Consider the following 115,343-nt stretch of genomic DNA (forward strand, 5'->3'; position numbering starts at 1 on the left):
TTTTTAGTGGTTAAAGTTCGGCACATAGTAAAGAATTTGCCTGGCGGCACTAGCGCGGTGGTCCCACCTGACCCCATGCCGAACTCAGAAGTGAAACGCCGTAGCGCCGATGGTAGTGTGGGGTCTCCCCATGCGAGAGTAGGGAACTGCCAGGCATCAAATAAAGCGAAGGGCCCAGTCGAAAGACTGGGCCTTTTGTTTTACCTGCTGTCTGTCGGCGAGCGCTCTCCTGAGAAGGGACAAACTCCGCCGGGAGCGGTATTTGCACGTTGCGCAGCAACGGCCCGGAGGGCGGCGGGCAGGACGCCCGCCGTAACTGCCAAGCGCAATACGATCCTAATGAATAACCTGCGAAAGAAATGCACGGGTACGTTCTGATTTCGGATGCGCAAAGAACTCTTCAGGCGCAGCCTGCTCGACGATCTCTCCCCGATCCATAAAGATCACGCGGTCAGCAACCGTGCGGGCAAAACCCATCTCGTGCGTCACACACAGCATGGTCATTCCCGACTCCGCCAAACCAATCATGGTATCAAGCACCTCCTTGACCATCTCCGGATCCAGCGCCGAGGTCGGCTCATCAAAGAGCATGATTTTCGGCTTCATGCAGAGCGAACGGGCAATAGCGACGCGCTGCTGCTGACCACCGGAGATCTGACCGGGGAACTTATGCGCATGCTCGGCGATACGCACGCGCTCAAGATAGTGCATCGCCAGCGCTTCGGCTTCTTTCTTCGGCATTTTACGCACCCAGATAGGTGCGAGAGTGCAGTTCTGCAATACTGTCAGGTGTGGGAAGAGGTTAAAGTGCTGAAACACCATCCCCACCTCCTGACGTACCTTCTCAATATTGCGGATATCTTCATTCAGTTCGATGCCATCTACGACGATACGGCCCTGCTGATGCTCTTCCAGATGGTTAATGCAGCGAATGGTTGTTGATTTACCTGATCCGGAAGGACCGCAAAGTACAATACGCTCTCCCTGCTTTACGTTCAGGTTAATGTCTTTCAGTACATGGAACTGCCCATACCACTTATTGACGTTCTCGAGCGTAATCATCGCGTCGGCAGATTGCATAGTCATATTACTCATGGTGATCCTCAGTGTGGTGTACGCCCGGTGTTAAAGCGCTTCTCCAGATGCTGGCTGTAGCGCGACATGCTAAAACAGAAAATCCAGTAGACCAGTGCGGCAAAAACGTAGCCTTCCGTCGACATACCTAACCACTCGGGATCGACCGTCGCCTGCTGCACGCTGCTAAAGAGATCGAACAGGCCGATGATGATCACCAGGCTCGTGTCTTTAAACAGCGCAATGATGGTGTTGACCAACCCTGGGATAACCATCTTCAGGGCTTGAGGAAGGATCACCAGCCCCTGGGTTTTCCAGTAGCCCAGCGCCAATGATTCGGCGGCTTCATACTGTCCCTTGGGCAGCGCCTGCAACCCGCCTCGTACGACCTCGGCCACGTACGCCGACTGGAATAGAATCACCCCCACCAACGCCCGCACCAGCTTATCGATGCTGGTTCCTTCCGCCATGAACAGCGGCAGCATCACCGAGGACATAAACAGCACGGTGATCAGCGGCACGCCCCGCCAGAACTCAATAAAAATCACAGACAGTATGCGCACCACCGGCATGGTTGAGCGTCGGCCTAGCGCGAGTAAGATCCCCAGCGGCAACGCGCCGGCAATCCCGACGGAGGCGATAATCAGTGTCAACGTCAGGCCGCCCCACTGGCGTGTTTCGACACGCTCCAGCCCGAAAAAGCCACCGTACATCAGCCCCCATACAACCAGCGGATAGATCACCGCCCAGCAGGCAATGTAGCGTCCGCGTTTAGGCAGCCCATTCCAGAACATCGGTACAATCGAGAGCAGGCCAATCACCAATGCGGTGTTGATACGCCAGCGCTGGTCATGGGGATAAAGGCCATACATAAACTGGCCGAATCGTTCATGAATAAAGACCCAGCAGGCTCCCTCCTTGGTGCAGTCAGCACGGGTAGTACCAATCCAGTTCGCCTGAAACAGCGCCCAGTTCAGTAGGGGAGGAATGAGCTCCCACATCAGCCAAAGAGCGACCAGCGTCAGCAGGCTATTCGACCAGCTGGAGAACAGATTTTTTCGCGCCCACTGGAGATAGCGTCCAGTACCGGCACGGGCCGGGCGCGCGGGGTGAGACAGAAGTGCTTTTGTCATCATGGATCCTTAGCGCTCGACCAGGGCGATACGACGGTTATAGATGTTCATTAACAGGGAGATCGTCAGGCTAATAATCAGATAGACTGACATCGTGATAGCAATCGTCTCGATAGCCTGCCCGGTTTGGTTCAGCACCGTGCCGGCAAACAACGACACCATATCGGGATAACCGATTGCGGCCGCCAGCGACGAGTTCTTCACAATGTTGAGATACTGGCTCGTCAGCGGTGGAATAATCACCCGCATCGCCTGCGGGATAATGACCTGGCGCAGCGTCACCGGATTAGGCAAACCCAGCGAGCGTGCGGCCTCATGCTGCCCAAAGGGCACCGACTGGATACCCGAGCGGATGATTTCGGCAATAAACGCAGAGGTATAAACCGACAGGGCCAGGGTTAATGCCGCCAGCTCCGGGATCAGCGCCATGCCGCCACGAAAGTTAAAGCCGCGCAGTTCGGGAACATCCCAGTGTAGCGCCGCGCCGAATAGCCAATGAGACAGCAGCGGTAGCAGAATAATCAACCCGAGCGCGGTGGGCCATGTCCGCCGCAGCTGGCCTGTCTTCATCTGATGTGTCTTGTTAAAGCGGTACAGGCCCACGGTAATGGCGACGGCAATCAGCACCGCCACGATAAAGCCACCAATGCCTTCACCAAACGCGGGGGCCGGGATATAGAGTCCACGGTTGCTGAGAAACGCCAGGTCGAAAGCGCTTACCGCTTGGCGCGGCCCCGGCAGGTTGCGCAGCACGGCAAAATACCAGAAGAAGATCTGCAGCAGCGGCGGGATATTACGGAAGGTTTCGATATAGATCGTCGACAGCTTGCGCAGCAGCCAGTTTTCAGACAGGCGTGCAAGGCCGAGGAAGAACCCCAGAAACGAGGCAAAAACAATACATAGGGCAGAGACCAGCAGCGTATTGAGCAGGCCGACCAGGAACACGCGTCCATAGGTATCACCCTGCTCGTAATCGATCAGATGCTGAACGATACCGAATCCGGCCCCGCGATCGAGAAAGGCAAAGCCCGAGGTGATACCCCGGTTGCTCAGGTTAGTCACGGTGTTGTGTATCAAATAGATCGCGACGCTGACAACGGCCACGATAGCGATGATCTGAAACAGCCAGGCTCGAACCGCGGGGTTAGAAAGGGAGAACGATCCTTTAACGGTTGGGCGGCGTTGGGACATAGGAAAACCTCGGTAACCTTAACTCTGGGCTGGGCACTGCCTGCGCAGTGCCCGTTACAGCACTCTACCTTAGCGTACCGGTAGCTTAGCGCACCGGTGGTGCGTACTGGATCCCGCCGTTGTTCCAGAGGTTATTCTGGCCGCGTTTGATCTTCAGCGGACTTTCCGATCCCACGTTACGCTCGAAGATTTCAGCGTAGTTACCGACTTTCTTGATAATGTTGTAGGCCCATTTGTTATCAAGCTTCAGGTCCTTGCCGTAGTCGCCCTCTTTGCCTAACAGATGCGCCATATCTGGGGTTGCTGGGTTAGCCGCTTTCTCGTCAACGTTTTTAGAGGTGATGCCCATCTCCTCTGCGTTCAGCATTGCGAACAGGGTCCAGCGAACGATGGAGAACCACTCTTCGTCACCGCGACGAACCACCGGGCCCAGCGGCTCTTTGGAGATCACTTCCGGCAGAACGATCCACTCGCCCGGCGTGCTCAGCTTGATGCGCAGCGCATAGAGCTGGGACTGGTCAGACGCCAGGGTATCGCAGCGGCCGGACTCCAGCGCCTTCGCAGACTCATCGGAGCGGTCAAAGGTGACCGGGGTATACTTCATGTTGTTGGATTTGAAATAGTCCGCCACGTTCAGCTCGGTATCGGTACCGGCCTGGATGCAGACCGTCGCGCCATCCAGCTCTTTGGCACTCTTCAGGCCCGCTTTATTATGGGTGAGGAAGCCGATGCCGTCATAGTAGGTCACGCCGGTGAACGCCATGCCCATACCCGCATCGCGAGAAGAGGTCCAGGTAGTATTACGCGACAGCACGTCCACTTCCCCAGACTGCAGGGCGGTGAAGCGCTCTTTCGCCGTCAGCGGGGTGTACTTCACTTTGGTGTCATCGCCAAAGACGGCAGCGGCGACGCCACGGCAGACGTCCACGTCAATCCCGGTAAACTTGCCGTTGGCATCTGCATAGGAGAAACCTGGCAGCCCATCGCTGATACCGCACTGTACAAAGCCTTTACTCTTTACGGCATCCAGCGTTGCGCCAGCATGTGCCTGGTTTACAACAGCAAACAGCGCACCGGCGGCAGCCAGGCTGGCGATCGTCATCTTTTTCATAATGCATCCTGTGTGGCGAAATTATTGTTATAAAGAGGCGCTCGGGAGACGCCTGAAACCTGTCTGTGGCGTTGGCCATACTCTCTAAAGCAAAGGTAGTGCCAGGTTTGCGGAAGGCGGAAAAGGGGAGTTCTCCCCGCAATATGCAGAGTGTAGACAGGAAAAAAAGCATCTAGCGCTCCGTCATGGTGCGAAATTCAAACCTACGCCACAAAACAGAGCAAAATAGTTTCGCTACGGAAGGATTAAAAACAGCAGGATGGAAAAAGCGCGAAAAAACGGTGGGGTGTTTGAACCAGAAAGCGCCGCAATTTTAACAGGGCAGCAGAATTGCACCGGGGCGGAGCAAAAAAGAAGGCGTGGGAAGCCACGCCTTGAGTCAGATTATTTGGTTAAGGCCACAATACCCAGCGTCAGGCCAGCAATCGCGGCAGCGCCGCCAGCAACAGCCCCTGCGGTTTCCCAGTTATCCTGAGTCGTTCCTTTCATACAGGTATTGGTATGCACCAGTCGGCCCTGATCGTCATAGGTTGGTACACACGGAGAGTCATGGGCACAGCCTGCAAGAACGGTAGATAACAGTGCAACGGCAATTAATTTTTTCATGGTCACATTCACCTCATTTATGTGAATGGCGGTATTGTACCACCGGCCGCGGCGGGAACTTATGCCTCTATTCTTACAAAGCGTGTCTAATGTAAAAAAGATGGAGAGAAACGGCTCCGAAGAGCGGATTAAGGAGAAAAGATGGAGCTGGAGCGCTCTGGGGTTATGCGCTTAGCTTAACTTTTCTCTCGTCAGGCGTCGTGCGCAGCATAACCAGCAGTCCGTCAACCAGCTGTGGTGCCAGCGCGGCAAGGTCGAAAGACTTGCCCAGCATCAGCCAGTTTTTAACAATTCCGCTCAGGTACCCCTGGATGATTATCAGCGCTGTATCCACGCTGCCGCTTAAAAACTGCGGATCCTGCTGCTGGCACTTTTCTAACATCTCGGCAACGTTTACAGGATTAAAAAAGAGACGTTCACGTATCTCCGCTTCCGACGTCATATTTTGTGTAAATTCGCATTTATGGTAAAGAATTTCTACGAGCGCTTGTTCGAAGGGGCTTGTTGCAATTAAATGCAGGGCTTCTGTTAGGCTATGGCGGAATAGTCCTTGTGGATCGTTGCTAAAATGTAACCGCGCTTTACGATCTATCCGCTCTCTTAGCGGTCGTTGCTCCTGCCAGATAGCGTTAAATAATTCTGTTTTATTTGTAAAATGCCAGTAAATAGCACCGCGCGTCATATTTGCTGCGCAGGCGATATCATCCAGCGTCGTATTGGAAAAGCCCTGCTGCGCGAATGTTAAAATAGCGGTATCGATTAATAGCTGCCGTGTTTTGGCTGCCTCTTCTTTCGTCTTTTTCGCCATGCTTGTCACCGTCAGGCCAAAAGCGTGATTTACATTTGTTGAATAAAATATACCCGGAAACGTACTATCTATCCTTGCATTTTTTTGTTGTTCATTCAACATAGCGCCACTATTTTCGCTATGCGTTAATAAATATTCATTCCATGAATGTTATTAAATAAAGTATTTATTTGGGTAATGAATGCTGACGCCATTCGGTAATAAATCCGGTGATGAAAGAGAAAAGGTAATACGTTTATATGGCAAAGTTCTTTATCGACCGCCCAATTTTCGCCTGGGTACTGGCGATTATTTTGATGCTGGCAGGCGCGCTGGCCGTCATTAAGCTGCCTGTTGCGCAGTATCCCACGATTGCACCGCCCGCCATTGCCATTAACGCTACCTATCCCGGCGCGGATGCGCAGACCGTGCAGGACACGGTCACCCAGGTGATCGAGCAGAACATGAACGGCCTCGATAACCTAATGTATATGTCCTCGACCAGCGACTCCTCGGGCGGCGTCACGGTTACCTTAACCTTTAATTCCGGGACCGATCCCGATATCGCCCAGGTTCAGGTGCAGAACAAGCTGCAGCTCGCTATGCCGCTGCTGCCGCAGGAGGTACAGCAGCAGGGTATCAACGTCAAAAAATCGAGCAGCAACTTCCTGCTGGTCATGGGCTTTATTTCAGATGATGGCAGCATGTCGCAGGACGATATTGCCGACTACATCTCTTCTAATATCAAGGATCCGGTGAGCCGCACGGAAGGGGTCGGCGACGTTCAGCTGTTTGGCGCGCAGTATGCGATGCGTATCTGGCTCGATCCCAGCAAGCTCAACCAGTATCAGCTGACTACCCTCGACGTAGTCAATGAAATCAAAGCGCAGAACAGCCAGATTGCTGCCGGGCAGCTGGGGGGAACACCCTCGCCAGCAACGCAGCAGCTTAACGCCTCGATTATCGCCCAGACCCGTCTGCGGACGCCGCAGGAGTTTGGCAACATTACCTTAAAAGTGCAGGCGGATGGTTCGCGCGTGCTGCTGCACGACGTTGCCCGCATTGAGCGCGGCGGTGAAAACTACAACGTCGTGGCCCGCTATAATGGAAAACCCTCGGCGGGGCTGGGTATTAAGCTGGCAACGGGGGCGAATGCACTCTCCACTGCCGATGCGGTAAAACAGCAGATGGCACACCTGCAGTCCTATTTTCCGCATGGCCTGAAGCTCGTCTATAGCTACGACACGACGCCGTTTATCAATATCTCCATCCGGGAAGTGTTTAAAACGCTGTTTGAAGCGATCGTGCTGGTCTTCCTGGTGATGTATCTCTTCCTGCAAAACCTGCGTGCGACGCTGATCCCCACCATCGCCGTGCCGGTGGTGCTGCTAGGAACCTTTGCCGTACTGGCGGCGTTTGGCTACTCCATCAACACGCTCACTATGTTTGGCATGGTATTGGCCATCGGCCTGCTGGTGGATGACGCCATTGTCGTTGTCGAAAACGTCGAGCGCGTGATGACTGACGAAGGGCTGCCGCCAAAGGAGGCCACGCAGAAGTCGATGAGCCAGATCCAGGGCGCACTGGTAGGCATTGCGATGGTGCTCTCTGCGGTCTTTATCCCCATGGCTTTTTTTGGCGGATCGACGGGGGTCATCTACCGGCAGTTCTCTATCACCATCGTCTCGGCGATGGCGCTCTCGGTGCTGGTCGCCCTGATCCTGACCCCCGCCCTGTGCGCAACGCTGCTTAAGCCGGTGCAGCATGAGAAGACCCATCGGCTGTTTAGCCGCTTCAATCACCTGTTTGAGCAGAGCACCCAGCACTATACCGGCAGCGTGCAGAAGCTGCTCCACTGTACGGGGCGGTATATCGTTGTTTATGTTGTGATCGTGATTGGAATGGCCGTGCTGTTCCTGCGGCTGCCGACCTCGTTTTTACCCGAAGAGGATCAGGGCGTATTTCTGACGATGGTCACGCTGCCTGCTGGCGCGACGCAGGCGCGAACGGAAAAGATCATGCGCGAGGTAACGGATTACTACCTGACGAAAGAGAAAAACAACGTCGATTCCGTTTTTACCGTCACCGGCTTTGGTCTGAACGGTAAAGGACAGAACAACGGTCTGGCCTTTGTACGCCTGATGCCGTGGGCGCAGCGGGAAGCCAAAGAGGATCGCGTTGGCGCTATTGTCAGCCGGGCCACGAAAGCCTTTAGCCGCATCAAGGATGGGATGGTTTTCGCCTTCAACCTGCCGGCGATTACCGAACTGGGCACCGCCACCGGGTTCGACTTTGAGCTGATCGATCAGGCGGGGCTGGGCCATACGGCGCTGACCGCCGCGCGTAACCAGCTGCTGATGCAGGCGGCACAGCATCCGGACATGCTGGTCAGGACGCGGCCCAACGGTCTGGAAGATATGCCCCAGTTCAAGCTTAACGTCGATCAGGAGAAAGCTCAGGCGCTGGGCGTCTCGCTGAGCGATATCAATAGCACCATCGCCACCGCGTTGGGCAGCACCTACGTTAACGACTTTATTGATAACGGGCGCGTAAAAAAGGTCTATGCCCAGGCCGATGCCCCTTATCGCATGATGCCGGATGACATTAACACCTGGTACGTTCGCAACCGGGCCGGCGGCATGGTGCCGTTCTCTAGCTTCTCCAGCGCCCGCTGGATCCAGGGTTCACCTCGCCTGGAACGCTATAACGGCCTGCCGTCTATGGAGATCCTCGGCGAGGCCGCGCCCGGCAAAAGCAGCGGTGAAGCGATGAAGCTCATGGAGACGCTGGCGTCGCAGCTGCCTGCGGGGGTGGGTTTTGACTGGACCGGCATGTCCTATCAGGAGCGGCTGTCGGGTAATCAGGCTCCGGCGCTGTACGCTATTTCGCTGGTGGTGGTTTTCCTCTGCCTCGCTGCCCTGTATGAGAGCTGGTCAATTCCCTTCTCGGTCATGCTGGTTGTGCCGCTGGGTGTGGTAGGGGCGCTGCTGGCAGCCAGCCTGCGCGGTCTGAGTAACGACGTCTACTTCCAGGTAGGGCTGCTCACCACCATCGGGCTATCAGCAAAAAACGCCATTCTGATCGTCGAGTTTGCCAAAGACCTGATGGATAAAGAGCACAAAAGCCTTATTGAGGCCACGCTTGAAGCGGTCAGAATGCGTCTGCGTCCTATTCTGATGACCTCCCTGGCCTTTATTTTAGGCGTTATGCCGCTGGTGCTCAGCACCGGTGCAGGCAGCGGCGCGCAAAATGCGGTCGGCACGGGCGTAATGGGTGGAATGATCGCGGCAACGCTGCTGGCAATATTCTTTGTACCGGTATTTTTTGTCGTCGTCTGTCGGCGTTTAACAAGATCGAGCCACGCGAATGTACAGCAGCAATAACTATTTCTCTTTCCGATGAGCCATTAATTATTCATCGGGCTGATTAAATAATCTCATTTATTGATGTGAATTATTTTTTATCGTGGATTTTTGCGGTTAGCGCCGTGCGTTGTGTTTTTGAGGAACTGCAATGAATAAATTTGGTGAATATTTCCGCCTGTCGTCATTAGTATTAATGTCGGCGGGTCTACTCAGTGGCTGTAATGATAACGGCGACGGCGCGAAAAAAGCCGCTGCGCCGGAGGTCAGCGTTTATCAGGTAAAAGCTGCCCCGCTGGCGGTCACCACAGAACTTCCCGGTAGAACCGAAGCGTTTCGTATTGCCGAAGTGCGGCCCCAAGTGAGCGGTATTATTCTACGGCGCAATTTCGTCGAGGGGGCAGATATTACCGCGGGTCAGTCACTGTATCAGATCGATCCTGCGACCTATCAAGCGGACTATGCCAGCGCCCAGGGCGAGCTGGCGAAGGCCCAGGCGGCGGCGAAGATTGCCCATCTTACCGTTAAGCGCTACCAGCCGCTCGTTGGCACGCAGTACATCAGTCAGCAAGAGTATGACACGGCTATTGCCGATGCCCAGCAGGCTGATGCTGCGGTACAGGCTGCAAAAGCCGCCGTCGAAACGGCAAGAATTAATCTTGCCTATACCCAGGTCCGTTCGCCCATCAACGGCCGCATTGGCAAATCAGCGGTGACCGAAGGGGCGTTGGTGACTAACGGGCAGAGTACCGCGCTGGCCACCGTCCAGCAGCTGGATCCTGTCTATGTCGACGTGACCCAGTCGAGCAATGACTTTATGCGCCTGAAGCAGGCCGTTGAGCAGGGCAATCTGCAAAAAAACAGCGGTAAAACGGACGTTGAGCTGTTAACTGAAAACGGCCAGCGCTATCCGCTGAAAGGCACGCTGGAGTTCTCGGACGTCACCGTTGATGAGAGCACCGGCTCTATCACCATTCGCGCAGTGTTCCCTAACCCGGATCATACCCTGCTGCCGGGTATGTTCGTCCGGGCGCGCATCGATGAAGGCGTACAGCCAGCCGCCATTCTTGTGCCGCAGCAGGGCGTCACCCGTAACCCGCGCGGTGATGCCACCGTGCTGCTGGTCAACGCTAAAAATCAGGTGGAACCACGCAACGTTGTCGCATCGCAGGCTATTGGCGATAAGTGGCTCATTACGGACGGTCTGAAAGAGGGTGAAAAGGTCATCGTCAGTGGATTGCAGCGGGTTCGCCCTGGGGCAACGGTGACGATCGCCCCGAGCGCAGCAGACCAAACCGCCGCCGCGCATTAATCGTATAATCCCAATGAGAGCAAAAGATGGCTAAGTTTTTTATCGATCGTCCGATTTTTGCCTGGGTGCTGGCAATTATTTTGATGATTGCCGGGGCGCTGGCAATCTTACAGCTGCCCGTCGCGCAATACCCGACCATTGCGCCGCCGGCGATCGCCATTAGCGCTACCTACCCGGGGGCCGATGCCCAGACGGTGCAGGATACCGTCACGCAGGTTATTGAGCAGAACATGAACGGCATCGATAACCTGATGTACATGTCTTCTACCAGCGACTCGGCGGGCGGCGTCACGGTTACGCTGACATTCAAATCCGGAACGGATCCAGATATTGCTCAGGTCCAGGTACAGAACAAACTGCAGCTGGCGATGCCGCTGCTGCCGCAGGAGGTTCAGCAGCAAGGGATCAGCGTCGAGAAGTCCAGCAGCAGCTTTTTAATGGTGGTGGGCTTTACCTCTGACAACAAGAGTCTCAATCAGGACGATATCTCCGACTACGTCGCCTCTAACGTTAAAGATGCCATTAGCCGTACCAACGGCGTCGGCGACGTGCAGCTGTTCGGTGCCCAGTATGCAATGCGTATCTGGCTAAATGCCGATCTTCTCAATAAATACAATCTGACCCCGGTGGACGTTGTTAATCAGATCAAGGTGCAAAACGATCAGATTGCCGCGGGCCAGCTCGGCGGTACGCCGTCGATCCCTAACCAGCAGCTCAATGCGTCGATCATTGCCCAAACCCGACTGAAGGATCCCGTGGAGTTTGGCAACATTACCCTGAGGGTTAACGGGGATGGCTCGCAGGTGCGGCTGAAAGACGTGGCGCGCATTGAGCTAGGGGGAGAGAACTACAACACGGTGACGAAAATCAACGGCCAGGACGCGGCGGCGATCGGCATCAAGCTGGCAACCGGCGCGAATGCGCTGGATACCGCTACCGCCATCAAAGCCAAGCTCAACGAGCTGCAGCCGTTCTTCCCTCAGGGTATGAAGGTGGTCTATCCCTATGACACCACGCCCTTTGTGAAGATCTCTATCCATGAGGTAGTAAAAACGCTGTTTGAGGCCATTATTCTGGTCTTCCTGGTGATGTATCTCTTCCTGCAAAACCTGCGTGCGACGCTGATCCCCACCATCGCCGTGCCGGTTGTTCTGCTCGGGACCTTTGCGATCCTCTCGGCGTTTGGCTACTCCATCAATACGCTAACCATGTTCGGTATGGTGCTGGCGATAGGCCTGCTGGTGGACGATGCCATCGTGGTGGTAGAAAACGTCGAGCGCGTGATGGCAGAGGATCATCTCCCGCCAAAAGAGGCGACGGAGAAGTCTATGTCGCAGATCCAAGGGGCGCTGGTGGGGATCGCCATGGTGCTCTCGGCGGTGTTTATCCCGATGGCCTTCTTTGGCGGCTCTACCGGTGCGATCTATCGCCAGTTCTCTATTACCATTGTCTCGGCGATGGCGCTTTCGGTGCTGGTGGCGCTTATCCTCACCCCGGCCCTCTGCGCCACGCTGTTAAAGCCGGTGGATCCCGAGACGCACGGAGAGAAAAAGGGCTTCTTTGGCTGGTTTAACCGCCTGTTTGATCGCAGTACGCACCACTACACGGAAAGCGTCGCCCGTATCATCAGCGGCACCGGGCGCTATCTGCTGATCTACGTGCTGATTGTCGGTGGCATGGCGGTGCTGTTTTTACGCCTGCCTACCTCGTTTCTGCCTGATGAAGACCAGGGCGTCTTTATGACTATGGTGCAGCTGCCTGCCGGGGCAACCCAGGCACGCACGCAGAAGGTGCTGGATAAGGTCACTGATTACTACCTGAATAGTGAGAAGGCGAACGTTGACTCCGTGCTGACCGTCAACGGCTACAGCTTCAGCGGTCAGGGGCAGAACTCCGGGATGGCCTTTATCAGCCTTAAGCCGTGGGAGCAACGTCCCGGGAAAGAGAACGGCGTAGGCGGCATCGTAGAGCGCGCCACCCGCGCCTTCGGTCAAATTCGCGACGGTCTGGTCTTTCCGTTTAACCTGCCAGCCATTATCGAGCTGGGCACGGCGACGGGCTTTGACTTTGAACTGATCGATCAGGCAAACCTTGGACATGAGGCTTTGACCAACGCGCGCAATATGCTGCTCGCTGAAGTACAGAAGCACCCGGATCAGGTGGTGCGCGTGCGGCCAAACGGACTGGAGGATACCCCGCAGTTTAAGCTGGAGGTGGATATCGAAAAGGCTCAGGCGCTGGGGATCGATCTCTCGGAGATTAACCAGACCATCTCCACCGCGTTAGGCGGTGCCTACGTGAATGACTTTATCGATCACGGGCGGGTGAAAAAGGTTTATGTGCAGGCGGACGCGAAATACCGCATGCTGCCATCGGACGTGAACAATCTCTACGTGCGCAGCAGCAACGGGGAGATGACGCCGTTTTCAGCGTTTACCACCTCGCACTGGGTCTATGGCTCACCGCGTCTGGAGCGCTATAACGGTCTGCCCTCCATGGAGATTTTAGGCGAGGCCGCGCCGGGCAAGAGTACCGGCGATGCGATGCTGCTTATGGAGCAGCTGGCCTCCGGGCTGCCTTCCGGCATCGGCTATGACTGGACCGGCATGTCCTATCAGGAGCGACTCTCTGGCAACCAGGCGCCGGCGCTGTACGCCATTTCGCTGATCGTGGTCTTCCTCTGTCTGGCGGCGCTGTATGAGAGCTGGTCGATTCCGTTCTCGGTTATGCTGGTGGTGCCGCTGGGCGTTATCGGCGCGCTGCTGGCGGCCTTAATGCGCGGCATGAACAACGACGTCTATTTCCAGGTTGGCCTGCTTACTACCATCGGCCTTTCAGCTAAGAACGCCATTTTGATCGTCGAGTTTGCCAAGGATCTGATGGATAAAGAGGGCAAAGGGCTGATAGAGGCGACGCTTGAGGCGGTGCGTATGCGCCTGCGTCCGATCCTGATGACCTCCCTGGCCTTTATCCTCGGCGTTATGCCGCTGGTGATCAGCTCTGGCGCAGGCAGCGGCGCGCAAAACGCGGTGGGAACTGGGGTGCTGGGCGGCATGCTCTCCGCGACGCTGCTGGCGATCTTCTTCGTACCGGTGTTCTTTGTCGTGGTACGGCAGTTCTTCACTAAAAAGCCGAGGTGAAACAGGTCATTAGTTGTAGGCCGGGTAAGCGTAGCGCCACCCGGCGTTACGCTTACTTATTCTCGCTTCCCAGCAGCGTTGCTTCCTGGGCCGAGATTGGTTTACCCAGCAAATAACCCTGTAGCGTATTGCAGCCCAGCTCGGTAAGAAACGCCTGCTGGGCCTGCGTCTCCACGCCTTCCGCTACCACTTTCAGGTTCAGCGTCTTGGCCAACGCCACGATAGCAGAAACGATAGTGGCATCGTCGCCGTCACGGCTCAGCTCCTTAACAAACGCCCGGTCAATCTTCAGCTCGCAGGCTGGAAGGCGTTTCAGATAGAGCAGGCTGGAGTATCCGGTACCAAAATCGTCAATCGAAGCCTTAACCCCGGCGTCGGTGAGCCGGGTCAAGACGCGCACACTCTCATCCGGGTTTGTCATGGCAGTGGTTTCGGTGACTTCAAGGATCAGGCTCTGGGGCGGAACCTGATGCCGCGCCAGACACGCCATCACGTGATCGACCAGTCCCGTCTGCTCAAACTGCAGGGTCGAGAGGTTAACGGCCACCGTCCAGTGCGTATGCCCCTGCTGACGCCACTCGCTCAGCTGGCGGCAGGCCTCGTCAATGACCCAGTTGCCGATGGGAATAATCAGGCCCGTTTTTTCTGCCAGCGGCAGAAAGCGATCCGGCGTCAGCAGGCCATGAATGCCGTGGTGCCAGCGCAGCAGGGCTTCAAAGCCGACAATTGGCCCGGCGGGCGCCTGAAACTTGGGCTGGTAAAAAAGGCGTAGCTCGTTGCGCTCTAGCGCTAACCACAGGTCGCTCATCAGCAGGAGCTGGGTCTGCGCCAGCGTATTCATCGAAGGCTGGAAGAAGTGGTAGCCGTTCCGCCCCATATGCTTGGTGTGATACATCGCGGCATCGGCATTGAACATCAGCTCGCGTTCGTTCTTGCCGTCGTGAGGATAGAGGGCAATGCCAACGCTCAGCGTCACCACCAGATCGTAGCGGTCGAGGGTAAAGGGTTGGTCGATGGTGCGTACCAGCGCATCCGCCAGCGTCGCTGCCTCATCCGGGGCGTTCACCTCCGCCAGCAGGACAAACTCATCACCGCCGATACGTGCCAGCGTATACTGGCCCTTCAGCGGCTGGAGCAGGCGCTCGGTCACGGCGATCAGCAGCCGATCGCCCACGTCATGGCCGTAGGCGTCGTTGACGGTTTTAAACCCATCGAGATCCATAAACATCAGGGCAAAAAAGGAGCCTTCACGACGGGCTTTATTAATCGCCTGGTCGAGGCGATCTTCCAGCAGCACGCGGTTAGGTAGGCGGGTGAGGGGATCGTGCAGCGCCAGCTGGGCCAGCTCGCGGTTGGCTTCCGCCAGCGACGACGCCAGCAGCGAGGTGCGCGCCTGCAGACGGGCATCCAGCATAGAGACCAGCAGGGTAATACCCAGAATCGAGAGTGCGACCACGCTAACCAGCAGCGCCAGCCAGTTGCCGTCTACCCCGTGATGCATGACCGAGTGCTGCATCGGAAACTGCGCTGCCATCATGCCGGTATAGTGCATACCCGCAATAGCGATGCCCATCAGAATAGCCGCTCCCGCGCGCATTTGTGCCACCAACGCGGCCTCGTGGCGCAGGCGGAAGGTGAGCCACAGCGCAGCCAGCGACGCGCCCAGGGCAATTAACAGCGAGAGCGCCACCCAGCGCATATCCCACACGATAGGCGGTGATACCTCTAACGCCGCCATACCGGTGTAGTGCATACCGGCAATGCCGCCGCCCATCACCAGCGAACCGGGCAGCAGGCGGCGCAGGCGCAGCTGAGGCGTGCTGACCAGCCATAGGGCAAACAGGGACGAGCCGACGGCAATCAGCATCGACAGGCCAGTGAGCAGCCGATCGTAGCTCATGCTCATGGTCAGCTCCATCGCCAGCATCCCGATAAAATGCATGGCCCAGATGCCGATACCCAGCGCAAGACCGCCGCCCGCCAGCCAGAGCCAGCCGGCCTTGCCAGGATTGGTCGAAACCCGGCCTGCCATATTCAGGGCGGTATAGGCTGCCATGATGGCAACGATAAAAGAAATCACGACGAGGATCTGGTCGTATTGGCTAACCTGCATGATGCCACCAACTCATTCACAATAACGGTTATTGATCGCTATAACTTCGTGCCCATGGGCATAAAGGGCAGTGACATTAGCACCCAATTCAGAGCGGTGGAAGGGATTTAAACCCCTGTTTTTGAGGAGGAATAGAGGCTAATTCGTACAGATAAAAAAAACAGGTAGGGCAGAAACAAAAAAGGCGCTTCCCCATGCCGGTTCGCGCCTTTTTAAACAAACACTTAACTGATTAGTATCAGTTCATGCCGTATTTTTTCAGTTTCTTACGCAGGGTACCACGGTTGATGCCCATCATCAGAGCAGCACGGGTCTGGTTACCGCGGGTGTATTGCATCACCATGTCCAACAGGGGCTGTTCAACTTCAGCCAGTACCAGCTCATACAGGTCATTCACATCCTGACCGTTCAGTTGAGCAAAATAGTTCTTCAGTGCCTGTTTCACGGAATCACGCAGGGGTTTTTGAGTTACCTGGTCCTGAGAGTTAACGGTAGAAACGGTCAGTACGTCAGAATTTACGCGTTGTTCGAACATAGTTCTGTCAGCTCTTTATTTCTAATACGCAAAATTTTCGAAGTATGCCTCCAACGCCTCCAGCTGTACGCTGGCATCCTCAATGGCGTTGAATGTGCGCCGAAACTGGTCATCTGGAGCGTGCTCCTGGAGATACCAGGAGACGTGTTTGCGCGCAATTCGGTACCCTTTTGCCTGACCGTAAAAGTCGTGCAGTTCCCGAACGTGTGCGCAAAGTAAGCGCTTAACCTCTGCCAGAGGCAGGGGGGGCAGCAGCTCCCCAGAGTCCAGATAGTGCTGGATTTCCCGAAAGATCCAGGGTCTTCCCTGAGCCGCGCGACCTATCATCAGAGCATCAGCCCCTGTATAGTCGAGCACGGCTCTGGCTTTAAGCGGGTCAGTAATGTCACCATTCGCGATAACCGGAATGGAAACCTTCTGCTTAACTGCCCGAATGCTGTCGTATTCCGCGTCTCCGTTGAACAAACAGGCGCGAGTGCGTCCATGAATGGTCAGAGCCTGGATACCACAGTCTTCAGCCAGTTGGGCAATTTCTACACAGTTACGGTGCTCCGGCGACCAGCCGGTGCGAATCTTCAGCGTAACGGGAACCTCCACTGCTGCCACCACCGCCGTCAGGATCGACTTCACCAGATCGGGGTGCTGTAACAGGGCTGATCCTGCCAGCTTGCGATTCACCTTTTTAGCCGGGCAACCCATATTAATATCAATAATTTGGGCACCGCTTTCCACGTTGATACGTGCGGCTTCCGCCATCTCTTCAGGGACGCTACCGGCAATTTGCACCGTGCGGATCCCAGGCTCATCAACGTGCACCATCCGTAAACGTGATTTGTCGCTCGCCCATACTTCTGGGTTAGAAGACATCATCTCGGATACGGTTAAACCCGCTCCCATCTCGTAGCACAGCGTCCTGAATGGCCTGTCGGTGATGCCTGCCATCGGTGCTGCGATCAGGCGATTTCTGAGCTGGTGGTGTCCGATTCGCATGAGTTAAGAAATGACCATACTGTGACTGCAAGGCGGCGTATATTACGCATTTTTTTCATCAGATGAAAGGCCAAACTTTGAACAATACCCGGTTGTAGATCAATGAATCGTAAGCAATGATGAGCGCAAGAAATAAATATCATTAGGAATCATGATTTTAACGTAAATCGCATTTTTTTTAACCGCTGATATTTTCCTGAAAGTTATCCGTTTTTATTGCATCTGCGATGGTGCTAACGGGATAATACGCTGTTTTTATAAGCAAAAAAGCGCTTTCTAATGAGATCGTGCTCTCATTTCTGGTTATCGTTTTGGCGAATTTACAAACAGAAACGTGGCCCGCAGGTCTAATGCAGTTGGTTAGCGCTGACTGGCATTTTTTATCGGCAGGGCGGGATGACTATGCGGGTCCGCTATAGTTTCCGTTCACTTCATTCATTTTGCTCATCTGTAAATTCCGCACACGTGAACGTGCCAGGGTGGCTCGCCGCCGCCACCCTGGCGACCCGGGCTCCCGGCAGGGAAAATCGCCGCTTTGCGGATTGCTCGCCCCATCCCTGGGGCTCACCCCTTCGGGGCCAGCGCAAGCGCTGTCCAAAATTGCTCCCGGCAATTTTGTCCTCGACTTATCCCTTCCGGCTACCGGGTCGGGCGTGAGGTAACATCCCTGTAAGGCCACGCCCTCAGCCCGCATCCATGCGGGCTGCCCCGGCCAGAAGTGAACGCCTCGGCGATTTTCAGCCGGACCCAACACCTCGCTTCAATACCGAGCCTAAAGCGATTTCTTTGTTGCTGTGGAGTACGGTCTCACAGCGCGGGGGTTGAGTCCCCGCTGAAACCGGCGAACCGGAGACCGGATGACAAGGACTGGACGCCAGGGAGGGCGGCCAGAGGCGAAACGAGACACGATGTCGAGTCGAGCCGGCCGTCGGTCAGCCGGGCGGGAGGTGAGCGCAGTGCGCAGCACCGGTTTCCCCGCGGGGCCGCGGGGATCGATAAGGGGGCCGCGGTGGCCCCCTTATCCCGTTCACGTGTGATACGCATTACCGATGCTGCTCAACTTAAGGTGAACGGAACATCAGCGCTAAAGTTACACATACTTTTGCTCCCGTGGCTCAAGTAACAAACACTAGCCCGCAGGCCACGTTAGGGAGATTACCGTTTTTGACCGGTAATGCGGCACCACTCTTCTTTTTCAACCACTAGGTCGAGCGTGAAGCGATCGGCGTAGGCTTCGCACACGCTCTCGGCCTGGCTGGCCAGAATCCCCGACAGACCTAACAGACCACCGCTCACCGGCAGCACGCTAATCAACGGGGCCAGCTCGCGCAGCGGACCGGCAAGAATATTGGCAACCACCACGTCGGCCTGCATCTCGGCAGGCTGATCCTGGGGCAGATACAGCTCCAGGCGATCGGAGACGCCGTTGCGTTCAGCATTGTCACGGCTGGCCTGAATGGCCTGCGGATCGATATCAATACCAATCGCCTTTGCCGCGCCCAGCTTCAGGGCGGCGATGGCCAGAATGCCGGAGCCGCAGCCAAAGTCGATCACCGTCTTGCCCGCCAGATCGAGGCCGTCCAGCCACTGCAAGCACAGCGAGGTGGTCGGGTGCGTGCCGGTACCAAACGCCAGGCCTGGGTCGAGCATCACGTTAACCGCGTTGGCATCCGGCACTTCACGCCAGCTCGGACAGATCCACAGACGCTCGCCAAAGCGCATCGGGTGGAAGTTCTCCATCCACTCGCGCTCCCAGTCCTTGTCTTCCAGCTGCTCGATTTTATGCGCAAAACCACTCCCCAGCAGCGGATGCCCTTCAAGGATAGCGACCACCTCTTTCATATCGGTTTCGGCGTCAAACAGGCCAATCACGTCCGTATCGCCCCACAGGCGGGTCTCTCCCGGCAGCGGCTCAAATACCGGCGTATCGTGCGTGTCCTGGAAAGTAATGGAGACCGCACCGGCTTCCAGCAGGGCATCGCTCAGCTCTTCCGCATGGGCACCGGTCGTATTCAGTTTTAGTTGGATCCACGGCATAGCAAAACTCTTTATTTATCAATTGAAATAGCGTTGGCTTCCGGAGCAGGGTGACCGAAGCGGTTCCCTACGACAAACGCCAGCAAACTTAACAGCAGCGACGGTACAATCGGGTGGAACCCGAGGTACTGAATCTTAAAGGTCGCTAACAGGGCGTACAGCACGCCGCCAACAATCATCGCGCTCAGCGCGCCGGCAGCGTTGGCCCGCTCCCAATACAGCCCCAGCACCAGCGGCCAGAGGAACACCGCTTCCAGCCCGCCAAAGGCCAGCAGGTTTAGCCAGATGATCATCTCCGGTGGACGCCAGGCCGCCAGCAGCAGCAGCGCCCCGAGAATCAACGTGATCGCCGACGACATCCGCTTCAGGCGGCGCTCGTTATGGATCTGATCCGGTCGCAGGTTCAGGTAGAGATCTTTGATGATCGTAGCGGAACTTTGCAGCAGCTGCGCGTTGATCGTCGACATGATCGCTGCCATCGGCGCAGCGAGGAAGATCCCGGCGGCAAAGGGCGGCAGCACTTTGACCATCAGGGTCGGGATCACCAGATCCGGTACCGTCAGGTCAGGGATCACCGCCCGCCCCAGCGCGCCCGCGAGGTGCATGCCAAACATAAGGATTGCGACCACCACGGTGCCGATAATAATCCCCCGGTGGACCGCCTTGCTGTCCTTATAGGAGATGCAGCGCACGGCGGTATGCGGCAGGCCGATCACACCGAAACAGACCAGCACCCAGAACGAGGTCATAAAGGTCGGGGAGAGAATATCGTCAGCGCCCTGGGGCGTTACCAGCTGCGGATCGATATGCCGCAGGGTCTCTACCGCGTTGCCGAGGCCGCCTGCTGCATGCACCACGCCAATCAGCAGCACGATGGTGCCGACGAGCATCACCATGCCCTGCATGGCATCGTTGAGCACGCTGGCGCGAAAGCCACCATAGGCCGTGTAGAGTGCGATGCTGATACCAAAGATCAGCAGGCCGGTCTCGTAGGGGATGCCTGCCGCCGACTCCAGCAGCCGAGCACCGCCGATGAACTGCACCGCCATCGCGCCGATAAAGGCCACCAGCAGGCTGATACTTGCCAGCCACACCAGCAGACGGCTCCGGTAGCGGCCAAACAGCATGTCGTTAAGGGTAACTGCGTTGTAACGCCGCGCCAGAATGGCAAATTTCTTGCCCAGAATACCCAGCGACAGCCAGACCGCAGGCAGCTGGATCATCGCCAGCAGCACCCAGCCGAGGCCATATTTATACGCTGCGCCTGGGCCGCCAATAAACGAGCTGGCGCTGATATAGGTGGCGGTCAACGTCATCGCCAGCACCACGCCGCCCATCGAGCGGCCGCCGAGAAAGTACTCGTTTAGAAACGTTCCCGTTTTGCGCTGGCGCATGGCATAAACCGACAGGCCAAACACCACCAGCAGGTAGGCAACCAGAGGCAGGATCACTTCAAGCTGCATCATCATCCTCCAGCGGGATGTCGCGATAGATAAACTTCACCATGGCCCAACACAACAGAATAAACAGCAGCGGGATCAGCAGGCAGGCCATCTCAAACCAGTGCGGCAGACCGGTAAAGCCAATCGCCGAACTAGGTAAGTAAGCACCCGCTAACCATGCAGCCAGATAAAAAAGGGTAAGCCACAGCGCCCAGCGGGCCTCTCTGTGTGCCTGAACGAAACGTTGATCCATTATCGTTCCTCATAAACCAGCAAAGCGGGGATTGTACCCCAGGGAACTTTGCGATCCCCAGAAATAAAAAAGGGCCGGAAGATCCGGCCCTTGATGCGGCAAACGCGCTTATTTTTCCTGAAGACCGAGCTTCTTCTCCAGATAGTGGATGTTGGTTCCACCGTGCTGGAAGTTCTCGTCGTTCATGATGCGGGTCTGCAGATCAACGTTGGTTTTGATACCGTCGATGATCAGCTCCTGCAGGGCGTTCTTCATGCGGGCAATCGCCACGTCACGGTTCTCACCAAAGCAGATCAGCTTACCAATCATGGAGTCATAGTACGGCGGTACGGTATAACCGGCGTAGATATGGGACTCCCAGCGCACACCAAAGCCGCCCGGCGCATGGAAACGGGTAATTTTACCCGGGCTTGGCAGGAAGGTGTTCGGATCTTCGGCGTTGATACGGCACTCGACCGCATGGCCTTTCACCACCACGTCTTCCTGTTTGATGGAGAGCGGCTGACCGGCAGCAATACGCAGCTGCTCTTTGATCAGATCCACGCCGGTGATCATCTCGGTAACCGGATGCTCAACCTGGATACGGGTGTTCATCTCAATGAAGTAGAACTCGCCGTTTTCGAACAGGAACTCGAAGGTACCCGCCCCACGGTAGCCGATATCCACGCACGCTTTCGCGCAGCGGTCGCCGATGAAGGTTCGCAGCTCTGGGGTAATCCCCGGTGCCGGTGCCTCTTCGACCACTTTCTGGTGACGGCGCTGCATAGAGCAGTCACGCTCCGCCAGATAGATAGCGTTACCCTGACCGTCTGCCAGCACCTGAATCTCGATGTGGCGTGGGTTTTCCAGGTACTTCTCCATGTAGACCATGTCGTTGCTGAAAGCCGCTTTGGCTTCCGCTTTGGTCATGGAGATAGACTGCGCCAGTTCGGCATCGCTGCGCACAACGCGCATGCCGCGACCGCCGCCGCCGCCGGAGGCTTTGATGATCACCGGGTAGCCGATGCGTTTGGCATGGGCGCGGTTAGCATCCATATCGTCGCCCAGCGGACCGTCAGAGCCCGGTACCGTCGGTACGCCCGCTTTCTTCATCGCGGTGATCGCAGACACTTTGTCACCCATCAGGCGAATGGTGTCGGCTTTCGGGCCGATGAAGACAAAGCCGGAGCGCTCAACCTGCTCGGCAAAGTTGGCGTTCTCAGAGAGGAAGCCGTAACCCGGATGGATTGCCATCGCGCCGGTGATTTCAGCGGCGCTGATGATAGCCGGGATGTTCAGATAGCTTTTTACGGACGGAGCCGGGCCAATACAGACCGTCTCATCCGCCAGAAGTACGTGTTTCAGATCGCGATCCGCAGTGGAGTGCACAGCGACGGTCTTGATGCCCAGTTCTTTACAGGCACGCAGAATACGCAGAGCAATCTCGCCACGGTTGGCGATGACAATTTTTTCCAGCATGTGCGCCTCGTTACTCGATAACGACCAGTGGCTCGTCAAATTCAACCGGTTGACCACTTTCCACCAGAATGGCTTTCACCACGCCGGACTTGTCGGCTTCGATCTGGTTCATCATTTTCATCGCTTCAACGATGCACAGGGTGTCGCCCGCGTTCACTTTCTGGCCAATTTCGATAAAGGCTTTCGCGTCCGGGCTAGGGGTGCGGTAGAAAGTCCCGACCATTGGGGAACGTACGATGTGGCCACTGATTTGCGCTGCCGCAGGTGCTTCGGCTACCGGAGCGGGTGCCGGTGCAACGGCGTTAGAGAGCGCAGGCTGCTGCATCATCGGTGCGGCATAGGCCTGCTGCATCACTGGATAGCCTGCGTTCGGTGCAGACCGACTGATGCGAACAGACTCTTCGCCTTCAGAAATTTCCAGTTCGGAGATGCCTGATTCTTCAACCAGCTCGATCAGTTTTTTAATCTTACGAATATCCATGAGTGGGTTCCGTACTCTTGTTTAGTGTGTTTGTGACAGGCGTTTAACCGCCGTCTGTAATGCGTATGAATAGCCGTCAGCGCCGAATCCACAGATGACGCCAGCAGCGATATCGGAGAGATAAGAGTGATGGCGGAACGGTTCGCGTGCGTGAACGTTGCTCAGGTGGATCTCGATAAACGGGATATCCACGGCGAGCAGCGCATCTCGCAACGCTACGCTGGTGTGCGTAAACGCGGCCGGATTAATCAGGATATAGTCAATGTTGTCTTTAGCCTGATGAATGCGGTCGAGCAGTACGTACTCTGCGTTCGACTGTAAATGCTCTAACTCGACGTTCAGCGCCTCCGCTTCCGCGGTTAATCGGTTAACAATTTCTGTTAACGTCAGCGTGCCGTACTTGTCTGGTTCACGCGTGCCCAGCATGTTTAGGTTGGGACCGTTTAAGAGCAAAATGTGCAACTTGTCCGCCATTGTGCTGCTATCTCCTGCAAATCTCCGGTAAAAAACAAAATATACCTTCGTTGCATGGTTGTCACGTTTTCAGCGCACTAAATGCCCTGTCGTGAAAACCAAAGTCGCACATTATAACGATTTCGTAGCATTTGGCAGCTAAATACTGGTCTTATCAGGGAAGATTATCTTACGCCCGCCGGAAAACGGGCGTAATGGCTATCAGAATTGTGGCAAACCGCACACATTACCGTACGATCGCGACGCTATCGCCACCACTGGCGAAACTTCTTATAGCGCCAGGCAAGCAGGATGCAGGCGAGGGCGGCGTAGATAAGCGGCTGGGGAGAGAGAACCTTTACCGACCACAGATAGTGAATGGGGGCGAGGATGGCGACCAGATAGACAAAGTTATGCAGTCGCTGCCAGTTTCGCCCCAGCTTGCGCTGCGCGGCTTGGGTGGAGGTCAGCGCCAGCGCCAGCAGTACCAGCCAGCTGACGATCCCCAGCGTCAGATAGGGGCGCGTTACCAGCTCCTGGCCCAACAGCGCCAGGTTATTGATCCCCAGCTCCAGCAGCGAATAGCTCACCAGATGCAGCGATGCCCACGCAAAGCACCAGAGGCCCAACAGACGCCGGGTGCGGATCAGCAGCGGCTGCTTGCCGTAGCGCGCCAGCGGAGTGATAAGCAGCGAGCCAAGGAGGAACTTTAGCGCCATTCTGCCGGTAAAGTGCTGGATATCCTTCGCCGGATCGGCGCTGAAGTAGCCCTGGCTGGCCGCCCAGAAGAGCCATAATAGAGGAAGCAAGCCCGCGAGATGCAGGACAACCTTGAGCCAGACGATCTGTTTTGCCGTGATCCGCACCTAGAAGTTCTCCCGAAGATCGATACCGCGATAGAGCGAGGCCACCTCATCGGCATAGCCGTTAAACAGCAAAGTCGGCTGGCGCTTGACGTCGAGAATGCCGCCCGAGCCGATAAACCGCTCTGTGGCCTGCGACCAGCGCGGGTGATCGACGTGCGGGTTCACGTTAGCGAAAAAGCCGTACTCATTAGGGGCAGAGAGGTTCCAGGTGGTCGGCGGCCGCTCACGGGTCAGCGTAATGCTGACGATCGACTTAATGCCTTTGAAACCGTACTTCCACGGCACGGTCAGACGCACCGGTGCGCCGTTTTGCGGCGGCAGCGCTTTACCGTAGACGCCGGTGGTGAGCATGGTCAGCGGGTGCATAGCCTCGTCGAGACGCAGTCCCTCTACGTAGGGATACGCTAGCCCGCCGCCAATAAAGCGATCTTTCTGGCCGGGCATCTGCTCCGGGGAGTAGAGCGTCTTAAACGCCACGTATTTCGCGTTGCTGGTGGGCTGCACCAGTTCAAGAAGCTTGTGCAGCGGAAAACCGATCCACGGCACGACCATCGACCAGGCTTCGACGCAGCGCATCCGGTAGATACGCTCCTCTAGCGGAAAGCGGCGGGTCAGATCGTCATGATCGAGAGTGATCGGTTTGGCCACCTCGCCGTCAATTTTCAGCGTCCAGGGATCGGTTTTCATGCTGCCCGCGTTGGCGGCAGGATCGGCTTTGTCGAGGCCAAACTCATAGAAGTTGTTGTAGCCGGTGACCTTGTCCTCGGGGGTGAGGGGCAGGGTGCTTTGAAATTCGGCAGGCTTGCTGAAGTCGAGCGGCTTACCCGCCGGGGCTTTCGGGCGATCGTTGCCTTTAAACCAGTCGAGCAGGTCGGCATGGGCAGCGGATGAAAGCGACAGCGCCGTCGCACTGATACCCAGCGCCTTTAAAACCTGCCTGCGCTGCAGCATAAAAACGGACTCCGCCGTGACGTCCGCTTCCCTCAGCTTTCTTTTATTCATTACATCCTCCGCCAGCGTCTCATACAAAGTGACTAAGACTATAAGCATGACGGAGGAGTTACGTTAGTGCGAGCCGGTAATAAAAAATTGCCGACTAGGCAATTTTGACCAGCGTGCGGCCCTGGGCCTGGTTGTTGATAATCGCGTTGGCGAACTCAGGCGCTTGCGCAAGGGTAATCTCCGTTGCGCTCTGCGCGTAGAACGACTCGGGCAGATCCTGCGCCAGACGCGACCAGGCGGCGGTACGTTTTTCAGCAGGCGTCATCACCGAGTCAACGCCCTGCAGACGCACGTTGCGCAGAATAAACGGCATCACGGTGGTCGGCAGCGCAAAGCCACCCGCCAGACCACAGGCCGCCACGCAGCCGCCGTAGTTCATCTGGGCCAGCACTTTAGCCAGCACCTTATCGCCCACGGTATCCACCGCCCCGGCCCAGAGCTGTTTCTCCAGCGGTCGGCTCTCGGCAAACTCGTCCCGGCTCAGGATACGGTTGGCCCCAAGACCTTTGAGGTAATCATGGGTGCTTTCCCGACCGGAAACCGCCGCCACCTGGTAGCCAAGTTTATGCAGCAGGGCAACCGCCGTGCTGCCTACGCCGCCGCTGGCACCGGTGACCACAATGTCGCCGTCGGCAGGACGGATGCCCGCCTCTTCCAGCGCCATTACGCAGAGCATCGCGGTAAAGCCCGCCGTGCCGATGATCATCGCCTTACGGCCGTCCAGACCCTGCGGCAGCGCCACCAGCCAGTCGCCATTGACCCGCGCCCGCTGTGACAGACCACCCCAGTGGTTCTCCCCCACGCCCCAGCCGGTCAGCAGCACCTGCTGACCCACGTGAAAGCGCGGATCCTCGCTGGCATGAACCGTACCCGCGAAGTCGATACCTGGGATCATCGGAAAGTTGCGGATAATTTTACCTTTGCCGGTGATTGCCAGCGCATCCTTATAGTTCAGACTGGACCAGGCAATATCGACCGTCACATTACCTTGCGGCAGCTGGCTATCGGCAATATCCTGCACCGAGGCGAGCGTGTTTCCATCCTGCTGTTCTAAAATCAAGGCCTGCATATCTCTTCTCCGGTTGCTTGATGATTGGCAAAAATTTTCTGAAGACTATACTCGCTAATTAAAACGCTATGCCGATTTAACGCAATAAATTGCCAGATGAGCCGGTACAGGCGTCAGCTCTTAACCCACGGAGTTAACACACGGATGCGCTTAACGACGAAGTTCTCGGCTTTTGTCACTCTGCTAACCGGGCTGGCAATCTTTGTCACGCTGCTGGGGTGCTCGTTCAGTTTTTACCGCGCCATTGAGCAGAAAGTTGCCGAGCGCGTGGAGTCGGTCGCAGCGGTGATCGACACGCGGCTGGTTTCGCAGCCGCCTTCGGCGCTTGCGGTCCAGCTGGATGAGCTGATGGTGCCCATCGATATCGTGCGCGTGGTGGTAAAGCAGGGGGAGCATATCCTGCTCGATCATACGCGCAGCGGCAGCTACCGTCCCGCAGGCAGCAGCGATCTACACCGCGAACGCCTTGTCCCCTCGATTAAGAACCCAGGAACGAGCATCCTGCTGGTCTATCAGGATCCGATGGCCAACTACTTTCACTCGGTCATCACCACCGTACCGCTGACGTTTGCCGTTGGCTTTATGGTCATTATTATCTTTCTGGCGGTACGCTGGCAGCGCCGTCAGCTGGCGGGGCAGGAGCTGCTGGAGAGCCGGGCCACCCGGATCCTCAACGGCGAGCGCGGCCAGCGGGTGCGGGGCAGCATCTATGAGTGGCCCGCCCGGGCCAGCAGCGCGCTCGATCTGCTGCTGACCGAGATCCATTTCGCTGGCGAGCAGCGTAGCCGTATGGATACGCTGATCCGCTCCTATGCCGCCCAGGACACCAAAACCGGGCTCAACAACCGGCTCTTTTTTGATAACCAGCTGGCGACGCTGCTGGAGGATCAGGAGAGGGTCGGGTCGCACGGGGTGGTGATGATGATCCGCCTGCCGGACTTTGACCTGCTGCGGGACAGCTGGGGGGCGGCGGCCACCGAGGAGCACTTCTTTATTCTGATCAACCTGCTCTCTACCTTCATTATGCGCTATCCCGGCGCGCTGCTGGCCCGCTACCACCGCAGCGACTTTGCGGTGCTGCTCTCCCACCGCACGCTTAAAGAGTCTGAAAGTATCGCCGCTCAGCTGCTGAAGTCCGTGGACGTTCTGCCGCCGTCAAAGATGCTCGACCGGGAAGATATGATGCACATCGGCATCTGCGCCTGGCGCAGCGGGCAGACCACCACCCAGGTGATGGAGCATGCCGAGGCGGCGACGCGTACCGCCGTCTTGCAGGGGGCGAACAGCTGGGCAGTCTACGATGACAGCCTGCCGGAGAAGGGGCGCGGCAATGTCCGCTGGCGAACCCTGATCGAGCAGATGCTGAGCCGGGGCGGGCCGCGCCTGTACCATAAGCCAGCCATCAACCGCGACGGCAGCGTCCACCACCGCGAGCTGATGTGCCGCCTGTTTGACGGCGAACAGGAGGTGATCTCTGCCGAGTATATGCCGATGGTGTTACAGTTCGGCCTCTCGGAGGAGTATGACCGGCAGCTCATCACCCGGCTGGTGACGTTTTTGGGCTTCTGGCCGCAGGAGACGCTGGCTTTACAGATCACCGTAGAGTCACTCATTCGTCCGCGCTTCCAGCGCTGGCTGCGGGATACGCTGATGCAATGTGAAAAATCGAAGCGAAAACGCATTATTTTTGAACTTGCAGAGGCAGATGTTTGTCAACACATCAGTCGTTTACAGCCGGTGGTGCGTCTGATTAACGCCTTAGGTGCCCGAGTTGCAGTGACTCAGGCAGGCCTGACGCTGGTCAGCACCAGCTGGATCAAGGCGTTGGACGCCGAGCTGTTAAAGCTCCATCCAAGTTTGGTGCGCAATATTGAGAAGCGCACCGAGAACCAGCTGCTGGTACAGAGTCTGGTTGAGACCTGCAAAGGCACGCAGACTCGCGTCTTCGCCACCGGTCTTCGCTCGCGAGGCGAATGGCAGACGCTCATTGAGCGTGGTGTAGCAGGCGGGCAGGGGGATTTCTTTGCCGCATCAGAACCACTTGATGCAAGCGTGAAAAAATATTCACAAAGATACTCGGTTTGACCTGCCGTTTAATGTGTTTTCACGTAGAATAACGCGCGCTGTATCGCCTGGGGGTGTGCATGTCTGCCTGCCGGTCCGAATAGCGTAAGACAGTGAACGTCCTTTGACGCGTTACAAAATGATGAGGCGAGGAGCGCTGCTATACCGTGGAGTCCTGAAGGAGTCAGGCCAATTTGTAACAGAGGAAACGAACTGCACTAATTTTCACCGTAGCAGATGATTTTTGCGCCTTGTCGCTGCTGCGTGTGGTTGGTAAAGTAAGCGGATTTTGTTTTCCGCCCCAGCTTTCAGGATTATCCCTTAGTATGTTGAAAAAATTTCGTGGCATGTTTTCCAATGACTTGTCCATTGACCTGGGTACTGCGAATACCCTGATTTATGTAAAAGGACAAGGCATCGTATTGAATGAGCCTTCCGTGGTGGCTATTCGCCAGGATCGTGCCGGTTCGCCGAAAAGCGTTGCTGCTGTAGGCCATGACGCTAAGCAGATGCTGGGCCGTACCCCTGGCAATATCGCGGCTATCCGCCCGATGAAAGATGGCGTAATCGCTGACTTCTTCGTCACGGAAAAGATGCTGCAGCACTTCATCAAGCAGGTGCATAGCAACAGCTTCATGCGTCCAAGTCCGCGCGTGCTGGTCTGTGTACCGGTTGGCGCGACCCAGGTTGAACGCCGCGCTATCCGTGAATCCGCGCAGGGTGCGGGTGCACGTGAAGTCTTCCTGATTGAAGAGCCGATGGCTGCTGCAATCGGTGCTGGCCTGCCGGTATCCGAAGCGACGGGCTCCATGGTGGTGGATATCGGTGGCGGTACGACCGAAGTGGCGGTGATCTCCCTGAACGGCGTGGTCTACTCCTCCTCCGTGCGCATCGGCGGCGACCGTTTCGACGAAGCGATCATTAATTATGTGCGTCGTAACTACGGCTCCCTGATCGGTGAAGCGACCGCTGAGCGTATCAAACACGAAATCGGCTCTGCCTATCCGGGCGATGAAGTGCGTGAGATCGAAGTCCGTGGTCGTAACCTGGCCGAGGGCGTGCCGCGCGGCTTTACCCTGAACTCTAACGAAATCCTCGAAGCGCTGCAGGAGCCGCTGACCGGCATCGTGAGCGCGGTGATGGTAGCCCTGGAGCAGTGCCCGCCGGAGCTGGCGTCCGATATCTCCGAGCGCGGTATGGTCCTGACCGGTGGTGGCGCGCTGCTGCGTAACCTTGACCGTCTGCTGATGGAAGAGACAGGCATTCCTGTCGTGGTTGCAGAAGATCCACTGACCTGCGTAGCCCGTGGCGGCGGCAAGGCGTTGGAAATGATCGACATGCACGGCGGCGACTTGTTCAGCGAAGAGTAGTCCGCATGAGGTCTGGGGTAACGTCGCCGTTGCCCCGATCTATCCGGCCTGAGAAGACGCATAGCCTATGAAGCCCATTTTTAGCCGTGGCCCGTCGCTACAGATTCGCCTGATCCTGGCGGTGCTGATTGCGCTTGGTGTCATTATCGCCGACAGCCGCCTCGGTACGTTCAGTCAGATCCGAACGTACATGGATACCGCCGTCAGTCCTTTCTACTTTGTCTCAAACGGTCCCCGTGAACTGCTCGACAGCGTGTCGCAAACCTTAGCCTCGCGCGATCAGCTTGAGCTTGAAAATCGGGCGCTGCGCCAGGAGCTGCTGCTGAAAAACAGCGAGCTGTTGATGCTGGGACAGTACAAACAGGAGAACGCGCGTCTGCGCGAGCTGCTGGGCTCACCCCTGCGCCAGGATGAGCAAAAAATGGTCACCCAGGTCATCTCGACGGTGAACGATCCCTACAGCGATCAGGTAGTGATCGACAAGGGCAGCGTGAACGGTGTCTACGAAGGCCAGCCGGTGATCAGCGATAAAGGCGTGGTAGGCCAGGTCGTTGCGGTCGCCAAGCTCACCAGCCGCGTGCTGCTGATCTGCGACGCGACCCATGCGCTGCCGATCCAGGTGCTGCGTAACGATATCCGCGTGATTGCGGCCGGTAACGGCTGTACCGACGATCTCCAGCTTGAGCATCTGCCTGCAAATACCGATATTCGCGTCGGCGACGTGCTGGTCACCTCCGGCCTTGGGGGACGTTTCCCGGAAGGGTATCCGGTTGGCGTGGTCTCGTCCGTGAAGCTTGACACCCAGCGCGCCTATACGGTTATCCAGGCGCGTCCAATGGCGGGACTCCAGCGTTTACGCTACCTGCTGCTGCTGTGGGGCGCCGATCGCAACGGCGCGAATCCGATGACCCCGGAAGAAGTACACCGCGTGGCCAACGAGCGGCTGATGCAGATGATGCCGCAGGTGCTGCCTGCGCCGAACTCCATGGGACCGCCTGCGCCCGCCCCTGAGCCTGCTACCGGCCTTAACACGCCGTCGCAGCCTGCGTCCGGGGGGCAATAGTGGCCAGCTATCGTAGCCAGGGACGCTGGGTCATTTGGCTCTCGTTCCTCATTGCGCTGTTGCTGCAAATCATGCCCTGGCCGGATAACATTCTTGTTTTCCGGCCAAACTGGGTGCTGCTTATTCTGCTCTACTGGATCCTCGCCCTGCCGCACCGCGTAAATGTCGGTACAGGTTTAATGATGGGTGCCATACTGGATCTGATCAGCGGTTCAACCCTTGGGGTCCGCGCGCTGTCGCTCAGCATCATCGCTTATCTTGTTGCCCTGAAATACCAGCTCTTCCGTAATCTGGCGCTCTGGCAGCAGGCGCTGGTGGTGATGCTGCTGTCGCTGGCGGCCAATATCATTGTTTTCTGGGCCGAGTTTTTAGTCATCAACGTGTCGTTCCGTCCGGAAGTCTTCTGGAGCAGCATTGTTGACGGCGTGCTCTGGCCCTGGCTCTTCCTGCTGATGCGTAAAATCCGCCAGCAGTTTGCGGTGCAATAAAAGGTATTTATGACAGATCTCTATCTCGCCTCCGGTTCGCCACGCCGCCAGGAGCTGCTCACCCAGCTCGGCGTCTCTTTTGAGCGCATTATTCCGGGCGTAGAGGAGCAGCGCCATCCCCAGGAGAGCGCCCAGCAGTACGTGGTGCGCCTGGCGCGGGAGAAAGCCCAGGCTGGCGTTGCGCTGGCCGCGCGGGATCTGCCGGTGCTGGGAGCCGATACCATTGTCATCGTAAACGGTGAAGTGCTTGAAAAACCCAGAGATACCCACCATGCTGCTGCAATGCTGCGCCAGCTTTCAGGGCAGACTCATCAGGTGATGACCGCCGTTGCGCTGGCCGACAGCCAGCGGGTGCTGGAGCGCCTCGTGGTCACCGATGTCACCTTTAAGGTGCTTGCCGAGCGCGAAATTGATGCCTACATTGCCAGCGGCGAGCCGATGGATAAAGCAGGTGCGTATGGTATCCAGGGGCTGGGCGGCTGCTTTGTCCGCCGCATCAACGGCAGCTACTATGCTGTGGTTGGCCTGCCGCTGGTGGAGACCGGCGAACTGATAAGCGATTTTAACGCACTGCGTGAGGGAAGGGATAAACATGACGGCTGAATTGCTGGTGAACGTAACGCCATCGGAGACGCGCGTCGCCTATATTGATGGCGGCATCCTGCAGGAGATCCACATCGAGCGCGAAGCGCGGCGCGGTATCGTCGGCAATATCTACAAAGGGCGTGTGAGCCGGGTCCTGCCGGGCATGCAGGCGGCTTTTGTAGATATTGGTCTCGATAAGGCGGCTTTCCTCCACGCCTCCGATATTATGCCCCATACCGAGTGCGTCGCGGGCGAAGAGCAGAAGAACTTCACCGTGCGCGACATCTCCGAGCTGGTGCGCCAGGGCCAGGATCTGATGGTGCAGGTCGTCAAGGATCCGTTGGGCACCAAGGGCGCACGCCTGACTACCGATATTACGCTGCCCTCGCGCTACCTGGTCTTTATGCCGGGGGCCTCCCACGTGGGCGTTTCCCAGCGTATTGAAAGCGAAAGCGAGCGCGATCGGCTGAAGAAGATCGTCGCGGAGTACTGCGACGAGCAGGGTGGTTTTATCATCCGTACCGCGGCCGAGGGCGTCTGCAATGAAGATCTCGCCTCGGATGCAGCCTACCTGAAGCGCGTCTGGACCAAGGTGATGGAGCGCAAAAAACGTCCCCAGACCCGCTATCAGATGTACGGCGAGCTGGCTCTGGCTCAGCGGGTGCTGCGCGACTTCGCCGACGCTCAGCTCGACCGCATCCGCGTCGACTCGCGCCTGACCTTTGACGCCCTGCTGGAGTTTACCGCAGAATACATTCCGGAGATGACCAGCAAGCTGGAGCACTACAGCGGGCGGCAGCCGATCTTCGATCTCTTCGACGTGGAAAACGAGATCCAACGTGCGCTGGAGCGCAAGGTTGAGCTGAAGTCCGGTGGCTACCTGATTATCGATCAGACCGAGGCGATGACCACCGTCGATATCAATACCGGCGCGTTCGTGGGCCATCGCAATCTCGACGACACCATCTTCAACACCAATATTGAAGCGACCCAGGCGATTGCCCGCCAGCTGCGCCTGCGCAACCTCGGCGGCATTATCATCATCGACTTTATCGATATGAGTAATGAGGATCACCGCCGCCGGGTGCTGCACTCCCTGGAGCAGGCGCTGAGCAAGGATCGGGTCAAAACCAGCATCAACGGCTTCTCCCAGCTTGGCCTGGTCGAGATGACCCGCAAGCGCACCCGAGAGAGCGTGGAACACGTGCTCTGCAACGAGTGCCCGACCTGCCACGGACGTGGGACGGTCAAAACGGTAGAGACCGTCTGCTATGAGATCATGCGCGAAATCGTTCGTGTGCACCACGCCTACGATTCCGATCGATTCTTAGTCTATGCTTCTCCTGCAGTGGCCGAAGCGCTAAAAAGCGACGAGTCCCATGCGCTGGCAGAAGTGGAAATCTTTGTTGGCAAACAGGTAAAAGTACAAATTGAGCCGCTCTATAACCAGGAGCAGTTCGACGTGGTAATGATGTAATTACGCAGCATGCTGCGACACGAGCAAGGCCTGTTTTTTGGCTGACAAGGAGAGATGCGTGAGGCGACTGCCTGGGATACTGCTGCTGACTGCCGCAACGTTGATTGTCATCGTCGCGCTGCTGGTGAGTGGCCTGCGTCTTGTGCTGCCGCATCTCAATACCTGGCGTCCGGCGCTGCTGGCAAAGATTGAGGCGGCCACGGGAATGCCGGTCAACGCCAGCTATATTCAAGCCAGCTGGCAAAACTTCGGTCCGCAGGTTGAGGTGCGCGATATCAGCGCTGGCCTGAGCGACGGCGGCGAATTCTCGGTTAAGCGCGTTACCCTGGCCCTGGACGTTTGGCAAAGCCTGCTGCACCTGCGCTGGCAGTTTCGCGATCTCACCTTTTACCGGCTGCGCATCTATACCAATACCCCAATACAGCAGGGCGACAGTCAGCAGGGCTTTGAAGGCAACCGTCTCAGCGATCTCTTCCTACGCCAGTTCGACCACTTCGATCTGCGCGACAGCGATATTAGCTTCTTAACTCCCTCCGGCCAGCGGGCCGAACTGGCGATCCCCCAGCTTACCTGGCTTAACGACAGCGCGCGCCATCGCGCCGAGGGGCAGGTGAGCCTCTCTAGCCTGACCGGCCAGCACGGCGTAATGCAGGTGCGGATGGATCTGCGGGACGATAACGGCCTGCTTAACAACGGACGCCTGTGGCTACAGGCGGATGACGTCGACGTTAAGCCGTGGCTAGGCAAATGGATGCAGGACAACGTCGCCCTCGATAGCGCCCGCTTCAGCCTTGAAGGATGGGTGACCGTCAGCAAAGGCGAGGTGGCCAGCGGCGACGTGTGGCTGAAAAAGGGTGGCGCGAGCTGGCAGGGCGATGCGAAACCGCACCATCTGAGCGTGGACAACCTGACAGCGCACGTGACCCGTACAGGGGAAAAAGGCTGGCAGTTTGCTATCCCCTCTACCCGCGTCACGCTGGATAATAAACCCTGGCCAAAGGGGGCGCTGACCCTGGCGTGGATCCCGGAGCAAACGGTAGGCGGCGTAAACAACACCCGGAGCGATGAGCTGCGCGTGCGTGCCAATCACCTGGAGCTCAGCGGGCTGGATGGCCTGCTACCGATTGCTGAAAAGTTCTCTCCCGCGCTGGGTGAGATCTGGCGGGCGATGCAGCCTGCCGGACAGATTGAGCAGCTGGCGCTGGATATCCCGCTCAAGGCCACGGAGAAAACGCGCTTCCAGGCACGCTGGCAGGATCTCTCCTGGCAGCAGTGGAAGATGTTGCCGGGCGTCCAGCATCTGGCCGGGACCCTGAGCGGCAGCGCGGAGGATGGTCGGCTGACGGCTGAGGTGACCCAGGCCACCATGCCCTATAAAACCGTGTTCCGTGCCCCGCTGGAGATTAAAAAGGGCGTGGCGACCCTCAACTGGCTGAATAACAGCGATGGCTTCCAGCTGGATGGTCGCCAGCTTGATATTGAGGCCACCGGCCTGCGTGCCCGGGGGGACTTCCGCTATCTCAAGCCCGCTCATGACGAGCCGTGGCTGGGGATCCTCGCCGGGATTAGCACTAATGACGCCGGGCAGGCGTGGCGCTATTTCCCGGAAAACCTGATGGGCAAAGCGCTGGTGGACTACCTGAGCGGGGCTATTCAGGGCGGCCAGGTGGATAACGCCACGCTGGTCTACGGCGGTAATCCGCATCTCTTCCCCTACAAGCACAACGAAGGGCAGTTTGAGGTGCTGGTGCCGCTACACAATGCGGTATATGCCTTCCAGCCCGGCTGGCCAGCGCTCAAGAATTTCGACATCGAGCTGGACTTCCTCAACGACGGCCTGTTTATGAAGAGTGATGCGGTCAGCCTCGGTGGGGTGCAGGCGCGCAACCTGGCGGCGGCAATCCCGGACTATCTGAAAGAGAAGCTGCTGATTGACGCCGATATCAACGGTCCGGGCAAAGAGGTCGGGCCGTACTTCAACGAGACGCCGCTGAAGGACTCCCTTGGCGCGACCCTGGACGAGCTTCAGCTTGATGGCGATGTGAGCGCTCGCTTACATCTTGATATCCCGCTGGACGGTGAGATCACTACCGCTAAAGGCGAAGTCAGGCTGCGGGATAACAGCCTGTTTATCAAGCCGCTGAACAGCACCCTGCACAATCTCAACGGCAACTTCAGCTTCGTGAACGGCAATCTGCAGAGCGAGCCGCTGACCGCCAGCTGGTTTAATCAGCCGCTCAACGTCAACTTCTCCACCACCGAAGGCAAAAAAGCCTATGAGGTGGCGATCGACATGAATGCGAACTGGCAGCCTGCCCGCACCGGCGTCCTGCCGAAACAGGTCAACGATGCCCTCAGCGGCAGCGTGGCGTGGAACGGCAAGGTTGGGATCGAGCTGCCTTACAACGCAGGTGCGCGCTACAACGTGGATATTAAAGGCGACCTGAAAAATCTCGCCAGCCGACTGCCCTCGCCGCTAAATAAGCCTGCAGGCCAGTCTCTGCCGGTAAAGCTGAACGTGACGGGCAACCTGCGCAGCTTCGATCTGACCGGGGCGGCGGGCAGCGATAACCACTTTAATAGCCGCTGGCTGCTGAATCAAAAGCTGACCCTGGACAGAGCCATCTGGGCCTCGGAGAGCCAGACCATTCCGCCGCTACCGGCGCAGAGCGGCGTCGAGCTGAACCTGCCGCCGCTGGACGGCGCGCAGTGGCTGGGGCTTTTCCAGCAGGGCGTAGCCAGCAACGTCAGCAGCGCCACGGCCTTCCCGGAAGCGATTACCCTGCGCACGCCGGCGCTCACCCTCGGCGGCCAGCAGTGGAACAATGTCAGCCTGGAGACGCAGCCCGTGGCGGGCGGCACCAAGGTTGACGTGCAGGGACGTGAGATCGCGGCGGCGCTGACGATGGCGGATAACAGGCCCTGGACCGCCGCCATTCGCTATCTCTACTACAACCCGACCCCGGTCACCAGCGAGCCGCTGTCGCCGAAAGCATTACTGACCGGCAAGACGCGGATCGATTTCAGCGGCTGGCCCGATCTTCAGCTGCGCTGCGCCGAGTGCTGGCTGTGGGGGCAGAAATATGGCCGCATTGAGGGTGATTTTACTATCAAAGGCGATACGCTCTCCCTGGCCAACGGCTTGGTGGACAGCGGCTTCGCCCGCCTGACTGCCGGCGGTGAGTGGGTTAACCGCAGCGGTGCCGAACGCACGTCCATTAAAGGTAAGCTGCGGGCGGATAAGATCGACTCCGCCACGGAGTTCTTTGGCGTCACCACGCCGATGCGTGATGCGTCGGTCGACGCCGACTACGATCTCCACTGGCGTGATGCCCCGTGGCAGCCGGATGTGGCCTCCCTCAACGGCGTGCTGCACACCCGCCTCGGCAAGGGGCAAATTGCTGACGTCAGTACCGGCCGCGCCGGACAACTGCTGCGTCTGCTGAGCTTTGACGCCCTGCTGCGCAAGCTGCGCTTTGACTTCAGCGACACCTTTAGCGAAGGCTTCTACTTTGACTCTATCCGCAGCACGGCGTGGATCAAAGATGGCGTTCTGCATACCGACGATACGCTGGTAGACGGCCTTGAGGCGGACATCGCCATGAAGGGATCGGTCAACCTCGTGCGCCGCGAGCTGGACGTAGAGGCCGTAGTTGCCCCGGAGATCTCCGCCACCGTTGGCGTCGCAGCCGCGTTCGCCGTTAACCCCATCGTTGGCGCAGCGGTGTTTGCCGCCAGCAAGGTGCTGGGGCCGCTGTGGAGCAAGGTCTCTATTCTGCGCTACCACATCAGCGGGCCGATGGATAAACCGCAGATCAATGAAGTGATGCGCCAGCCGCGAACCCCGCCCGCGAAATAGCAATGATTTGACGAGTTGAGCGAATTGCCTCACTCTCAATAGAGTGAAATTTATAACCGCAACGCGCGGCAACCTGAGAGTAGCAAAACGATGAGTTTGAACCTGGTTAGTGAACAATTACTCGCGGCAAACGGCCTGAGCCATCAGGATCTGTTTTCCATCCTCGGCCAGTTGGCCGAGCGCCGTCTCGACTACGGCGACCTCTATTTCCAGTCGAGCTATCACGAATCCTGGGTTTTAGAAGATAACATCATTAAAGATGGCTCCTACCATATCGACCAGGGCGTCGGCGTGCGCGCCGTCAGCGGCGAAAAGACCGGCTTTGCCTATGCCGATCAGATCAGCCTGCTGGCCCTGGAGCAGAGCGCCCAGGCTGCGCGCACCATCGTCCGCGACGCCGGTGATGGCCGGGTGCAGACCCTCGGTGCGGTTGAGCATAGCGCCCTCTATACCAGCCTCGATCCGCTTCAGAGCATGAGCCGGGAAGAGAAGCTGGACATCCTGCGTCGGGTCAACAACGTGGCCCGTGCCGCCGACAAGCGCGTGCAGGAGGTCACTGCCAGCCTGACCGGCGTCTATGAGCTGATCCTCGTGGCGGCCACTGACGGCACCCTGGCGGCGGACGTTCGCCCGCTGGTACGTCTGTCGGTCAGCGTGCAGGTGGAAGATGACGGTAAACGCGAGCGCGGCTCCAGTGGCGGTGGCGGTCGTTTGGGCTATGAGTGGTTCCTCAGTGACGCCGACGGCGAAGCGCGGGCGGACGCCTGGGCCAAAGAGGCGGTGCGCATGGCGCTGGTGAATCTTACTGCGGTAGCGGCCCCGGCGGGTACCCTGCCGGTGGTGCTGGGTGCGGGCTGGCCGGGCGTGCTGCTGCACGAGGCGGTAGGTCACGGCCTGGAAGGGGACTTTAACCGTCGCGGCACCTCGGTCTTCAGCGGCCAGATGGGCGAGCTGGTGGCCTCCGAGCTCTGCACCGTGGTTGATGACGGCACTATGATGAACCGCCGTGGCTCAATCTCTATTGACGATGAAGGCACGCCGGGCCAGTACAACGTCCTGATCGAAAACGGTATCCTGAAAGGCTACATGCAGGACAAGCTCAACGCGCGCCTGATGGGCGTGGCCCCGACCGGCAATGGCCGTCGTGAATCCTACGCGCATCTGCCGATGCCGCGCATGACCAACACCTATATGCTGGCCGGGAAATCGACTCCGCAGGAGATCATCGAGTCGGTGGAGTACGGGATCTTTGCCCCGAACTTTGGCGGCGGCCAGGTGGATATCACCTCCGGCAAGTTTGTCTTCTCTACCTCGGAAGCCTATCTGATTGAGAATGGCAAGGTGACGACGCCTGTGAAAGGCGCAACCCTGATCGGCTCCGGCATCGAAGCCATGCAGCAGATCTCCATGGTCGGCAACGATCTCAAGCTCGACAGCGGCGTCGGCGTCTGCGGTAAAGAGGGGCAGAGCCTGCCGGTGGGCGTGGGCCAGCCAACGCTGAAGGTAGACAACTTAACCGTCGGCGGCACGGCGTAACGCCTGCTCGCCTCTTCCTGCCGGTGAGAGCCGGCAGGAAATTTCTCACTTCTCTTTTGCGCGTCCGCGCATCGCCTGAAACACCTGCGACACCTCGACAAAGTAGTTCGTCAGCGCATCGATACAGACCTGCACCTTCAGCGGCAGCTTATCCTTCTCGGTATAGAGGGCATACACCGGACGCGGATCCGACTGGTAGCGCGGGAAGATGATCTCCAGCGTGCCGCGGTTGATCTCGTCGATCACCCACATCAGCGGAACATAGGCTACCCCTGCGCCCACCGTTAGCCAGCGGGTCAGGGTCATGGGATCGTTGGTGACAAAACGTCCCTGAGGAACGATCTTCGTCGACAGTCCCTCCGGGGCAATCAGCTCAAACTCATTGTCGGGGCGCACGCTATACTCAAGCCAGGAGTGATTAGCGAGATCGGCTGGCTTTTCAGGCACGCCGTACTGCATCAGATAGCTTTTCGCGGCGCAGACCACCATCGGCATCGCCCCCAGTCGGCGGGAGAAGAGGCTCGAATCCTGTAGTGCACCCACGCGGATCACCACGTCCAGCCCATCGGCAATCAGATCCGGGGCAGGGATGCCGGTGACCAGATCCACCGACAGGCCAGGATAGTCGCGGAGCATCTCGGCGGTCATTTTGGCCAGCACGTTTTGCGCCATGGTGGACGAGCAGCCGATGCGCAGGGTGCCGATAGGGGTATTGTTAAAGGCATAGAGCTGTTCATGCACGTCCTGCGCCTCGTGCAGCATCCGACGGCAGCCCTGGTAGTAGATCTTGCCCGCTTCGGTCAGGGCCAGGCTGCGGGTGCTGCGGTTGAGCAGCTTAACCTGCAGCTCATCTTCCAGTCTGGCAACGATCTGGCTGATGGAGGAGACGCTCATCTGGAGCTGTCGGGCAGCGGCGGTAAACGAGCCTAGCTCAACCACTTTGGCAAACACCGACATACGCTTTAATCTTTCCATTGTTCACTCTGGCTTAAAAGTGATTTAGATAACACAATATAGATAACAACATAACAGTTACGGTAAAATACTGTTAGCTGAGTAATAGACACGTCACTCTCGCCCGGCCCTTCTGGCCCTTATTCCTGCGGTGACGTGAATAATAAACCATCGCCTGCACGCTCTCTAATCAAGGTTAACATGAGTCTGTTTCCCGTTATCGTGGTCTTCGGCCTGTCGTTCCCGCCGATATTCTTCGAGCTACTGTTATCGCTGGCCCTCTTTTGGCTGGTGCGCCGCGTGCTGATCCCGACAGGGATCTACGATTTTGTCTGGCATCCAGCGCTGTTCAATACGGCTCTCTACTGCTGCCTGTTCTACTTATTGTCGCGCCTGTTCGTCTGAGGTTGATGTGAAAACGTTTATAAAAAATATCTCTCGTACCGCTATCACCGTGATCCTGGTGATACTGGCTTTCATCGCTATTTTTCGTGCCTGGGTCTACTACACCGAGTCGCCGTGGACGCGCGACGCCCGCTTTAGCGCCGACGTGGTGGCGATTGCCCCTGACGTCGCCGGGCTGATCACCGACGTGAAGGTTCATGATAACCAGCTGGTGAAGAAAGACCAGGTGCTGTTTACCATCGACCAGCCGCGCTATCAGAAAGCGCTGGAGGAGGCCGAGGCGGACGTCGCCTACTACCAGGCGCTGGCTACGGAAAAACGCCGGGAAGCCGGACGACGCAACCAGCTCGGCATCCAGGCGATGTCTCGGGAAGAGATTGACCAGGCGAATAACGTCCTGCAAACCGTGCTGCACCAGCTGGCAAAAGCCGAAGCCACGCGCGATATGGCGAAGCTGGACCTGGAGCGTACCGTGATCCGCGCCCCGTCCGCCGGTTGGGTAACCAACCTGAACGTCTATACCGGTGAGTTTATTACCCGTGGTTCAACGGCGGTGGCGCTGGTAAAACATGACTCCTTCTACGTGCTGGCCTATATGGAAGAGACCAAGCTGGAGGGCGTGCGTCCCGGCTATCGCACCGAAATTACGCCGCTTGGCAGTAACCAGGTGCTGAAAGGTACGGTGGACAGCATCGCCGCCGGGGTGACCAACGCCAGCAGCAGCCGCGATGCCAAAGGGATGGCGACCATCGACTCTAACCTTGAGTGGGTCCGTCTGGCGCAGCGCGTGCCGGTGCGTATCCGCCTCGACAGCCAGCCGGGCAACCTGTGGCCTGCGGGCACCACCGCGACGGTGGTGATCACCGGCGAGAAAGACCGGGACGCCAGCCAGGACTCCTTCTTCCGCAAGCTGGCCCACCGTCTGCGTGAGATGGGCTAAGCACGATGGGTATCTTCTCCATCGCCAACCAGCACGTGCGCTTTGCCATCAAGCTGGCCTGTGCCATTGTGCTGGCGCTGTTTGTTGGCTTCCACTTTAATCTGGAAACGCCGCGCTGGGCGGTGCTGACGGCAGCGATTGTGGCCGCCGGTCCGGCCTTTGCCGCCGGGGGCGAACCCTACTCGGGAGCGATCCGCTACCGGGGCATGCTGCGTATCGTTGGGACCTTTATCGGCTGCTTTGCCGCGCTGGTGATGATCATCGGCATGATCCGCGCCCCGCTGGTGATGCTGATGGTCTGCTGTCTCTGGGCGGGCTTCTGCACCTGGGTCTCCTCGCTGGTGCGGGTTGAAAACTCCTACGCGTGGGGCCTGTCGGGCTACACCGCGCTGATCATCGTCATTACCGTGCAGGCCGAACCGCTACTCACTCCGCAGTTCGCCGTTGAGCGCTGCAGCGAGATCGTTATCGGGATCGTCTGCGCCATCGTGGCCGATCTGCTCTTCTCGCCGCGCTCGGTGAAGCAGGAGATCGACCGCGAGCTCGACGGCCTGCTGTTGGCGCAGTACCAGCTGATGCAGCTCTGCGTGCAGAATGGCGACGGCGATGAGATGGATAAGGCCTGGGGGGCGCTGGTGCGGCGCACCAATGCTCTGGACGGGATGCGTACCAACCTCAACATGGAGTCGTCGCGCTGGACGCGGGCCAACCGCCGTCTCAAGGTGATCAATACCCTGTCGCTGACCCTGATTACCCAGGCGTGTGAGACCTGGCTGATGCAGCAGTCGCGTCCGGAGCTCGTCACCGATACGTTCCGGGAGCTGTTCGCCACGCCGGTAGAGACGGTGCAGGACGTGCACAAGCAGCTCAAGCGGATGCGCCGCGTGATCGCCTGGACCGGCGAGCGTGATACGCCCATTACTATCTACAGCTGGGTTGGGGCGGCGACGCGCTTTCTGCTGCTTCGGCGCGGGGTGATCGGCAATACCCGCATCAGCGCTACCGAAGAGGAGGTGCTGCGTACCGAGGCGGTGGTTAAAGCCGAGTCGGCAGAGCGTCACCATGCGATGGTCAACTTCTGGCGCACCACGCTCTCCTGTATGGTCGGGACCCTGTTCTGGCTGTGGACGGGCTGGACCTCGGGCAGCGGGGCGATGATCATGATTGCGGTGGTCACCTCGCTGGCGATGCGCCTGCCCAACCCGCGCATGGTGGCGATGGATTTTGTCTACGGTACGCTAGCAGCGCTGCCCATCGGGGCGTTCTACTTTCTGGTGGTGATGCCTGCCACCCAACAAAGCATGCTGCTGCTCTGCATCAGCCTGGCGGTGTTGGCCTTCTTTATCGGTATCGAGGTGCAGAAGCGGCGGCTGGGATCGCTGGGGGCGCTGGCGAGCACCATCAACATCCTGGTGCTGGATAACCCGATGACCTTTGAGTTCAACCGCTTTCTCGACAGCGCGCTGGGGCAGATCGTCGGCTGCGTGTTGGCCCTGCTGGTGATCCTGTTGGTGCGGGATAACTCCCGGGCGCGTACCGGCCGCGTGCTGCTGAACCAGTTTGTTTCGGCGGCGGTCTCGGCGCTGACCACTAACACGGCAAGACGCAGAGAGAATCATCTACCCGCGCTTTACCAGCAGCTCTTTTTACTGCTGAACAAGTTCCCGGGGGACGTGGGTAAATTCCGTCTGGCGTTGACCATGATTATCGCCCACCAGCGTCTACGCGATGCGCCGATCCCGGTGAATGCGGATCTCTCTGCTTTCCACCGCCAGCTACGGCGTACGGCCGATAACGTCATCGCCGCCCGCAGCGACGAGACCCGCCGCCGCTACTTCAGCCAGCTGCTGGAGGAGCTGGACGTCTACCAGGAAAAACTCCGCGACTGGGACGCGCCGGAGCAGGTCACCCATCCGGTAAAACGGCTGGTGGATGTGCTCCACAAATACCAGTCTGCGCTCACCACCCGTTAAGCCAAAACCGACGCCAGAAGCGTCGGTTTTTTTGTGGCTATACTTAGCGGAGTCATTCATTCACGGGGATCGGGAGGACGCATGGCAACCCAGGCACTTCAGGACAATGCGCTTTTTCAAACAGGCTATTTTGTAGACGGCGTATGGAAAACGCTGGAGAACACCTTTGACGTCACCAACCCGGCAACGGGCGAGGTAATAGCGAAAGTCGCGAAAGCAGGCAAAAAAGAGACCGAGGAAGCGATTGCGGCCGCCACGCGTGCGTTTCCCGCCTGGCGGGCGAAAACCGCCAAAGAGCGCTCCGCTATTCTTTACCGCTGGTACGCGCTGATTATTGAGAACAAAACCTGGCTGGGACAGCTGATGACCAGCGAGCAGGGCAAGCCGCTGAAAGAGGCGGAGGGCGAGGTTGAGTACGCCGCCAGCTTTATTCAGTGGTTCGCCGAAGAGGCGAAGCGTGCTAACGGCGAGATCATTCCTCAAATTAAGCCCGGCTCGCGCATCCTGGCGACCCGCGAGCCCATTGGCGTCGTGGCGGCTATCACGCCGTGGAACTTCCCGATGGCGATGCTTACCCGCAAGCTGGGTCCGGCGCTGGCCGCAGGCTGTACCGGCGTAATCAAGCCTGCCAACAATACGCCCCTCAGCGCCTTTGCGCTTGTGCAGCTGGCGAAAAAAGCGGGCGTCCCTGACGGGGTACTCAATGCCGTGGCCGGCACCACCGCTGAGATCAGCGATGCGATCATGGCCAGCCCGGAAGTGCGTAAAATCTCCTTCACCGGTTCGACGGCGGTGGGTAAAACGCTGGTGCGTAACGCCGCTGAAACCATGAAAAAAGTGTCGATGGAGCTGGGGGGCAACGCGCCCTATATCGTCTTTGACGATGCAGACATCGATGCTGCCGTTGAGGGGGCGATTGCCAATAAATTCCGCAACGCCGGACAGGTGTGCGTCAGCGTCAACCGTTTCTATATCCATGAAGCCATCTATGACGACTTCGTGAACAAACTCGCCGAGCGGGTTAACGCCCTGAAAGTGGGTAACGGTATGGAAGAGGGCGTGGTCGTGGGGCCGCTCATCGAGTCGGCCGCGGTGGACAAGGTGCGCGAGCACGTAGAGGATGCCATCGCCAAAGGCGCAACGGCGCTCGCGGGCGGCAAGGCTCACGCGCTGGGAGGCAACTTCTGGCAGCCAACGGTGCTCACCAACTGTAGCGACAGCATGAAGCTGGCCGCGGAGGAGACCTTCGGCCCGGTAGCCGCCTGCTTCCGTTTCACCACCGAGGATGAGGTGATCCATCGCGCTAACGATACGCCGTTTGGCCTGGCGGCCTACTTCTATACTCAGAATCTACAGCGCGTCTTCCGCGTATCGCAGGCGCTGGAAGCCGGGATGATTGGGGTTAACGAGTGCGCGGTATCCACCGAGCTGGGGCCGTTTGGCGGAGTAAAAGAGTCTGGCTTAGGCCGGGAAGGATCGGTGCTGGGACTGGAAGAGTACCTGGAGGTTAAGACTCTTCATCTCGGAGGATTATAAACGCTGGGGCGGCGCAGGCCGCCCATTCGGGCAGGGTGGCTAATAATGACTATTTACACGTTTGATTTCGACGAAATTGACGATCAAGACGCTTTTTATCGCGAATTTTGCCGTACTTTTTCTATTGATCGGATCAAGGTGAATAATCTGGACTCGCTGTGGGAGGTGGTCACCGGTGAAGATAGCACGCTGCCGATGCCGTTTGAGATCGAGTTTGTCCACCTGCATGAAAAGCAGCGTCGTCGCTTTGGCGCGTTAATCCTGCTCTTTGACGAGGCGGAAGAGGAGCTGGGCGGCATGCTGCGATTTAACGTGCGTCCCTGAGGGTGAATTACAGGCATAAAAAAGCCCCCGACAGGCGGGGGCAAGGTCGTAGGACACTACGACGAGGGATTTATTTGTAGAGTTCTGCAGTCGCGTGCCAGTGGTCACCGGTACGTGCTTCGATAATACGGTAAGAGGATGCCCCTTTAGCTTCGGCTTTTTCGTTCAGCGCATCACGGATATCCATCGGTGAGGAGCTTACTGCGCCAACGGAAACCGTACCGATTGCCTGGCGGCCCTGCGCCTGGTCAGCGCTGATAGAGTCGGCAGCGAAAGCACCGAAAGAGAGTGCGGATAGGATGCTCAGAGCGGCTACAGTTGTTTTGATTTTCATGGTGTCTACCTCATCGGATTCTTATTTACTGGGGTCTTATTTCGTGACCCTCATCACAAAATCAAGTATACACTAATCACGGCAAAAATTAATACCAAGCTAATGGTTTCACAGGTTATTACGTCACATAAATTTAACTTCTTATAACCTAAAAGAATAAAAATACCGTTTTAAGAGGGGTAAAGGGTAGGTATCTCTAAGAAAATCATATGGATATGATTTTTTAGCATTTTGTGCGATCGCGTAGATAGGATCTGCTGAGTGACACAAGAATGACAGAGAATCGCACATTCTGTTAAAGGTAGGGGCAGTGGATTATGGCGATAAACGGGCTAACAGAGGGAGATTCCCCCCGCTAAAGCGCGAGGGGAGAGAGGATCACAGCTCTTGTTCAAACAGCACTAGAATCGCTTCGTAGAGATCCTTTACGGTAAAACCGCTGGCAGGGGTAGTAAAGATGGTATCGTCCCCGGCGATGGTGCCGAGAATGCCTTCTGACTTCCCTAATGAGTCCAGCAGGCGCGCAATCAGCTGGGCGGCCCCCGGGCTGGTGTGGATAACCACCACCGCATCGTTATAGTCGATGTCCAGCACCAGATTCTTCAGCGGACTTGAAGTGGTCGGCACGCCAAGCTCTGCGGGCAGGCAGTAGACCATCTCCATTTTGGCGTTGCGCGTACGCACCGCACCAAACTTCGTTAGCATGCGGGAGACTTTGGATTGATTAATGTTATCAAACCCTTGCTCCTGCAGTGCCAGGACGATCTCGCCCTGGGAACTGAACTTTTCTTCTTTAAGCAGCGCTTTGAACGCCTTAACTAATTCTTCTTGTTTTGCCGAGCTTCGCATAAGTCACCCGTAGAATGGCGATTGAAACAACATTATTATGCATAAAAATGAATTTTTATGCAAATAGTCTGCCACTATTAAGGCTGAAATAATGTTATGAAAGCCGCGGATTTTATCAAAATAACTTATCGAGAAACATGCCTGTGTCACGGGTCACAAATAAGATTAAAAGTAAAATAAATGTTATTAAAGTGCTGTTGTTTTGCTAGCTTTACAGGGTGTATTGTACCGCCTGCGGGGATATGCCTGGCTTTATGAAGGAAATTTTCATGCTGCCCGAGAGGGCAACAGAAAGTGAATGATGCTAAAAGCGAGCTGAAGCGCGTTTTTTCTGCCGGATGATCGCTATCATTTACCCCATGTTGTCATGTCCTTAGCAACGGAGTAACGGTATATTTCGCTAACCATAATAAGGAGTTTAGGATGAAAGTTGCAGTCCTCGGCGCGGCAGGCGGTATTGGCCAAGCGCTAGCCCTACTTCTCAAGACCCAACTGCCTTCAGGCTCAGAACTCTCTCTGTACGATATCGCACCTGTCACCCCTGGCGTGGCGGTTGACCTGAGTCATATCCCTACTGCTGTAAAAATTGAGGGCTTCGCTGGCGAAGATGCTACCCCAGCGCTGAAAGGTGCAGACGTGGTACTGATCTCTGCGGGCGTCGCGCGTAAGCCGGGAATGGATCGCTCCGATCTCTTTAACGTCAACGCGGGCATCGTTAAAAACCTGGTGAGTCAGGTTGCGAAGACCTGTCCGCAGGCGTGTATCGGCATTATCACCAACCCGGTGAATACCACCGTCGCTATCGCCGCTGAAGTGCTGAAAAAAGCAGGCGTTTACGACAAGAACAAGCTGTTTGGCGTGACCACGCTGGACATCATCCGCTCCAACACCTTTGTGGCCGAGTTGAAAGGCAAGCAGCCTGGCGACGTGGAAGTGCCGGTTATTGGCGGCCACTCTGGCGTCACTATTCTGCCGCTGCTGTCGCAGATCCCAGGTGTTAGCTTCTCCGAGCAGGAAGTGGCCGATCTCACCAAACGTATTCAGAACGCGGGTACGGAAGTGGTCGAAGCGAAAGCCGGTGGCGGGTCTGCAACCCTGTCTATGGGCCAGGCGGCGGCGCGCTTTGGGCTCTCGCTGGTACGCGCCCTGCAGGGCGAACAGGGTGTCGTTGAGTGCGCCTACGTCGAGGGTGATGGCGAGCACGCTCGCTTCTTCTCTCAGCCGCTGCTGCTGGGTAAAAACGGCGTCGCGGAGCGCCAGTCTATCGGCACCCTGAGCGCTTTCGAGCAGCAGGCAATGGAAGGGATGCTGGAGACGCTGAAAAAAGATATCCAGCTCGGCGAAGAGTTCGTAAATAAGTAATACAGAACCGTGGTTTCCGTAGGCCGGGTAAGGCTGTAAGCCGCCACCCGGCGTTACCGTAATGCCCGGTGGCGCTGCGCTTACCGGGCCTACGGAACCAAACTGCGCTAGTTTGTAGCCGGGTACTCCTGAATCGTCACGTGCAGCAGCAGCTTTTTATCCTCACGCATCACCTCGACCGGGATCTCTGAACCTGGACGGATCTCCGCCACCTGGTCCATCGTCTCCAGTGCTGAAATGGCTGGCTTGCCGTTCACTGAGACAATCACGTCGTTAACCTGAATACCTGCGCGTGCTGCCGGGCCGTCCGGGGCGACCTCATTAACCACGATCCCCTGGATCTGATCGATCCCACCGCCCTGGGTATGCAGAGGCGCGATCTCTCTGCCGCCGATACCGATATAGCCGCGGATCACCCGTCCGTCGCGGATCAGCTTATCCATAATCTTGGTAGCCAGCTGGAACGGGATAGCGAAGCCGATCCCCTCTGGCGTTTCGCCATCGTTGCTCTTATCAAACGAGAGGGTGTTAATGCCCATCAGCTCGCCGAGGGAGTTAACCAGCGCGCCGCCGGAGTTGCCGTGGTTAATGGAGGCGTCGGTCTGCAAGAAGTTCTGCCGTCCCGACGGGTTCAAACCGATGCGGCCGGTGGCGCTGATGATCCCCTGGGTGATGGTCTGGCCGAGGTTATAGGGGTTACCGATAGCCATCACCACGTCGCCGATGTGCGGGGTGCGCTGACGGTTGATAGGGATCACCGGCAGGCCGCCGGTGGCATTGACCTTAAGCACCGCCAGATCCGTTAGCGTATCGGAGCCGACCAGCAGCGCCTCAAACACGCGACCATCCTGCAGCGCGACGATGATCTGATCCGCATCGTTGATCACGTGCTTGTTAGTAATAATGTACCCGCGCTGATCCATAATCACCCCGGAACCCAGGGTGCGGATCTCCAGCTGATTGTTGGACGAGCTGGCCGCGCTGCGGTTATAGACGTTGACCACCGCAGGCGCAGCCCGGCGCACCGCCTGGTTATAGCTCACCGGCGTTTCATCGGTGCTGTCAAACTGCGGGGTAGAGGAGGCGCTCAGCTGACGTAGCGAGGGCAGGGCAGCCAGCAGCAGGCTACCTACAATGAGGCCAATAGCGATAGATCGAAATAGCTTCACTAACATGATGCGGACGTCGTTAAAGAGGGTGCGGGCAGCATAGCACGACTTATCCGGACATCACACAGCGTCGGTGATGTCCGGCAGTCTGGGGCTAGCGCAGGAGTAAATAGAGCGTATCGTTACCGCGCACAACGTGTAGCGCAATGATATTAGGCTTCGTCTCCAGCACCTTACGCATCTCGGCGATGGACTGCACCCGCTCGCGGTTGACGCCGATAATCACGTCGTCTTTATGCAGGCCAGCTTGGGCGGCGGGACTGTCCTTGGCCACCTCCTCAACTTTGATACCCTTAGTACTGTCCTTCAGCTGACCATCGGCCAGGCTTGCGCCCTGTAACGCCGGAGAGAGGCTTTCCGCGCTGGCGGAGGAGGCGGTGCTTTTATCCAGAGTCACTTCCACTTCCTGGCCTTTGCCATCGCGCAGCAGGCCAAGCTTGACCTTGGTGCCGGGCGCGGTGGTGGCGATGCGCGAGCGCAGTTCGGCAAAGCTGTTCAGCGGCTTGCCGTTCAGGCTGACGATCACGTCGCCCGATTTGATCCCGGCCTTGGCTGATCCTGAGCCAGGCAGCACTTCGCTCACGAAGGCCCCGCGCTGCACGTTGAGGTTAAACGCCTTGGCGATATCGGCGCTCATCTCCATGCCTTTAATACCCAACAGGCCGCGCTGGATCTCTCCGGACTGGATCAGCTGCTGGGCGAGGGTTTGCGCCATATTGCTGGGGATAGCAAAGCCGATGCCGATGCTGCCGCCGGTCGGAGCCAGAATCGCGGTGTTGATACCGATCAGCTCACCGTTGAGGTTGAGCAGCGCCCCACCGGAGTTACCGCGGTTAATAGAGGCATCGGTCTGAATAAAGTTCTCTAACCCCTCAAGGTTAAGCCCGCTGCGTCCGAGGGCTGAGATAATCCCTGAGGTGGCGGTCTGGCCGAGGCCAAACGGGTTGCCGACCGCAACGGCAAAATCACCAACCCGCAGCTTATCGGAGTCGGCAACGGCAATCTGCGTCAGCCCGGTAGCATTCTGTAGCTGTAGCAGAGCGATATCGCTCTGGTCATCGCCGCCGATCAGCTTGGCTTCAAACTCACGGCCATCGTTAAGCTGGACGTTAATCTTCTGCGCCTGGTTGATCACGTGGTTATTGGTCAACACGTAGCCTTTGGCGGCGTCGATGATCACGCCGGAGCCTAGCCCTTCAAACGGCTGGGCCTGGCCATCAGGCAGCTCGTCACCGAAATATTTTTTCAGCTCTTCAGGTATTTTCTGCTCGGGAGCGACCGCCGTGCCCTCTACCTGCACGCTCACTACCGCAGGCAGCACCTTCTCCAGCATCGGTGCAAGGCTGGGAAGCGCCGGCTGGCCGGGGAGCTGCGCAGGCAGCGAGGCCGTCGCCGGGAACGGTGCCGAGAGAGATAATCCGACACTTAACGCTAATGCACTCAACAGCGGGTTTCTTTTCTTCATTGTGCAAGCTCTCGTGACCTGAAGTGTAAGGAAAAAAATGCCCCAAAACGGATCGATGTTATTGAATTTTCAACCGGGTAACAATGCGGATAATGATTAAATAATAGCTGGGATGGCGAAAGAAGAGGCGGGCGTAGCCTGTACGCCCGAAAAAAAGTAGGTCAGGATCAGTCGCGCTTCGCCGCACCGCGCAGCAGGCCCGAGGCGCTGTCGGAGTAGTCACGCGGCATCTGGACCGGAGCCTGGTCGTTACCGGCTTCGGACTCGGCAAGGCGGTTACGGAATGGGTTGTCCTCCGCAGACATCTCCGGCAGCAGCTGGCTGGAGCTTTTTGCCATATGCTGATAAAGCTGGCGATAGTCGTGGGCCATGTTATCGAGCAGCTCTGCGCTGCGGGCAAAGTGGCCGGTAAGCTCTTCGCGATACTCTTCCAGCTCGGCTTTGTTCTTCTCTAACTCATACTGTAAGGCCTGCTGCTGGCGCAGTTTGCGGTTTCCAAAGCGCATGCCCACAGCACCAATAATGATGCCGACGACTAATCCAATTAGCGCATATTCCCAGGTCATGAACATCTCCCGTTGTGTTGTAGGTCCGTAGGGTGTAGGCGGCGAGGCTCCTTGCCTGTGCCTCATTATGCCACTATAACCGCTAAATCCGTATAAGTGGAATCCTGGCACAGCATCGCGTAGTGTAGAACGGCCTTTTTTTCACCAGCCAGGACCTGCGGCAAATTAATTATCAAGGAATAACAATAGCATCATGCAGAGCCTTACCCCCACATCGCGATACCAACTGGCCCTAAAAGAGGGCAGCCATCAGCCTGACGACGTCCAGCGCGAGGCCGTCAATCGGCTGGAGACCCTTTATCAGCAGCTTACGAACCGTACTGAGACGCCCGCTTCCGGCGGCGGACTGCGGGCGGCGTTTGGCAAACTGCTGGGCAAGCGCGAGACGCATAACGCTGCGCCGGTACGGGGCCTGTATATGTGGGGCGGCGTCGGGCGGGGGAAAACCTGGCTGATGGATCTCTTCTACCATAGCCTGCCGGGCACGCGTAAACAGCGGCTGCACTTTCACCGCTTTATGCTGCGGGTGCATGAGGAGCTGACCCAGCTACAGGGGCAGAGCGATCCGCTGGAGATTGTTGCCGACCGCTTTAAGGCCGAGACCGACGTGCTCTGCTTCGATGAATTTTTTGTTTCGGATATCACCGATGCCATGCTGCTGGGCGGCCTGATGCAGGCGCTGTTTGCCCGCGGCATTACGCTGGTGGCCACATCGAATATTCCGCCGGAGAATCTCTATCGCAACGGCCTGCAGCGCGCGCGCTTCTTGCCAGCTATCGAGGCGATCAAACAGCACTGCGACATCATGAACGTGGATGCCGGGATTGATTACCGCCTGCGCACGCTGACCCAGGCGCATCTCTGGCTGTCGCCGCTGAATGCCGAGACGGCGCAGCAGATGGAGACGCTGTGGCAGGCGCTGGCCGGGGCGAAGCGGGAGAACCACCCGCAGCTGGAGATCAACCACCGCCCGCTGCCGACGCTGGGGGTAGAGAACCAGACGCTCGCGGTCTCCTTCACCACCCTGTGCGTCGATGCCCGCAGCCAGCATGACTACATCGCCCTCTCGCAGATGTTCCATACCGTGCTGCTGTTTGACGTCCCGGTGATGACCCCGCTGATGGAGAACGAGGCCCGGCGCTTTATCGCGCTGGTGGATGAGTTTTATGAGCGCCACGTCAAGCTGGTGATCAGTGCGGACGCGGCACTGCATGAGATCTACCGGGGCGAGCGGCTGAAGTTTGAGTTCCAGCGCTGCCTGTCGCGTTTGCAGGAGATGCAGAGCGAGGACTATTTAGCCCGCGAGCACCTGGCCGGATAAAGGCGAAAACCTCGTCACGAAGTATAAAAAGGGGTCGATCTTTGACCCCGACTTCTCTATAATCTTGCGACCCCACGTTACGAGAAGGTTTTTTTCCCAAAACTTTCTATGTGCTGGCATTTGCTATTCGAAGGGGTAGGTTTGCCGGACTTTGTCGTGTGAGCCTCAACTGACTAAACGTTTGGGTGTTCACCAACGTGTAACTTATTACTTGGGTAAGCTTTTAATGAAAACTTTTACAGCTAAACCAGAAACCGTAAAACGCGACTGGTATGTTGTTGACGCGACCGGTAAAACTCTGGGCCGTCTGGCTACCGAACTGGCTCGTCGCCTGCGCGGTAAGCACAAAGCGGAATACACTCCGCACGTAGATACCGGTGATTACATCATCGTTCTGAACGCTGACAAAGTTGCCGTAACCGGTAACAAGCGTACTGACAAAGTGTACTATCACCACACTGGCCACATCGGTGGTATCAAACAAGCGACCTTTGAAGAGATGATTGCCCGCCGTCCTGAGCGTGTGATTGAAATCGCGGTTAAAGGCATGCTGCCAAAAGGCCCGCTGGGTCGTGCTATGTACCGTAAACTGAAAGTTTACGCGGGTAACGAGCACAACCACGCGGCACAGCAACCGCAAGTTCTGGACATCTAATCGGGATTATGGCAATGGCTGAAAATCAATACTACGGCACTGGTCGCCGCAAAAGTTCTGCAGCTCGCGTTTTCATCAAACCGGGCAGCGGTAAAATCGTTATCAACCAACGTTCTCTGGAACAGTACTTCGGTCGTGAAACTGCCCGCATGGTAGTTCGTCAGCCGCTGGAACTGGTCGACATGGTTGAGAAACTGGATCTGTACATCACTGTTAAAGGTGGTGGTATCTCTGGTCAGGCTGGTGCGATCCGTCACGGTATCACCCGCGCTCTGATGGAGTACGACGAGTCCCTGCGTGGCGAACTGCGTAAAGCAGGCTTCGTTACTCGTGACGCTCGTCAGGTTGAACGTAAGAAAGTCGGTCTGCGTAAAGCACGTCGTCGTCCGCAGTTCTCCAAACGTTAATTTGTCTCTGCTTACGCAGAACGAATGGCGCAAAAACCCGGTTTATGCCGGGTTTTTTTATGGACAAAAGATAAGATATCCACAGCAAGCATCGATTTTTTCCTGATTTGCAGCATTTCCGGGATCCCCTCACCACAAAGCCCGCAAAATCTGGTAAACTATCATCCAATTTTCTGCCCAAATGCCGGGGATTGCTCATTTTTTGCTGCGTTTTGCACAAATGCGTCTCTTCGGGTGGATGGGTGACCTTACATCTGGCTAGTCACTTTGTGGCTCGCAGCAGTAATATTCTGAATATACCTGGAGGTTTTCATGGCTGTCGCTGCCAACAAACGTTCGGTAATGACGCTGTTTTCTGGTCCTACTGACATCTATAGCCACCAAGTCCGCATCGTGCTGGCCGAAAAAGGTGTGAGTTTCGAAATCGAACACGTGGAAAAGGATAATCCGCCTCAGGATCTGATTGACCTCAACCCCAATCAAAGCGTACCGACGCTGGTGGATCGCGAGCTGACCCTGTGGGAGTCTCGCATCATTATGGAGTACCTGGACGAGCGCTTCCCGCACCCGCCGCTGATGCCGGTCTATCCGGTGGCGCGTGGTGAGAGCCGTCTGTACATGCAACGCATTGAGAAAGACTGGTACACGCTGATGAACGCTATCGTTAACAGCGCGGGTGCTCAGGCTGATGCTGCCCGTAAACAGCTGCGTGAAGAGCTGTTGAGCATCGCCCCGGTCTTTACCCAGAAACCTTACTTCCTGAGCGATGAGTTCAGCCTGGTAGACTGCTACCTGGCACCGCTGCTGTGGCGTTTACCGCAGCTGGGCATTGAGCTGAGCGGTACCGGTTCGAAAGAGCTGAAAGGCTACATGACCCGCGTTTTCGAACGCGACTCCTTCCTCGCTTCTCTGACAGAAGCCGAACGCGAAATGCGCCTCGGCCGGGGTTAATACGCATGGATTTGTCACAGCTCACTCCACGCCGTCCATATCTGCTGCGCGCATTCTATGAATGGCTGCTGGATAACCAGCTCACGCCGCACCTGGTGGTAGACGTGACGTTGCCTGGCGTACGTGTGCCGATGGAGTACGCCCGAGACGGGCAGATCGTTCTCAACATCGCCCCGCGTGCGGTAGGTAACCTTGAGCTGGCGAACGACGAAGTGCGTTTCAACGCGCGCTTCGGCGGCGTGCCGCGCCAGGTGTACGTGCCGCTGGCGGCCGTGCTGGCTATCTACGCCCGTGAAAACGGCGCAGGTACCATGTTCGAGCCGGAAGCGGCCTACGATGGCGAAGCGGTTACCGTCAACGATGATGACGAAACGGCGACGCCTGAAAGCGAAACCGTGATGTCAGTGATCGACGGCGACAAGCCCGATCATGTTGACGATGACAACGAGCCCGATAACGATCCACCGCCACGCGGTGGCCGTCCGGCGCTGCGCGTCGTGAAGTAATCTCACAGGCCCCTCGGGGCCTGTTTTTTTGCCTGCTTACCTCATTACGGGGCCAGCCAACAGGCAATGGTCTCCCGCATCGCCGCCAGCCGGGCGTCGAGAGCGGCGGGCTGCTTGAGATCCTGCTGGTAGAGGATCGACAGCGTTGACTGATTAATCAAATAGAAAAAGCCCAGCGCGGAGATGCTGATATTGAGCTGCATCGCGTCAATGCCAGGGCGAATCGAGCCGTCCTGCTCACCACGATCGAGGATCTGTTGGGTGATGGTTATCCAGCTACGGTTAATCGGCACGATGCTATCCAGCTCTTTAAGGTGGCGTCCTTTTAGCTGGTTCTCACTGTTCAGCAGGCGAATAAATTCCGGGTTCGCCAGGTAGTAGTGCCAGGTAAAATCCACCAGTGCCAGGATAGCGTCCCGGCCGCTCAGATGATCCAGCTTCAGGGCCGCTTCTTTGGCGCGAATATCCTGATACGCCGCCTGCAGCACGTGGGTGAACAGCGTGTCTTTATTATCGAAATAGTAATAAAGCATCTGCTTATTTACCTGCGCCACGGCAGCAATCTGGTCGACCCTTGCCCCGTCAAACCCCTTCTCAGCAAACTCTTTCTTCGCCGCTTCGAGGATCATCCCCCGGGTCAACTCTGGATCGTGTCTACGCTTCCCCTTGATATCATTCATTATTTCTCCATTAAAATCATCGCGTTACCGGCTGATAGTTAATTATCAACTAATTAGTTGATTTTGAGAAGTCGATCATTATTTTCTTTTTGCTCACTTCCTATACTGCTTAACGGTTATCAACCATCTAGTTGAAATCAACTATTCAGCCTTTGGGAGTCGTCTATGAGCCATTCACAACGCCCGGTCGCCCTGGTCACAGGATCCACGCGCGGCATAGGAAAATCCTGCGCGCTAGCGCTGGCGCAGCAGGGATTTAACGTTGCCATTAACGGGCGCGATAGCGAAGAGGGCCGTGTACGCCAGCAGAGCATGGTGACTGAACTGCAACAGTTTGACATTGAAGCACTTGCGGTGCCAGGGGACGTCGCCGATCTTGCGCTCCAGCAGCAGATGCTCGATCGGGTGATGGCGAAGTGGGGACGGCTGGACTGCGTGGTTAACAACGCGGGAACCGCTGCAAAACAGCGTGGCGACCTGCTGGAGGTGACGGCGGAAAACTATGACTACTGCCAGGACGTTAACACCCGTGCGATGTTCTTCTTCTGCCAGCATGCTGCCCGGATCATGCTCCAGCAGGGAGAGGTGAATGCCCATCACCGCTCGATTATCAATATCACCTCCTGTAGCGCCTACAGCCTCTCACTCTCCCGGGGCGAATACTGCGTCTCAAAAGCGGCGGCCAGCATGGTCACTCAACTCTTCGCGCTGCGTCTGGCCGAGGAGGGGATCGGCGTCTACGAGATCCGCCCGGGCATTATCGAAACCGATATGACCAGCGCCGTGAAACCGAAATATGACCAGCTGATTAGCGGCGGACTGGTGCCGATGAAGCGCTGGGGGCAGCCGAAAGATATCGCCACCACGGTCAACGCGCTGGCCTGCGGTCAGCTTCCCTTTACCGTCGGCCAGATTATCGATATCGACGGCGGCCTGACGAAATCCCACTTTTAACCTCTGAGGAAAAGACATGGCGACTCAATCTGTTGGCATCATCATGCATGGCGTAACCGGGCGGATGGGGAAAAATCAGCATCTGATCCGTTCGATCGTGGCGATCCGCGATCAAGGCGGCGTTGAACTGGCAAACGGCGATCGTTTGATACCGGATCCGATCCTCATTGGCCGTAATGAAGAGAAGATCGCGGCGCTGGCAAAAAGCTACGACATCAGTCGCTGGGGAACCGATCTCGATGCGGCGCTGGCCAACCCGAACGACACCATTTTTTTCGATGCCGCCACCACCCAGGCGCGCCCGGCGCTGCTGAAAAAGGCCATCGCGGCGGGCAAGCATATCTACAGTGAAAAACCGGTGGCGGTCAGCCTCGACGAGGCGATGGAGCTTTACTACTTTGCCGAGCAGCACGGCGTCTGCCACGGGGTCGTGCAGGATAAGCTCTGGCTGCCGGGGCTGCAAAAGCTACAGATGCTCAACCAGTCCGGCTTCTTCGGCAAGGTGCTCTCGGTGCGCGGCGAGTTTGGCTACTGGGTCTTTGAAGGGGATCTGCAGCCCACCCAGCGTCCGTCCTGGAACTACCGCACCGAAGACGGCGGCGGCATTATCCTCGATATGATCTGCCACTGGCGCTACGTGATCGACAACCTGTTCGGCGAGATCAAAAGCCTTAGCTGCCTGGGTGCGACCCATATTCCTGAGCGCTTCGACGAGCAGGGCAATGCCTACCAGGCGACAGCCGACGATGCCGCCTACGCCACTTTCGAGCTGCATAACGGCACCATCGTACAGATCAACAGCTCCTGGTGCGTGCGCGTGCGCCGCGACGATCTGGTGACCTTCCAGGTCGACGGCGTTAACGGATCGGCGGTTGCGGGCCTTACCGATTGTCTCACCCAGTCCCGGGTTAATACGCCGAAGCCGGTGTGGAACCCGGACGTACGCCAGACCCATAACTTCTTTAATGACTGGGTGCCGGTGCCGGACACCACGACCTATGACAACGCCTTCAAGGTGCAGTGGGAGCTGTTCTTACGTCACGTTCACGGCGAGGGTGAATTCCGTTGGAACCTGCTGGAAGGGGCAAAAGGGGTACAGCTGGTGGAGCTGGCCCTGCAAAGCTGGAAAGAGCGCCGCTGGCTCGATGTTCCGTCCCTGTTACGTTAAGGAGCCAAGATGCAAAAGCCTGATGCACAACGTTTATCGCTCAACACCGCCACGGTGCGTAAGCAGTGGACGCTAGACCAAATTATTGAGGGCTGCGCCCGCCATCAGATCCGGGGGATCTCGCCCTGGCGCGATCAGGTGCAGGCGCTGGGCCTGCAAAAGACCGCCCAGCTGATCCGCAGCAACGAACTGGCGGTTAGCGGCTACTGTCGCGGCGGCATGTTCCCCGGTATCGACGAGGCGGCCCGGCGGGCTGCCGATGACGATAACCGTCGGGCGGTGGATGAAGCGCTGGCCCTGAACGCAGCCTGTCTGGTACTGGTCGTCGGCGGCCTGCCGGGAGAGTCAAAAGATATCGCCGGGGCACGCAGCCAGGTGCGCGATGGGCTTGGTCGTCTGCTGGAGTACGCCCGCACGGCGGGTATGCCGCTGGCAATCGAGCCGCTGCACCCAATGTACGCCGCGGATCGTGCCTGCATTAACACCCTTGAGCAGGCGAACGATCTCTGCGACGAGCTAGGAGATGACGGCTTAGGGATCGCTGTCGATCTCTATCACACCTGGTGGGATCCCAAGCTCTTCGCCCAGCTTGAGCGCGCCGGGCGTAAACGTATCTTGGGGTTCCATATCTGCGATTGGCTGGTGCCCACCCGGGACCTGCTCCTCGATCGCGGCATGATGGGCGATGGCGTGATCGATATCCGCGCCGCGCGCCAGGCCGTTGAGGCATTGGGCTACGAGGGGGCGCACGAGGTAGAAATTTTCTCTGAGCACAACTGGTGGCAGCGCGATCCGGATTCGGTTCTGGAGATGTGCAAAGCCCGCCATCAAAGTCACTGTTAGTCAGATTTTAGCGGTATCTGGTTTCTCGTCACTCTTATCAGGTTAGTCGAGGGAATTATGCAGACAGATACAAAAAAGATGGTGTTGGTATCGGTGCTGTGCGGCCTGGGGTACATGATGTACTCCGTGGATCGCATGACCGTCTCATCGGCAATTGGGCTAATCGCCAACGACTTCGGCCTTGAAAAAGGTCAGTCCGGCATCCTGCTCAGTTCGTTCTTTTACGGCTTTATTGGCTTCCTCTTTCTCTCCGGCATTATCGCCGACAAGCTCAGCGGTAAACCGGTGCTCATTTTGGGGCTGATGATGTTCTCCGTGGCCACCATGCTCACCGGTATCGCCGGGAGCATGACCTCACTGATCTTCTACCGGGTCATGACTGGCATCGGCGAGGGGGTCTTCTGGCCCGCGGCCTCGCTGGAGGTGGCCAACGTCACCACCGAGAAGCAGCGCACCACCGTGATGTCGCTCTACTGGATGGGCTACCCCATCGGCGGTTTCTTCGGCACCTGGCTGGGGGCGATGCTCGGGCCGCTATACGGCTGGCGGGTGGTCTTCTACGTCGCGGGCGCGCTGGGGATCCTGGTGGCACTGGCTTACGCGGTGCTGGTCAAATCCGAGCCGAAAAAGGCAGCGGCTGCCGTTACGGTGAAAGAGAAGGTGCCGTTGGGCCAGCTGTTCCGCAACAGAGCGGTGATGCTGATCGCCTTCTACTACTTCCTGCTGCTGAGCGGGTGGTGGATTGTTCTGCTGTGGGCGCCGACCTTCTTGATGAACATGAAGCAGCTCTCCATCGGCATGGCGGGTACGATTGCCAGCCTGCTTGGGTTGACCGGTGCGCTGGGTGGATTCCTGCTGGGCCGCTTCTGCGACGGCGGAGACTTTAGCCGCAAACGCAAGGTGTTGATTGGCGTCACGCTGGTAAGCAGCCTGCTGATGGCGGCGATGGTGATGGATCTGCCGGTGTTTGCCGTGGTGATCCTCGTGCTGTTCCTCGGCCTGCTGGGCTACCCCATTACGCCGATGGTGCTCTCCTTCACCGCCGAGCTGGTGCCGCCGCAGCTGCGCGGTGCGGCCATCGGGCTGGTGATGAACATCGGCATGACCGCCGGAGGGATTTCGCCGGTGCTGGCAGGCTACTTCGCCGATCGCTACTCCATGAGCACGGTATGGTTCTTTGCCGCTTGCGTCATGCTGGTTAGCAGCGTGCTGCTGCTGGGCGTGCGCAAAAGCACCCAGTCCGTGACGCAGCGGCGGGTTGCCGGGCTGGCATCGGATATTTCAACGAGTAAACAGTAGAGGTTAACCATGCCAACAGCGATCCCGCAGGCCATTCTGGAGAGCCTGACCAACGTTGCCATGCCCCATCACGTTGCCGAGGCGCAGCCGCAGCAGATGCTGACCCTCGGCGAGTATCACATTCCGGTCTATGACAGCGAAGCGCTGGTGGTCGGCAGCGGCGCGGCGGGGTTACGCGCCGCCGTTGAGCTAAAGCGTCGGCGTCTTAACGTGCTGGTGGCGACCCAGACGCTGTTCTGGGGGACCTCCGCCTGTTCCGGCTCCGATAAACAAACTCTGCATACGGCCTCCACCAGCTTCCGCGGGGATGACTTCACCCGTCTGGCCGGGGCACTGGGGGCCGGGGGCGCAATGGACGGCGACACCGCCTACGTTGAGGCGGTCGGCTCCGTTGAGGCGTTTATCGGCCTGAAAAGCATGGGCCTGCCGCTGCCGGAGGATCGCTACGGAGCGGTACTGCGCTATCAGACCGATCACGATGAGGTCGGTAGGGCGACCAGCTGCGGGCCGCGCACCTCACGCCTGATGGTCAAGGTGCTGGCGGAAGAGGCCGCGCTGGTGGGGGTTCCCTTTCTCGATCACGCGACGGTCATCCGCCTCCTGACGACGGGGGAAGGGGAGGCGCGGCGGATTAGCGGGGCGATCGCCGTCGTTAAAGGCGCAAAGACGGCAGAAAACCCGTGGGGACTCTGTCTGCTGCGCAGCCCGGCGGTGGTGCTCGCCTCCGGCGGGCCGGGCGAGCTGTTCCGCGATAGCGTCTATCCTAAACGCTGCTTTGGTGCGCTCGGATTGGCGTTGGAGGCGGGGATTGATACGGTGAACCTCACCGAACACCAGTTTGGCATCGGCACGCGGCGGGATGAGTTCCCGTGGAACCTCTCGGGTACCTACGTGCAGAGCATGCCCTATATCTACTCTCTTGACGCCGAGGGGCAGGAGCACAACTTTCTGGCTCGCTACTACCGCACCACCCGCGAGCTGGCCTCCAATATCTTTCGCAAGGGCTACCAGTGGCCGATCCACGCCACCCGGACACTCGATTTTGGCTCCAGCCTGGTGGACCTGGCGATCTACAACGAGTCGCAGGCCGGGCGGGCCATCTACATGGATTTTAATCGCAACCCGCTGCCGGTGCCGGGAGACGAGCCGTTTTCGGTGCGCAATCTGGATGACGATGTTTACCAGTACCTGCGCAACAACGACGCCTGCCTGGAGCAGCCCATTGATCGCCTGCGGCACATGAACCCGTTGGCCATTGAGCTCTACAAGCATCAAGGCCATGACCTGACCCAGCAGCCGCTGGCCTTCAACGTTAACCACCAGCATATGAACGGCGGTATCGCGGTAGATATCTGGGGACACACATCGCTGGAGGGGTGCTACGCGGTGGGTGAAGCGGCGGGTACCCATGGGGTAACGCGTCCCGGCGGCGCGGCGCTAAACGCGGGACAGGTGTTTGGCCTGCGCTGCGCCAAGCATATCGCCGCAGCGGCGCGTGCAGCAGGCGAGCCGCAGGGCGAGGCGGAACTGGCGAGCGTAATTGCCCAGATCCAGCGGGACAGCGCCAACCCAGAGGCGCTGGAGATCGAGCAGGTCCGGGCGGAGATCCAGCAGCGGATGAGCGATCGCGCCGGGTTTATCTGTGAGGCGGACAGCGTCAACGAGGCGCGGGAGGCGGCGCGGCAGCTCAACCAGCGTATTGCCGCTTCGGGGATCGCCATTACCCATCCAAACCGGACCGCGTTTAGCTTCCAGTGGCGGCAGATGGCGCTGGCTTCAGAGGCGATCCTCACCGCGCTGCACACCTATGTGGCCGAGGGTGGGGGAAGTCGGGGTGCGCGGATGATCTGCTCCTCGCAGGGCGATGCGATACCGCAAACCCGGGAAGGGCCGCTGACGCGCTTTCGTTTCCTCTCTGAGAAACCGGAGCATAAGGCACAGCAGCTGCATGTCCGCTGGCAAAGCGGGACGTTCAGCGTTGAGGCCAGGCCACTGCGGCCGTGTGGGGATCTTACCGCGCTCTACTTTGAAAAGAACTGGCCGGATTATCTGACAGGAGAGATATACAAAACGCCGCGCGGGGAGTAAAAAATGCCCCTTTGTTAGCAACGCTGGACAGATAAAAGAAATATGTGGCTCAAGCACATGTGTTCCGTTCACCTTATGCAGGGTAGAACCTGTAACGCACGTCACACGTGAACGGGATAAGGGGGCCACCGCGGCCCCCTTATCGATCCCCGCGGCCCCGCAGGGAAACCGGTGCTGCGCACTGCGCTCACCTCCCGCCCGGCTGACCGACGGCCGGCTCGACTCGACATCGTGTCTCGTTTCGCCTCTGGCCGCCCTCCCTGGCGTCCAGTCCTTGTCATCCGGTCTCCGGTTCGCCGGTTTCAGCGGGGACTCAACCCCCTCGCTGTGAGACCGTACTCCATAGCAACAAAGAAATCGCTGTAGGCTCGGTATTGAAGCGAGGTGTTGGGTCCGGCTGAAAATCGCCGAGGCGTTCACTTCTGGCCGGGGCAGCCCGCATGGATGCGGGCTGAGGGCGTGGCCTTACAGGGACGTTGCCTCACGCCCGACCCGGAAGCCGGAAGGGATAAGCCGAGGGAATCGCGTAGCGGCGATTTTCCCTGCCGGGAGCCCGGGTCGCCAGGGTGGTGGCGGCGAGCCACCCTGGCACGTTCACGTGTGCAAGTTTTCCAGAGAGGCACAATCCATGAGGTGAACGGAAAGCATCGCGGGCCTGCATATCCTTACCGCACTTTCCATAACGAAATGCCAGTCAGCATTAACTGACTGGCATTATTATTTATCCGGCGAGATAAAGGGGCGGATGATTACACTTCGAGGTAATTCATAATGCCGTCGGCGGCTTTACGCCCTTCGGCAATCGCCGTCACCACCAGGTCCGAACCACGCACGATGTCACCCCCGGCGAAGATTTTCGGGTTGCTGGTCTGGAAGGCGTTTTCGTTGCCTTCCGGGGCGATGATGCGGCCCTGGGCGTCCAGCTCAACGCTGTGCTGTGCCAGCCAGGACATGCTGTGTGGACGGAAACCAAACGCCATCACCACCGCATCGGCCGGAACCACGTGCTCTGAACCGGCGACGATCTCAGCCCGGCGGCGACCGTGTGCATCCGGCGCGCCCATCTCGGTACGCACCATCTTCACGCCGCTCACCTTGCCGTTAGCGTTGACTTCCACACCCAGCGGCTGGACGTTGAACTGGAACTCCACGCCCTCTTCACGCGCGTTTTTCACTTCGCGGCGGGAGCCTGGCATGTTCTCTTCATCGCGGCGATAGGCACAGATCACGTGGGTTGCGCCCTGGCGGATAGAGGTCCGTACGCAGTCCATCGCGGTATCACCACCGCCCAGCACCACCACGCGCTTGCCTTCCATGCTGACAAAAGGCTCATCCGCGGTCTCACCGAAGCCCATGATCTGCTTGGTATTAGCGATCAGAAACGGCAGGGCATCAAATACGCCGGAGGCGTCTTCGTTCTCCAGACCGCCGCGCATGGACTGATAGGTGCCCACGCCGAGGAATACCGCATCGTAATCCTTCAGCAGATCGTCGAGCTGCACGTCGCGGCCCACTTCGACATTGAGTTTGAACTCAATGCCCATGCCGGTGAAAATCTCCCGACGGCGGGTCATCACCTCTTTCTCCAGCTTGAAAGCCGGAATACCAAAGGTCAGCAGGCCGCCGATCTCTGGATGGCGATCGAATACCACCGCCTTCACGCCGTTGCGGGTCAGCACGTCGGCGCACGCCAGACCTGCCGGGCCCGCGCCGATGATGGCGACGCGCTTATCGGTCTGCTTCACGCCGGTCAGGTCCGGACGCCAGCCCATCTCAAACGCCTTATCGTTGATATAGCGCTCGATGTTGCCGATGGTCACCGCACCGAACTCGTCGTTCAGGGTGCAGGAGCCTTCGCAAAGGCGGTCCTGCGGACAGACCCGGCCGCACACTTCCGGCAGGGTGTTAGTCTGGTGCGACAGCTCGGCGGCTTCAAAAATACGCCCCTCGTTGGCCAGCTTCAGCCAGTTCGGGATGTAGTTATGTACCGGGCATTTCCATTCACAGTACGGGTTGCCGCAGGAGAGGCAGCGGTCTGCCTGCGCCTTGGCCTGGCCTTCTGAAAACGGCTCATAAATCTCAACAAATTCGATCTTACGGATCTTCAGCGCTTTCTTAGGCGGATCCACGCGCTGTAAGTCGATAAACTGGTATACGTTCTGGCTCATTGCTACCTCTTACTGCGCCTGCACGCGCAACTCTGCGGCGCTGCGACTACGGTGACCCAACAGGGCTTTAACATCGCTGGACTTCGGCTTGACCAGCGCAAACTTCGCGGCGAAGGTCGGCCAGTGCGCCAGAATCTCTTCTCCACGCGAGGAGCCCGTATGCTGCACATGCTCGGTGATCAGGCCGCGCAGGTGCTCTTCATGGATCGCGAGGTCGTCGACGCTCAGCACTTCCACCAGCTCCGGGTTCACGCGTTTGCGGAACTCGCCGTCTTCATCCAGCACGTAGGCGAAGCCGCCGGTCATACCCGCACCAAAGTTAACGCCGGTCTTGCCGAGAATACAGACGATGCCGCCGGTCATGTACTCACAGCCGTTGTCGCCAATGCCTTCCACCACGGTGATCGCCCCGGAGTTACGTACTCCAAAACGTTCGCCCGCGCGGCCTGCGGCGTACAGACGACCCCCGGTCGCGCCGTACAGGCAGGTGTTACCGATAATGCTCGCCTCGTGGCTACGGAAGGCCGAGCCAACCGGCGGACGCACCGCCAGCAGACCGCCCGCCATGCCTTTACCGACGTAGTCGTTGGCATCCCCGGTCAGGTACAGCTCAACGCCACCGGCGTTCCACACGCCAAAGCTCTGGCCTGCGGTGCCGCTGAAGTGGGCTTTGATCGGATCCGACGCCAGGCCCTGATCGCCATGCGTCTGGGCAATGTAGCCGGAGAGCGATGCGCCTACCGAACGGTCGGTGTTGCGAATATCAAACCAGAAGGTTTTGCTCTGGCGCTCGTCAACAAACGGCTTAGCCTGGTTCAGCAGCTGGGCGTTGAGCACTCCGTTATCAAACGGCGGGTTATGCTCGGTGCAGTGGAGCGCTTTGCCTGGGTGCGGCTCGGCGGTCTCCAGCAGCTTAGACAGATCCAGCTTCTGCTGTTTGGCGGTGAAGCCTTCCAGTGCGGTGAGCAGATCGGTACGACCAATCAGGTCTACCAGGCGGGTTACGCCCAGCTGCGCCATCAGCTCCCGGGTCTCACGGGCGATAAATTCAAAGTAGTTGGTCACTTTGAACGGCAGGCCGTGATAGTGGTTCTTACGCAGCTTCTCATCCTGGGTTGCAACGCCCGTTGCGCAGTTGTTCAGGTGGCAAATACGCAGGTATTTACAGCCCAGCGCCACCATCGGGCCGGTGCCGAAGCCAAAGCTCTCTGCACCCAGAATCGCCGCTTTGATGATGTCCACGCCGGTTTTCAGGCCGCCATCCACCTGCAGGCGGATCTTGTGACGCAGGCCGTTCGCCACCAGCGCCTGCTGGGTTTCAACCAGCCCCAGCTCCCACGGGCAGCCCGCGTATTTCACTGAGGAGAGCGGGCTTGCGCCGGTGCCGCCGTCGTAGCCAGCAATGGTGATCAGATCCGCATAGGCTTTTGCCACGCCGGTGGCGATGGTGCCTACGCCCGGCTCGGAGACCAGCTTCACGGAGATCATCGCCTTCGGATTGACCTGCTTGAGGTCAAAGATCAGCTGGGCCAGATCCTCGATCGAGTAGATATCGTGGTGCGGCGGCGGGGAGATCAGCGTTACGCCCGGCACCGAGTAGCGCAGCTTGGCAATGTACGGGGTCACTTTGTCCCCCGGCAACTGGCCGCCTTCCCCAGGCTTCGCGCCCTGGGCCACTTTAATCTGGATCACGTCCGCGTTCACCAGGTAGGCCGGGGTCACGCCGAAGCGGCCAGAGGCAACCTGTTTGATACGCGACACTTTGTTGGTGCCGTAGCGAGCCGGATCTTCTCCGCCTTCGCCGGAGTTCGAGTTGCCGCCGATGCTGTTCATCGCTTCAGCCAGCGCCTCATGGGCCTCTGGGCTCAGCGCGCCGATAGACATCGCTGCGGTATCGAAGCGTTTAAACAGCTCGCTGGCGGGCTCGACGTCGTCAATGCTGACCGCGTCCGCAGGCGGGTTGATGTGCAGCAGATCGCGCAGCGTGGCCGCCGGACGTTCGTTGACCAGCTTAGCGTACTGCTGATAGTCGCTGTACTCGCCGCTCTGTACCGCCTGCTGCAGGGTGCGCACCACGTCCGGGTTATAGGCATGGTATTCACCGCCGTGCACGTACTTCAGCAGGCCGCCCTGTTCAAGCGGCTTACGCGCCAGCCAGGCACGCTTCGACAGGTTCAGCAGATCCTGCTGGAAGTCAGCAAAGCCCGCGCCGCCGATGCGGCTGATCACGCCCTGGAAGCAGAGATCGGCGACTTCGTCATGCAGGCCGACCGCTTCAAACAGCTTCGAGCAGCGGTAGGAGGCCACGGTCGAGATGCCCATTTTGGACATGATCTTGTAGAGGCCTTTGTTGATGCCGTTACGGTAGTTCAGCATCACGTTACGGTAGTTCTTATCGATGGCGTGCGTATCCACCAGCTTCGCCAGGGTTTCATAGGCGAGGTATGGATAGATAGCCGTCGCGCCGAAGCCCAGCAGTACGGCGAAGTGGTGCGGATCGCGGGCGCTGGCGGTTTCAACGATGATGTTGGCGTCGCAGCGCAGGCTCTTCTCCACGAGGCGGGTCTGGATAGCACCTACCGCCATCGGGGCCGGAACCGGCAGGCGATCTTTGGCAATGTTACGGTCAGAGAGCACCAGCAGCACCGTACCGTCGCGCACCATCTGTTCTGCTTTATCACACAGCGCGCTCACCGTGTCTGCCAGCGATGCGGTGTTGACGTCAAAGGTGATATCCAGCGTGTCGGCGCGGTAGTGGTGCTCCGACAGGGTGGTCAGCTGTTTAAAGTCGGAGTAGAGCAGGATCGGTGACTTAAAGGTCAGGCGATGCGCCTGGCCCTCGGCTTCACAGAAGACGTTCATCTCCCGACCGATGCTGGTGGCCAGCGACATCACGTGTGCTTCCCGCAGCGGATCGATTGGCGGGTTAGTGACCTGCGCAAACTGCTGGCGGAAGTAGTCATAAATGATGCGCGGCTGGCTGGAGAGCACGGCAAACGGGGTATCGTCACCCATTGAGCCGACCGCCTCCTGGCCGTTTTCGCCCAGCACGCGGACCACGGAATCCAGCTCTTCGGCGCTGTAGTTAAACTGTTTCTGGAAGCTGGCGAGCAGGTCGTCATCCATCTCACGGCTGCCCACTGCGTCATCCGGCAGATCTTCAAACGGCACCAGACGGCGTACGTTTTTCTCCATCCACTCTTTATAGGGGTGGCGGCTCTTCAGATCGTCATCGGTTTCGCGGGAGTGCAGGATACGGCCGCCGCGGGTGTCGATCACCATCAGCTCGCCCGGACCCACACGGCCTTTTTCCACCACTTCGTCGGGCTGGTAGTCCCAGATCCCCACTTCTGAGGCGCAGGTGATCAGCTTGTCTTTGGTGATGACGTAGCGCGCCGGGCGCAGACCGTTACGGTCCAGGTTACAGGCGGCAAAGCGACCGTCGGACATCACGATGCCCGCCGGGCCATCCCACGGTTCCATGTGCATGGAGTTAAAGTCAAAGAAGGCGCGCAGCTCCGGATCCATATCGGGGTTGTTCTGCCAGGCTGGCGGCACCAGCAGGCGCATGGCACGGACGATGTCCATCCCGCCTGCCAGCAGCAGTTCCAGCATGTTATCCAGCGAGCTGGAGTCGGAGCCAGTTTCGTTGACGAACGGTGCGGCGTCGTGCAGATCCGGGATCAGCGGCGTCTTGAATTTATAGGTACGGGCGCGTGCCCACTGGCGGTTACCGGTGATGGTGTTGATCTCACCGTTATGGGCCAGGTAGCGGAACGGCTGGGCCAGCGGCCAGCGCGGTACGGTGTTGGTGGAGAAGCGCTGGTGGAACAGGCAGATGGCCGACTCCAGACGCAGATCCGCGAGGTCCAGGTAGAAGCGCGGCAGATCCGCCGGCATACAGAGACCTTTATAGATGTTGACCAGGTTAGAGAGGCTACAGACGTAGAACTCTTTATCCTCCTGGAGGCGTTTTTCGATACGGCGGCGCGCGATAAACAGGCGGCGCTCCATATCGCGTGGACGCCAGCCCGCAGGGGCGTTGACAAAAATTTGCTCAATACGTGGCAGCGAGGAGAGGGCGATTTCACCGAGCACCCCTTCGTTGGTTGGCACATCGCGCCAGCCCACGATAGACAGGGTCTCTTGCTGAAGTTCTTCTTCGACGATGCGGCGCGCAGCGGCGGCCTTCTCAGCGTCCTGGTTCAGGAACAGCATGCCGACGGCGTAATTTTTGGCTAAGCGCCAGCCGCGCTCTTCGGCAACCAGGCGGAAGAAACGGTCAGGTTTTTGTAGCAGCAGGCCGCAACCGTCGCCGGTTTTACCATCGGCAAGGATCGCACCGCGGTGCTGCATTCGGGCCAGTGCGTGAATAGCGGTACGCACTACCTTGTGGCTAGGTTCGCCTTCTATGTGGGCGATCAGGCCGAAACCACAGTTATCTCTCTCAAGAGATTTATCGTACAACATATCAGTGAACCTCCCCAGGCTCTACGTGACTCTCTCATGACCGTGGCGCACAGGCGCAGAAAGGGCGTGGCGACGGAGCCTACAGGCCTCGCATGTCGCCCTCTATCATCCTTTTCGCTTAGGTCAAACAAGTGTTGAGGACTTGCTTCAGAGGGAATCTAAATTACTGCATAAATATGGTGAGCAGACTGCTCACCCAGAAAGCTTCCAGCGGATATCCAACTTATCGGGAATCGACACACAGGTCAAATCACAATCTTATTTATACAAAAATGTGCTAATACAGGGTTAATTAACTGATAATAATGGATATTTAGCTATTTTACAGCCAGGTTACAGCTATGGCAGGCAGGGACAGAGTGTGATCTCTCTCACTATAAGAAAGCGCTATTGTTACCGGTATACGCTGTTTTTTTACCTTAATGCGCTATTTTTCGCTGGTTGCACGGAGTAACCCGCATAAAGACACTGTTTTACGCTTGCGCAAAAATTGTCGAAAAACAGGCTGGCAATATAAGGAAAAGTAATCAATACGGCGATGAATGAAATAGCGGTAATTTTGCTTGGTTATGCAAAGAAAATAGCGCCGCTATGACGATTGATCCAGGTCATCGCCGACGGAGGCTAAAAGTGGCAGGCTTGGCCCTTTTTTGAGGGCGGCCTTTCAGATTATGCAGTTACAAAAATTAGTCAATATGTTTGGGGGCGATCTTGCCCGCCGCTACGGTGAAAAAGTGCATAAGCTCTCCCTGCACGGCGGCTTTAGCTGCCCGAACCGCGATGGCACCCTTGGCCGCGGGGGTTGCACCTTCTGTAACGTTGCCTCCTTTGCCGATGAGGCCCAGCAGGCCAACTCTATTGCCGAGCAGCTGGCTTACCAGGAAACGCGGGTTAACCGCGCCCGGCGCTACCTGGCCTATTTCCAGGCCTATACCAGCACCTGGGCCGAAGTTCAGGTGCTGCGGGCGATGTACCACCAGGCGGTGAGCCAGGCCAATATAGTCGGGCTGTGCGTCGGAACGCGCCCGGACTGCGTCCCGGAAGCGGTGCTGGATCTGCTCAGCGAATACCAGCAGCAGGGCTATGAGGTCTGGCTGGAGCTGGGCCTGCAAACGGCCCACGATAAAACCCTGCACCGCATCAACCGTGGCCACGACTTCGCCTGCTACCGGCGCACTACCCGGCTGGCCCGCCAGCGCGGACTGAAGGTATGCAGCCACCTGATTGTTGGCCTGCCGGGGGAGGGGGAGACGGAGTGCCTTGCCACCCTACAGCGAGTCGTAGAGACCGGCGTTGACGGTATCAAGCTGCATCCGCTGCATATTGTCACCGGCAGTACGATGGCTAAGGCCTGGCAGGCCGGGCGATTGGCCGGTATCGAGCTGGATGCCTATACCCATGCCGCCGGGGAGATGATCCGCCATACGCCGCCGGAGGTGATCTACCACCGCATCTCCGCCAGCGCCCGCCGTCCGACACTGCTCGCGCCGCTGTGGTGCGAGAACCGCTGGACCGGCATGGTCGAGCTGGATAAGTACCTCAACGTCCATGGAGCGCAAGGATCCGCGCTGGGACGACCTTGGCTGGCTTAAGTTGGCAGTTTCTTTGTAGGTCAGGTAAGCGAAGCGCCACCTGACATCCCACACTTTTTTGCACAACCTTCAACGCTTTGCTCAGAATTGAGTATTATTGTGCGACGTTGTGGTGAAGGAACTCGTTAATGAAGCAAATCCGATTACTCGCACAGTACTATGTCGATCTGATGATGAAGCTTGGCCTGGTGCGCTTCTCCATGCTGCTAGCCCTGGCGCTGGTAGTGTTGGCGATTGTTGTCCAGATGGCCGTGACCATGGTGCTGCATGGCCGGGTTGAAAGTATCGATGTGATCCGCTCGATCTTCTTCGGATTACTGATCACCCCCTGGGCAGTCTACTTTCTGTCGGTGGTGGTTGAGCAGCTAGAGGAGTCCCGCCAGCGGCTATCCAGGCTGGTGGAAAAGCTGGAGGAGATGCGCGAGCGCGATCTCAAGCTCAACGTTCAGCTGAAAGATAATATCTCCACGCTCAACAAGGTACTCAACGATCGCGCTATCGCCGAGGCCGAGCGCCAGGCCACCTTTGAGCAGCTGAAAATTGAGATGAAAGAGCGCGAGCAGACGCAGATCCAGCTGGAGCAGCAGTCCTCATTCCTGCGCTCGTTCCTCGACGCCTCGCCGGATCTGGTTTTCTACCGCAACGAAGATAAAGAGTTCTCCGGCTGCAACCGGGCGATGGAGCTGTTGACCGGTAAAAGCGAGAAGCAGCTGGTTAACCTGAAGCCGGACGACGTCTACTCGCCGGAGGCGGCGGAAAAAGTTAACGAAACTGATGAGAAAGTGTTTCGTCACAACGTCTCCCTGACCTATGAGCAGTGGCTGGAGTACCCGGACGGGCGCAAAGCCTGCTTTGAGATCCGCAAGGTTCCCTACTACGACCGGGTGGGTAAACGCCACGGGCTGATGGGCTTTGGCCGCGATATTACCGAGCGCAAGCGTTACCAGGACGCGCTGGAGCGCGCCAGCCGGGACAAGACCACCTTTATCTCCACCATCAGCCACGAGCTGCGTACGCCGCTTAACGGCATCGTTGGCCTGAGCCGTATTCTGCTCGATACCGAGCTGAGCGACGAGCAGGAGAAGTACCTCAAGACCATCCACGTCTCTGCGGTCACGCTGGGAAATATCTTCAACGATATTATCGACATGGATAAGATGGAGCGCCACAAGGTGCAGCTGGACAACCAGCCGGTAGACTTCACCAGCTTCCGGGCCGATCTCGAAACCCTCTCTGGACTGCAGGCGCAGCAGAAGGGGCTGAGCTTTGTTGTCGAGCCGACGCTACCCCTGCCGCATAAGGTCATTACCGACGGCACCCGGCTGCGGCAGATCCTGTGGAACCTCATCAGCAACGCGGTGAAGTTCACCCAGCAGGGCCAGGTGACGGTGCGCATTCGCTATGACGATAACGAGATGCTGCGCTTCGAGGTTGAGGACTCCGGTATCGGCATCCCGCCGGTGGAGCAGGATAAAATTTTTGCCATGTACTACCAGGTTAAAGACAAGCACGGCGGCAAACCGGCCACCGGCACGGGGATTGGTCTTGCGGTCTCGCGGCGGCTGGCGAAAAGCATGGGCGGCGATATTACCGTTACCAGCGAGCTGGGCAAAGGTTCGCGCTTTGTGCTGACGGTGCACGCCCCTGCCGTCGCAGAGGAAGTCGAGGACGGGTTCGCGGATGATGAGATGCCGCTCCCGGCCCTGAACGTGCTGCTGGTAGAGGATATCGAACTGAACGTGATCGTGGCGCGATCGGTGCTGGAAAAGCTGGGATGCAGCGTTGACGTTGCCATGACCGGAACAGAGGCGCTGGCGATGTTTACCCCAGGCGAATACGATCTGCTGCTGCTGGATATTCAGCTTCCGGACATGACCGGGCTGGACATCTCTCGTCAGCTTACCCAGAACTACGCCCGGGAGGATCTGCCGCCGCTGGTGGCCTTGACCGCCAACGTCTTGAAAGATAAAAAAGAGTATCTGGATGCGGGAATGGACGATGTCCTGAGCAAGCCGCTGGCTGTACCGGCGCTGACCGCGATGATCAAGAAGTTTTGGGATACCTGTGAAGACGAGGAGGAGAGTACGGTGGACGCTGTCGATAACGATAAGGCACAGACGCTGTTAGATATTCCGATGCTGGAGCAGTACCTGGAAATTATTGGTCCGAAGGTGATCGTCGACGGCATTGCGATGTTTGAGAAGATGATGCCGGGCTATATCGCGATCCTTGAATCCAATCTGACCGCTCGCGACCAGAAGGGTATCGCGGAAGAGGGGCATAAGATCAAGGGCGCGGCGGGCTCGATTGGCCTGCGTCGTCTGCAACAGCTGGGCAAGCAAATTCAGTCTTCCGATCTGCCGGCGTGGTGGGACAACGTAGGCGAATGGATTGAGGAGATGAAGCTGGCATGGCAGGACGATATTGCGGTGCTTAAGGCGTGGGTCGCCGGGGCGGGCAAAAAATGACCCCGGATAGACCGGGGTGCGCGAATACTGCGCCAACACCAGGGAAATTGTGGCCGTGCCGGTATTTTTAGGGTTGGTTATTCAATGGGCACAGGCGGAAAGAGTGTCAAGCCCGCACATAAGATAGCAAATCTTAACTTATTTGTTATATGAATCGATGAAATGTGTGAAGCATAGCGTCCTTATCAAAATTTTTAATAATCGTCAGCATGTTGCAAGAAAGGATCGGCAAAATGAAAAAAGTGGGAGTGGTACTCAGCGGCTGCGGCGTTAACGACGGAACTGAAATTCATGAGGCCGTCATTACGCTATTAGCGATTGCCCGCAGCGGCGCGGAGGCGGTCTGTTTTGCACCGGATAAACCGCAGTCGGACGTGATCAACCATCTTACCGGCGATTCGATGGCGGAGAGCCGCAACGTGCTTATTGAAGCAGCGCGTATTGCTCGCGGCGCGATCCAGCCGCTAAGCCAGGCCTCTGCCGACGCGCTGGACGCCCTGATTGTCCCCGGCGGCTTCGGTGCGGCAAAGAACCTCAGCAATTTCGCCGCCCAGGGCGCAGAGTGCAGCGTGGATAGCGGCCTGAAGCAGCTGGCGCTGGCGATGCACGCCGCCGGTAAACCGCTGGGTTTTATCTGTATCGCCCCGGCCATGCTGCCGAAAATTTTTGATTTCCCGCTGCGCCTGACCATCGGGACAGACATCGACACCGCCGACGTGCTGGAAGAGATGGGCGCGGAGCATGTGACCTGTCCGGTGGACGACATCGTGGTGGATGAAGAGAACAAGGTCGTCACCACCCCCGCCTATATGGTGGCGCAAAATATTGCCGAGGCCGCCAGCGGCATTGAGAAACTGGTCGCGCGCGTGCTGGTGCTGGCGTAATGGCGTTACGCAGTGCCTCATTGAAGGTAAAAATAAAGCGTCTGCTGCTGCGTACCCTGCTGGGGCTGGCCCTGCTCTGGGGCGGCGGCGTTCTGCTGTTCAGCTTTATGCCGGTTCCCTTCTCGGCGGTGATGGCGGAGCGCCAGATATCGGCCTGGCTGAGCGGCAATTTCAACTATGTTGCCCACTCTGACTGGGTGGGGATGGATGATATCTCACCCTGGATGGGGCTGGCGGTGATTGCCGCTGAGGATCAGACCTTCCCGACCCACTGGGGCTTTGACGTCGACGCTATTCAGAAAGCGGTTTCCCATAACGAGCGTAACGCCAGCCGGATCCGCGGTGCATCCACCCTGTCGCAACAGACGGCGAAAAATCTCTTCCTCTGGGACGGGCGCAGCTGGCTGCGTAAGGGGCTGGAGGCCGGATTAACGCTTGGCATGGAGACGGTGTGGAGCAAGCGGCGGATCCTGACGGTTTATCTCAACGTTGCCGAATTTGGCGAGGGAGTTTTTGGCGTCGAGGCGGCAGCCCAGCGCTACTTTAACAAGCCTGCCAGCCGCCTGACGATGTCAGAGGCCACGCTGCTGGCGGCCGTGCTGCCCAATCCTATCCGCTTTAAGGCCAGTGCCCCTTCGGGCTACGTGCGCAATCGCCAGGCATGGATTATGCGCCAGATGCGCCAGCTGGGCGGTGAAGAATTTATGACCCAGCATTCGCTGCACTAAGTCCGTTGGCAAGCGCCGGCTGAGCGATAAAGCGCTGCCACAGGCGGGCCTGCTTACGCGCGCAGGCCCAGCCTGACCAGGTTGCCAGCGGGATCAGCGTGCCTTCGCCAATGTTGTCGCACACTACCGGCACCACCTCATCCGCGCTGATGCGGCGGCAAAGCACGTTCTGCGGTTTCAGGTTCATGGTCACGATGCGGTTTTTGCGCAAGTAGCTTTTTAGTGCTCTGAGCAGCGGGTAGAGGGCCTTGCTGTTGCCTGCTTCACGGCACTGGGCGGCATACTCGGTCAGGGTCTTTGACGGGGAGCCGTCAAAGTCGGTGATGATATCGTAGACGTATCCCGTCCCCAGATCGGTTTCGACCGTGCCGTAGTAGCGCGGCAGCCCGCTCCAGTCTGTTAAACGGCGAGAGAGATGGGCATAGTAGCTCAGCTCGCGCTTGATCTCTTTATCGCCGCCGCTCTCGTAGTTGTAGATGATCTTAATGCAGCGCTGGGCATTGTCCGGATGCGCATAGCATTGGCGGTGCCGACCGGTGCCCAACGGGGTGAGATGAGATAAGCGAATCATAGGTTGTCCTGCTTTTTTGGAAATTGTTTTGGAAACAATCCAAGTATGGCCAGGCAACTTAAATGGAAAATAAACGGCTAGCTTAAGGTTATCTTAAGGATACGTTGGCAGGGGTTAAGCGCACGAAAGGTACAATTTGCCTAAGGTGTAGGCCGGGTCAGGCGTAGCCGCCACCCGGCGCGACCGGCATTAGTCTTCGTCAAAACCGGCGTTGAACAGGGCAATCACGGCGGCGAGCGCCTCCTGCTCCTGCGGGCCGCTGACCTCAATCTCGATCTGACGACCTTTGGCGGAGTCGAGCATCAGCAGCGCAATCACGCTGCTGGCCTCCGCCTCGGTACCTTCGTCATTGCGCAGCAGCACTTCGGCATCAAACCCCTGAACCAGCTCAAACAGTTTCATTGCTGGACGGGCGTGCATACCCAGCGTGTTGGTGATCTCAACGGTCTGCTTAACGGTCATGTTTTGCGTTTTTCCAGCGTACGGTGGCGGGACTGCACGTTTTTACCCCGCGAGCGGAAGTAGTCCGCCAGCTGCTCGGCAATATAGACCGAACGGTGCTTGCCCCCCGTACAGCCAATGGCGACGGTGAGATAGCTGCGGTTGTTGGTCTCCAGCATCGGCAGCCACAGCTCCAGATAGCTGCGGGTCTGGTAGATAAAGTTGTGCACTTCGGTATGCCGATCGAGGAACGCCGCCACCGGTTTATCAAGGCCGGTCATTGGGCGCAGCTTCGGATCCCAGTGCGGGTTCGGCAGGAAGCGGACGTCAAAGACGTAGTCGGCATCGATAGGAATGCCGTGCTTGAAGCCAAACGACTCAAACACCATGGTCAGTTCGCGCTCGCGCTTGCCCAGCAGGCGGGTACGCAGCATCTCTGCCAGCTCATGCACCGACATCTCTGAGGTATCGACGATCAGATCCGCTCGGGAGCGCAGCGGCTCCAGCAGGTCGCTCTCTTCGTCGATAGCACTCTCCAGCGACAGGTTCTTGCTGGAGAGGGGGTGCAGGCGTCGGGTATCGCTGTAGCGCCGGATCAGCGTGTTGCGATCGGCGTCAAGGAACAGCAGCTGCGGCGAAAAGGCCGACGGCAGGTTGTTCATTGCCTGTTCAAAAATTTCCGGCGACTCTGGCATATTACGCACGTCAATGCTGACGGCCGCAGAGATCTGGCGGTCGGCCAGCGATTTCGCCAGTTCGGGCAACAGCACTACCGGCAGGTTATCCACGCAGTAGAAGCCCATGTCTTCCAGCGCTCGCAGGGCAACTGATTTCCCCGAGCCCGAGCGACCGCTGACGATCATCAGTACCATGTACCGTTTCTCCTCAGGCGAGCAAATAGAAAAGCCTTTTCCCGGCTATGCGTCATCGTGGCTGCCTTCGCTGTCCGTGATAATCTGATACAGCTCCTCATCGCTCTGCGCGGCGCGCAGGCGTCGGCAGATGGTTTTGTCCGCCAGGCGGCGGGCAACAAGAGAGAGCGTGTGCAGATGCGTCTTGGTTTGATCGGCCGGCACCAGCAGGGCAAACAGCAGATCCACCGGCTGGTTATCGATAGCATCAAAGGCGATAGGGGTCTCCAGCTGGACAAAGACGCCGACGGCGCGCAGGGTATCTTCCTCGACCTTGCCATGGGGGATCGCGATACCGTTGCCGATACCGGTACTGCCCATTTTTTCACGGGTCAGGATGGCCTCAAAGACCACCTGCGGCGGCAGGCTAAGCTGCTTGGCAGCCAGCTCGCTGATAATCTCCAGCGCACGCTTTTTACTCTGGCAGTGCACGCCGCTGCGGGTACATTCCTGGTTAAGGACATTGCTCAATTGAAGAGCGGGATCGTTGTTCATCATAAATTCACCTAAGCGTGACTCGTGCAGACAACCTGCTGCGTGACCACAGCAGGTTGCTAACTGCCGTCGAACGCCCGGACAATTAGTGTTGTTTCAGTTTATCTTTATGTTTGTTTAACTGTCGCGCCAGTTTATCAATTAAACCGTCGATAGCCGCATACATGTCTTGCCCTTCCGCACTGGCGTGGAGGTCGCCACCGTTTACGTGCAGTGTGGCGTCCGCGACGTGCGTCACTTTCTCCACTTTTAACACAATGTAGACCTGATTGATCCGCTCGAAGTACTGCTCCAGCTTAGCAAATTTTGTACCGACAAAATCGCGCAGTGCTTCAGTAATTTCGACATTGTGCCCTGTAATGTTGAGCTGCATAGTGTCTTCCTTATCGGTTGGGTCAGACCAGCTGCTTGCGCTGGTTAGACGGCGGGATGGATAAAGACTCTCGATACTTCGCAACGGTGCGGCGAGCCACCATGATACCCTGATCGGACAGCAGGGTGGTCAACTTACTGTCACTCAGTGGTTTCGCAGGGTTTTCTGCGGCTATCAGCTTCTTCACCAGCGCGCGGATGGCCGTCGACGAGGCTTCGCCGCCGCCTTCGGTATTCACGTGGCTGGAGAAGAAGTATTTAAGCTCAAAAATACCTCTCGGGCTGTGGAGGTACTTCTGGGTTGTCACGCGTGAAATGGTGGATTCGTGCATCTCGACGGCCTGGGCGATATCCGCCAGCACCATCGGTTTCATAAACTCTTCGCCTTTGTCGAAAAAGGCCTGCTGCTGTTCAACGATGCAGCGGCTGACGCGCAGCAGGGTATCGTTGCGGCTCTCCAGGCTCTTAATCAGCCATTTGGCTTCCTGAAGATTGCTGCGGATAAACTGGCTGTCGGCATCGTTACGCGTGCCGCTGCACATGGCGGCGTAGTGCTGGTTAATCTGCAAACGCGGAATGCTGTCAGCGTTCAGCTCGACCATCCAGCGGCCATTATGCTTGCGCACTAGCACGTCGGGGATCACATACTCCGGCTCGCCGGTCTGGATCGACTGGCCAGGGCGCGGATCCAGCGACTGGATCAGATTCACCGCCTCTTTCAGCACCTCTTCCTTCAGGCGGGTAACGCGCATCAGGGTGCGGAAATCGTGGTTCGCCAGCAGATCGAGGTGATCGCTGATGATCAGTTTGGCTTCGGCCCGCCACGGCGTATCGCTGGCGAACTGGGAGAGCTGGATCAGCAGGCAGTCGCGCAGATCTCTTGCCGCCACGCCCACCGGATCGAAACGCTGGACGCGTTTCAGCACCGCTTCGACCTCGTCCAGCCCCACGTTGCTGTCGCCCATGCTGTCGAGGATATCCTCCAGAGAGACGGTCAGGTAGCCGGTCTCATCCACGGCGTCGACAATGGAGGTGGCAATAGCGCGATCGGTATCGGAGAAGGGGGTCAGCTCCACCTGCCACATCAGATAGTCCTGTAGTGACTGGGTGGTCTCGCCCTGGTAGACGGGAAGCTCGTCGTCCTGATAGTCCACGCCGTTGCCCGATGGCGTACCGGCGGTGTAGATCTCATCCCAGCTGGCATCCAGCGGCAGCTCCTCAGGCATATCTTTCTGCTCAAGGGCGTCGGCGGAGTCTAACGTTTCGGTATCCTGGGTCTGCTGCGCGTCTATCTCATCGTGAAGATCGGTTTGCTCCAGCAGCGGGTTGCTATCCAGCGCCTGCTGAAGTTCTTGCTGAAGTTCCAGCGTCGAGAGCTGCAACAGACGAATAGCCTGTTGCAGTTGGGGCGTCATGGCGAGCTGTTGGCTTAGCCGCAGTTGCAAACCTTGCTTCATGTTCAGAGCACTTCTCTCCCGCTAAAACATTACCGTCATTAACCCTATCAGAGTCTGAAGTCTTCCCCAAGATATACGCGTTTAACCTGTTCGTCTTCAAGGATTTGCTGCGGCGTGCCGTGGGCAATCAGATGCCCCTGGCTGACAATGTAGGCGCGTTCGCACACGGCCAGCGTCTCGCGCACGTTGTGGTCGGTGATCAGCACGCCGAGTCCGCTGTCGCGCAGGTGCTCAATGATGCGCTTAATGTCGATAACCGAGATAGGGTCAACGCCAGCAAAGGGTTCATCCAGCAGGATAAATTTAGGATTTGCCGCCAGCGCACGGGCGATCTCAACGCGGCGGCGCTCACCGCCGGAGAGGGCTTGGCCGAGGCTGTCGCGCAGGTGCTCGATGTGAAACTCTTCCATCAGCTCATTGGCACGATCTTCGCGCTGCTCGGAGGAGAGATCGTCACGAATTTGCAGCACCGCCATCAGGTTATCGTACACGCTCAGGCGACGGAAAATAGAGGCCTCCTGCGGCAGATAGCCGATACCACGGCGCGCGCGGGCGTGCAGCGGCAGCAGGCTGATATCTTCGTCATCGATAATGATGTTACCCGCGTCGCGGGAGACAATGCCAACGACCATGTAAAACGTGGTGGTTTTACCCGCCCCGTTGGGGCCAAGCAGGCCCACAATTTCGCCGGATTTTACGGTCAGGCTAACATCCTCGACCACGCGGCGGCCTTTATAGGCTTTAGCAAGATTTTTTGCAGTTAACGTTGCCATAACGAATTAGTTACTCTTCTTCGGGGCCGGTGCCGGTTTATTGCCTTTGTCCTGCAGCTGAGACGGAACCAGGACGGTGGTCACGCGCTTGCCTTTTTCGCTAAACGCCTGCATTTTTTGCTCTTTGACCAGATAGGTAATTTTGTCGCCGGTGATATTGCTGTCCTGCTGCTCCAGGAAGGCGTTGCCGGTCAGCACCACAAAGTCATTTTGCAGCTCGTAGTGCAGCTGGCCAGCATGGCCCTGCACCGGCTTACCGTTATCCTGCATCTGGTAGAAGGTGGCCGGGTTGCCGTAGCCGTCAATAATCTCTTTGCCTTCCTGACCGCCCGGACGGGTAACGACCACTTTATCGGCGTTGATCTTAATCGTGCCCTGGGTCACCACCACGTTGCCGGTGAAGGTGACCACGTTGCCCTGCATATCCAGAGACTGCTGGTCAGATTCAATATGGATCGGCTGATCGGTATCGCCGGTCACGGCCAGCGCCGGGACAGACGCGGCCAGAAGTACGCTGGCAAGCGCAAGATTAAGGCTGAGTTTGTTTATTTTGAATTTCATAGGAGGTTCTAACCTTTTCAATCAGCTCGGCGTTTTGGCTGCGTAAGTTGCCGCGCATTTTCAGGCCGCTGGAATTAAATGTTGTACCGTATAACGTGACCAGATCGTTCGAGGTAACATCCTGAGTAATCAGGTTAATCTGCGCGTTATCCGTCGTGATTTTCCGCAGTTGGGACTCTGCTGTCAGGGCATTAACCTCAACATGTCCATAAAGATACAGCATACGGTCATCAGTCAGTTTGGCTTTATCTGACCTGATCGACCAGGTCGGTACTTTATTTTCGTCAAAGGTGGTTAATACCGGTTGCGTAAACCAGGAGACTGCCTGGTCAGAGAAATACTCCACGTGCTGTGCGATCAGGCGATAGTTCAGCGCCCCTTCCGGGCTGTAGACCACGCTATCGGTATGTTCGCTGCGGTAGGTCGGCTCACTATTGTTGATCGCCACCTCGCTGTCATCATCCCGATCGGTCAGGTTGACGCCAATCAATACCAGCACCGCCAGCGATAGCAGAATGATAACCCAACGTCTGGTTTTACTCATATTGATTGCCCTTTGGCCTCTTCCAGTTTGCCCTGCGCCAGCAGCAGCAGATCGCAGACTTCACGTACCGCGCCGCGTCCACCCTGAATATGCGTAACGTAGTCCGCACGCGGCAGCAGCAGCGGGTGCGCATCGGCCACGGCCACGCTTAACCCGACTTCCGCCATCACCGGCCAGTCGATGAGGTCATCACCCACGTAGGCGACCTCATCAGCGCTAACGGCGAGGGTAGTGAGCAGCTCCCGGTAGGCGATCAGCTTGTCTGACTGCCCCTGATAGAGATGCGTGATCCCCAGCGTAGCGCAGCGGTCTTCCAGCAGTTTGGCCTTGCGGCCGGTAATGATCGCCACCTCGATGCCCGAGGTCAACGCGCAGCGGATGCCGTAGCCGTCGCGCACGTTGAACGCTTTCAGCTCTTCACCATTATTACCCATAAAAATCAGGCCGTCAGACATTACGCCATCGACGTCCAGGATCAGCAGGCGGATCTTCTCCGCCTTTGCTATCACTTGCGTACTGACCGGCCCGTAGCAGGTCGCCAGTGACGCACCAGCATTACTCATTCTCGTATCCTTTTTACACTACGCCTGCGCGCAGCAGATCGTGCATATGTACCACACCCAGCAGTTGGTCGCCATCGGCAACCATCACCGCCGTAATATGGCGGGACTGCATCAGGTTCAGGACGTCAACCGCCAGCGTGCCTGAGCGAACGCGAATGCCGCCGGGGGTCATCACGTCAGCGATACCCAGGCTTCTCACGTCCGCACCCATATCAAACACGCGGCGCAGGTCGCCATCGGTGAAGATGCCTTCAATCTTCATCAGGTCGTCGCACACCACCGTCATACCCAGATTTTTGCGGGTGATCTCCAGCAGCGCGTCGCGCAGGGAGGCCTCTTTGCTGACGTGGGGGATCTCATCCCCGGTGTGCATAATATCGTTTACCCGCAGCAGCAGCTTGCGTCCGAGCGCGCCGCCGGGGTGGGAGAGGGCAAAGTCCTCTGCCGTAAAGCCGCGCGCCTTCAACAGCGCTACCGCCAGCGCGTCGCCCATGACCAGCGCAGCCGTGGTGCTGGAGGTGGGGGCCAGCCCCAGCGGACAGGCTTCACGCGGTACTTTGACGCACAGATGAATATCCGCCGCCCGCGCCATGCTGCTCTCCGGACGGCTGGTGACGCAGATCAACGGCACCTGCAAGCGTTTCAGCACCGGAATAAGCGCAAGGATCTCGTTAGACTCGCCGGAGTTCGACAGGGCGATAACGATATCCTGCGGAGCAACCATGCCGAGATCGCCATGGGCAGCCTCGCCTGGATGCACAAAGAACGACGGCGTGCCGGTGCTGGCAAAGGTCGCCGCCATTTTGCGTCCGATATGACCAGATTTGCCCATGCCCATCACCACCACTTTACCGGCGCAGTAGAACATCTTTTCGCAGGCTTCGGTAAAGTCTTCGTTGATATAGCGGTCAAGCTCGGCCAGGCCTTCACGTTCAATGGTCAGTACATCCTTGCCTGCCTGTTGAAAGTCAAAGCCCGGCGGCAAATCTATGTGCGACATAATAGGTTTCCGATTATCCAGTGATATACGGCGATAGCCAGTAGAGCATCGCCATCCATATGATAAAACCGCCGATCAACAGCGCCCCTGCACCTCGGCCCGTCTGGCGCTGCCGACGCCAGCACAGCAGGGCAAAGATCACGCTGACCGCCAGCATCACGCCGTAGTCACGCGTAAAGGCCAGCGGGTTAAAGGAGCCGGGCACAATCAGCGCGGGCAGGCCCAGCACAATGGCGATATTAATAATGCTGGAGCCGATGATGTTACCGATGGCAATATCATCTTCGCCTTTCCGTGTACCCGCGATAGCGGTAGCCAGCTCCGGCAGACTGGTGCCAATAGCAATGACCGTCAGGCCGATAGTCAGCTCGCTCATTCCCAGCACGTTAGCCAGCACGGTGGCGTTATCAATCACCATCCGGGTGGCCATCGGCATGACGATCAGCGCCACCCCCAGCCAGAGGAACGCCACCGACAGACTGCCTTCACGGGGCAGCTCTGCCAGCTGCTCCCGCGTCAGGCTATCATTGCCCTGGCGGCCAATCTTAACAATGAATACCAGCCAGAGCACGGCTAACAGCAGTAAAAAGAGACCGTCCGCCCGGCTAAGCTGGCCATCGTACAGCACCACACCGGCCAGTGCGCTAACGATCAACATTAGCGGGATTTCGCGACGCAGAATATCAGAATGTACGGTAAATGGATGGAATAGGGCCGCCAGACCGAGGATCAGCAGAATATTGACGATGTTAGAGCCCAGCGCCGTGCCAATGGCCAGATCCATCTGCCCATGCAGAGACGCGGCCATCGAGACCATGATTTCAGGTAGGGAGGTGCCGATGGTGACCACCGTCATGCCGATGATCAGCGGCGGGATCCCGACGCTCCGGCAGAGAATAGATGCGGCAAACACCAGACGATCGGCACTGTAGACCACCAAAAGTAAACCAATAATTAACAGCGCCATCGCTAAAAGCATCTAAAGTCCTTTCTTCAGGTATAATCGCCGGTCCGCAGTCAGCGATCGCAGGCGAGAAAAGGATCGGTTAGACACAGCGAGTCCTAATTTTGACTTTAAGCGGCTTAAAAGTAAAACAAATGCCAGCTTTAGCTAACCTATGCACACAATATTCTGTAAAAATATCGTGACCAGGCGCAATGACGCGCCCCGGTGACACCTAACAAGGCAGAAGGAAAAATAAATGAGCCAGACGATGGCGAATTTAGTCGATGTCCGTGGCGTCAGCTTCTCCCGTGGCAATCGGTGTATCTTCGACAATATTTCACTGACGGTGCCGCGGGGCAAGATCACCGCGATCATGGGGCCGTCAGGGATCGGTAAAACCACCCTGCTGCGCCTGATCGGCGGGCAGATCCCACCGGATGGCGGTGAGATCCTGTTTGACGGCGAAAACGTACCGGCTATGTCGCGTACCCGGCTCTACACCGTGCGTAAGCGCATGAGCATGCTGTTCCAGTCCGGGGCGCTGTTTACCGACATGACCGTGTTTGACAACGTGGCCTATCCGCTGCGCGAGCATACGCATCTGCCGCCTGCGCTGCTTAGAAGCACGGTGATGATGAAGCTGGAGGCCGTTGGCCTGCGCGGTGCGGCGAAGCTGATGCCGTCCGAACTCTCCGGCGGCATGGCCCGACGGGCGGCGCTGGCGCGGGCGATTGCCCTGGAGCCGGACCTGATCATGTTTGATGAGCCTTTTGTCGGCCAGGATCCCATCACCATGGGCGTGCTGGTCAAGCTTATCTCTGAGCTGAACAGCGCCCTGGGCGTCACCTGCATCGTGGTCTCCCACGACGTGCCCGAAGTATTGAGTATTGCCGACTACGCCTATATCGTGGCCGACAAAAAGATCGTTGCCCACGGCAGCGCGCAGGGACTCCAGGAGAATGCCGATCCCCGGGTACGCCAGTTCCTTGACGGCATTGCGGATGGCCCGGTGCCGTTCCGCTACCCGGCAGGTGACTACCTTCACGATTTATTAGGAACAGGGAGCTAAGCCACTCATGCTGTTAAATGCACTGGCATCGCTTGGACATCGCGGGATCAAAACGATCGCGACGTTCGGGCGCGCCGGGTTGATGTTATTCAATGCGCTGGTCGGCAAGCCCGAGTTTCGCAAGCACGCCCCGCTGCTGATCCGCCAGCTCTATAATGTGGGCGTGCTCTCGATGCTCATCATCCTGGTCTCCGGGGTGTTCATCGGTATGGTGCTTGGGCTTCAGGGCTACCTGGTGCTCACCACCTACAGCGCCGAGACCAGTCTCGGTATGCTGGTGGCGCTGTCGCTGCTGCGCGAGCTGGGGCCGGTGGTTGCCGCGCTGCTGTTCGCCGGGCGGGCCGGATCGGCGCTGACGGCAGAAATCGGCCTGATGCGGGCGACCGAGCAGCTCTCCAGCATGGAGATGATGGCGGTGGATCCGCTGCGCCGGGTGATTTCGCCACGCTTCTGGGCGGGGGTGATCTCGCTGCCGCTGCTGACCATCATGTTTGTCGCGGTCGGCATCTGGGGCGGCTCGCTGGTGGGCGTAAACTGGAAAGGCATCGATTCCGGCTTCTTCTGGACGGCGATGCAAAACGCCGTCGATCTGCGCCTCGATCTGGTGAACTGCCTGATCAAAAGCGTGGTGTTCGCTATTACTGTTACCTGGATCGCGCTGTTTAATGGTTATGACGCGATCCCCACGTCGGCAGGGATCAGCCGGGCCACCACACGTACCGTTGTGCACTCATCGTTGACCATTCTCGGCCTCGATTTTGTGCTCACCGCTCTGATGTTTGGGAACTGAGTAGATGCAAACGAAAAAAACAGAAATTTGGGTGGGTATTTTTCTTCTGATTGCCCTGCTGGCAGCGCTTTTTATCTGCCTGAAGGCGGCGGACGTCGCCTCTATGCGGAGTGAACCAACCTACCGGATCACCGCTACTTTCGACAACATCGGCGGCGTGAAGGTCCACTCGCCGGTACGTATCGGCGGCGTCGTGGTTGGGCGCGTGGCCGATATCGAACTCGATCCGAAAACCTACCTGCCGCGCGTGTCGCTGGATATCGAAGAGCGTTATAACCAGATCCCGGATACCAGCTCGCTGGCTATTCGTACCTCCGGCCTGCTGGGGGAACAATATCTGGCGCTTAACGTCGGTTTTGACGATCCCGAGCTGGGAAGTTCTATGCTTAAAGACGGCAGCACCATTCAGGATACCAAGTCCGCCATGGTACTTGAGGACCTGATCGGACAATTCCTTTACAACAGCAAAGGTAGCGACAATAAGAGTTCAGGTGATGCGCCAGCGCCGGGCGCTGCTGATACTGACGTTGCACCGTCCGCCACCCCGACGAATCCATAAGGAGAAGTGACGCATGTTTAAACGACTGTTAATGATTGCCGTACTGGCTATTGCTCCGCTGACGGCAGCCACCGCCGCCGACCAGAGCAACCCGTACACGCTGATGCAGGAAGCGGCGAAAAAGACCTTCGATCGCCTTAAAACCGAGCAGCCGAAAATCCGCGCTAACCCGGATTACCTGCGTGAGGTGGTCGATCAAGAACTGCTGCCCTACGTGCAGGTGAAATACGCTGGCGCTCTGGTGCTGGGCCGCTACTACAAAGAGGCGACCCCTGCTCAGCGTGATGCCTACTTTGCCGCCTTCCGTGAGTACCTGAAGCAGGCCTACGGCCAGGCGCTGGCGATGTATAACGGCCAGACCTACCAGATTGCGCCGGAGCAGCCGCTGGGTAACGCCACCATCGTGCCGATCCGCGTCACCATTAACGATCCAAATGGCCGTCCGCCGGTACGCCTCGACTTCCAGTGGCGTAAAAACAGCCAGACCGGCAACTGGCAGGCCTATGACATGATTGCCGAAGGCATCAGCATGATCACCACTAAACAGAACGAGTGGAGCGACCTGCTGCGTACCAAAGGCATTGACGGTCTGACCGCACAGCTGAAATCGATCTCCCAGCAGAAAATCACCCTGGACGAGAAGAAATAATGGCTGACCAGCTTCGCTGGACGCGCGATGGCGAGCGGCTGGCTCTCCAGGGAGAGCTGGACCAGGACGTGCTGAACGAACTGTGGGAGGCGAGGGCGCAGGCGCTGAACGGCGTTGACGTCATCGACCTCACCGGGGTGGCCCGCGTTGATACCGCCGGGGTGGCCCTGCTGGTTCACCTGGTGGCCTTTGCCCGCAAACAGGGGCGTGAGGTGATGCTTGAGGGCGTCAGCGATAAGGTCCGAACCCTGGCGCAGCTCTATAACCTGCCTGCCGACGCGCTGCCACACTAATATTTTCAGTACGTTACTACTCATAGCCTCGCTTGATTGATAAGCGAGGCTTTTTGCTTATTTAAGACAGCGCCACTTTCCTCTAAGATGTTGGACTGTTTTCACTACCAGATGAATTAAAGCCCATGGAAAATCATGAAATCCAGACCGTGCTGATGAACGCACTCTCCCTGCAGGAAGCCCACGTTAGCGGCGATGGCAGTCACTTTCAGGTTATTGCGGTGGGTGAAATTTTTGCCGACATGAGTCGCGTGAAGAAGCAGCAGGCCGTCTATGCGCCGCTGATGGAGTACATTGCGGACAACCGCATCCATGCCCTGTCGATCAAAGCCTATACGCCCGCTGAGTGGGCGCGCGATCGCAAACTTAACGGTTTTTGAGCTGGCGGTCAGTGACCGACAGTACGTATGAATTCTTAACAGAGAAGAGATGAATGGATAAGTTTCGTGTACAGGGGCCGACCCGGCTTCAGGGCGAAGTGACAATTTCAGGAGCGAAAAACGCCGCGCTGCCCATTCTTTTTGCCGCCCTGCTGGCAGAAGAGCCCGTCGAAATTCGTAACGTTCCGAAGCTGAAAGATATCGATACCACCATGAAGCTGCTGAGCCAGCTTGGCATGAAGGTCGAGCGCAACGGTTCCGTCTGGATGGACGGCAGCGCGGTCAATATCTATCGCGCCCCTTACGAGCTAGTGAAGACCATGCGCGCCTCAATCTGGGCCCTGGGTCCGCTGGTGGCGCGTTTTGGCAAAGGTGAAGTTTCCCTGCCGGGCGGCTGCGCTATCGGCGCGCGTCCAGTCGACCTGCACATTAGCGGCCTGGAGCAGCTGGGTGCAGAGATCAAGCTGGAAGAGGGCTACGTTAAAGCCTCCGTGAATGGTCGCCTGAAAGGGGCGCATATCGTGATGGATAAGGTCAGCGTTGGCGCGACCGTGACCATCATGTCGGCGGCAACGCTGGCCGAAGGCACAACGATTATCGAAAACGCGGCCCGCGAGCCGGAGATTGTCGATACGGCAAACTTCCTCAACACCCTGGGTGCGAAGATCACCGGCATGGGTACGGACAGCATCACCATTGAGGGCGTTGAGCGCCTGGGCGGTGGTGTCTATAGCGTGCTGCCTGACCGTATCGAAACCGGGACCTTCCTGGTCGCTGCGGCCATCTCCGGCGGTAAAATTGTCTGCCGTAAAGCCCAGCCGGATACCCTGGATGCGGTGCTGGCCAAGCTGCGCGAAGCGGGTGCAGATATTGAGCTTGGCGAAGACTGGATCAGCCTGGATATGCACGGCAAGCGTCCGAAGGCGGTTAACGTGCGCACCGCGCCGCACCCGGCATTCCCGACCGATATGCAGGCGCAGTTTACGCTGCTGAACCTGGTGGCGGAAGGAACCGGCGTAGTGACGGAAACCATCTTCGAAAACCGCTTTATGCACATTCCGGAACTGATCCGTATGGGCGCACACGCGGAGATTGAGAGCAACACCGCTATCTGTCACGGCGTGGCGAAACTCTCCGGTGCCCAGGTCATGGCAACCGATTTGCGTGCTTCTGCAAGCCTGGTGCTGGCGGGCTGTATCGCGGAAGGAACCACCATCGTTGAGCGTATTTATCATATCGATCGTGGGTATGAAACCATTGAGAATAAGCTGCGGGCGCTGGGCGCGAACATCGAACGCGTGAAAGGCGAGTAAGGCTTAATGGAAGGCAGCCCCCTTACCAGAAGGAGAAGGGGGTTGGCTTGCCGGGTTAGCGATTTTATGCTTTAGAATGTCTCCGTCTATCCTTGCGGATCAGCTTAGAGCGGTCGATAAACTCATGGGTAATCGGATCGTGATAGCGCGACGGCCAGATGACCCACGGTTCCGTCCCAATCGCCCTGGCGATGATCATCTCCCCCTTCGGCCACGGACGCGTCAGCACGTTAGCCAGCGTCGATGAGCTCAGGCCACTTCTACGCGACTCTGCCGCCATCGACGTCCCTCTCTTGCGTAATGCAGCAATGATATCGGCTGGGTGCCAGTCAATCAGTTTCTGTTCCATTTTTCCTCCCTGTGATTGCGATAAGCACTGCGCTAAAACGGTGCGCGGATCTATCATATCGCTAAGGGAGCTTATGCTCTAATAAGTTCTTATAAAAAGGGCGTGATTTAGGAATTTGCCAGGAGTAATCCCATGGCGTTACTGGGTTTTGTAGGATCTGATTATTGGAGCTTTTTGGAGTGTTCCCGCGCCGCGACGCGGGAGTGTAGGGATCAGCGATCGCGCTGAACGGCGATATGCGCCAGGCCAATCAGCGCCTCACGCCAGGGTGAATCCGGCAATGCCTGAAGCGCGGCAATGGCTTTGTCCGCCTCCTCTTCCGCCCGCTGCCGCGTCCACTCCAGCGAACCACAGGCGGCCATCGCCTCCAGGACCGGAGTTAACAGGTGGCGGCCGTTGCCCTGCTCAATGGCTTCACGGATCATCTGCGCCTGCTCTGGCGTACCGTGACGCATGGCATGCAGCAGCGGCAGGGTAGGTTTACCTTCGTTGAGATCGTCGCCCACGTTTTTACCCAGCGTCTCGCCATCGGCGCTGTAGTCCAGCAGGTCGTCGATAAGCTGGAAGGCGGTCCCCAGATAGCGGCCATAATCCTGTAGCCCCTTCTCCTGTGCTTCACTACAGCCTGCCAGTATGCCTGAGCACTGGGCAGCCGCCTCGAACAGACGAGCCGTTTTGCTGTAGATGACCCGCATGTAGTTCTCTTCGGTAATATTAGGGTCGTTCACGTTCATCAGCTGAAGCACTTCACCTTCAGCGATCACGTTTACCGCTTCCGACATCACCGCCAGCACCTTGAGCGAGCCGAGGCTGGTCATCATCTGGAAGGAGCGGGTATAGATAAAATCCCCTACCAGCACGCTGGCTGCGTTGCCAAACGCGGCGTTAGCGGTGGCTTTGCCCCGGCGCATATCGGATTCATCCACCACGTCGTCATGCAGCAGCGTCGCGGTATGAATAAATTCAATTAGCGCCGCGATAGTAACGTGATCATTTCCCTCATAGCCGACGGCGCGTGCGGCCAGCACGGCGATCATCGGACGGATACGTTTGCCGCCGCCGCTGACAATGTAATACCCCAACTGATTGATCAGCTGTACGTCCGAGTCGAGCTGTTGCAGTATTGTCGCATTGACACCCGCCATATCTTGCGCGGTTAACTCATTGATTTTTTCTAAATTCATCGCAAAAGCCGGGCTTAAAGTCCTGTTTATCACCTGTCAAAATGGGATAACAAAGGGTTACGGGTTAGCTATAGTATCGTTGATTGTACTGAAAAAACGCGCCAGATAAACGTTACCATACACGTTGTGTTTTTTTTCTTCGTCTATTGACGATCGCTCTTGTCAAAGCCTCACGTTTTGCGTAATATTCGCGCCCTATTGTGAATATTTATAGCGCACTCTGAATCACTCGAAAGATGTGCGCGGAAGCGGAGTTTTTTATGTACGCGGTTTTCCAAAGTGGTGGTAAACAACACCGAGTAAGCGAAGGTCAGACCATTCGCCTGGAAAAGCTGGACATCGCAACTGGCGAAACTATTGAGTTCGCTGAAGTTCTGATGGTCGCAAACGGTGAAGAAGTCAAAATCGGCGTTCCTTTCGTTGATGGCGGCGTTATCAAAGCTGAAGTTGTTGCTCACGGTCGTGGCGAGAAAGTTAAAATCGTTAAGTTTCGTCGTCGTAAACACTATCGTAAGCAGCAAGGCCATCGTCAGTGGTTCACTGATGTTAAAATCACTGGCATCAGCGCTTAAGACTAGGGGAGCAGATTTAAATGGCACACAAAAAGGCTGGCGGCTCAACTCGTAACGGTCGCGATTCAGAAGCTAAACGTCTGGGCGTAAAACGCTTTGGCGGAGAAGCAGTACTGGCAGGTAGCATCATCGTTCGTCAACGTGGTACTAAGTTCCACGCTGGCTCTAACGTTGGTTGCGGCCGTGACCACACTCTGTTCGCTTTGACTGACGGTAAAGTTAAGTTCGAAGTTAAAGGCCCGAAAAACCGTAAGTTCATCAGCATCGTTGCTGAATAAGTTTTTCGCGTCCCGGTAACGGATGAAAGCCCCGCAACACGTTGCGGGGCTTTTTACATTCGACGTCCGGAAAATCTCTTGTAGGGAATACGGGCAATGAAGCAGCAGGCAGGCATTGGGATCCTTTTGGCGCTAACGACAGCCATGTGCTGGGGCGCATTGCCCATTGCCATGAAGCAGGTGCTGGAGGTGATGGAACCGCCCACAATCGTGTTCTATCGCTTTTTAATGGCCGCAATAGGCCTTGGTTCGATTCTGGCTATCAAGGGCAAACTGCCGCCGATGCGCATTTTCCGCCAACGCCGCTGGCTGATGTTGCTGGCTATTGCCACCGGGGGTCTGTTCGGGAATTTCATTCTCTTCAGCTCTTCCCTACAATATTTGACCCCGACGGCCTCACAGGTGATTGGACAGCTTTCACCGGTGGGCATGATGGTGGCTAGCGTATTTATCCTGAAGGAGAAAATGCGCGGTACCCAGGTCATTGGGGCAGTAATGCTGCTTTGCGGGCTGGTGATGTTTTTCAACACCAGCTTGATAGAGATCTTTACCCGACTCACTGATTACACCTGGGGTGTGATTTTCGGCGTTAGCGCCGCCGCGGTTTGGGTGAGCTATGGGGTCGCGCAAAAGGTATTATTACGCCGGTTGGCCTCGCAGCAGATCCTCTTTTTGCTGTACACTTTATGCACAATAGCGTTGCTGCCGCTGGCAGAGCCTGCCACGATAGCGCAGCTTAGCCACTGGCAGTTGGCTTGTCTGATCTTCTGCGGCCTTAATACGCTGGTAGGCTATGGCGCGCTCGCCGAGGCGATGGCGCGCTGGCAGGCGGCGCAGGTGAGCGCGTTAATTACGCTGACCCCGCTGTTTACGCTGTTGTTTTCAGATTTATTATCACAGGCCTGGCCCGATGTTTTCGCCAGACCGATGTTAAACCTTTTAGGTTATCTCGGTGCGTTTGTCGTGGTTGCGGGCGCTATGTATTCCGCCATAGGCCACCGCCTCTGGGGACGCTGGCGCAAGCGTGAAGTGATTGTCACTTTACCCCGCTCAGGCGAATGAGTAACGGAGAGTAAAATGAAGTTTGTTGATGAAGCTACGATTCTGGTCGTGGCAGGTGACGGCGGTAACGGCTGCGTAAGCTTTCGTCGTGAAAAATATATTCCTCGCGGCGGCCCTGACGGCGGCGACGGTGGTGACGGTGGCGATGTCTGGCTGGAAGCGGACGAGAACCTCAACACCCTGATCGATTACCGCTTTGAGAAGTCCTTCCGCGCCGAGCGTGGACAGAACGGCCAGAGCCGTGACTGTACCGGCAAGCGCGGTAAAGATGTCACCGTTAAGGTGCCGATAGGAACGCGCATCATTGACCAGGGTACGGGCGAGACCATGGGCGATATGACCAAACACGGTCAGCGTCTGATGGTCGCTAAAGGCGGCTGGCACGGTCTGGGCAATACGCGCTTTAAATCCTCCGTTAACCGTACGCCGCGGCAGAAAACCATGGGTACGCCGGGCGATAAACGCGATCTGCAGCTGGAGTTGATGCTGCTGGCCGACGTCGGGATGCTGGGCATGCCTAATGCCGGTAAATCGACGTTCATCCGCGCCGTCTCCGCAGCGAAGCCGAAGGTGGCGGACTATCCGTTTACCACGCTGGTGCCAAGTCTCGGCGTAGTGCGTATGGATACCGAAAAGAGCTTTGTGGTTGCCGACATTCCGGGCCTGATTGAAGGCGCGGCAGAGGGCGCAGGGCTGGGTATTCGCTTCCTGAAACACCTTGAGCGCTGCCGTGTACTGCTGCACCTGATCGATATCGATCCGATCGACGGTTCCGATCCGGTTGAAAACGCGCGCATTATCATCGGCGAGCTGGAGAAGTACAGCGAGAAGCTGGCCTCTAAGCCACGCTGGCTGGTCTTCAACAAGATCGACCTGATGGACAAAGCTGAGGCCGAAGAGAAGGCTGCGGCGATTGCGAAAGCGCTGGGCTGGGAAGATAAGCACTATCTTATCTCTGCCGCCAGCCAGCAGGGCGTAAAAGACCTCTGCTGGGACGTCATGACCTTCATCATCGAGAACCCGCTGGTTCAGGCTGAAGAAGCGAAGCAGCCTGAAAAAGTCGAATTCATGTGGGATGACTACCACCGTCAGCAGCTTGAAGAAGCTGACGTCGAAGAAGACGATGAAGATGACGACTGGGATGAAGAAGACGACGAAGGGATCGAATTCATTTACAAGCGTTAATCCAGTAAAAATGAAAAACCCCGGCCATGAGCCGGGGTTTTTGTTGGTTCACGTCGGCGAATTAATTATTCTGGTAAACGTCTTTGTACAACCGGCTCTCGAAGCGCACCAGCGGGATACGGCGGTTACGCTGATCGGCAGGCTCTACCGCATAGCCAGAGAGATACTGCACAAACGCCATGCGCTGGCCACTGGCAGTAGTGATAAAGCCCGCCAGGTTATATACCCCCTGTAGAGAGCCTGTCTTCGCCGATACCTTGCCGTCCACGCCTGCCGCATGCAGACCGGCGCGGTACTGTAGCGAGCCGTCATAGCCCGCCAGCGGCAGCATCGAGATGAAGTTCAGTTCGGTATCATGCTGGGCGATATATTGCAGCACCTGCATCATGGTAGCGGGAGAGATCAGGTTATGGCGCGACAGGCCGGAGCCATCCACCACGATGCTGTTACCCAGCTCGACGCCCGCCTGCTGGCGCAGGATCTGCCGCACGGCATCCGCCCCCGCACGCCACGTGCCCGGCACGCCAAAGCGCGCATGGCCGATGGTGCGAAACACGGTGTCGGCGATCATGTTGTCTGACTTTTTCAGCATAATCTTCAAGAGATCGTGCAGCGGCGCGGACTGTTTGCTGGCAATCACCGTTCCCGGCTCGTTAACCAGCGTCTGGCGCAGCAGCGTCCCGCTATAGGTAATGCCGGCCTGTTTAAGCTCATCCTTCAGCACCGCCCCGGCGTAGCTCGCCCCGTCCTGTATCGCAAAGGCCAGCGGCAGCGGATCGGCGCGCTGGGTCAGGCAGCCGGTCAGCGTAAAGCGGTTGAGATCGCCCGGGACGACGTCCAGTTCGCAGTACTGGGCATCAGGAGAGCCTTTCGCCAGCGTGCGCACCTGGCTGAACATGGTGACAGGGTAGTAGGAGGCGATGCGGATAAACGCCAGATCGTTCGCTTTCTGGGCGCTGTAGAGCGACACCGAGAAGCAGTTACGATCGATAATCGCGGCGGCGGGCGGCGCACTGAAGCACTGGGTCATGTCATTCCACGGCCAGCCGGGGGCTTTGTCATGACTGGCAAACACCGAGGTGTCGATCAGCACATTGCCCTCAATCTGCTGGACGCCAGATTTCTTCAGCACCGCCACCATATTGCGGATATCCTGACGTTTTAGCGTCGGATCGCCGCCAAATCGCGCCACCAAATCCCCTTTTAGCACCCCGTTCGCAACGCTGCCTTTACTCTCAAGCGTGGTGGTAAAACGGAAATCTGGCCCTAGCTGCAGCAGGGCGGCCAGCGCGGTGATCACCTTTTGGGTACTGGCGGGCAGGGCCATCTGCTGACTGTGGTAATCAATATCGGGAGCCTGAGCGCCGACCTTCTGCACCATCAGGGCGAGGTTTGCGCCAGCAGGGAGCTGGTTAATGTACTCATCAACGTTCGCGGCCTGCACATTCAACGCTATACTGGTGGTCAATCCGATGACATATCTGGAAAATCGCATAATCTCGCGCTAGAAACCTGGAAACAGGCCGTCATACTACGGTGCATCGCACCGGAAAGTAAACGATGACCCATAAGGAACTTCCGGGTAAAATGCGTATCAAATTGAAAAATTGCTGCTGACCTGGAGCTTTGTCTCCGGGTCGGTTTTCTTTTTGCTTTTGGCCCCCTCTTTTGCGCGGTATGCAGGGGCAAAGCTACCGGGGCGGGGCCACCGCTCCCTACAGGAATGTTTAAGAGGTATAACAATGCAAGCTATTCCGATGACCTTACGTGGTGCTGAAAAATTACGCGAAGAGCTGGATTTTCTGAAATCCGTGCGTCGTCCTGAAATCATCGCTGCGATTGCCGATGCCCGCGAGCACGGCGACCTGAAAGAGAACGCCGAGTACCATGCCGCCCGTGAGCAGCAGGGGTTCTGTGAAGGCCGCATCAAAGACATTGAGGCCAAGCTCTCCAATGCGCAGGTGATCGACATCACAAAAATGCCCAACAATGGTCGCGTAATTTTTGGCTCAACCGTTACCGTGCTGAATCTCGATAACGATGAAGAGCAGACCTACCGCATCGTGGGTGATGATGAGGCCGATTTTAAGCAGAATCTGATCTCCGTAAACTCGCCGATTGCGCGTGGACTGGTGGGGAAAGAGCAGGACGATGTGGTCGTTATCCGCACCCCGGGTGGCGAAGTGGAGTATGAGATCCTCAAGGTAGAATATCTTTAATTACGCGCCGACCTGTAATATGTTGACGTAATGTAAAGATAAGAAAAAGGCCGCATAGCGGCCTTTTAACAACGTCAAGAGCGTGGCATTTTGCTTGTCAGCTTGCGGAAAACCCCTCGTTTTACACAGATTTTGTGTTCTATCCAGGATATTCTTAGCGTGGCAGCGAAATTTTACGCTCCTTCGATGGGCGGTACAGCACCAGCGTTTTACCGATGACCTGTACGTTAGAGGCGCCGGTTTCACGAACAATCGCTTCCACGATCAGCGTTTTAGTTTCGCGGTCTTCGGTAGCGATCTTGACCTTGATAAGCTCATGGTGCTCTAGCGCTTGTTCAATCTCGGCCAGTACCCCTTCGGTCAAACCATTGTTGCCAAGCATAACTACCGGCTTGAGCGGATGTGCCAGACCTTTAAGGTGCTGTTTTTGTTTAGTACTCAGATTCATCGTATATTTTTGCTTACGTTGGGATTGAAAACGGTTCATTCTACCGCCATCTCCAGTGTATCGCCAAATCGGCTGTGCTGATAGTTGATAGCCTGCTACTCACGATGAACAACGTTGGAAATAGAGATGACAGGTAAAAAGCGTTCTGCCAGCTCAAGCCGCTGGCTTCAGGAACACTTTAGCGATAAATATGTGCAGCAGGCGCAGAAAAAAGGGTTACGTTCCCGCGCCTGGTTTAAACTTGATGAAATACAGCAAAGTGACAAGCTTTTTAAGCCAGGCATGACGGTTGTCGACTTGGGAGCCGCGCCGGGTGGCTGGTCACAGTATGTGGTCACGCAGATCGGCGGCAAAGGGCGGATCATCGCATGCGATCTTCTTCCTATGGATCCCATCGTTGGTGTCGACTTCCTGCAAGGCGATTTTCGTGATGAATTAGTGGTCAAGGCGCTGTTGGAACGCGTCGGCGACGAAAAAGTTCAGGTGGTCATGTCCGACATGGCCCCCAACATGAGCGGAACACCGGCAGTGGATATCCCCCGCGCCATGTATCTGGTGGAGCTGGCGCTGCAGATGTGCCGCGACGTTCTCGCACCGGGCGGAAATTTTGTTGTGAAGGTGTTTCAGGGCGAAGGTTTTGATGAGTATCTAAGAGAAATTCGCTCTCTGTTTACGAAGGTAAAAGTGCGTAAACCTGACTCTTCGCGTGCGCGTTCACGTGAAGTGTACATTGTAGCGACCGGGCGAAAATGATAAACCGTTGATATCAAACCCAGGTTTGAAGGAGACGGGATACAGAGTATCCTGACGCTGTTTTTAACACAGTTGTAATATGAGGTTAATCCCTTGAGTGACATGGCGAAAAACCTAATACTCTGGCTGGTCATTGCCGTTGTGCTGATGTCAGTATTCCAGAGCTTTGGGCCCAGCGAGTCGAACGGGCGTAAGGTGGATTACTCTACCTTCCTGCAAGAGGTCAATCAGGACCAGGTTCGCGAAGCGCGTATCAACGGACGTGAGATCAACGTTACCAAGAAAGATAGTAACCGTTACACGACTTACATCCCGGTTAACGATCCGAAACTGCTTGATAACCTGCTGACGAAAAACGTCAAAGTAGTTGGCGAGCCGCCGGAAGAGCCAAGCCTGCTGGCTTCAATCTTCATTTCGTGGTTCCCGATGCTGCTGTTAATCGGCGTCTGGATATTCTTTATGCGCCAGATGCAGGGCGGCGGTGGCAAAGGTGCCATGTCGTTCGGCAAGAGCAAGGCGCGTATGCTGACCGAAGATCAGATCAAAACCACCTTTGCTGACGTTGCCGGCTGCGACGAAGCCAAAGAAGAGGTGGGTGAGCTGGTTGAATACCTGCGTGAACCGAGCCGCTTCCAGAAGCTGGGCGGTAAGATCCCGAAAGGCGTCTTAATGGTGGGTCCTCCGGGTACCGGTAAAACCCTGCTGGCAAAAGCGATTGCCGGTGAAGCGAAGGTTCCCTTCTTTACCATTTCCGGCTCAGACTTCGTGGAAATGTTCGTGGGTGTTGGTGCATCTCGTGTGCGTGACATGTTCGAGCAGGCCAAGAAAGCCGCGCCGTGCATCATCTTTATCGATGAGATCGACGCCGTGGGCCGCCAGCGTGGCGCAGGCCTGGGTGGTGGTCATGATGAACGTGAGCAGACCCTGAACCAGATGCTGGTTGAGATGGACGGCTTTGAAGGCAACGAAGGCATTATCGTGATCGCCGCGACCAACCGTCCGGACGTGCTTGACCCGGCGCTGCTGCGTCCAGGCCGTTTCGACCGTCAGGTTGTGGTCGGTCTGCCAGACGTGCGTGGCCGTGAGCAGATCCTGAAGGTGCATATGCGTCGCGTACCGCTGGCGCCGGATATCGATGCGGCAATCATTGCCCGCGGTACCCCAGGCTTCTCCGGTGCGGATCTCGCTAACCTGGTCAACGAAGCGGCACTGTTTGCTGCCCGTGGCAACAAACGCGTTGTCTCCATGGTTGAGTTTGAGAAAGCGAAAGACAAGATCATGATGGGTGCGGAACGTCGCTCCATGGTGATGACCGAAGCGCAGAAAGAGTCCACCGCGTATCACGAAGCGGGCCACGCGATCATCGGTCGCCTGGTGCCGGAACACGATCCGGTACACAAAGTGACGATTATTCCGCGTGGTCGTGCGCTGGGTGTAACCTTCTTCCTGCCTGAAGGCGATGCGATTAGCGCCAGCCGTCAGAAACTGGAAAGTCAGATCTCCACGCTGTATGGCGGTCGTCTGGCGGAAGAGATCATCTACGGCGTTGAACATGTTTCTACCGGTGCGTCCAACGACATTAAAGTGGCGACTAACCTGGCACGTAACATGGTCACCCAGTGGGGCTTCTCCGACAAACTCGGTCCGCTGCTCTATGCAGAGGAAGAGGGTGAGGTGTTCCTGGGTCGTAGCGTAGCGAAAGCGAAACACATGTCCGATGAAACGGCACGTATTATCGACCAGGAAGTGAAATTACTGATTGAGCGTAACTACAACCGCGCTCGTCAGATCCTGAACGATAACATGGACATCCTGCATTCAATGAAAGATGCGCTCATGAAATATGAGACCATTGATGCGCCGCAGATTGATGACCTGATGGCCCGTCGCGATGTGCGTCCGCCAGCGGGCTGGGAAGATCCAGGCTCAAACAGCTCTGACAGCAATGGCACGCCGCGTGCGCCGCGTCCAGTTGATGAACCGCGTACGCCAAATCCAGGCAACACGATGTAAGTCTGGTTTGGCGCTGAGCAGTTTGGCGACAAATACGCTCATGCGGCATCTGCGTTAGCACTATTTAAAACCCCGGGGCGTGCTCCGGGGTTTTTTCTTATCTATCACCCACACAGTACAAGGGATGCTCTATGAAACTCTTCGCTCAGGGAACCACGCTCGATCTCTCTCATCCGCACGTGATGGGGATCCTCAACGTCACTCCCGACTCCTTCTCTGACGGCGGTGCGCATAACACACTGATCGACGCGGTTAAACATGCCAACCTGATGATCAACGCCGGAGCCACCATCATTGACGTCGGCGGCGAGTCCACCCGCCCGGGCGCGGCTGAGGTGAGCGTCGATGAAGAGCTCTCCCGCGTGGTGCCGGTGGTCGAGGCGCTGGCGCAGCGTTTTGAGGTATGGATCTCGGTGGATACCTCTAAGCCGGAGGTCATTCGGGAGATTGCCCGCGTGGGTGCACATCTTATTAACGACATCCGCTCCCTGAGCGAGCCGGGCGCGCTGGAGGCGGCGGCGGAAACCGGCCTGCCGGTCTGCCTGATGCATATGCAGGGCGATCCGAAGACCATGCAGGATGCGCCAAAATATGCCGATGTCTTTGCCGAAGTCGACCGCTATTTCCATGAACAGATTGCAAGGTGTGAGAAAGCAGGCATTACAAAGGATAAATTGGTACTCGACCCCGGCTTCGGTTTCGGTAAGAATCTCTCCCATAACTACGCGCTTCTTGCTCGCCTGGCAGAGTTTCACCATTTTGGTCTGCCGCTGCTGGTCGGCATGTCCCGTAAATCGATGATTGGCCAACTGCTTAACGTTGGCCCATCAGAGCGCCTGAGCGGCAGCCTGGCGTGCGCAACGATAGCGGCCATGCAGGGAGCGCACATAATTCGCGTACATGACGTGAAAGAGACAACAGAAGCCATGCGGGTGGTCGAGGCCACGCTATCAGCGAAGGAAAACAAACGCTATGAGTAGTCGTAAATATTTTGGTACAGACGGTATTCGTGGGCGCGTCGGCGATACGCCTATCACGCCTGATTTCGTTCTTAAGCTGGGCTGGGCAGCAGGTAAAGTTCTGGCGCGTCATGGCTCGCGCAAAATCATTATCGGTAAGGACACGCGTATCTCTGGCTATATGCTGGAGTCCGCGCTGGAGGCAGGCCTGGCGGCGGCCGGCATCTCTGCCTCCTTCACCGGGCCGATGCCAACCCCGGCGGTGGCCTACCTGACCCGTGCATTCCGGGCTGAAGCAGGGATTGTTATCTCGGCCTCCCATAACCCGTTTTACGACAACGGCATTAAGTTCTTCTCAACCGACGGGACCAAACTGCCGGATGAGGTAGAAGAGGCCATTGAAGCCGAGCTGGAAAAAGAGATCAGCTGCGTTGACTCCGCCCTGCTGGGTAAAGCCAGCCGCATCGTGGACGCTGCCGGACGCTACATCGAGTTCTGTAAGGGCACCTTCCCGAACGAGCTAAGCCTGAAAGCGCTGAAAATTGTGGTCGACTGCGCCCATGGCGCGACCTACCACATTGCCCCTAGCGTCTTCCGCGAGCTGGGTGCGGATGTTATCACCCTCGGCTGCGAGCCGAACGGCGTCAACATCAACGAAGAGGTGGGCGCTACCGACGTGCGTGCGCTGCAGGCGCGCGTGCTGGCGGAAAAGGCCGATCTGGGTATCGCCTTTGACGGCGACGGCGACCGCGTCATCATGGTTGACCATGAAGGCAACAAAGTCGACGGGGATCAGATCCTCTACATCATCGCGCGTGAAGGCCTGCGTCAGGGCCAGCTGCGCGGCGGTGCGGTTGGCACGCTGATGAGCAATATGGGTCTGGAGCTGGCGTTGAAGCAGCTGGGCATTCCTTTTGCTCGCGCTAAGGTCGGCGACCGCTACGTGCTGGAGAAACTCCAGGAGAAGGGCTGGCGCATTGGCGCAGAGAACTCCGGGCACATCATCCTGCTGGATAAAACCACCACCGGGGACGGTATCGTGGCAGGCCTGCAGGTCGTTGCCGCCATGGTGCGTAACAACATGACCCTGCACGATCTCTGCAGCGGCATGAAGCTCTTCCCGCAGATCCTCGTTAACGTACGCTTTACCGCAGGTACAGGCGATCCGCTGGAACACGAAACCGTGAAATCCGTGACGGCAGAGGTTGAAGCGGCGCTGGGCAGCCGCGGGCGTGTGCTGCTGCGTAAATCCGGCACCGAACCGCTGATTCGCGTCATGGTCGAGGGCGAGCACGAAGCCCAGGTCACTGAGTTCGCTCACCGCATTGCCGACGCGGTAAAACAAGCCTAATTTTGTAATCCCGCCACTCCAATTCTGGAGTGGCGTATAGGTAATAATGCTCTTCTTAAATCCTTACATATTCTTTAAAATTGCATGATTCAAATACAACCTAATGCAATTAGCTGCATTAATTCATTTAATTAATGTTAGTAAGGGAAGGTTATGGAAAGGACCGCGTTTACTTTTAAAGAAAATAGCGCAGAACACGTATTAAAAAAACAGCGTGGCGTCACGCTACTTGAAATTATCATTGTGCTGGGTATTATCGGCGTTATTGCCGCAGGCGTCGTGGTGTTAGCACAGCGGGCATTTACCGCCCAGGATATTTCGGATATTCAGAACAACACCAACAGTATTCGTACCTCCATGACCGAGGCATTTAAGGATGAGGGCGAATATCCCCCGGCGACAACAGAAGCCGTCACGCTGACAAAAGCAGAGATCGCGACGTCAGACGATCTTGCGCCCATCGTCACGCTCAATAAGCTGGGTAAGGTTTCTCCTTCTGAATCTTTTAACGGTATTTCAGGCGATGCTTTCCAGATTGGCCAAGCGCTGGTGGACTCTGAAAGCACCGTACATAAAGGATTTGTGCTTCTGGTGAGCGGTCTTGACCAGCAGACATGTCGCAACCTGCTGTCGCAAATGGGTAATCAGTGGGATTACGTTGGCATCATCTCTGCACCTGCAGGTGAAGATGAATCGACGGTGCTTAACGCAACCGAGCTGGATGCAGATAAAAAAGCAGGCACCGTACTGAAGTCGCTCTCTGTTGCAGAAGATATTACCAGTACCGATATTGTCGACGAAGCGACCTGTAATATTGGTGGTGCGAATAACGGCATCGTATTTGGCAGTAAATAATCATTAAATGACGCATTAATATCCGCTCTTGGGCGGATATTGTTGTCGCCGGGACATGGAGATTTTAATGGTTAGGCGTAAAGAGAGTGGGTTTTCATTGCTGGAAATCATCATTGTTATGGCGATTGCAGGTGGTATTCTAACAATGTATACCCGCTATGTACGCAAGCAGGCAGATCGTGCATCTCAGCATACTATCGCTGCGACATTGGTGCAGGAGATGAAAGGCGTTATCAACTTCGTCAGAGATCCTGACATGGTTATCACGGATGAGGAATCAAATAAGACCGAAGAGATAAGTAACCCGCTCTATAACACCGAGACGCCGGATGCTGATTATCAGGTGCGCTTAAGCAACGACGTTAACGATGTTGATACCGGTAGCAAAAACGAATACTACCTGTGGGGTGACGGCAGCGATGCCAGCCAGCAGCAGCGCTATCGCTTTATTAGTAGCAGCTGTAAAACGACGCTCAAATCAAACTATGCGTTTGAAAAAGAGTATCTCCCCTGTTGGATGAGTAGTGCAGCAAAAAACAGCGTGGCGCACATTGAGCGGGTTGGCTTTCGTGGTAGCGATCTAGAGAGTCAGCAAAGCAATATTAATCAGATTGACGTTGTCGTTGAATTTAACACGGGCGGGTCGAGCCATTTACTGGATTTTGACCGTTTTCAGCCTGCGCTGGCGCAGGCCTTTTCAGACGCAGGGAATACGCCCTCGCATGCGTGGGTCGTGCATCGCGAGTCACCCGGTGCCAATTGGCAGCTGGTGACGAAAAATAGCGATGGCAAAACGCCCGTTGAGTTTGGCTCCGTGGCCAGCAACATGAATACCTTAAATGGCTACACTACCGGCGAGTTTGGCGTTCGCTTTACCTTTGATCTGAACGATAACGACAGCGGCACAGCTGCCAGCGGCGGCAGTGGCGATATGTGCTGGAACTCGGACGATAGCCAAGTAGAGATGTGTTACGAACCGCGCACCGGCACCGGCACGCATGGTGAAAATACGGTACTCGCGCTGAATATGAAAGATGTTAAGAACACGAATGGCGATCAGAAGCTTGGCACGCTGCAGGCGAACGTGGTCATGGAGAATACGGCGCGTAAGGTGTATCTATTTCAGCGTAGCTATGGCGGCAATTTAGTATTGGACTCGGCAGGCAATCCAACCTTTTATCAGTATAAGGACGGCAATTCGCAATCGTTTATTGGCGATTACTATATGAACGATCTCGAAGCAGCCAAAATGGGTAACGGTATGGATTATAACCTTTATCTCTACGTGCCCTATACTTACGATGCGTTTGAGTTAGTCACGCCTGCGATCGTTGATTATATTTCCCATGGCGGTATGAACGGCGGCCCAATAGAGCGTGATGATAGCTATCGGCCATCATATGATGACAGCAGAAGTGGCGTATATAACAGTGATAATTCAGGCAACGATTCAGGTAACGTGCGCTATCCTGTGCAAACGTGTCCGCAGGTAGAACAAGAAATTACTTTGCGTGACGGCAGCGGTAAAGCGCTTGTTGATGCAGAGAATAAGCCGCGCACGGTTAAGGTTCTACGTAAGCTTTATCCACGTCTGAGCGTTGCCATCTCTTCTGTCTCTGCCTATAGAGCTAGTAATGGAACGGGTTTATATAGCGATCCAAAAAGTAACAGGAATAGATTGTCACCCAATATATCAGTAGGTCAGCTAGCAGGGATCTCGGTTCAGACCGAATTTGCGAAGCAGGATCTCACTGAAAAAGGGGGAAGTCCGGGCCGTAATGAGGGCGACCATGCTATATATCCTAATTATAAATATATATGGATTATTAGCTCAACCCTTGGCATGTTTGATGGTGACTCTGGCGAAGGCGTTAATGTCGTCGATCCTGGGTCAGTATCCTATACCGTAAGCCGCTGGTGCAGCACGATACCTCAGCCGGGCACGCCAGCGGATCTGTTAGATTCATATCAGTATCAATAATATAATCAGGATACGTTTTAAAGGAATACATATGCGTTACATAAACTGTTTATTGTGCGCGCTGCTTTTTACAGCCTGTATACCCCTAAGTGTTTCGGCGGCACAGCAAGGGAAAAACCCATTTCACGATTCGGAGCCTACGGGTATTCTCCCGATGGTTATTCAGGAGAATGAACTGTTAAGCCAAGGGGTAAAAGACTGGGTGTCCGCAAACGGCTATAAGCTTTTCTGGAACAGCAAAAAAGACTACCTCGTATATAACGATATTACCCTAACAGGTAAGACCGACGACGATATTTTACAGGCCCTGGGCGAGCTTTTCTTTTCTGAAAACTATGGGCTGGTGGTGAAGAAGTACGAGAAAAACCGCGTTATTGTCATCGACGAAATGTAATTATACGGATATATCATGAAAATTAAAGCAGGGGTGCTGCTACTGGCCCTATTGGCACAGGGCTGCGTTGGCGATTTTGAAAAGAAGTTCGATGCCAATGATGATGTAAAAAAAACATTTTCTGATGCGACCACGCAGGAAGCCTCAAAAGCGAAACCCTATATTAAATATGATAGTGCTTTTTTAGGTCAAAAGGTTGAGTACAGTGTGGAGCAGCAGAAGCTGCTAAGCAAGCACGTTAAAATCTCGTCCTATGAGCCGGCTACCCTGTCCATTATTTTAGACGCGGTTGCCGCGCAAACGGGTATCAGCTACCGCATCAATGATAAAGCCATGGGCGACACGAAAGTCGGCGAGGAGGATAATGCCTGGGATACGCCTCATAGCGTGAACTTTGACGGCACCTTTGAAGAGTTTATGCGCTATATCGCTTCGCTGTATGACGTCAGCCCTAAACTTGACGGCAATAACGTGCTCAAAATAAACGTCTATGAGACCTACGTTGTTAAGCTGGACTTCTATGGCGAGAACAATAAGTCGGAAACGACCCTCGATCTCTCGGGTAACGAAGCAACGTCTAACGGTGGGTTAACCGGTAAAACAGAAACTAAGTTCGAATCGTCGTTCTGGGATGACGTAGAGGATATGGCGAAAAACTATGTCACTTCCGGAAACTACAACCTCTTTAAAGATACGTCCATTCTGATGGTTAACTCGCGGCCATCCGAGTATGAAGCGTTAAGTAAGGCGTTGGATAAATATAAAGCCGATAACAGCCGCCAGTTTATTGTTACCTATAAAATTTTTACCCTCGATAAATCGAAGGTAAAACAGCTGCAGGCGGGGCTCGGATTCTCGTTTGATGACGGGACAAGCTCGATGAAAATCACGTCATCTATGCTGGACTCCCTGACCAACGGCGTCTCGGTTGGCTGGAAAAACAGCAATGTTGATATCAACAGCGGGCTGGATGCGCTCTACAAGCTTACCGGTAGCCGATCCCTGCAAAGCGGTTCGTTTATCACCCGCAATAATATGCCGGTCCCGCTGAATATGACCCGCTCCAAAAATTACGTCTCGAGCAGAACGCGTACGGTAGATGATAACGGTGAAGAAAACGTCGATGTTGAAACCGGCACCGTCGTGACCGGGACCAGTTTTATTATCACGCCCCGTGTGCTTTCTGACGGACGTATAGAAGTAGTGAATGGCTTCACCAAGCGCTACCTGGAAGGCATCGAGGAGTATGACGACGTGCAGCTCCCCTCTGTTAGCACCACCGAGTCCTTTAACTCGTCGATCATTATGCCTGGCGATCTGCTGATGGTGGCCAAGTACGACATCAAAAATGAAAACGGCGGGCTGCAGTATCAGGTGCTGGGGGTGGATGACAACAGTGATGACGCTTCGGCCACGGTCGTGATGGTCATCGGCATCGACTACTATCGCCAGCCGATTACCTCTCGCTAATGGGGAGGCAAAGACGGTGAACGAGCAATTACTTAGAGAGAATATCCTGACCGAGCTGTTGTGGGAGGCAGAGGATATGTCTTATCTCGGCCTGCCGACGCAGGCGTCGTTTCGTGGCATGGTTAAAGCAAACCGAAAGCTTATCTATCGCGACGATGAAGGCAGGATTGCAACGGGTTATTGCAGCAAGGTATCCACCGCGTATGAACCTTTTGCCCTCTATATTAAAAATTTGTTCGGCGATGGGATTTATTTTTCTCATGAGAGTGATGAGGTGACCTATCTATTAATTATCAAGGGCGGGCGGATAGTGAGCGGCACAGACTGCTTTATGGCACGCAGCCTCTTTGATGAATTGATGACGCATCTGGGTATCTATGAGCATCTTGAGTTTACGCCGCTTACCTCTTTACATCTTGAGGCAGTGATTGAGCGCTGCCGCATGCATCAGCTGTCTCTTAAGCGGAAGCGACGATTCATTATGACGGTTAGCACGTGCGCGGGCGCTATTTTACTTGCCCTCATAGGAACCATACTTCATTTATATATAAACGGATAATCTATGCTGGAGAAGATTTATTTCTGGAAAGTAAGGAGAGGGTATAATTCGCCGGTCATCGCTATCGCTGCGATCGTTGCTAGCCTGTTTATCATTACTATTGGCGCGTTTGCATGGTGGTACTATGGGGTAAAAGTTCCTGCTGATGAAAAGCGCGCCGCGCAGCAGCAGGCGTTGCGTAAAAAGCAGGCCGGTCTGGCCGATATTGCCTCCTTTTATAAAAAGTCTCTCACTGGTGTAGAGATCCCTCAAGCTATTAACGTGCTGGAAGAGATCCGTCAGACTACGTTAACCCTGTCGGCACTGGGTGTCGCCATTAAAAAAAGAAACTTTATCTGTGATACCAAAAGTTGTGCAGTTGGTTTTAACATTGAACAGGGCACCATCCTGACTTTTCCCGTTATCAATTTTTTTGGCAAGGCGTACTCGGCCTCCGTACCGGTAAGACGAGAAAAGGATCGGGCCCCAGCAAACGATTTTGAATATAGCAGGCTGGCTCTGCCCGTTACAGAAAATAAGCTGTTTATTCAGTGGAGCAGGAAGCAGGCGTTAAGCCTGCACAGCTGCAATGAAATAATAACATATGTAAATACCTATAACTCGCTGTTGAACACAGAGAAGAGTAATAAAGTCCTGCGCGACGGCATCATTCTTTTTAAAAGCTATCCTACCTCAGCGGTAAAAGACGAAGAGGCGGCGCTGGCAGGCCATGTGTCATTCCGCGGCTTGATGAACGCCAGCTGGGAGATGCAGATCGGTAACGATCAAGATCGTTTTTCTGCGGGCGCGTCAGAAATTAATGCCCAGCTTGCGCTCTATAAACAGGCGTATCGAGATGCTTTTTTAATTAAAAAAATAGAGTCCAATGATAAAGGCATCAAAATTTCCGGAGGATTAGTATGCAAAGCGTAAACAGACATTTAACAGCAGGCCTGTTCTTGCTGGGATCGGGGATGGCTCAGGCCGCACCGACAACCGATCTCCCCCCTGCGCCACCGGTTCCCGAGAGCGCAATGCAGCAGCATATCCAGCAGATGGTAGAAGAGGATTATGCCTGGGAGGTTAAAAAGCGCGACGTGGCTAACGAGCTTGAATTGGAAAGGATGAAGAGCGAGATCCGCAAACTTCGTGGCGAAGACAGCGTGCAGGCAAGGACGCAGCCGATAGCCATGCCTGAAGAGAATGGTACCTCGCAGTCCAATAGCGGCTCACCGCACTTACTGTTGGAATCCAACATTGGCGGCCTGTCGCGCGTCGCGGTAAGCAGTGCCGATGGCAGCAGTCTGCGCTACGTAAGCCCGGGCGAGCGCTTTACGCTCGATGGCCGCCAGTTCCAGCTGGTAAGAGACAAGACCTCAGGCCTGGCTATCAAGGAAACCGGCCGGTGAGTGTAGACTATGTGCGTATCGCGCCCGATGATCTCTTGATGGGCGCGTGGGATTTCCATGAGTTTGACGGTATTGGCATTACCGCCGCCCATGCGGGTAAAGAGTATCTGCTGATCAACACGGTAGATATCGACAGGCTTTTTGAGTACCAAATTCAGATAGCGCGTCTGGGGACGCTGCATAAGCGTTTGGTCTCTGGCCTGGCGCAGGTAAGTGAAGATCAGTATTACAAGGTAATCGAATTTATCTCGCTAAAGCAGATTACCGCCGCACAAAGCGCGATTGATATCACCGATACCCAGCGACGGCTTGCCAGCGTACTCCAGCGCGTGGTGTCGATGGGAGCCAGCGATCTGCATATCACGCGTAACGATGTACTGGCCGTCTTCGAAGCGCGCGTGAACGGCGTACTGACGCCATTTATGCAGGTGAAAGCTGCCCAGTGCGATGAGATGGTTTTTGTGCTCTATAACGTGGAGGCAACGACGCGGGATACCACCTGGAACCGGGCTATTCCGCAAAACGCCAATATTCTCTACAACCTTGAGGGAAAACCTTACCGTTTTCGCTACGCCCACTTTCCCATTTTTGGCGAGTCACCGGACTGCTATCACGCGGTGCTGCGTATTATTCCCTCGGGACTACAAAAAGAGGGATTGGGTTCGCTGGATAAAATTGGCGTTTCGCCCGCTGAGATGGCGGATCTGAAAAAGATCCTCAGCAATCCCTATGGTGCCTATGTCATCGCTGGCACTACCGGCTCGGGGAAATCCACCACCCTGAAAAACCTCATGGAGTGGCTGCAAATCAATCGCTATGAAGACCGAGGCTGTTTCCTGACGGTGGAGGATCCGGTGGAGTATCAGATCTACGGCGCGAAACAGAGCTCGGTGGTCAGCGGTGAGGACGGCGGTTTTCACGCGGCAATAAAGTCAGCGTTACGCCGCGATCCTGACGTGTTGATGGTGGGGGAGATCCGTGACAGCGTGTCGGCCAATGCCTTAGCAGGCGCAGTGGAGAGCGGCCATTACTGCTTCACCACCGTTCATGCTGGGAGCATTGTCTCGCTGCTACAGCGCATGTCGGCGCTGGGCATCGGTAGCGATAAGCTGTCTACACCAGGTTTTATAGCGGGTCTACAGTGCCAGAAGCTGATCCCGGTGCTTTGCGACAGCTGTAAAAAAGTACACAAGCTAAAAACCGTTGCTGGCAAAAAGTTCACGCTCTATACCGCCAGTGAAGAGGGATGTGTGGCGTGTAAGCAGAGCGGTATCAAAGGCCGGCAAATCGCCATGGAATATTTTCTACCCGGCTATGAAGAGCTGGCGGCCATATCCCAGCAGGCGTGGCTACAGGTTTTCACGCTGTGGCGTAAAAAGCGCTATACCGCTAACGGCCTGACCGAGGGCTTTGAAATACGTGAAAAGGTGATGGCGAAAGTATTACAGGGCCAGGTCGATGCCTGTTGGTTTGCTATGGAGTTCGGCGTCATCTCCCCTGAAGATCTGGAGCTTATCGTTGAAAAAATTCACTAAAAAACAGCGCATCTACATCTATCAGTTTTGTGGCGATATGATCAAAGCCGGACTGCCGCTCTATGATTCGCTAAATAAATTGCAGACTGAAGGGCAGGCGCTATTAGGTAAAAGATTTAGCCAGAAACTGCTGCTGTTAATTACTCAGATGAAACAGGAAACCTCCGTGTCCGCCGTTTTTACCGGTGCGGTTCCTACTACCGAATTGAGCTTAATTACCGCGGCAGAAAAAAGTGGCAGCCTGGCGGAGGGTTTTTTTACCCTTGTTTCAATCATTAAATATCACGATGAGCTGCGTAAGAAAATCATCAGCGCCCTGACGTTTCCGCTGATTATGATTTCGCTGTCGTTAGTGGTGATTGCTGGCTATGCGGAAAAGGTCTTCCCGGCGTTTGCCTCGGTGCTGCCTGTGGAACGGTGGCCGGGCATTACCCAGAGCCTTTATCATTTTGGCGAGGCGCTCTATGAGGGGCTGTGGCTAAAAATTGTTATCAGCTTTATCTGTATTGTTTTACTGACAAAGTTTGCGATGGCGAACCTGAACGGCGCGCTACGTAATAGGGCGTTAGACAAGATATTGCCGTTTTCAACCTATCGGCAGCTAACATCATCGGTCTTCTTAAATAACCTGTCGCTGATGCTGAGCAATAATATCCCTCTGACCGACGCCATTGTTATTGTGCAGTCTAATGCTAACCGCTGGCTACGGTGGCACCTGGATACCATGCTTGGCAAAATGGCTCAGGGCCTGAACTATGGCAAAGCGCTGGATTCCGGGCTGCTGGGTGTAGAAGAGCTGCTTAATATCAGCCTCTATGCTGACCTGCCTTCGTTTAATGAGGTACTGCTCTCCGTCTCTGAGAGATCGCGTGAACATATTCATGAGTATATTAAAAAGCTTGCTGCCTTTTTAAAAAATATGGCAACGCTAACGCTAGGTGGCTGCGTGATATGGGTCTTTCTCGGACTGTTTGCCCTTATGGATACGCTATCTAAAGCCACAGGATAATTCCAGGACGATACATGTTACATTATTTAAAAAGCACATCGGTTATGGCGGGTCTTATTTTTATGGGCGCAGCGGGCAATGCCGTTGCGGGCTATCGGTTTGCACCGCCGCATTGTGACTATTTGTCACGATCGTTTCCCATTATTTTAAACGCGAGCGACGCGGGAAAAGCGACCTTTCTCTATAACATTATTTATGTGTTAAATGAGAAAGAGGAGGTATTTCCCCTGCCGCCAGTAACGAGTGTGGCTCCCGTAATCCACACCAATGACAGCAGTCAGGTAAAGTGCCTGGATACCACCTGCTATGCTGCAGATTACTGGACGAAGCCGGGACACATGGGCAAGGTGTCGCAGTACGGCGCTATCGTCAAGGATGCAGATTACAGAAGCAGCCATATCTATTCGGTCTCCGGGTCGCTAAGCGCCGGGCGTGCCAGCAGCAATGCTATAGTCTGGATACCCTCGCGTAACCTGCGTCTGCTGACAATTGAAGTCTTTAATAAAGACGCCCAGGGTGGTCATAACGTTAATGACGACTATACCCGGCCGCTCCTTATTCAGTATCAGCGCAGCAGGCATGAAACCGTCGCCGGCGATATGGTAGGCAGCTTGCATTACCGTGGTGTAGCAACGCCAGTAATCACCTCTCAACCGCACCACAAGGTTGGCCCGGCGTATTTACCTGAAAATATCAATATGATCGATTTCTCCAGTCTGAACGTCACGCTTGATGGAAATCAGCATGCGGCTTCTCACCCCGGCGGCGTAGAGCCGCATGCAGAGGTTGTTTCTTATACCGAGGCACCGCGTTCCGCACATTTTTCATCGGCAGATATCAAGAACGTTAAAGCCTATATCTCCCGTTGCGCCGTTAAGCGTTAATCCCCGATGCGTATAGAAACAATAATCACAGCGTGGTATCCGTGGCTTGCGCTGGGCCTGGGGTTATTCATCGGCAGCTTTCTTAACGTCGTGATCTATCGCCTGCCCATTATGATGATGCGCAGCGTGACGGAGAAGGCTATCCAAAGCGATCGGCCTGACGTTAATCTGTGGTGGCCGCCATCGCACTGTCCGCACTGCCAGCATGCGGTTATGCCGTGGGATAATATTCCCCTGTTTAGCTGGCTGCTACTGAGAGGCCGCTGCCGCTACTGTAAATGCGCCATTCCGGCTCTCTATCCGCTTAGCGAGTTAGCTACCGGGATGGTTTTTTTTGCGCTGGTGACGGGCTACTTTCCGCAATTTACCCTGATACAGATCCTCTTTCTGGCCTGCTTTTTTTGCCTGGCGTATACGCTCGCCGTTATCGATATCAAGACGTTTCTGCTGCCGGACGGTTTGGTTTACCCCCTGCTTTGGCTGGGGCTTGCCGCCTCGGTGTTGAATATTATTCCCGTGTCGCCGCGGGATAGCGTAATGGGAGCCATCGTTATTGGCGCGTTCACCTGGCTGCTGGCGCATGGGTATGCATGGCTCGGGAAGCGGGAGGGGCTGGGCGGCGGCGACGTTAAGCTTTATACCGCCTGCGCGGCCTGGGTGGGTCTTAACCATATTGCGGAGCTGATGCTGGGATCGGCAGTGCTGGGCGTGCTGGCCTTTTTTATTCGTGGTCTGCCGCCATTTCGTCGTCTTAATACAACCAATCCCTATCTTCCTTTCGGGCCTGCTATTGCGGTTACCGCGCTGCTGATTTTGCACATGGAGGTGCTTCACTGATGCCTATTCTGACGTTTCTGTTCTTTCTTCTGGTCAGCGTTTTTCCTCTGCCGGGATCCGCGTCGCTCCCTTTACAAAAGGCTGTCTTCAGGCTCCCCCAGCAAGCGGCTCCCCAATTTAGCTGGCCGCTTTCCGGTACACCTCACGTGACCTCGCAGTTCGGCATGCGTTTTCATCCGCTTGAACATGCTTTACTTGACCATAAAGGCGTTGATCTTCGTGCGCCCTTAGGCAGTGAGGTGATGGCCATTGCAGACGGTCAGGTAATCGAGACCGGTTATGAGCCGCTAACCGGCTTTTTTGTTACCCTTGACCACGGTAAGGGCTGGCGCAGCCGCTATCTTCACCTCAATAAAATCGGCGTCCATAAAGGTGAGCAGCTCAAGCAGGGGGCGATGATGGCGCTGTCTGGCGCAACGGGGCGCACGACCGGCCCGCATCTGCATCTGGCGCTGAGCCACAATCAGCAGGCTATCGATCCCCTGAGTATGATAGCTACCCCGGCAGGCCGTACGCCTGTGCCCGCAGCGACCGAAAAACCAGCGGGCACGCCTGAAATGGATATGACGCCGATCGTTACGCTGGTCAGCGGGGAGGGGGAGGGATTACAGGTAGGGGTTCGCCAGGGTAACAAAACGACGTTCTACAGCCTCAATGAACCCATCGAGCAGGGAGACGACGTCTGGCGGATCGTACGCAAGTACGGCAAGTACAAATTAGTGAAGGCGGACCCAAAAAAAGCCCGTCGGTAAGCGTCTGTTTTATGCGCAGTTAGTGCATTGAATCGCCTTTCTATCTGGCTTTTGCTCTTTTTTTCCGCAGTTGATACAATGCGGCAAAATTGCCCTTGCGCAGGTCATGCGCTTTGGTTAGTATTCACACCCGCTCAAGTGGGAAATAACATTAACTCCCGCTTTTGGTTTGAAATCCATTAAGGGTTTGAAGCTTAAGTTATGCGGCAACTCCGCAAGGAACAGGTTGATTATGTACGAAGCTCTTTTAGTAGTTTTCCTTATTGTGGCGATTGGCCTTGTGGGTCTGGTCATGCTGCAGCAAGGCAAAGGCGCTGATATGGGAGCCTCCTTTGGTGCAGGCGCTTCCGGTACGCTGTTCGGTTCAAGTGGTTCTGGTAACTTCATGACCCGTATGACCGCTGTATTGGCTACCCTGTTCTTCATTATCAGTCTGGTGCTGGGTAACATTAACAGCAATAAAACCAACAAAGGGAGCGAGTGGGAAAATCTGAGCGCGCCAGCGAAATCTGAGCAGACTCAACCCGCAGCGCCGGCTAACAAGCCGACCAGCGATATCCCACAGTAAGTATTCCGTACCGAGGTGGTGGAATTGGTAGACACGCTACCTTGAGGTGGTAGTGCCCTAACGGGCTTGTGGGTTCGAGTCCCATCCTCGGTACCAATATTCCAGAGAAAAGAGATCGCAAGATCTCTTTTTTTTCGTCTGTACCTCACGAAAACAGCGGCGCGCGCTTTCTCTCATTCTCCCCCGGCTATACTGCTTAAAACAACAACCACTCCTGTACGGTACAGTCTCATGACCTGGCAGCGGCTCGACGGCGCGGCATGGCGCAACATCTGGGTTACCGGCGACCTTCACGGCTGCTACAGCCTGCTGTTGAATAAACTGAGCTTCGTTGAGTTCGACACGTCGCAGGATCTGCTGATTTCCGTAGGCGATCTCACCGATCGCGGCGTAGAGAACGTGGAGTGCATGACGCTGGTCACCTGTCCCTGGTGCCGGGCAGTGCGCGGCAACCATGAGCAGATGATGCTGAACTGCCTGCTCCATAACGGCAGCGCCAGCCACTGGCGGATGAACGGCGGTAGCTGGTTTTTCAATCTTGATGATGAGCAGGAGCAACAGGCCAGAGCGCTCCTGCCCCATATCGCTGCGCTACCGCTGATCGTTGAAGTGACCACGCAGGGTAAAAAAGTGATTGTGTGTCACGCTGACTACCCCGACGATACCTATGTTTTTGGCACCCCGGTAGACGAAGGCCAGATCCTCTGGAACCGGGATCGGCTGGCTGCCTCTCAGGCGGGCAGGGTGAAAGATATTCACGGTGCCGATCTCTTTATCTTTGGCCACACGCCGCTGCGTAAGGCGCAACGCTTTGCCAATCAGTACTACATTGATACCGGCGCGGTAATGAGTGGCAACCTGACTCTGTTGCAGATCCAGACCGGGTAAGATGTTAAAAAGGGGCCCGCAGGCCCCGCACAGGGTTACAGGCTGCCGACGCCGCCATCGACCAGCAGATCGGTCCCCACCGTATAGCTTGAGTCGTCCGACGCAAGATACAGCGCGGCCTTTGCCATCTCACGCACGTTACCCATTCTTCCGAGCGGCACCAGTTTGATGATCTCCTCCTGCATAGCCCGTAATGCCTCTGGATCAAGACCAAGCTTGCCCAGCGCCGGGGTTTCCACCGGACCGGGGCTGAGACCGTTTACGCGGATGCCGCGCGGCAACAGCTCGGCCGACAGCGTGCGCGCCAGCGAAAGCAGGGCGGCTTTGCTGGCGGCGTAGACGCTGCTGGCGGGCAGGCCGATGCGTGCGCTAACCGAGCCGCAGAGGATCACCGAAGAGGGATCATTCAACAGCGGCAGCAAGGCCTGAATCAGAAAGAAGGGGCCTTTGAGGTTAATAGCCATCAGGCGATCCCATTTGGCCTCGTCCCACGCCTCGATCTCACCGTGGGTAACATCGCCTGCGTTGATGAAGAGCGCATCTAGCCGCGGCCAGCGGGTAGCAATCGTCTGGGCCAGCTGCTTTTGCGCAGCAATATCGCCCGCGTCAGCGGGGATCACCCATGCGTTATCCCCCAGAATGCGCTTCGCATCGGCAAGCGTATCGGGATTACGGCCCGTCACCGCCACGTGCGCCCCTTCGGCGATAAACTCCTGCGCCGTCGCCAGGCCGATGCCCGTCGTACCGCCGGTAATCAGCGTATATTTATCTGCTAAACGACCCATTTTCTTCTCCTGATTGGACACTGGAGAAAGCACTATAGAAACGTTAGTATCTAAAAGAAACCAGGTACCAATTGGATACTAACGAGGCAAGAGGTGTGTAATGGCGCTATTACTCGACTGTGCGGAAGAAAAAAATTGTCAGCATGAGCCCTGCCCGATGACTAGCTTTATCGGACTGCTTTCCGGAAAGTGGGCCATCCCGATTATCTATCGCTTGATTGTCCTTAGCGAGCCGGTGCGCTTTGGCGATCTGCTGCGGGCCGCTGCGCCCATTACGCAAAAAGAGCTGACCAAGCAGCTGCGGTTATTTGAACAGCGTGGGCTGGTCACGCGTACCGTCTATCCTGAAATTCCACCCCGCGTGGAGTATCAAATCACGCCCCTTGGTCTTACCCTGCAAAAGGCTCTCGCGCCGCTGGCCGACTGGATGCAGGAATATGGGCATCAGCTTAGGCAGTAGCGGCTTGCCCACTTTGCGAAACGGCTCCGGGAAATTTGTCATCAATCTGTCACACTGAACGCGACAATGACAAAGGTGAGGGATGAGGGATGAAAAGAGCACTACTCGCAGTTGCGCTGGCCGGGGCATTAACCGCAGGTGCGCAGGCACAAACGACGCCTGAAGGCTATCAGCTACAACAGGTGTTGATCATGAGCCGCCACAACCTGCGCGCGCCGCTGGCAGATAACGGCAGCGTGCTGCAGCAGTCGACGCCGAACAAATGGCCTGAGTGGGACGTGCCGGGCGGTCAGCTCACCACCAAGGGCGGGGTGCTTGAAGTCTATATGGGGCACTACATGCGTGAATGGCTGGCGGAGCAGGGGCTAGTGAAAGCGGGAGAGTGCCCGACGACTGATGCCGTCTATGCCTACGCCAACAGCCTACAGCGCACCGTCGCCACGGCGCAGTTCTTCATTACCGGCGCGTTCCCCGGCTGTGACGTGCCGGTCCACCATCAGGACGCGATGGGCACGATGGATCCGACCTTTAATCCCGTCATTACCGACAAGGACGCGGCGTTCCGTGACAGGGCGGTGCAGGCCATGCAGACCGAGCGTCAGGGGATGCAGCTGGAGGAAAGCTATAAGCTGTTAGCGCAGATCACAGACTATGCCGACTCCCCCTCCTGTAAAGAGAAGCAGGTCTGCTCTCTGACCGACCCGAAAGATACCTTCAGCGCCGGGTATGAGAAAGAACCGGGTGTCTCCGGGCCGCTGAAGGTGGGCAACTCGCTGGTGGATGCCTTCACGCTACAGTATTACGAAGGCTTCCCGATGGATCAGGTTGCCTGGGGGGAGATCAAAACCGACCAGCAGTGGCGCGTGCTGTCAAAGCTGAAAAACGGCTACCAGGATTCGCTCTTCACCTCTACGGCAGTGGCGCAGAACGTGGCGAAACCGCTGGTGAAGTATATTGACAAGGCGCTGGTGACGGACCGGGCCAGCGCACCGAAGGTCACGC

At 56.7% G+C, this 115,343-nt stretch carries 107 protein-coding genes, 1 tRNA gene and 1 rRNA gene (1 of these 109 running past the window's edge); 65 read left to right on the plus strand and 44 right to left on the minus strand.

The window, feature by feature from the left end:
- Positions 1-39: 39 nt before the first annotated feature.
- Positions 40-155 (plus strand): 5S ribosomal RNA (rrf, locus tag EV102420_RS05850).
- A 181-nt stretch (positions 156-336) separates the two neighbouring features.
- On the opposite strand, the gene EV102420_RS05855 is transcribed toward rrf, so the two are convergent.
- The 6 genes from EV102420_RS05855 to EV102420_RS05880 all read right to left on the minus strand — a co-directional run bounded on the left by EV102420_RS05855 (position 337) and on the right by EV102420_RS05880 (position 5,923).
- Positions 337-1,095, minus strand: coding sequence for an amino acid ABC transporter ATP-binding protein (locus EV102420_RS05855; RefSeq protein ID WP_042389963.1), 759 nt, complete (start codon positions 1,093-1,095; stop codon positions 337-339).
- Positions 1,096-1,103: 8 nt separating this feature from the next.
- Positions 1,104-2,207, minus strand: a complete 1,104-nt coding sequence (locus EV102420_RS05860; RefSeq protein ID WP_042389964.1) for an amino acid ABC transporter permease — start codon at positions 2,205-2,207, stop codon at positions 1,104-1,106.
- 9 nt (positions 2,208-2,216) lie between these two features.
- Positions 2,217-3,398 (minus strand): amino acid ABC transporter permease, encoded by a 1,182-nt coding sequence (locus EV102420_RS05865; protein ID WP_042389965.1) that lies wholly within the window; start codon positions 3,396-3,398, stop codon positions 2,217-2,219.
- A gap of 85 nt (positions 3,399-3,483) precedes the next feature.
- On the minus strand, positions 3,484-4,509 hold the full coding sequence (locus EV102420_RS05870) for an amino acid ABC transporter substrate-binding protein (RefSeq protein WP_042389966.1): 1,026 nt from the start codon (positions 4,507-4,509) through the stop codon (positions 3,484-3,486).
- Positions 4,510-4,893: 384 nt separating this feature from the next.
- Positions 4,894-5,115 (minus strand): putative periplasmic lipoprotein, encoded by a 222-nt coding sequence (locus tag EV102420_RS05875; protein WP_042389968.1) that lies wholly within the window; start codon positions 5,113-5,115, stop codon positions 4,894-4,896.
- A gap of 163 nt (positions 5,116-5,278) precedes the next feature.
- Complete coding sequence (locus EV102420_RS05880; RefSeq protein ID WP_042389969.1) at positions 5,279-5,923, minus strand: TetR family transcriptional regulator; 645 nt, start codon at positions 5,921-5,923, stop codon at positions 5,279-5,281.
- A gap of 239 nt (positions 5,924-6,162) precedes the next feature.
- Between EV102420_RS05880 and EV102420_RS05885 the strand changes: the two genes are divergently transcribed.
- The 3 genes from EV102420_RS05885 (at position 6,163) to EV102420_RS05895 (ending at position 13,716) form a co-directional block, all read left to right on the plus strand.
- Complete coding sequence (locus EV102420_RS05885) at positions 6,163-9,285, plus strand: efflux RND transporter permease subunit (RefSeq protein ID WP_042389971.1); 3,123 nt, start codon at positions 6,163-6,165, stop codon at positions 9,283-9,285.
- Positions 9,286-9,415: 130 nt separating this feature from the next.
- Positions 9,416-10,576, plus strand: a complete 1,161-nt coding sequence (locus EV102420_RS05890) for an efflux RND transporter periplasmic adaptor subunit (protein ID WP_042389972.1) — start codon at positions 9,416-9,418, stop codon at positions 10,574-10,576.
- Positions 10,577-10,602: 26 nt separating this feature from the next.
- Positions 10,603-13,716: an efflux RND transporter permease subunit gene (locus tag EV102420_RS05895; protein ID WP_042389974.1), complete on the plus strand. Its 3,114-nt coding sequence runs from the start codon at positions 10,603-10,605 to the stop codon at positions 13,714-13,716.
- A 52-nt stretch (positions 13,717-13,768) separates the two neighbouring features.
- Here the strand turns inward: EV102420_RS05895 and EV102420_RS05900 are convergent, their stop codons facing one another.
- From EV102420_RS05900 to acuI, 12 genes are all read right to left on the minus strand, one after another.
- The gene (locus EV102420_RS05900) at positions 13,769-15,829 is read right to left on the minus strand and encodes a putative bifunctional diguanylate cyclase/phosphodiesterase (RefSeq protein WP_042389977.1); all 2,061 of its coding nucleotides are present in this window, start codon (positions 15,827-15,829) and stop codon (positions 13,769-13,771) included.
- A 238-nt stretch (positions 15,830-16,067) separates the two neighbouring features.
- Positions 16,068-16,364 carry a DNA-binding transcriptional regulator Fis gene (gene fis, locus EV102420_RS05905; protein WP_000462905.1) on the minus strand — a complete coding sequence of 99 codons (297 nt, stop codon included), beginning with the start codon at positions 16,362-16,364 and terminating at the stop codon, positions 16,068-16,070.
- A 21-nt stretch (positions 16,365-16,385) separates the two neighbouring features.
- On the minus strand, positions 16,386-17,354 hold the full coding sequence (dusB, locus tag EV102420_RS05910) for a tRNA dihydrouridine synthase DusB (RefSeq protein WP_042389979.1): 969 nt from the start codon (positions 17,352-17,354) through the stop codon (positions 16,386-16,388).
- 1,155 nt (positions 17,355-18,509) lie between these two features.
- Entirely contained in the window at positions 18,510-19,391 is an 882-nt protein-coding gene (gene prmA, locus EV102420_RS05915; protein WP_042389981.1) for a 50S ribosomal protein L11 methyltransferase, read from the minus strand.
- An 11-nt stretch (positions 19,392-19,402) separates the two neighbouring features.
- On the minus strand, positions 19,403-20,854 hold the full coding sequence (panF, locus tag EV102420_RS05920) for a sodium/pantothenate symporter (protein WP_042389983.1): 1,452 nt from the start codon (positions 20,852-20,854) through the stop codon (positions 19,403-19,405).
- Positions 20,844-21,086: a YhdT family protein gene (locus tag EV102420_RS05925; protein ID WP_042389985.1), complete on the minus strand. Its 243-nt coding sequence runs from the start codon at positions 21,084-21,086 to the stop codon at positions 20,844-20,846. Before EV102420_RS05925 ends, panF begins: the two co-directional genes overlap by 11 nt.
- Positions 21,087-21,194: 108 nt before the next feature.
- On the minus strand, positions 21,195-22,544 hold the full coding sequence (accC, locus tag EV102420_RS05930) for an acetyl-CoA carboxylase biotin carboxylase subunit (RefSeq protein ID WP_042389987.1): 1,350 nt from the start codon (positions 22,542-22,544) through the stop codon (positions 21,195-21,197).
- Between the two features lie 10 nt (positions 22,545-22,554).
- Complete coding sequence (gene accB, locus EV102420_RS05935) at positions 22,555-23,025, minus strand: acetyl-CoA carboxylase biotin carboxyl carrier protein (RefSeq protein ID WP_042389989.1); 471 nt, start codon at positions 23,023-23,025, stop codon at positions 22,555-22,557.
- A 21-nt stretch (positions 23,026-23,046) separates the two neighbouring features.
- Positions 23,047-23,499: a type II 3-dehydroquinate dehydratase gene (aroQ, locus tag EV102420_RS05940; protein ID WP_042389991.1), complete on the minus strand. Its 453-nt coding sequence runs from the start codon at positions 23,497-23,499 to the stop codon at positions 23,047-23,049.
- A 245-nt stretch (positions 23,500-23,744) separates the two neighbouring features.
- Positions 23,745-24,344, minus strand: coding sequence for a protein-methionine-sulfoxide reductase heme-binding subunit MsrQ (gene msrQ / locus EV102420_RS05945; protein WP_042389994.1), 600 nt, complete (start codon positions 24,342-24,344; stop codon positions 23,745-23,747).
- Positions 24,345-25,346: a protein-methionine-sulfoxide reductase catalytic subunit MsrP gene (gene msrP / locus EV102420_RS05950; RefSeq protein ID WP_042389996.1), complete on the minus strand. Its 1,002-nt coding sequence runs from the start codon at positions 25,344-25,346 to the stop codon at positions 24,345-24,347.
- 94 nt (positions 25,347-25,440) lie between these two features.
- Positions 25,441-26,415, minus strand: a complete 975-nt coding sequence (acuI, locus tag EV102420_RS05955) for an acrylyl-CoA reductase (NADPH) (RefSeq protein WP_042389998.1) — start codon at positions 26,413-26,415, stop codon at positions 25,441-25,443.
- A 144-nt stretch (positions 26,416-26,559) separates the two neighbouring features.
- Between acuI and csrD the strand changes: the two genes are divergently transcribed.
- The 8 genes from csrD to tldD all read left to right on the plus strand — a co-directional run bounded on the left by csrD (position 26,560) and on the right by tldD (position 38,857).
- Positions 26,560-28,500, plus strand: a complete 1,941-nt coding sequence (gene csrD, locus EV102420_RS05960) for an RNase E specificity factor CsrD (RefSeq protein WP_042390000.1) — start codon at positions 26,560-26,562, stop codon at positions 28,498-28,500.
- A gap of 305 nt (positions 28,501-28,805) precedes the next feature.
- The gene (gene mreB / locus EV102420_RS05965) at positions 28,806-29,849 is read left to right on the plus strand and encodes a rod shape-determining protein MreB (protein WP_000913396.1); all 1,044 of its coding nucleotides are present in this window, start codon (positions 28,806-28,808) and stop codon (positions 29,847-29,849) included.
- Between the two features lie 67 nt (positions 29,850-29,916).
- Entirely contained in the window at positions 29,917-30,912 is a 996-nt protein-coding gene (gene mreC, locus EV102420_RS05970) for a rod shape-determining protein MreC (RefSeq protein ID WP_042390002.1), read from the plus strand.
- On the plus strand, positions 30,912-31,400 hold the full coding sequence (gene mreD / locus EV102420_RS05975; RefSeq protein WP_042390004.1) for a rod shape-determining protein MreD: 489 nt from the start codon (positions 30,912-30,914) through the stop codon (positions 31,398-31,400). The genes mreC and mreD overlap by 1 nt, the downstream gene beginning before the upstream one ends.
- A 9-nt stretch (positions 31,401-31,409) precedes the next feature.
- Positions 31,410-32,003, plus strand: a complete 594-nt coding sequence (locus EV102420_RS05980) for a Maf family protein (RefSeq protein ID WP_042390006.1) — start codon at positions 31,410-31,412, stop codon at positions 32,001-32,003.
- Positions 31,993-33,462: a ribonuclease G gene (gene rng / locus EV102420_RS05985; protein WP_042390008.1), complete on the plus strand. Its 1,470-nt coding sequence runs from the start codon at positions 31,993-31,995 to the stop codon at positions 33,460-33,462. The genes EV102420_RS05980 and rng overlap by 11 nt, the downstream gene beginning before the upstream one ends.
- A 58-nt stretch (positions 33,463-33,520) precedes the next feature.
- Positions 33,521-37,321: an AsmA2 domain-containing protein YhdP gene (gene yhdP / locus EV102420_RS05990; protein ID WP_042390011.1), complete on the plus strand. Its 3,801-nt coding sequence runs from the start codon at positions 33,521-33,523 to the stop codon at positions 37,319-37,321.
- 90 nt (positions 37,322-37,411) lie between these two features.
- A complete protein-coding gene (gene tldD / locus EV102420_RS05995; protein WP_042390015.1) occupies positions 37,412-38,857 on the plus strand; it encodes a metalloprotease TldD in 1,446 nt (481 codons plus the stop codon).
- A 45-nt stretch (positions 38,858-38,902) separates the two neighbouring features.
- Here the strand turns inward: tldD and aaeR are convergent, their stop codons facing one another.
- Positions 38,903-39,832, minus strand: coding sequence for an HTH-type transcriptional activator AaeR (gene aaeR, locus EV102420_RS06000; RefSeq protein WP_042390017.1), 930 nt, complete (start codon positions 39,830-39,832; stop codon positions 38,903-38,905).
- Between the two features lie 180 nt (positions 39,833-40,012).
- Here aaeR and aaeX point away from each other — a divergent pair, with 180 nt between their 5' ends.
- The 5 genes from aaeX to EV102420_RS06025 all read left to right on the plus strand — a co-directional run bounded on the left by aaeX (position 40,013) and on the right by EV102420_RS06025 (position 44,989).
- On the plus strand, positions 40,013-40,216 hold the full coding sequence (gene aaeX / locus EV102420_RS06005; protein ID WP_042390018.1) for a p-hydroxybenzoic acid efflux pump operon protein AaeX: 204 nt from the start codon (positions 40,013-40,015) through the stop codon (positions 40,214-40,216).
- A gap of 7 nt (positions 40,217-40,223) precedes the next feature.
- Positions 40,224-41,156 carry a p-hydroxybenzoic acid efflux pump subunit AaeA gene (gene aaeA / locus EV102420_RS06010; protein WP_042390020.1) on the plus strand — a complete coding sequence of 311 codons (933 nt, stop codon included), beginning with the start codon at positions 40,224-40,226 and terminating at the stop codon, positions 41,154-41,156.
- A 5-nt stretch (positions 41,157-41,161) separates the two neighbouring features.
- The gene (aaeB, locus tag EV102420_RS06015) at positions 41,162-43,129 is read left to right on the plus strand and encodes a p-hydroxybenzoic acid efflux pump subunit AaeB (protein WP_042390021.1); all 1,968 of its coding nucleotides are present in this window, start codon (positions 41,162-41,164) and stop codon (positions 43,127-43,129) included.
- Between the two features lie 81 nt (positions 43,130-43,210).
- Positions 43,211-44,665: an NAD-dependent succinate-semialdehyde dehydrogenase gene (locus EV102420_RS06020; protein WP_042390023.1), complete on the plus strand. Its 1,455-nt coding sequence runs from the start codon at positions 43,211-43,213 to the stop codon at positions 44,663-44,665.
- A gap of 45 nt (positions 44,666-44,710) precedes the next feature.
- Positions 44,711-44,989: a barstar family protein gene (locus EV102420_RS06025; protein WP_042390026.1), complete on the plus strand. Its 279-nt coding sequence runs from the start codon at positions 44,711-44,713 to the stop codon at positions 44,987-44,989.
- 70 nt (positions 44,990-45,059) lie between these two features.
- On the opposite strand, the gene yhcN is transcribed toward EV102420_RS06025, so the two are convergent.
- Both yhcN and argR read right to left on the minus strand, forming a co-directional pair.
- Positions 45,060-45,323, minus strand: coding sequence for a peroxide/acid stress response protein YhcN (gene yhcN / locus EV102420_RS06030; RefSeq protein ID WP_042390028.1), 264 nt, complete (start codon positions 45,321-45,323; stop codon positions 45,060-45,062).
- A gap of 378 nt (positions 45,324-45,701) precedes the next feature.
- Entirely contained in the window at positions 45,702-46,172 is a 471-nt protein-coding gene (gene argR / locus EV102420_RS06035) for a transcriptional regulator ArgR (protein WP_042390030.1), read from the minus strand.
- Between the two features lie 423 nt (positions 46,173-46,595).
- On the opposite strand from argR, the gene mdh reads away from it, so the two are divergent.
- A complete protein-coding gene (mdh, locus tag EV102420_RS06040) occupies positions 46,596-47,534 on the plus strand; it encodes a malate dehydrogenase (RefSeq protein ID WP_042390032.1) in 939 nt (312 codons plus the stop codon).
- A gap of 107 nt (positions 47,535-47,641) precedes the next feature.
- On the opposite strand, the gene degS is transcribed toward mdh, so the two are convergent.
- From degS to zapG, 3 genes are all read right to left on the minus strand, one after another.
- A complete protein-coding gene (gene degS, locus EV102420_RS06045) occupies positions 47,642-48,709 on the minus strand; it encodes an outer membrane-stress sensor serine endopeptidase DegS (protein ID WP_042390034.1) in 1,068 nt (355 codons plus the stop codon).
- A gap of 88 nt (positions 48,710-48,797) precedes the next feature.
- Positions 48,798-50,168, minus strand: a complete 1,371-nt coding sequence (gene degQ / locus EV102420_RS06050; protein WP_042390037.1) for a serine endoprotease DegQ — start codon at positions 50,166-50,168, stop codon at positions 48,798-48,800.
- Between the two features lie 167 nt (positions 50,169-50,335).
- Positions 50,336-50,734: a Z-ring associated protein ZapG gene (gene zapG / locus EV102420_RS06055; protein WP_042390038.1), complete on the minus strand. Its 399-nt coding sequence runs from the start codon at positions 50,732-50,734 to the stop codon at positions 50,336-50,338.
- A gap of 193 nt (positions 50,735-50,927) precedes the next feature.
- Between zapG and zapE the strand changes: the two genes are divergently transcribed.
- The 5 genes from zapE (at position 50,928) to sspB (ending at position 54,574) form a co-directional block, all read left to right on the plus strand.
- On the plus strand, positions 50,928-52,055 hold the full coding sequence (gene zapE, locus EV102420_RS06060; protein ID WP_042390040.1) for a cell division protein ZapE: 1,128 nt from the start codon (positions 50,928-50,930) through the stop codon (positions 52,053-52,055).
- A gap of 226 nt (positions 52,056-52,281) precedes the next feature.
- On the plus strand, positions 52,282-52,710 hold the full coding sequence (rplM, locus tag EV102420_RS06065) for a 50S ribosomal protein L13 (RefSeq protein WP_024551131.1): 429 nt from the start codon (positions 52,282-52,284) through the stop codon (positions 52,708-52,710).
- A 14-nt stretch (positions 52,711-52,724) separates the two neighbouring features.
- Positions 52,725-53,117 (plus strand): 30S ribosomal protein S9, encoded by a 393-nt coding sequence (gene rpsI / locus EV102420_RS06070; protein ID WP_003025138.1) that lies wholly within the window; start codon positions 52,725-52,727, stop codon positions 53,115-53,117.
- A gap of 312 nt (positions 53,118-53,429) precedes the next feature.
- Entirely contained in the window at positions 53,430-54,068 is a 639-nt protein-coding gene (sspA, locus tag EV102420_RS06075) for a stringent starvation protein SspA (protein ID WP_042390044.1), read from the plus strand.
- 5 nt (positions 54,069-54,073) lie between these two features.
- Complete coding sequence (sspB, locus tag EV102420_RS06080; protein WP_042390046.1) at positions 54,074-54,574, plus strand: ClpXP protease specificity-enhancing factor; 501 nt, start codon at positions 54,074-54,076, stop codon at positions 54,572-54,574.
- 44 nt (positions 54,575-54,618) lie between these two features.
- Here sspB and EV102420_RS06085 read toward each other — a convergent pair whose 3' ends face one another.
- The gene (locus tag EV102420_RS06085) at positions 54,619-55,254 is read right to left on the minus strand and encodes a TetR/AcrR family transcriptional regulator (protein ID WP_042390048.1); all 636 of its coding nucleotides are present in this window, start codon (positions 55,252-55,254) and stop codon (positions 54,619-54,621) included.
- A 165-nt stretch (positions 55,255-55,419) separates the two neighbouring features.
- Between EV102420_RS06085 and EV102420_RS06090 the strand changes: the two genes are divergently transcribed.
- The 5 genes from EV102420_RS06090 to EV102420_RS06110 are packed head-to-tail and all read left to right on the plus strand — an operon-like array spanning position 55,420 to position 61,606.
- Positions 55,420-56,208 (plus strand): 3-ketoacyl-ACP reductase, encoded by a 789-nt coding sequence (locus EV102420_RS06090; protein ID WP_042390051.1) that lies wholly within the window; start codon positions 55,420-55,422, stop codon positions 56,206-56,208.
- 16 nt (positions 56,209-56,224) lie between these two features.
- Entirely contained in the window at positions 56,225-57,376 is a 1,152-nt protein-coding gene (locus EV102420_RS06095; protein ID WP_042390053.1) for a Gfo/Idh/MocA family protein, read from the plus strand.
- Between the two features lie 9 nt (positions 57,377-57,385).
- Positions 57,386-58,219 (plus strand): sugar phosphate isomerase/epimerase family protein, encoded by an 834-nt coding sequence (locus tag EV102420_RS06100; protein ID WP_042390055.1) that lies wholly within the window; start codon positions 57,386-57,388, stop codon positions 58,217-58,219.
- Between the two features lie 57 nt (positions 58,220-58,276).
- Positions 58,277-59,518: an MFS transporter gene (locus EV102420_RS06105; protein ID WP_042390058.1), complete on the plus strand. Its 1,242-nt coding sequence runs from the start codon at positions 58,277-58,279 to the stop codon at positions 59,516-59,518.
- 9 nt (positions 59,519-59,527) lie between these two features.
- Complete coding sequence (locus tag EV102420_RS06110; protein WP_042390060.1) at positions 59,528-61,606, plus strand: FAD-binding protein; 2,079 nt, start codon at positions 59,528-59,530, stop codon at positions 61,604-61,606.
- A gap of 749 nt (positions 61,607-62,355) precedes the next feature.
- On the opposite strand, the gene EV102420_RS06115 is transcribed toward EV102420_RS06110, so the two are convergent.
- Together EV102420_RS06115 and gltB are read right to left on the minus strand one after the other, a co-directional pair.
- Positions 62,356-63,774: a glutamate synthase small subunit gene (locus EV102420_RS06115; protein WP_042390062.1), complete on the minus strand. Its 1,419-nt coding sequence runs from the start codon at positions 63,772-63,774 to the stop codon at positions 62,356-62,358.
- Between the two features lie 9 nt (positions 63,775-63,783).
- Positions 63,784-68,244: a glutamate synthase large subunit gene (gltB, locus tag EV102420_RS06120; RefSeq protein WP_042390064.1), complete on the minus strand. Its 4,461-nt coding sequence runs from the start codon at positions 68,242-68,244 to the stop codon at positions 63,784-63,786.
- A 671-nt stretch (positions 68,245-68,915) separates the two neighbouring features.
- Here gltB and mnmL point away from each other — a divergent pair.
- The 4 genes from mnmL to mtgA all read left to right on the plus strand — a co-directional run bounded on the left by mnmL (position 68,916) and on the right by mtgA (position 73,916).
- Positions 68,916-69,836: a tRNA modification radical SAM protein MnmL/YtqA gene (gene mnmL / locus EV102420_RS06125; protein WP_042390065.1), complete on the plus strand. Its 921-nt coding sequence runs from the start codon at positions 68,916-68,918 to the stop codon at positions 69,834-69,836.
- A gap of 128 nt (positions 69,837-69,964) precedes the next feature.
- Entirely contained in the window at positions 69,965-72,304 is a 2,340-nt protein-coding gene (gene arcB, locus EV102420_RS06130; protein ID WP_042390066.1) for an aerobic respiration two-component sensor histidine kinase ArcB, read from the plus strand.
- 233 nt (positions 72,305-72,537) lie between these two features.
- Entirely contained in the window at positions 72,538-73,188 is a 651-nt protein-coding gene (gene elbB, locus EV102420_RS06135) for an isoprenoid biosynthesis glyoxalase ElbB (protein WP_042390067.1), read from the plus strand.
- The gene (gene mtgA / locus EV102420_RS06140; RefSeq protein WP_042390068.1) at positions 73,188-73,916 is read left to right on the plus strand and encodes a monofunctional biosynthetic peptidoglycan transglycosylase; all 729 of its coding nucleotides are present in this window, start codon (positions 73,188-73,190) and stop codon (positions 73,914-73,916) included. Before elbB ends, mtgA begins: the two co-directional genes overlap by 1 nt.
- Here mtgA and yrbL read toward each other — a convergent pair.
- The 12 genes from yrbL to EV102420_RS06200 all read right to left on the minus strand — a co-directional run bounded on the left by yrbL (position 73,891) and on the right by EV102420_RS06200 (position 82,583).
- Positions 73,891-74,487: a PhoP regulatory network protein YrbL gene (gene yrbL, locus EV102420_RS06145; protein ID WP_042390069.1), complete on the minus strand. Its 597-nt coding sequence runs from the start codon at positions 74,485-74,487 to the stop codon at positions 73,891-73,893. The genes mtgA and yrbL overlap by 26 nt on opposite strands.
- A 189-nt stretch (positions 74,488-74,676) precedes the next feature.
- On the minus strand, positions 74,677-74,949 hold the full coding sequence (gene npr / locus EV102420_RS06150; protein ID WP_042390070.1) for a PTS phosphocarrier protein NPr: 273 nt from the start codon (positions 74,947-74,949) through the stop codon (positions 74,677-74,679).
- The gene (gene rapZ, locus EV102420_RS06155) at positions 74,946-75,800 is read right to left on the minus strand and encodes an RNase adapter RapZ (protein ID WP_042390071.1); all 855 of its coding nucleotides are present in this window, start codon (positions 75,798-75,800) and stop codon (positions 74,946-74,948) included. The genes npr and rapZ overlap by 4 nt, the downstream gene beginning before the upstream one ends.
- Positions 75,801-75,845: 45 nt before the next feature.
- Entirely contained in the window at positions 75,846-76,337 is a 492-nt protein-coding gene (gene ptsN / locus EV102420_RS06160) for a PTS IIA-like nitrogen regulatory protein PtsN (protein WP_042390072.1), read from the minus strand.
- A gap of 82 nt (positions 76,338-76,419) precedes the next feature.
- Complete coding sequence (hpf, locus tag EV102420_RS06165) at positions 76,420-76,707, minus strand: ribosome hibernation promoting factor (protein WP_042390073.1); 288 nt, start codon at positions 76,705-76,707, stop codon at positions 76,420-76,422.
- A 22-nt stretch (positions 76,708-76,729) separates the two neighbouring features.
- Complete coding sequence (rpoN, locus tag EV102420_RS06170) at positions 76,730-78,163, minus strand: RNA polymerase factor sigma-54 (protein ID WP_042390074.1); 1,434 nt, start codon at positions 78,161-78,163, stop codon at positions 76,730-76,732.
- 47 nt (positions 78,164-78,210) lie between these two features.
- Positions 78,211-78,936, minus strand: coding sequence for an LPS export ABC transporter ATP-binding protein (lptB, locus tag EV102420_RS06175; RefSeq protein WP_042390075.1), 726 nt, complete (start codon positions 78,934-78,936; stop codon positions 78,211-78,213).
- 6 nt (positions 78,937-78,942) lie between these two features.
- Positions 78,943-79,497, minus strand: a complete 555-nt coding sequence (lptA, locus tag EV102420_RS06180) for a lipopolysaccharide ABC transporter substrate-binding protein LptA (RefSeq protein ID WP_042390076.1) — start codon at positions 79,495-79,497, stop codon at positions 78,943-78,945.
- On the minus strand, positions 79,466-80,041 hold the full coding sequence (gene lptC, locus EV102420_RS06185) for an LPS export ABC transporter periplasmic protein LptC (protein WP_042390077.1): 576 nt from the start codon (positions 80,039-80,041) through the stop codon (positions 79,466-79,468). Before lptC ends, lptA begins: the two co-directional genes overlap by 32 nt.
- On the minus strand, positions 80,038-80,604 hold the full coding sequence (gene kdsC / locus EV102420_RS06190; RefSeq protein WP_042390078.1) for a 3-deoxy-manno-octulosonate-8-phosphatase KdsC: 567 nt from the start codon (positions 80,602-80,604) through the stop codon (positions 80,038-80,040). Before kdsC ends, lptC begins: the two co-directional genes overlap by 4 nt.
- A gap of 13 nt (positions 80,605-80,617) precedes the next feature.
- Positions 80,618-81,604 carry an arabinose-5-phosphate isomerase KdsD gene (gene kdsD / locus EV102420_RS06195; RefSeq protein ID WP_042390079.1) on the minus strand — a complete coding sequence of 329 codons (987 nt, stop codon included), beginning with the start codon at positions 81,602-81,604 and terminating at the stop codon, positions 80,618-80,620.
- A gap of 13 nt (positions 81,605-81,617) precedes the next feature.
- Positions 81,618-82,583: a calcium/sodium antiporter gene (locus tag EV102420_RS06200; protein ID WP_042390080.1), complete on the minus strand. Its 966-nt coding sequence runs from the start codon at positions 82,581-82,583 to the stop codon at positions 81,618-81,620.
- A gap of 223 nt (positions 82,584-82,806) precedes the next feature.
- Between EV102420_RS06200 and mlaF the strand changes: the two genes are divergently transcribed.
- The 7 genes from mlaF to murA all read left to right on the plus strand — a co-directional run bounded on the left by mlaF (position 82,807) and on the right by murA (position 87,603).
- Positions 82,807-83,619, plus strand: a complete 813-nt coding sequence (mlaF, locus tag EV102420_RS06205) for a phospholipid ABC transporter ATP-binding protein MlaF (RefSeq protein ID WP_042390082.1) — start codon at positions 82,807-82,809, stop codon at positions 83,617-83,619.
- Between the two features lie 7 nt (positions 83,620-83,626).
- Positions 83,627-84,409, plus strand: a complete 783-nt coding sequence (gene mlaE / locus EV102420_RS06210) for a lipid asymmetry maintenance ABC transporter permease subunit MlaE (RefSeq protein ID WP_042390083.1) — start codon at positions 83,627-83,629, stop codon at positions 84,407-84,409.
- A gap of 4 nt (positions 84,410-84,413) precedes the next feature.
- On the plus strand, positions 84,414-84,968 hold the full coding sequence (gene mlaD, locus EV102420_RS06215; RefSeq protein ID WP_042390085.1) for an outer membrane lipid asymmetry maintenance protein MlaD: 555 nt from the start codon (positions 84,414-84,416) through the stop codon (positions 84,966-84,968).
- 13 nt (positions 84,969-84,981) lie between these two features.
- Complete coding sequence (mlaC, locus tag EV102420_RS06220) at positions 84,982-85,617, plus strand: phospholipid-binding protein MlaC (RefSeq protein ID WP_042390087.1); 636 nt, start codon at positions 84,982-84,984, stop codon at positions 85,615-85,617.
- Positions 85,617-85,910 carry a lipid asymmetry maintenance protein MlaB gene (gene mlaB / locus EV102420_RS06225; protein WP_042390088.1) on the plus strand — a complete coding sequence of 98 codons (294 nt, stop codon included), beginning with the start codon at positions 85,617-85,619 and terminating at the stop codon, positions 85,908-85,910. The genes mlaC and mlaB overlap by 1 nt, the downstream gene beginning before the upstream one ends.
- A gap of 125 nt (positions 85,911-86,035) precedes the next feature.
- Entirely contained in the window at positions 86,036-86,290 is a 255-nt protein-coding gene (gene ibaG / locus EV102420_RS06230) for a BolA family iron metabolism protein IbaG (protein ID WP_042390090.1), read from the plus strand.
- Between the two features lie 53 nt (positions 86,291-86,343).
- Positions 86,344-87,603: a UDP-N-acetylglucosamine 1-carboxyvinyltransferase gene (gene murA, locus EV102420_RS06235; RefSeq protein WP_042390091.1), complete on the plus strand. Its 1,260-nt coding sequence runs from the start codon at positions 86,344-86,346 to the stop codon at positions 87,601-87,603.
- Positions 87,604-87,667: 64 nt separating this feature from the next.
- Here murA and sfsB read toward each other — a convergent pair whose 3' ends face one another.
- The gene (gene sfsB, locus EV102420_RS06240; RefSeq protein WP_042390093.1) at positions 87,668-87,952 is read right to left on the minus strand and encodes a DNA-binding transcriptional regulator SfsB; all 285 of its coding nucleotides are present in this window, start codon (positions 87,950-87,952) and stop codon (positions 87,668-87,670) included.
- Positions 87,953-88,164: 212 nt separating this feature from the next.
- Positions 88,165-89,136 carry an octaprenyl diphosphate synthase gene (gene ispB, locus EV102420_RS06245; protein ID WP_042390094.1) on the minus strand — a complete coding sequence of 324 codons (972 nt, stop codon included), beginning with the start codon at positions 89,134-89,136 and terminating at the stop codon, positions 88,165-88,167.
- Between the two features lie 260 nt (positions 89,137-89,396).
- Here ispB and rplU point away from each other — a divergent pair, with 260 nt between their 5' ends.
- The 4 genes from rplU to cgtA all read left to right on the plus strand — a co-directional run bounded on the left by rplU (position 89,397) and on the right by cgtA (position 92,233).
- Positions 89,397-89,708 (plus strand): 50S ribosomal protein L21, encoded by a 312-nt coding sequence (gene rplU / locus EV102420_RS06250; RefSeq protein WP_042390095.1) that lies wholly within the window; start codon positions 89,397-89,399, stop codon positions 89,706-89,708.
- A gap of 20 nt (positions 89,709-89,728) precedes the next feature.
- Positions 89,729-89,986, plus strand: a complete 258-nt coding sequence (gene rpmA / locus EV102420_RS06255) for a 50S ribosomal protein L27 (protein WP_017457338.1) — start codon at positions 89,729-89,731, stop codon at positions 89,984-89,986.
- A gap of 96 nt (positions 89,987-90,082) precedes the next feature.
- Positions 90,083-91,048: a DMT family transporter gene (locus tag EV102420_RS06260; RefSeq protein WP_042390096.1), complete on the plus strand. Its 966-nt coding sequence runs from the start codon at positions 90,083-90,085 to the stop codon at positions 91,046-91,048.
- 15 nt (positions 91,049-91,063) lie between these two features.
- Entirely contained in the window at positions 91,064-92,233 is a 1,170-nt protein-coding gene (cgtA, locus tag EV102420_RS06265; protein WP_042390097.1) for an Obg family GTPase CgtA, read from the plus strand.
- Positions 92,234-92,294: 61 nt separating this feature from the next.
- On the opposite strand, the gene dacB is transcribed toward cgtA, so the two are convergent.
- On the minus strand, positions 92,295-93,728 hold the full coding sequence (gene dacB / locus EV102420_RS06270) for a serine-type D-Ala-D-Ala carboxypeptidase (protein WP_042390098.1): 1,434 nt from the start codon (positions 93,726-93,728) through the stop codon (positions 92,295-92,297).
- A gap of 247 nt (positions 93,729-93,975) precedes the next feature.
- Here dacB and greA point away from each other — a divergent pair, with 247 nt between their 5' ends.
- Positions 93,976-94,452, plus strand: a complete 477-nt coding sequence (gene greA, locus EV102420_RS06275; RefSeq protein WP_042390099.1) for a transcription elongation factor GreA — start codon at positions 93,976-93,978, stop codon at positions 94,450-94,452.
- Positions 94,453-94,606: 154 nt separating this feature from the next.
- On the opposite strand, the gene yhbY is transcribed toward greA, so the two are convergent.
- The gene (gene yhbY, locus EV102420_RS06280) at positions 94,607-94,900 is read right to left on the minus strand and encodes a ribosome assembly RNA-binding protein YhbY (protein WP_042390674.1); all 294 of its coding nucleotides are present in this window, start codon (positions 94,898-94,900) and stop codon (positions 94,607-94,609) included.
- Positions 94,901-95,026: 126 nt separating this feature from the next.
- On the opposite strand from yhbY, the gene rlmE reads away from it, so the two are divergent.
- The 19 genes from rlmE (at position 95,027) to EV102420_RS06375 (ending at position 113,096) form a co-directional block, all read left to right on the plus strand.
- Entirely contained in the window at positions 95,027-95,653 is a 627-nt protein-coding gene (gene rlmE, locus EV102420_RS06285; RefSeq protein WP_042390101.1) for a 23S rRNA (uridine(2552)-2'-O)-methyltransferase RlmE, read from the plus strand.
- A gap of 102 nt (positions 95,654-95,755) precedes the next feature.
- Complete coding sequence (gene ftsH, locus EV102420_RS06290) at positions 95,756-97,666, plus strand: ATP-dependent zinc metalloprotease FtsH (protein WP_042390103.1); 1,911 nt, start codon at positions 95,756-95,758, stop codon at positions 97,664-97,666.
- Positions 97,667-97,797: 131 nt separating this feature from the next.
- The gene (gene folP / locus EV102420_RS06295) at positions 97,798-98,646 is read left to right on the plus strand and encodes a dihydropteroate synthase (RefSeq protein ID WP_042390106.1); all 849 of its coding nucleotides are present in this window, start codon (positions 97,798-97,800) and stop codon (positions 98,644-98,646) included.
- On the plus strand, positions 98,639-99,976 hold the full coding sequence (gene glmM, locus EV102420_RS06300) for a phosphoglucosamine mutase (RefSeq protein ID WP_042390108.1): 1,338 nt from the start codon (positions 98,639-98,641) through the stop codon (positions 99,974-99,976). Before folP ends, glmM begins: the two co-directional genes overlap by 8 nt.
- Positions 99,977-100,129: 153 nt before the next feature.
- A complete protein-coding gene (locus EV102420_RS06305) occupies positions 100,130-100,831 on the plus strand; it encodes a type IV pilus major pilin (RefSeq protein WP_042390109.1) in 702 nt (233 codons plus the stop codon).
- Between the two features lie 67 nt (positions 100,832-100,898).
- A complete protein-coding gene (locus tag EV102420_RS06310; protein ID WP_165570654.1) occupies positions 100,899-102,812 on the plus strand; it encodes a type IV pilus modification PilV family protein in 1,914 nt (637 codons plus the stop codon).
- Between the two features lie 31 nt (positions 102,813-102,843).
- Positions 102,844-103,206, plus strand: a complete 363-nt coding sequence (locus EV102420_RS06315) for a TcpQ domain-containing protein (RefSeq protein WP_077776496.1) — start codon at positions 102,844-102,846, stop codon at positions 103,204-103,206.
- A gap of 15 nt (positions 103,207-103,221) precedes the next feature.
- Complete coding sequence (locus EV102420_RS06320) at positions 103,222-104,676, plus strand: hypothetical protein (protein WP_042390116.1); 1,455 nt, start codon at positions 103,222-103,224, stop codon at positions 104,674-104,676.
- 16 nt (positions 104,677-104,692) lie between these two features.
- On the plus strand, positions 104,693-105,235 hold the full coding sequence (locus EV102420_RS06325) for a hypothetical protein (protein WP_052512325.1): 543 nt from the start codon (positions 104,693-104,695) through the stop codon (positions 105,233-105,235).
- Between the two features lie 3 nt (positions 105,236-105,238).
- Positions 105,239-106,147, plus strand: coding sequence for a hypothetical protein (locus tag EV102420_RS06330; protein WP_042390118.1), 909 nt, complete (start codon positions 105,239-105,241; stop codon positions 106,145-106,147).
- Positions 106,135-106,623, plus strand: coding sequence for a hypothetical protein (locus tag EV102420_RS06335; protein WP_131405994.1), 489 nt, complete (start codon positions 106,135-106,137; stop codon positions 106,621-106,623). Before EV102420_RS06330 ends, EV102420_RS06335 begins: the two co-directional genes overlap by 13 nt.
- 38 nt (positions 106,624-106,661) lie before the next feature.
- Positions 106,662-108,158: an ATPase, T2SS/T4P/T4SS family gene (locus EV102420_RS06340; protein WP_106403908.1), complete on the plus strand. Its 1,497-nt coding sequence runs from the start codon at positions 106,662-106,664 to the stop codon at positions 108,156-108,158.
- On the plus strand, positions 108,142-109,167 hold the full coding sequence (locus EV102420_RS06345; RefSeq protein ID WP_042390124.1) for a type II secretion system F family protein: 1,026 nt from the start codon (positions 108,142-108,144) through the stop codon (positions 109,165-109,167). Before EV102420_RS06340 ends, EV102420_RS06345 begins: the two co-directional genes overlap by 17 nt.
- A 14-nt stretch (positions 109,168-109,181) precedes the next feature.
- Positions 109,182-110,051: a hypothetical protein gene (locus EV102420_RS06350; protein WP_042390126.1), complete on the plus strand. Its 870-nt coding sequence runs from the start codon at positions 109,182-109,184 to the stop codon at positions 110,049-110,051.
- A 6-nt stretch (positions 110,052-110,057) separates the two neighbouring features.
- Positions 110,058-110,888: a prepilin peptidase gene (locus EV102420_RS06355; protein WP_042390128.1), complete on the plus strand. Its 831-nt coding sequence runs from the start codon at positions 110,058-110,060 to the stop codon at positions 110,886-110,888.
- Between the two features lie 146 nt (positions 110,889-111,034).
- Positions 111,035-111,640 (plus strand): M23 family metallopeptidase, encoded by a 606-nt coding sequence (locus EV102420_RS20850; RefSeq protein WP_052512326.1) that lies wholly within the window; start codon positions 111,035-111,037, stop codon positions 111,638-111,640.
- Positions 111,641-111,872: 232 nt separating this feature from the next.
- Entirely contained in the window at positions 111,873-112,208 is a 336-nt protein-coding gene (gene secG, locus EV102420_RS06365) for a preprotein translocase subunit SecG (protein WP_042390130.1), read from the plus strand.
- 9 nt (positions 112,209-112,217) lie between these two features.
- Positions 112,218-112,304 (plus strand) — tRNA-Leu (locus tag EV102420_RS06370).
- Positions 112,305-112,439: 135 nt separating this feature from the next.
- Positions 112,440-113,096, plus strand: coding sequence for a metallophosphoesterase (locus EV102420_RS06375; RefSeq protein WP_042390132.1), 657 nt, complete (start codon positions 112,440-112,442; stop codon positions 113,094-113,096).
- A 35-nt stretch (positions 113,097-113,131) separates the two neighbouring features.
- Here the strand turns inward: EV102420_RS06375 and EV102420_RS06380 are convergent, their stop codons facing one another.
- Positions 113,132-113,881 carry an SDR family oxidoreductase gene (locus EV102420_RS06380; RefSeq protein WP_042390133.1) on the minus strand — a complete coding sequence of 250 codons (750 nt, stop codon included), beginning with the start codon at positions 113,879-113,881 and terminating at the stop codon, positions 113,132-113,134.
- 100 nt (positions 113,882-113,981) lie between these two features.
- On the opposite strand from EV102420_RS06380, the gene EV102420_RS06385 reads away from it, so the two are divergent.
- Together EV102420_RS06385 and agp are read left to right on the plus strand one after the other, a co-directional pair.
- Positions 113,982-114,341: a winged helix-turn-helix transcriptional regulator gene (locus EV102420_RS06385; protein WP_042390136.1), complete on the plus strand. Its 360-nt coding sequence runs from the start codon at positions 113,982-113,984 to the stop codon at positions 114,339-114,341.
- An 89-nt stretch (positions 114,342-114,430) separates the two neighbouring features.
- Positions 114,431-115,343, plus strand: the 5' portion of a protein-coding gene (gene agp / locus EV102420_RS06390; RefSeq protein WP_042390138.1) for a bifunctional glucose-1-phosphatase/inositol phosphatase. Its footprint extends 323 nt past the window's final position; the window shows 913 of its 1,236 coding nt (coding positions 1-913); it begins with the start codon at positions 114,431-114,433; its stop codon lies off the right edge, out of view.

This window comes from Pseudescherichia vulneris NBRC 102420, assembly GCF_000759795.1.
GTDB lineage: Bacteria > Pseudomonadota > Gammaproteobacteria > Enterobacterales > Enterobacteriaceae > Pseudescherichia > Pseudescherichia vulneris.

Bases quoted from the DNA above. Each gene is read 5' to 3' on its own strand.
- EV102420_RS05855 (WP_042389963.1), bottom strand. From the start codon at position 1,095: ATGAGTAATATGACTATGCAATCTGCCGACGCGATGATTACGCTCGAG.
- EV102420_RS05860 (WP_042389964.1), bottom strand. From the start codon at position 2,207: ATGACAAAAGCACTTCTGTCTCACCCCGCGCGCCCGGCCCGTGCCGGT.
- EV102420_RS05865 (WP_042389965.1), bottom strand. From the start codon at position 3,398: ATGTCCCAACGCCGCCCAACCGTTAAAGGATCGTTCTCCCTTTCTAAC.
- EV102420_RS05870 (WP_042389966.1), bottom strand. From the start codon at position 4,509: ATGAAAAAGATGACGATCGCCAGCCTGGCTGCCGCCGGTGCGCTGTTT.
- EV102420_RS05875 (WP_042389968.1), bottom strand. From the start codon at position 5,115: ATGAAAAAATTAATTGCCGTTGCACTGTTATCTACCGTTCTTGCAGGC.
- EV102420_RS05880 (WP_042389969.1), bottom strand. From the start codon at position 5,923: ATGGCGAAAAAGACGAAAGAAGAGGCAGCCAAAACACGGCAGCTATTA.
- EV102420_RS05885 (WP_042389971.1), top strand. From the start codon at position 6,163: ATGGCAAAGTTCTTTATCGACCGCCCAATTTTCGCCTGGGTACTGGCG.
- EV102420_RS05890 (WP_042389972.1), top strand. From the start codon at position 9,416: ATGAATAAATTTGGTGAATATTTCCGCCTGTCGTCATTAGTATTAATG.
- EV102420_RS05895 (WP_042389974.1), top strand. From the start codon at position 10,603: ATGGCTAAGTTTTTTATCGATCGTCCGATTTTTGCCTGGGTGCTGGCA.
- EV102420_RS05900 (WP_042389977.1), bottom strand. From the start codon at position 15,829: ATGCAGGTTAGCCAATACGACCAGATCCTCGTCGTGATTTCTTTTATC.
- fis (WP_000462905.1), bottom strand. From the start codon at position 16,364: ATGTTCGAACAACGCGTAAATTCTGACGTACTGACCGTTTCTACCGTT.
- dusB (WP_042389979.1), bottom strand. From the start codon at position 17,354: ATGCGAATCGGACACCACCAGCTCAGAAATCGCCTGATCGCAGCACCG.
- prmA (WP_042389981.1), bottom strand. From the start codon at position 19,391: ATGCCGTGGATCCAACTAAAACTGAATACGACCGGTGCCCATGCGGAA.
- panF (WP_042389983.1), bottom strand. From the start codon at position 20,854: ATGCAGCTTGAAGTGATCCTGCCTCTGGTTGCCTACCTGCTGGTGGTG.
- EV102420_RS05925 (WP_042389985.1), bottom strand. From the start codon at position 21,086: ATGGATCAACGTTTCGTTCAGGCACACAGAGAGGCCCGCTGGGCGCTG.
- accC (WP_042389987.1), bottom strand. From the start codon at position 22,544: ATGCTGGAAAAAATTGTCATCGCCAACCGTGGCGAGATTGCTCTGCGT.
- accB (WP_042389989.1), bottom strand. From the start codon at position 23,025: ATGGATATTCGTAAGATTAAAAAACTGATCGAGCTGGTTGAAGAATCA.
- aroQ (WP_042389991.1), bottom strand. From the start codon at position 23,499: ATGGCGGACAAGTTGCACATTTTGCTCTTAAACGGTCCCAACCTAAAC.
- msrP (WP_042389996.1), bottom strand. From the start codon at position 25,346: ATGAATAAAAGAAAGCTGAGGGAAGCGGACGTCACGGCGGAGTCCGTT.
- acuI (WP_042389998.1), bottom strand. From the start codon at position 26,415: ATGCAGGCCTTGATTTTAGAACAGCAGGATGGAAACACGCTCGCCTCG.
- csrD (WP_042390000.1), top strand. From the start codon at position 26,560: ATGCGCTTAACGACGAAGTTCTCGGCTTTTGTCACTCTGCTAACCGGG.
- mreB (WP_000913396.1), top strand. From the start codon at position 28,806: ATGTTGAAAAAATTTCGTGGCATGTTTTCCAATGACTTGTCCATTGAC.
- mreC (WP_042390002.1), top strand. From the start codon at position 29,917: ATGAAGCCCATTTTTAGCCGTGGCCCGTCGCTACAGATTCGCCTGATC.
- EV102420_RS05980 (WP_042390006.1), top strand. From the start codon at position 31,410: ATGACAGATCTCTATCTCGCCTCCGGTTCGCCACGCCGCCAGGAGCTG.
- rng (WP_042390008.1), top strand. From the start codon at position 31,993: ATGACGGCTGAATTGCTGGTGAACGTAACGCCATCGGAGACGCGCGTC.
- tldD (WP_042390015.1), top strand. From the start codon at position 37,412: ATGAGTTTGAACCTGGTTAGTGAACAATTACTCGCGGCAAACGGCCTG.
- aaeR (WP_042390017.1), bottom strand. From the start codon at position 39,832: ATGGAAAGATTAAAGCGTATGTCGGTGTTTGCCAAAGTGGTTGAGCTA.
- aaeX (WP_042390018.1), top strand. From the start codon at position 40,013: ATGAGTCTGTTTCCCGTTATCGTGGTCTTCGGCCTGTCGTTCCCGCCG.
- aaeB (WP_042390021.1), top strand. From the start codon at position 41,162: ATGGGTATCTTCTCCATCGCCAACCAGCACGTGCGCTTTGCCATCAAG.
- EV102420_RS06020 (WP_042390023.1), top strand. From the start codon at position 43,211: ATGGCAACCCAGGCACTTCAGGACAATGCGCTTTTTCAAACAGGCTAT.
- EV102420_RS06025 (WP_042390026.1), top strand. From the start codon at position 44,711: ATGACTATTTACACGTTTGATTTCGACGAAATTGACGATCAAGACGCT.
- yhcN (WP_042390028.1), bottom strand. From the start codon at position 45,323: ATGAAAATCAAAACAACTGTAGCCGCTCTGAGCATCCTATCCGCACTC.
- argR (WP_042390030.1), bottom strand. From the start codon at position 46,172: ATGCGAAGCTCGGCAAAACAAGAAGAATTAGTTAAGGCGTTCAAAGCG.
- mdh (WP_042390032.1), top strand. From the start codon at position 46,596: ATGAAAGTTGCAGTCCTCGGCGCGGCAGGCGGTATTGGCCAAGCGCTA.
- degS (WP_042390034.1), bottom strand. From the start codon at position 48,709: ATGTTAGTGAAGCTATTTCGATCTATCGCTATTGGCCTCATTGTAGGT.
- degQ (WP_042390037.1), bottom strand. From the start codon at position 50,168: ATGAAGAAAAGAAACCCGCTGTTGAGTGCATTAGCGTTAAGTGTCGGA.
- zapG (WP_042390038.1), bottom strand. From the start codon at position 50,734: ATGACCTGGGAATATGCGCTAATTGGATTAGTCGTCGGCATCATTATT.
- zapE (WP_042390040.1), top strand. From the start codon at position 50,928: ATGCAGAGCCTTACCCCCACATCGCGATACCAACTGGCCCTAAAAGAG.
- rplM (WP_024551131.1), top strand. From the start codon at position 52,282: ATGAAAACTTTTACAGCTAAACCAGAAACCGTAAAACGCGACTGGTAT.
- rpsI (WP_003025138.1), top strand. From the start codon at position 52,725: ATGGCTGAAAATCAATACTACGGCACTGGTCGCCGCAAAAGTTCTGCA.
- sspA (WP_042390044.1), top strand. From the start codon at position 53,430: ATGGCTGTCGCTGCCAACAAACGTTCGGTAATGACGCTGTTTTCTGGT.
- sspB (WP_042390046.1), top strand. From the start codon at position 54,074: ATGGATTTGTCACAGCTCACTCCACGCCGTCCATATCTGCTGCGCGCA.
- EV102420_RS06085 (WP_042390048.1), bottom strand. From the start codon at position 55,254: ATGAATGATATCAAGGGGAAGCGTAGACACGATCCAGAGTTGACCCGG.
- EV102420_RS06090 (WP_042390051.1), top strand. From the start codon at position 55,420: ATGAGCCATTCACAACGCCCGGTCGCCCTGGTCACAGGATCCACGCGC.
- EV102420_RS06095 (WP_042390053.1), top strand. From the start codon at position 56,225: ATGGCGACTCAATCTGTTGGCATCATCATGCATGGCGTAACCGGGCGG.
- EV102420_RS06100 (WP_042390055.1), top strand. From the start codon at position 57,386: ATGCAAAAGCCTGATGCACAACGTTTATCGCTCAACACCGCCACGGTG.
- EV102420_RS06105 (WP_042390058.1), top strand. From the start codon at position 58,277: ATGCAGACAGATACAAAAAAGATGGTGTTGGTATCGGTGCTGTGCGGC.
- EV102420_RS06110 (WP_042390060.1), top strand. From the start codon at position 59,528: ATGCCAACAGCGATCCCGCAGGCCATTCTGGAGAGCCTGACCAACGTT.
- EV102420_RS06115 (WP_042390062.1), bottom strand. From the start codon at position 63,774: ATGAGCCAGAACGTATACCAGTTTATCGACTTACAGCGCGTGGATCCG.
- gltB (WP_042390064.1), bottom strand. From the start codon at position 68,244: ATGTTGTACGATAAATCTCTTGAGAGAGATAACTGTGGTTTCGGCCTG.
- mnmL (WP_042390065.1), top strand. From the start codon at position 68,916: ATGCAGTTACAAAAATTAGTCAATATGTTTGGGGGCGATCTTGCCCGC.
- arcB (WP_042390066.1), top strand. From the start codon at position 69,965: ATGAAGCAAATCCGATTACTCGCACAGTACTATGTCGATCTGATGATG.
- elbB (WP_042390067.1), top strand. From the start codon at position 72,538: ATGAAAAAAGTGGGAGTGGTACTCAGCGGCTGCGGCGTTAACGACGGA.
- mtgA (WP_042390068.1), top strand. From the start codon at position 73,188: ATGGCGTTACGCAGTGCCTCATTGAAGGTAAAAATAAAGCGTCTGCTG.
- yrbL (WP_042390069.1), bottom strand. From the start codon at position 74,487: ATGATTCGCTTATCTCATCTCACCCCGTTGGGCACCGGTCGGCACCGC.
- npr (WP_042390070.1), bottom strand. From the start codon at position 74,949: ATGACCGTTAAGCAGACCGTTGAGATCACCAACACGCTGGGTATGCAC.
- rapZ (WP_042390071.1), bottom strand. From the start codon at position 75,800: ATGGTACTGATGATCGTCAGCGGTCGCTCGGGCTCGGGGAAATCAGTT.
- ptsN (WP_042390072.1), bottom strand. From the start codon at position 76,337: ATGATGAACAACGATCCCGCTCTTCAATTGAGCAATGTCCTTAACCAG.
- hpf (WP_042390073.1), bottom strand. From the start codon at position 76,707: ATGCAGCTCAACATTACAGGGCACAATGTCGAAATTACTGAAGCACTG.
- rpoN (WP_042390074.1), bottom strand. From the start codon at position 78,163: ATGAAGCAAGGTTTGCAACTGCGGCTAAGCCAACAGCTCGCCATGACG.
- lptB (WP_042390075.1), bottom strand. From the start codon at position 78,936: ATGGCAACGTTAACTGCAAAAAATCTTGCTAAAGCCTATAAAGGCCGC.
- lptA (WP_042390076.1), bottom strand. From the start codon at position 79,497: ATGAAATTCAAAATAAACAAACTCAGCCTTAATCTTGCGCTTGCCAGC.
- lptC (WP_042390077.1), bottom strand. From the start codon at position 80,041: ATGAGTAAAACCAGACGTTGGGTTATCATTCTGCTATCGCTGGCGGTG.
- kdsC (WP_042390078.1), bottom strand. From the start codon at position 80,604: ATGAGTAATGCTGGTGCGTCACTGGCGACCTGCTACGGGCCGGTCAGT.
- kdsD (WP_042390079.1), bottom strand. From the start codon at position 81,604: ATGTCGCACATAGATTTGCCGCCGGGCTTTGACTTTCAACAGGCAGGC.
- EV102420_RS06200 (WP_042390080.1), bottom strand. From the start codon at position 82,583: ATGCTTTTAGCGATGGCGCTGTTAATTATTGGTTTACTTTTGGTGGTC.
- mlaF (WP_042390082.1), top strand. From the start codon at position 82,807: ATGAGCCAGACGATGGCGAATTTAGTCGATGTCCGTGGCGTCAGCTTC.
- mlaE (WP_042390083.1), top strand. From the start codon at position 83,627: ATGCTGTTAAATGCACTGGCATCGCTTGGACATCGCGGGATCAAAACG.
- mlaD (WP_042390085.1), top strand. From the start codon at position 84,414: ATGCAAACGAAAAAAACAGAAATTTGGGTGGGTATTTTTCTTCTGATT.
- mlaC (WP_042390087.1), top strand. From the start codon at position 84,982: ATGTTTAAACGACTGTTAATGATTGCCGTACTGGCTATTGCTCCGCTG.
- mlaB (WP_042390088.1), top strand. From the start codon at position 85,617: ATGGCTGACCAGCTTCGCTGGACGCGCGATGGCGAGCGGCTGGCTCTC.
- ibaG (WP_042390090.1), top strand. From the start codon at position 86,036: ATGGAAAATCATGAAATCCAGACCGTGCTGATGAACGCACTCTCCCTG.
- murA (WP_042390091.1), top strand. From the start codon at position 86,344: ATGGATAAGTTTCGTGTACAGGGGCCGACCCGGCTTCAGGGCGAAGTG.
- sfsB (WP_042390093.1), bottom strand. From the start codon at position 87,952: ATGGAACAGAAACTGATTGACTGGCACCCAGCCGATATCATTGCTGCA.
- ispB (WP_042390094.1), bottom strand. From the start codon at position 89,136: ATGAATTTAGAAAAAATCAATGAGTTAACCGCGCAAGATATGGCGGGT.
- rplU (WP_042390095.1), top strand. From the start codon at position 89,397: ATGTACGCGGTTTTCCAAAGTGGTGGTAAACAACACCGAGTAAGCGAA.
- rpmA (WP_017457338.1), top strand. From the start codon at position 89,729: ATGGCACACAAAAAGGCTGGCGGCTCAACTCGTAACGGTCGCGATTCA.
- EV102420_RS06260 (WP_042390096.1), top strand. From the start codon at position 90,083: ATGAAGCAGCAGGCAGGCATTGGGATCCTTTTGGCGCTAACGACAGCC.
- cgtA (WP_042390097.1), top strand. From the start codon at position 91,064: ATGAAGTTTGTTGATGAAGCTACGATTCTGGTCGTGGCAGGTGACGGC.
- dacB (WP_042390098.1), bottom strand. From the start codon at position 93,728: ATGCGATTTTCCAGATATGTCATCGGATTGACCACCAGTATAGCGTTG.
- greA (WP_042390099.1), top strand. From the start codon at position 93,976: ATGCAAGCTATTCCGATGACCTTACGTGGTGCTGAAAAATTACGCGAA.
- yhbY (WP_042390674.1), bottom strand. From the start codon at position 94,900: ATGAATCTGAGTACTAAACAAAAACAGCACCTTAAAGGTCTGGCACAT.
- rlmE (WP_042390101.1), top strand. From the start codon at position 95,027: ATGACAGGTAAAAAGCGTTCTGCCAGCTCAAGCCGCTGGCTTCAGGAA.
- ftsH (WP_042390103.1), top strand. From the start codon at position 95,756: ATGGCGAAAAACCTAATACTCTGGCTGGTCATTGCCGTTGTGCTGATG.
- folP (WP_042390106.1), top strand. From the start codon at position 97,798: ATGAAACTCTTCGCTCAGGGAACCACGCTCGATCTCTCTCATCCGCAC.
- glmM (WP_042390108.1), top strand. From the start codon at position 98,639: ATGAGTAGTCGTAAATATTTTGGTACAGACGGTATTCGTGGGCGCGTC.
- EV102420_RS06305 (WP_042390109.1), top strand. From the start codon at position 100,130: ATGGAAAGGACCGCGTTTACTTTTAAAGAAAATAGCGCAGAACACGTA.
- EV102420_RS06310 (WP_165570654.1), top strand. From the start codon at position 100,899: ATGGTTAGGCGTAAAGAGAGTGGGTTTTCATTGCTGGAAATCATCATT.
- EV102420_RS06315 (WP_077776496.1), top strand. From the start codon at position 102,844: ATGCGTTACATAAACTGTTTATTGTGCGCGCTGCTTTTTACAGCCTGT.
- EV102420_RS06320 (WP_042390116.1), top strand. From the start codon at position 103,222: ATGAAAATTAAAGCAGGGGTGCTGCTACTGGCCCTATTGGCACAGGGC.
- EV102420_RS06330 (WP_042390118.1), top strand. From the start codon at position 105,239: ATGCTGGAGAAGATTTATTTCTGGAAAGTAAGGAGAGGGTATAATTCG.
- EV102420_RS06335 (WP_131405994.1), top strand. From the start codon at position 106,135: ATGCAAAGCGTAAACAGACATTTAACAGCAGGCCTGTTCTTGCTGGGA.
- EV102420_RS06340 (WP_106403908.1), top strand. From the start codon at position 106,662: ATGGGCGCGTGGGATTTCCATGAGTTTGACGGTATTGGCATTACCGCC.
- EV102420_RS06350 (WP_042390126.1), top strand. From the start codon at position 109,182: ATGTTACATTATTTAAAAAGCACATCGGTTATGGCGGGTCTTATTTTT.
- EV102420_RS06355 (WP_042390128.1), top strand. From the start codon at position 110,058: ATGCGTATAGAAACAATAATCACAGCGTGGTATCCGTGGCTTGCGCTG.
- secG (WP_042390130.1), top strand. From the start codon at position 111,873: ATGTACGAAGCTCTTTTAGTAGTTTTCCTTATTGTGGCGATTGGCCTT.
- EV102420_RS06375 (WP_042390132.1), top strand. From the start codon at position 112,440: ATGACCTGGCAGCGGCTCGACGGCGCGGCATGGCGCAACATCTGGGTT.
- EV102420_RS06380 (WP_042390133.1), bottom strand. From the start codon at position 113,881: ATGGGTCGTTTAGCAGATAAATATACGCTGATTACCGGCGGTACGACG.
- EV102420_RS06385 (WP_042390136.1), top strand. From the start codon at position 113,982: ATGGCGCTATTACTCGACTGTGCGGAAGAAAAAAATTGTCAGCATGAG.